A 111,845-nucleotide genomic window follows, 5' to 3' on the forward strand; every position below is an offset into this window, starting at 1 on the left:
AGCTGTCGGGGGATGTGCTCGGCGAGTTGGAGGGCGTGGCGAAAGCGGCGTGATGGACGATTAGCTGATCTCCCCCCACGAGGGGGAGATTGGCAGCTCCAGCGTCAACGCCAGCTAATTGATGCTCGCCGTATGTGCCGGCTCAGCCTGCTTGATGTCCGTCGTGTAAGGCACGCGATAACCATTGGCGGCCAGCCACTCGATCGCCGCTTTCGGCTCGTCGGTCTGGATGATGGTGGCGCCGCGGTCGACCCAGAAACCCCAGGCTTCGCGCGGCAGGCTGGCGGCGACGGCAAGCTCGTCGCCGCGACCGCCGGCGAGGAAGCCGCCCGGCTTGTTGACGACGGCGTAGGTGTCGGCCCAGAGGTGCCAGTCGCCCCGCGCCGCTTCCGCCCGCATGCGGGTGCTGAACAGCGGCCCGCCGGTCGATGTCAGCGTCTCGGCGCCGTTGCGCCAAGTGATCAATTCGATGGCGCGCGGCGCAAACGCCTTATCGAGCTCATCGGCGAAGGCCGCATCATGCACGGCGTCGTCGGCGAGGATCGGCATGAACTGGAAGCCGCCGCCGGCCTGGGCAAGTGCCGCGCTCGCGGCATCGATACGCTGCCGGTTCCAGAGATTCTCCTTGACGATCACCTGATCGGCCATGCCGAGATCGCGCGCCTCCGCGACCATGTCAGGCAGATCGGTCACCTCCAGCTTGTTGTCGAGGTTGATCAGGATCCTGTCCCTGGTCGTCAGCAGCATCTCGCGCAGGGTCGACACGGTCTCGTTGGTGACGGCGCCCGTACCCTCGACGACCAGCCGGCATTTCTTAAGCTCGGCCAGCGTGTATTTCACCACCTCGCCCTTGCACGTGGTCGTGCGGTCGAGCCAGCTGTCATGCATGATGACGAACTCGCCGTCTTTCGCGCGCCGGACGTCGACCTCGACGATCTCGGCGCCGATCGCGATCGAGCCCTCGACCGCGGCCAGCGAATTCTCGGCGTAAAGCGTCTTGCCGGCCTGCATGCTGCCGGCGCGATGCGCGGCGATCATCACATGGTCACGCCACTGGTTGGCATGCTCGAAGCGGTCGAGAATCTGGCTGGCGCGGCTTTCACCAGCTAAGCTTTGCCCCGCAACGGTGGCAAGGGCGGCGGAAAAGGCAAGGCTCAGCCAGAGTGTTCGCATCGGGGAATCGCTCCGTTCCGGGTTGGGACCCGGTTAGGCGATGCCCATGACAGCGCAGTGAACGAAGCCGGCTAGTTTTTGGATCAGATCCGCTTGGAAATGCGGCGGAACCAGGCCAGCGCCGGCATTTCGACGAAGCGCCATGTGAACCACGACGCGGCAATGACGGCGATCAACATCGCGGCCAAAGCCGCGAAGCCGATCCAGGGCGAGCCGGGGCCGAAGCCGGTCGCATGGTCACCGCGCAGCATCAGGTCGCCGACTATGCCGAGCCCGAGCTTGCGTTCGATCAGGCCGCCGACATTGATCATGCGGGCCTGGACGAAGATGTGGACCATGTAGATCGAATAGGAGAGCGAGCCGAGCAGCAGCATCGGCCGGCTGCGCAAGGCCAAGCTGACCCACCCGCCCTCATGGGCAAAGAGATAAAGCGCCAGCGAGAAGATGACCGGCGCGGCAATGCCGGCGTCATTCGTTCCCGCCACCGAAACGAACAGCGAGATCACGACGATCATCGCCAGCTCCGCCAGCGTCCAGGCGAGGCGCCCTGCCCCGCCGCTCAGCGCCTGTCGCGCCTCTGCAACGGAATCGTGCTGAAACCAGGCAAGCAGCGCGCCGAGCGAGAAGCCGTAAAGACAGCGGATGAAGCCGAAATCGAAGGACACGTCCATATGACGCGTCGAGACCGCGAGCAGGAAAAGCGGCGCCGTCGCGGCTGCGGCAACGAGCCATATCCAGGCACGCTGGCCGGCGGTGAAGACGATGGCGGCGAAAAGCAGATAGGTGAAGAACTCGGCCGAAATGCTCCAGCTCGGCGCATTCCAGCTCAGATGATCCTCAACGCCCATGCCCTGCAGAAGGAAAAGGTTGGCGACCAGGCTCTTCAGGTCGAAGCCTGCGGTGAAGGGCGCCGGGCCCGTTCCGTGAAGCGCCGGCAGCACGAGCCGCAGCGCCTCGAAGCCGGCGAAGGCGGCGAGCATCAGGAAATGCAACGGATAGATGCGGCCGAAACGCACGAGCGCGAACCGTGCAAGGTCGTCCTGCCCGGCGAGCCGCCCGCCATAGGCGCTGGCAATGACGAAGCCGGAGAGCACGAAGAAGAAATCGACGAACAGATAGGAGCCGCCGACAAAGGCGCTCTGCGACACTATCGAGGTGGTCGGGAAGTGGAACAGCGCCACCAGCAGCGCGCAGATGCCGCGCCAGGAATCCAGCACCAGGAAACGCTCGCCGGCCGTCGTGCCGACACGGGTCGCGGCGGGCGCGGATGCAAGATTGAGCAAGGCAGTCTCAGCCATAATGATACAGATCCTGTGTTGCCGCGGCACTCGCCGAGCGCCGCTTCGTTTCCGCAAGCTGTGACTGGCATGTTGCGTGCCGGTTCTGTAGTTGTGGCTGCCCCGACGAAACCGAGGATTCCTAATGGCGAACAATGAGATCGACCACGCCTTCACCGCCCGCTCCAAGACGGGCGCGTCGTTCGAGCCGACCTATGCCGGCGCGCTGTCGTTCATGCGGCGCAAATATACGAAGGACGTGAAGGGCGCGGACGCGGTCGTGTGGGGCATTCCCTTCGACGCCGCCGTCACCAACCGGCCCGGCGCCCGCTTCGGACCGCAGGCGATCCGCCGCGCCTCGGCGATCCTAGACAACGATCCGCAATATCCATTCTCGCGCGACCTCTTCGAGCATCTTTCAGTGGTGGACTATGGTGATTGCCTGCTCGACAGCGGCAATCACCAGAAAACTCCCGGCACGATCGAGCGCGAGGCGGCCAAGATCCTGAAATCAGGCGCGTTCCTTTTGACGCTGGGCGGCGATCATTTCGTCACCTGGCCACTGCTCAAGGCGCATGCCGCGATCCACGGGCCGCTGGCGCTGGTGCAGTTCGACGCGCACCAGGACACCTGGCCCGACGACGGCAAGCGCATCGATCACGGCTCCTTCGTCGCCCGCGCGGTGAAGGAGGGCATCATCGACCCCGACCGCTCGATCCAGATCGGCATCCGCACGCACGCGCCCGACACGTTCGGCATCAAAATCCTTTACGGCCATGAGGTCGAGGAGATGCGGGCGTCGGACATCGCCTATGCGATCGTCGAGCGCACCGGTGGCAAGAAGACCTATCTCACCTTCGACATCGACTGCCTCGACCCGGCCTTCGCGCCGGGCACCGGCACGCCGGTGGCAGGCGGCCCCTCCTCGGCCAAGATGCTGTCAACACTGCGCCAACTCGGCCAGATCGACATCGTCGGCGCCGACATCGTGGAGGTTGCGCCGGCCTACGATCATGCCGATATAACGGCGATCGCCGGATCGATCATCGCCATGCATTATCTCGGTCTGCTGGCAGAGCGAAAGGCGCGGCTCGACGAACTGAGCAACGGCAATCATGCCGCGGCAAATCACGCCTACGGCATATGACATTGGAATCGCGAGGAATTTGGCAAGCGATGAAACCGAAAATCTTCATTGACGGCGAGCACGGCACGACAGGCCTGCAGATCAGGGCGCTGCTGGCCGACCGTGACGACCTGGAGATCATCTCCATCCCGACGGAACGCCGCAAGGAGACTGCCGCCCGCGCCGAGATGCTCAACGCGGCCGATGTCGCGATCCTTTGCCTGCCGGATGCGGCGGCCAAGGAAAGCGTGTCGCTGATTACGAACGATACGACCAAGGTGATCGACGCCTCGACCGCGCATCGCGTGGCCGAGGGGTGGGAGTATGGCTTCGCCGAAATGGACAAGGACCAGGCGAAGAAGATCGGCAGCGCGAAACGCATCGCCAATCCGGGCTGCTGGCCGCAGGGGCCGATCGCGACGCTGCGGCCACTGGTTGCGGCGGGCCTGCTGCCTGCCGACTTCCCGGTCACCGTCAACGGCATTTCCGGCTATTCCGGCGGCGGCCGCCCGATGATCGAGGACTATGTCGGCAAGGGCGAGGACGCGCCCGAGTTCCTGCCCTATGGGCTGACGCTGCAGCACAAGCATGTGCCGGAGCTCCGCACCTATGCAAAGCTGTCGCACGACCCGATCATGCAGCCGGCAGTGGGCAATTTCGCGCAGGGCATGATCACCGTGGTGCCGCTGCAACTCGGCGGTCTCGACCGCGTGCCGACTGGCGCCGAGCTTCACGCGGCGATTGCCGACCATTATGCGTCGATCGATGGCGGCGTGGTCGAGGTCGCGCCCTACACCCTTACGGAGCGCATGCCGGAGATCGATCCGGAGATTTATAACGGCACCAACCGGATGAAGGTCTACGTCTTCGCCAATGACGAGAGGGCGCAAGCACTGCTGATGGCCGTCTACGACAATCTCGGCAAGGGCGCGTCGGGCGCCGCGGTGCAGAACCTCGACCTGATGCTCGGCATCAAGCACTGAGCGGTCGTGAACCTTGAGCTTGCTGCCGCCGAGGCGATCTGCAAGGTTCGCCTCAGCCTCTGACGCGTATATCGGTCGGCAGCGGATAGGCGCCCTTGGTGCCGCGCCAATGCGCGGCAGCGAAGCCAAGCAACACAAGCGCGACCGTCTGATGCGTCAACGCCATGTGCAGCGGCACCTGCATCACTAGCGTGCCGATGCCGATCGAGGCCTGGACGACCACCAGCGCGAACAGAAGCGTGGCCCGGCGGGCATGGGTGGTGCCAGGCTGGCGCCGCCACGTCGCGATCATATGCCAGAGCGCCACGACAAAGATCGTATAAGCGCCTACTCGGTGGACGAACTGCACCGTCTTCGGGTTTTCAAAGAAGTTCAGCCAGGCGGGCTTCAGCAGAAGCAGATCGGAGGGGATCACCTTTCCATCCATCAGCGGCCATGTGTTGTAGGAAAGGCCCGCGTGCAGCCCGGCGACCAACCCGCCGAGATAGATCTGGATCAGCGCCAAAAGCACGATGACGCCGGCGAGCCGCTGCGTCGACCGGTCGGCGGCGGGCTCGGAATGCGGCGCCAAGCCTCGCGCCACCACCATTGTCGCCGTGAAGATCAGCGCGGCAAGCGTCAGATGCGTCGCCAGCCTGTATTGGCTGACCGAGACGCGGTCAACCAGGCCCGAAGCCACCATCCACCAGCCGATGGCGCCTTGCAGTACACCAAGCAGAAGGATGCCGACCAGCTTCAACCCAAGGCCTCGTTCGATGCGGCGCGTCGCCCAGAAGAACAGCAGCGGCAAGGCAAAGACCACCCCGACGCCGCGCGCCAGGATGCGGTGCGCCCACTCCCACCAGAAGATCGATTTGAAATCCTCGACGCTCATGCCCTTGTTGATCTCGGCATATTGCGGGATCTGCTGGTAGCGCTGGAACTCTTCCTGCCATTCGGCGTCGTTGAGCGGCGGGATGACGCCGTGTATCGGCTGCCACTCAGTGATCGACAGACCCGAGCCGGTGAGACGAGTGGAACCGCCGACCAGAACCAGCGCGACCAGCACGAGCAGCACGACGTAGAGCCAGCCGCGCACCAAAGCGCGGTTGTGCAGGTCGCGGTCGCGTGTGGCATAGGGGGCTGTGGCGGTGATGGCAGCCATTTCGCATTCCCGGCGGTTGAAACGCGAGATTGGTGGACCAAGGCCGCTCAACTGGCAAGACTGGACAGCGCGGCACGCCGTCGCGCCGGGCCGCGACGGTTGCGCGCTCCGGTCATTCGGCCTAAGCGGGGCGGGTCAACGGAACCGCGACATGCCCATTCGCCTGAAAAAGCTGATCGGAACCATATTGCTGGTGGCGCTGGTCGTCATCTACGCGCTGATCGCCTCCGCCGTCGCGGTCACCAGGCTCGCCGAATACGGGCCCACGGCGCATCTTCTGTTCTTCCTGCTCAGCGGCTTTCTCTGGGTTCTGCCGGCCATGGCCATCATCAAATGGCTGATCATCGAGCCGCGCCCGAAGGGGTGAACCTTGCCGGCGTCAGGCAAGCGTGAAGCAGGCCTAGACCGTAACGACCATCTTGCCCGCATTGGCCAGCGGCGTCGTGATGCCGGACAGCATCGTGCGGATATGCGCAAGGCTCTGATAGCGGCCATTGACGGAGATGCGCGGCAGCGCGTGCAGGAAGCCGGCATGCTCGGCGCGCAGCACACCATGCCGCGTGGTCACCGCCGAGGCATAGCCTGCGTCGCGGGCAAAGCCCACCTCGCGGCAGCTGACCGCGCTGGCATAGCCATAAGGGTAAGCCAGATGACGCGGCTCCTCGCCGAGTTTTTCCGCGAGGACGCGGCGGACGTCGCCGATCTCATGGCGCGCATCGGCCTCGGACAGCCGCTTCAAGTTCCGATGATTGACGGTGTGCGCACCGATGGTCACCAACGGGTGCGCGGCCATAATGCGAAGCTCATCCCAGTTCATCAAGGTGCATGGGCGGCCCGAGCCGATTTTGAACCCAGTCGAGCGGGCGAGCTCGCGCAGCGCTGCGCCTTGCTCTTCCTCGGGGACTTCCAAGGTCAACCAGGCGTTCAGCCGCGCGACGGCCTGGATCTTTCGGCCTCGTGTCGAGCAATCGATCGCCGTCGACTTGCCCCCCATCGTCAGCGTCAGGCGCGAGCTGGTGTCGACGATGTCCTCGATCACGTCCCACCAGAGATCGACGGCGCCGTCGATCAGGCCGGGGGCGACGTAGATGGCGATCGGCGCGCCGTGTTTTTCCAGGATCGGAAGCGCCTCGGTCATGTTGTCGCGATAGGCGTCGTCGGCGGTGATCGTGGCGAACTGGCCGCCTTTCCCGCCCGTCTTGATGCGTTCGATCGCTTCATCAAGGGAAACAAAGGCATAACCCTGCCCCTTCATGTCCGAGATCAGCTTGTCGAGGAAAGTGGGAGCGATGTTCAGATGCCGATTGACGCTGTTCGGCTTCTCCGGTGTCGCGGTGACGCGGTGCAGCATCAGGATAGCGCCGATGCCGCCGACAAACGGCCGCGCCAGAGGCGCAAGGCCGGAGTAGCGGGCAAGGTTCAGCGCCAGTTTCCGGATTGCATCGCCCCCGTCGATCATTCCTTCACCTTTTGCGCCTAGGCTTATTCAAGCAAGACATTCGCCTATGCGAACCCCAGGTTGCAACCAATACGTCTTAAGGATTGAGGGATGGTTGACGCCACCGCGTCATTTGATGGCAATCGGATCGCGGCCAACGAGGCTTCCGCGCGCCCGGTGCGAGCCAGCCGGGACCGGTGGATTGCGACCGCAAGCGGCGGCACCGGCCTTGCCGACTATCTGCAATTCTGCGCCTCGGCGCTGTACGCGCCGGCGCAAAGCGCATCCTGGGTGAGCAACTGGGCGGCCGCGACCGGCGCCGACATGGTTGTCGCGACGCTGTCCTGCGATGGCCGCCCCGTGCTGTCGCTGGCCCTGGAGATCGTGCGACGCGGCCCGTTCAAGGTTGCCCGTTTCGCCGGCGGGCGCCACGCCAACGGCAATTTCGCCGCCGCCGACCCGCGTTTCCTGCCTGCTATCGACGGCCAGGCGATCCGCTCGATGTTCAAGGCAATCGCGCGAGCGCGGCCGGACATCGACCTGATCTCGCTTGAAAGGCTGCTGCCAGACCTCGACGGCGTCGCCAATCCGCTGGCCGCGCTGCCCGGCTTTCCAAGTCCGAACCTTGCGCTTGCGGTCGATCTCGGCGGCGGGTTCGACGCGCTGCTGTCGCGCGCGAGCGGCAAGCGCAAGCGCAAGAAGCACCGCTCGCAGACGCGCAAGTTCGAGGCGGTCGGCGCCTTCCGCCGCATCGAGGCACGCACACCCGAGGAGGTCGACAGGCTGCTCGATGCCTTCCTCGAGATGAAGGAGGTGCGTTTCGCCAAGATGGGCATCGCCAATGTCTTCGGCGACAGACAAATACGCGACTTCTTCCGGGCGCTGTTCGCCGATGCGCTGGCCGAGGAAAAGCCGCCATTCCTGCTGCACGGCCTGGATGTGGCGAGCAAGCTGCGCGCGGTGACCGGCTCCAGCCGGTCCGGCAAGCGGCTGATCTGCGAGTTCGGCGCCATCGCCGAGGACGATCTCTCGTCCGCCAGCCCGGGCGACTTCCTGTTCTTCGACAACATCCAGGAAGCTTGTGAGCTTGGCTTCGATGTGTATGACTTCTCGGTCGGCGACGAGCCTTACAAGCGGCTCTGGTGCGACATCGAGGTCCAGCATTTCGAGGTGCTTGCGCCGCTGACGCTGAAGGGCCACGCATTGGCGACGACGATGCGGCAAGGCGCGCGCGCGAAGGGCTTCATCAAGAACAATCCGACGGTCTGGAAGCTGACCAAGATGCTGCGCCGCAAGGCTGCCGGACAGGCGGCGCCCGCTCCCGCCGAGGACGATAACTGACCGTCGCCTTCTAACGGCCGGTTTTTTCGGCGCGGCCCGATCCTTCGCGCTATATTCAAGCCGCCGACCGCCTGCCCGGCACCGGTGTTCCCGGAGGTTCATGGCCGACCGGTGTGACCAGTGTCAGGTTGGGATAGCCGTTCTCGATCAGCTTGACCGCGGCCTGCGTCACTTGGTCGTCGGCCTCCAGCATGGACAGGAAGACTTCGGTGCCGTCACCGACCAGGCGGCCGATGCCTTGCGCGTCGGCCGGGCCGCATTCGACCACGACGAGATCGTAGGCCGTGGTCAGCGACTGCATGATAATCGGCAGCCGATCGGCGGCGCGCATGGCGCGGACCGGATCGGCGGTGCCGACCGGAATGACATGCGCATCCGAATAGAGATCGGGATGGATGACGTCACTGAACTGCGCTTCGGAAGCGAGCAGATTGGTGATGCCCGGGAACAGGCTCGAGTCCAGCATCGGCCGCGACGCCGCGCCCGATGCCGTGAGGTCAAGCAGCAGCACGCGCAGGCCGGCGTCAGATACTTCACGCGCCACGAGCACGGCGGAGGCGGCCGCCTCGTCGCCTTCCGGCGATACGAAGATCGCGCGCGCCGCGCCGGAAGAGATCAGCTTCTCGGCAGCCCTGTCGACATCTATCTCGCCGAGCCTGGACGGACCCGGCTTGGGTTCCGGCTCGGGCATTGGTTGCTCTGCCGCAACGGTGTCGGCTTCAAATGTCTCATTCTGCGCGATCGGCTGTCTCTCCGGACGTCGCTCGCTGGCCATGGACGTCTCATAGGATGCGAAAGAACTGTGGTCGTCCTCGATTTCGGCTACAACCGGCTCGGTGCGCGCAGCGGGCATCGCCACCTGCTCGATATCGGTGAAACGGGCGCCGGCGGCCGGACGCATGGCACGGCCCGAGAACAGCTCGCCAAGCAGCGTGCCGATCGCCATCAGCAGCAGCGAAGCGGCGGCGGCGGCCCCGGTGATCGGCCCGATCTTCGGAAAATAAGGTTGCGACGGCACCTGGGCCTGCGCGATCAGGCTCGCCGCCACAGGCGAGTATCTGCGATCCTTGCGCGAGACTACCGCATTGTAACTTGCCATATAGGATTCAAGTTGTTGGCGCTGAACGTTCGCGTCGCGCTGCAAGGCATCCAGCTGCACCTGCTGCTCGCCAGCGCGCGCTGACGCGGCCTTCAAGGTGTTGACGTCCGCGATCAGCTGATCCTCGCGGGCCTTCGCCGTCTGAGCCTGAGCCGACAACCCCCGGATGATCTTTTGCGCCTCGTTGCGAATCTGGCCGTCGAGGTCGGCAAGCTGCGACTTCAGCGCCCGGATGCGCGGATGATTGTCCAGCAGGGTTGTGGAAAGATCGGCGATATTGGCCCTCAGCTCCACCTGGCGCTCGCGCAGGCGCTGGATCAACTCGGAAGACAGGACCTCCGGCACGCTGTCCAGCGAACCGCCATTCCGCAGCGCCCGGCGCACGCTCTCGGCACTCGCCTCGGCGGCGGCGCGGCTGGCGCGCACACGCGACAATTCGCTCGACAGCTCAGAGAGCTGCTGAGTCGGAAGCACCGAATTGTTGCCGCCCATCAGCAGGTCGGACTGGGCGCGGAACGCGGCGACCTTGGCCTCGGCATCCCTCACGCGATTCTGCAGATCGGCGATTTCCGGCGCCAGAAAGTTGGTCGCGGCGGCGTTCGATTCGAGCTTGGCGTCACTCTTCGAGGCGATATAGGCCTCGGCAATGCCATTCGCGACGGCTGCGGCAAGCTTGGGATCCTTCGAGGCGAACTCGATCGCGATCGCGCGCGTCTTTTCAACGGCGTAAACATTGAGCTTGTCGTGCATGGCGTTCAGCACACGCTCGTCCGGCGGAATATCGAAGGGATCGCTTTTCAAGCCGACGAGCACAAGCACACGCCCGAGCGACGACATTTTCAGCGTTTCGTCGAACTCCGGCAACTTGTCCAGGTTGAGCTTGGTCGCCACCTGCTTGAGGATGTCGGGCGAGGAAATGATCTGGACCTGGGTGGCCACGCCCTGCTCGTCGAGAATCGGCTTGTCGTCGTCGTTGGTGCCCGGCGGCCGCGTGTATTCCGATTCGCGCGAGCCGATCTCCAGCTTGGCTGTCGCCTTATAATAGGGCGTCGCGAGCCAGGCGAAGGCGAAGGCCAGCCCGGTGACCAAAAGCGTGACAAAAACAATGCGCAGCCAGTTCCTCGCCAGGCTGGCGAAGAGCTGTCTCAGATCGACATCGACGTCTGCGGCCGCTGACTGAACGGACATGCATCCTGCTCCGAACTTTGAGTCGAAGCTGGACCGTAAAGAACTATGGTAACTCACCCGTTAAGATCAGAATGAATGCTTATTAGAGGGCACTCAAAGAAGATTGCTCGAAAGCAATAGAACAATTGGGCTTTTTACCGATCTCCGCTCTCCCGGACCGAGCTCCTTTACCGCCCATTAACCCTAACAGGATGATAACGGTCGCACTTTCCTGGGGTTGTGCCGCGGCTTGCGGCAAGAGCGATGAAGGTTCCTGGCCGGTCATGAAAAGCACTGCTTCCCTCTTTCGCGCTTTGCTTGCCCTGTCGCTGCTCACCGGCTGCTCGAGCTATCGCCCGACACCCGCCGCCTTTCATGAAGTGCTCGATCAGCCCTACCGACTCGGCGCCGGCGACCGCGTCCGTGTCACGGTGTTCGAGCAGGACGGGTTGACCAACACCTACAGCGTTGACCAGTCCGGCTATCTCTCCTTTCCGCTGGTCGGCGCGGTGCCGGCGCGCGGCCACACCGCGCAGCAGTTGGAAAAGGCGATCGCCGACAAGCTGCGCCAAGGCTATCTGCGCGATCCCGACGTTTCGGTCGAAATCGACCGCTACCGGCCGATCTTCGTCATGGGCGAAGTGGGCGCTGCCGGGCAGTATTCCTACGTGCCGGGACTCACCGTGCAAAAGGCGGTCGCCATTGCCGGCGGCTTCACGCCGCGCGCCAATCAGGAGAGCGTCGACATCACCCGCGATATCAACGGCAAGGTGATGACCGGGCGGGTGCTGACATCCGATCCACTCCTGCCCGGCGACACCGTCTACGTCCGCGAACGGCTGTTCTGAAAAACCCGTCGTGGCGGTGAACCTCAGGATCGTGCACTGCTTTCGCTCACCTGTCGGAGGAATCTTCCGGCACGTGCGCGACCTGACCGAGGCGCAGATCGCCGCCGGCCATGCGGTGGGAATCGTCTGCGACTCGACCACCGGCGGCGACTATGAGGAGCGCTTGTTCGAGGCGATGAAGGACAGCCTCGCGCTCGGCATCCATCGCACGCCGATGCAGCGTCATGTCGGGCCGGGCGACCTCGCCTCGGCCTGGCGCACCTATCGAATCATCCAGGAATTGCGGCCGGACGTGCTGCACGGGCACGGCGCCAAGGGTGGCGCCTATGCCCGGCTGTTCGGCTCACTGTTGCGGGTATCAAGGTTTCGCGTTGCCCGCCTCTATTCGCCGCATGGCGGCTCCCTCCACTATGACGAAACGACGGCGATGGGGAAGCTGTTCTTCGGCCTGGAGCGCTTCATGGCGCGCTTCACCGATTGCCTGCTGTTCGTTTCCGACTACGAGCGCAACACCTATCGCCGCAAGGTCGGCGAGCCGCCCATACCCAACATGCTTGTCTATAACGGCCTGCGCGCCACCGAATTCGAACCGGTGACGGCGGCAGCGAATGCCGCCGATTTTCTGTACATCGGCATGATGCGCGACCTGAAGGGCCCGGATATCTTCATCGATGCGCTGGCTATGGCCGGCGACGAGCTCGGACGCCCCTTAAGCGCCGTGATGGTCGGCGACGGCGACGACCTGCCGCGCTACCACGCGCAAGTGGAGCGACTCGGCCTGAAAAGCCACGTCCGATTCCGGCCGCCCATGCCGGCGAGACAGGCTTTCGCTCTGGCCGAGTTGATTGTGGTGCCATCCCGCGCGGAGGCGATGCCCTATATCGTGCTCGAAGCCTTAGCCGCTGGCATGCCGATGATCGCGACCGCTGTCGGAGGCATTCCGGAAATTTTCGGCGAAGGCTCCCCTGCCCTGATCCGCCCCGACGCATCCCAGCTCGCCGCCAAAATGGGAGCGGCGCTCAGCGACTTTGACGGCTATCGAAAACTGATGCCGCAAGCCGATGAGCTGAAGGCCCGATTCGGTGCTGACGTCATGGCCGCCGATATCGAGAAGGCCTATTTCGCGGCACTGAACAAATAGGCCGCGGGCCGCAACAACTCCAAAACCACCGGTTGTTTCAAGGCTTTCTTAGCTCTCTTTTGCTATGCAGTTGCGCGAAGCTCGCGGACAGTTCCCATGAATGAGATCGACCCCGCGCACCGCTTTTCCATGGATGCGGTGCGCAACTACGATGCTCCCGCCGATGGCGAAAAGCCTGGCGGCATCAACGATGTGGCGCGCCAGGTCGCTTCGCAATACCGGCGTGATACCATGTCGCCGATCATGGTCAGCGGCGTGCTGCGCATGGTCGAGTTCGCGATGCTGTTCCTGTCTGGGCTCGGCGTCTATTTCTACTATGTCGGCTTCTTCAGCTATCTGGCCTGGCAATATCCGTTGGCGATCGCGGCTACGTCGTTCCTGGCCGTGGTGCTGCTCGACGTGACCGATTGCTACCAGATCGCGGCGCTGATGCGCCCCCTCGCGAATTTCGGCCGCGTGCTGCTGGTCTGGGCCGGCAGCTTCGCGCTGATGGCGCTCACCGCCTTCGCCATCAAGGCGTCGGAAGACTATTCGCGTCTGTTGTTCGGCACCTGGTTCGTGGCCGGCTTCGCGCTGATCTTCGGCCTGAGACTCGTGATGTCCAGCCTCATCCGGCGCTGGGCGCGCGACGGCCGCATGGAGCGCCGCGCGCTCATCGTCGGCGGCGGCAAGGCGGCCGAGCAGCTGATCCGCTCGGTCGAGAAGCAGCCCTACAACGACATCCGCATCTGCGGCATCTTCGACGACCGCAACGACAAGCGCTCGCCGCCGATCGTCGCCGGCTATCCGAAGCTCGGCACCATCTCCGAGCTCATCGAATTCGCCCGCATCGCGCGCATCGACATGCTGATCGTCTCGTTGCCACTGACCGCCGAATCGCGCGTCCTGCAGCTTCTGAAGAAACTCTGGGTGCTGCCGGTCGATATCCGGCTTTCGGCACATTCCAACGCGCTGCAGTTCCGGCCGCGCGCCTATTCCTATATCGGCTCGGTGCCGATGCTCGACATCTTCGACAAGCCGATCAACGACTGGGACTCGGTCGCCAAGCGCGCCTTCGACATCGTCTTTTCACTCATCGGGATCATCGTCTTCTCGCCGGTGATGCTCGTCACCGCGATCGCGATCAAGCTCGACAGCAAGGGTCCGGTGCTGTTCAAGCAGAAACGGCACGGCTTCAATAACGAGATCATCGAAGTCTACAAGTTCCGCTCGATGTTCACCGACCGGTCCGATCCGACCGCCAAGCAGACGGTGACCAAGAACGATCCGCGCGTCACCCGCGTCGGCCGCTTCATCCGCAAGACCTCGATCGACGAGCTGCCGCAGTTCTTCAACTCGCTGTTCGGCTCGCTGTCGCTGGTCGGGCCGCGCCCGCATGCCATCGCCGCGCAGTCGCACAACCTGCTCTACAACGAGGTGGTGGACGGCTACTTCGCCCGCCACAAGGTCAAGCCCGGCGTCACCGGCTGGGCGCAGATCAACGGATGGCGCGGCGAGATGGACACCAACGAAAAGATCCGCATGCGCACCGAATACGACCTCTATTACATCGAGAACTGGTCGATGCTGTTCGACCTGCGCATCCTGTTCCTGACGCCGATCCGCCTGCTCAACACGGAAAACGCCTATTGAGCGCCATCGCCAGTGAATTGCCGCCGCAGGCGGTTAACGCCAAGCTGATCTCGCTGATCGCATCGGCTGCGATCGGCGTCGGCATCCTGCTTTCCGGCTTCGTCATCAGCGAGCCGGCGCCCTATGAAATCTACATGGCCGGGCTGATCGCGGTCTGGGCGCTGTTCGGCCTTCGAATTTCGCGCGCGATCGTGCCCCTGCTGGTGCTTCTGGTGGCGATGAATATCGGCGGCATGATCGCCATGACGCAGATGGCCGACCTGGCCAACACGCCGCTCTATCTCGCCGTTTCGCTGTTTTTGGCCTTCAGCGCGGTGTTCTTCGCCTCGGTGACCTCGGTCCAGCCGAGCCTCTACCGGCTGATCTTCATCGCCTACGTCGTGTCGGCGGTGGCGACGTCGCTGCTCGGCATCGCCGGTTACTTTCATGCCTTTCCGGGCGCGGAAATGTTCACCAAATACGACCGCGCCGCCGGTGCCTTCCAGGATCCGAACGTGTTCGGGCCGTTCCTGGTGCTGCCGGGCACCTATCTGCTCTATCTGCTCTTGACCGGCCCGGTGTCGCGGATGCCGTTTCTGGCGGTGCCGCTGCTCATCATCACCGCCGGCATCTTCTTCTCGTTCTCGCGCGGCGCCTGGGGCATGTTCGCCGTGTCGGCGGTGCTGCTCACCGCCTGCCTATTCCTGCAGAGCGCCAGTGGCAAGTTCAGGCTTCGCGTGGTGGTGATGACGATCGCGGCCGCGGCGCTGCTGGTCATCGCCCTCATCGTCATCCTGCAGTTGCCTGGCGTGTCGGACATGTTCACGCAGCGCGCGCAGCTTGAGCAGAGCTACGATTCGGCGCGGCTCGGCCGCTTCGCCCGCTATTCGATCGGCTTCCAGCTGGCGATGGAGCACCCGTTCGGCATCGGCCCGCTGGTCTTCGGCACGATCTATGGCGAGGACACGCACGACATCTGGCTGAAGGCGCTGATGGATTATGGCTGGCTCGGCTTCGTCTCATTCCTGACGCTGACGCTATGGACGATCGGCGCCGGCTTCCGCATCCTTCTGCGCGACCGGCCGTGGCAGCCCTATCTGCTTTGCGCCTATGTCGCCTATCTCGGCAATATCGGGCTGGGCACCTTCATCGACATCGACCACTGGCGCCATCTCTATTTGCTGCTCGGCCTGGTCTGGGGCGCGATCGCGCTGGAGTACCGGCACCAGCGGGAATTGCGGCTGGCGAGGTCTGCATCCCTGCCTGCAATTTCACCTTTGCGATAGGCACCGAATTCGGTTGACCCGCACCGCCTTATCACGATACATCGCCACCCGGTCCGGAGTGTAGCGCAGCCCGGTAGCGCACTTGACTGGGGGTCAAGGGGTCGTCGGTTCGAATCCGGCCACTCCGACCATTTGAAAGAGAACTTCCCCCCAAGTTCTTAGGTTGAGCCGAAGGCTTCCGCTCCTTGGGCAACCGTTTGGTCCAAAAACAGCTTCTCGTTGATTTTAGAGTAGTTCCGCGACTTATCGGCAGAAGCTTGGGGGCTGTCACGCGAGCGGAAGATCTATCTGGCCAGGAGGCCGAAGAACAAGAAGATCGTTGTCCGTCCGCCAGTGGGGCATGCGGTGCGCTTCTTCATCGGCGATCAGAATCGTCGACGCAGTGACGTGCATGGCGCCGAGCAGCGCCTCCGTTCTCCCCATGGCGCCGGGCGCTGACACCGGCGTGGAGCGTTAACGGATTTGTTAATGCGGCTCGGCGTATAGGATTCCAAGCAGTATCGACAGTTCTGAGCACCGCTTCGCGCTTACAGCAACGGCACTCTGTATGAAACCGAAGCCTTCTTCAGCGGGATCGAGCCTCACACAGCTGACCAGCTTGCGATTTTTCGCCGCTCTCTATGTGCTTGCCTTCCATTCGGCAGACATCGACGGAGCGCCGCCCCCGATCGCCAATTTTGTGCTGAACGGCTATCTGGGCGTCTCGTTCTTCTTCCTGCTGTCCGGCTTCATCCTCACCCATTCCTACTTCGACAAGATGTCTGACTGGTACGAGATCCGACAGTTCGCCTTAGCGAGATTTTCCAGAATTTATCCAATCTATCTCCTTGCCCTCATTGTGGCTCTGCCGCTGACAAGCATGCCCTTAGATCAACCGCTTGCATCACTGGCGACACTTGGCCTTGTTCAGGCATGGGGCGCGCCAACGACAATGCTCGGATTCTTCTGGAATCCTCCGGGTTGGACACTCTCGATCGAGTTCTTTTTCTATCTTGTGTTCCCGTTATTGCTTCCCGTCCTTTCAAGGCTTACGGCCGGAGTCCTGTGGATCAGCCTGGCAGCTTTGGTGCTGATTTTCGTAGTTATGTGTCTGCCGGGTCTCGGACCGACCGGCTACCTTGCGTTCGACGGGATGGAGTTGGTGCCTCTCCCGCTGCTGAGGCTGCCCGAATTCATGACCGGCATCATTTGCGCTCTGCTGTTTAGGGCCGGCGCGTTCGATCGCTTCCGCAGCGACCTGGCCGCCATTCTGGCCATGGCGTTCACGGTTGCCACGCTTGTCGCGACACGCATGGTGACGACAGGGGGTTTCGCGGCGATCGGCTTTGTCGCGCTGATTGCGACATGCGCCGTGAATGACGGCAAGACCCAACGCGTGCTGTCGTACAAGCCGCTCGTGCTGCTGGGCAATGCAAGCTATGCCCTCTACATCCTGCAAATCCCGGTGCGAAAGTGGATTCCGGTGCTGTTCACCGGAGAATGGGATTGGGTCGGAAGTCTTTTGTACCAGCCTTTGCTGATCGTCATTTCGGTCGCCGTCTTCGTTCTGGTGGAGGAACCTGCCCGCAAGCACCTGCGCTCCTCAATTCCGCAGCGAGCGAGCCCTTCCGTCGCATGATTCAAGCGCCATGCGCCGCGAGCATGCGGCGTGCGCTTTCCTCGTCGGTGATCAGGATGGTCGGCGCGATCAGGTTCATGGCGCCGAGCAGCGCCTCGGTCTTTTCCGCGCCGCCGGAGGTGAGGATGCGGATCGGCGCCTTGCGCAGGCGGTCGACATCCACGGACATCACATGGCTGTTGACGGGATGGTCGACCAGATCGCCATTGCGGTCATAGAAATGGAACAGGAGATCGCCGACGGCGCCGCGCGCAAGCAGCGCCTCGCGGTCCGCTTCCTTCAGGAAGCCGCCGCGCGAGAAGGTGGTGGCCGAAGCGATCCCGCCGACGCTGAGCAGCACGGCGTCGAGCGCATCGGCCATCTCAAAAATCTCCTGCAGGCCGCAGCGCTCGACCAGCGCGATTTTTGTCTCGACGCTGTCGACGACCGCAGGCGTCGGCATCAGATAGCCATCACCCTGGAAGATCTGGGCGAAGCGCCAGGCGAACTCGGCCGGGTTGACCCGGCGCGCGACGCCGACGCCGCCAAGCAGCGAAATCACGCTGAAATCGGTTAGCGATTTGGCGCTGATGAAGGGCAAGGTGTTGAACAGCGTGACTCCCCAGCCGACGCCGACCCGCATGCCGGATTTCATCGCGTCAGACAGGAACATGCCGGTCTTGGCGGCGATTGCCGGGATCGGGTCGGCATTGGGATCGGTGAGCGGCGCCACCAGCGCCTGCTGTAGTCCGAAGGTCTGTTCGAGCGCGCGCTCCAGCCGCACGATCTCCAAAAGCTCGCTCTCGATGGTGATCTTCACCTCGTTGCGTGCCCTCGCCTCGGCCAGCATGCGCACGATGGTGACGCGGCCGACGCCGAGCACGTCGGCGATCTCGTTTTGCGTCATCTGCTCGACGAAATACATCCAGGCGGCGCGGATCCTGAGGCGGTCGGTTCGGCTTTCGCTGACGACCTGCTCGGATGCCTCGGCCGCCGCCCTGCCGTTTTCGGATTCACCCTGCCGTCGCCTGCCCAAATTCCCCTCCAACCCCGGCGGTGACACTGCCGTCGCCGATTCTGCATGCTGGTTAAATATCGCCTATTGATCTACCAATCGAGACGAACAATCTAGAGAGGGCGGCTGGCGCCCAAAGCCGTGACAGGCTTCAGCATTTCGAGGCAATTGGCGATGCTGCGACAAATTTCCGAAGACGTCCGCGCCAACCTGAAGGACCGGCTTCGGGAACTGCGCGACGCCATCCGCCAGAACCGCCACGACAGCGCCGGCGATGCCTCGCAAGATATCGCCGGCAATTTGCCTCCCTTCCCGGGCCGCAGCCTGCTCGGCCACGCCGCGAGCGCCGTCGACGGGGCGCTGACGATTGCCGAATCCTTCGTACCGCATTCCCGGCCGCTCAAGGTCGACGGCACGACCGTCAAAAGCCTGCGGATCTATTTCCCGCATGGCGATGAAGACCGGCAGATCGGCGGCGAGCGTCAGTTCAGGCGCGACATGTATTATCTGACCCGCGCGGTCCTCGCCGGCTACGGCATCGACAATCCGCGCGTCCACGAGGCGAGTTTTTCCGCCGTGCATGTCGCGATGCGCAAGCGCCACGCGGATCTCCTGGCCGGCGCGACGGCGGACGCGGCATCGACGGACCAGGTCGCGGCGGCCTGCGCGGCTCTCCTCATCGAATGCCTCAACCACCGTCCGGTTCAGCCTAGCGAGATCGGCACAGGCCCGGCGATAGGCGGCGACCGGTCTCTCGACATCAGGAGCCTTGCGCCTGTGGCGCTTGCCTGCGGACTGGCGACCAAGGCGGACGGAACGCCCGAGCCCGACATTCTCGAGATCGCGGTGCTGGCTGCCGAAGTGCGGGAGGACCGCATCCGGCAGGCCTGCGCCCAGGCCAATGCCGTCCAGGAACTGACACCGGTTCTCGCCACCCTGCTCGCGCATTTAGCGTAACCGCCGCGAATTATCCGCTACCGTTCGGCCGCCATGGCCGCGATCGTCTTCTTGGCGCGCTGGATCGAGGCCGGGCTCATGCTGAGCTCGGTCAGGCCCATCCCGATGAAGGTGGGGATCAGGTCCGGACGGCCGGCGGCCTCGCCGCACATGCCCACCATGATGCCGGCGGCGACACCCGCCTTCGCCGTCAGCTCGATCGCCGACATCACGGCCGGATTGGTGACGTCGTTGAGCTTGGCGACCGTCGGATTGAGTCGGTCGGCGGCCATGATGTACTGGGTCAGGTCGTTGGTGCCGATCGAAAAGAACGCCACCTCCTTCGCCAACGCGGGCGCGATCAGCACGGCGGCTGGCGTCTCAATCATCACGCCGAGGTCGAAGCTCGCATGCGGCACGCCTTCGGCCTTCAATTCAGCCGCGCATTCCTCCACCAGCGCGCGCGTGCGCGTCACCTCGGCAATCTCCGAAACCATCGGCAGCATGACCTTGATGTTGCCGTGGACGGCGGCGCGCAACAGCGCCCGCAGCTGCTTCTTGAAGATGTCGGGGCGGTCCAGGCACATGCGGATGCCGCGCCAGCCGAGGAACGGGTTTTCCTCGTCGGGAAACTCGATGCCGGCGATCGGCTTGTCGCCGCCGATGTCGAGCGTGCGCACGATGACCGAATGCGGCGCAAACGCCTTGGCCAGCGCGCTGTAGGTCTCGGCCTGCATGTCCTCCGACGGCAGATGCATGTGGCGCATGAAGAGCAGCTCGGTGCGGAACAGGCCGACGCCCATGGCGCCTGCCTCCTGCGCTGCCTCGATCTCCTCCAGCGAGCCGATATTGGCCGCGACCTCGATCACCGTGCCGTCGGCGCGGGTAGGCGTCACGCCTTTGAACACTGTTAGCCCGGCGCGCTCCTGCGCCGCTGCCTCGACACGCCGGGTAAAGTCTGCGCGCACGGTCTCGTCAGGGTCGACGATCACATGCCCGGCACTGCCGTCGATCGCCACCTCCCTGGCGGTGCGCAGCTCGTTGACCTTGTCGCCGAGACCCAGCACGGCCGGAATGCCGTGCGAGCGGGCGATGATGGCAATATGCGAGGTGGCGCCGCCATGGCCGCAGACCACGCCGCCGATGCGCTTCAGCGGCGCGCGCGCCAGATCCCAGGCGCCGATGTCGTCGGCAATCAGGATCGCGCCCTGCGGGATGGTTTCCAGGCTGACTTCGTCCTGGCCGAGCAGCGCCAGGCAGATCTGCCTGCCGACGGCATGGACGTCGTCGGCCCGGGCGTTGAGATAGTGGTCGTCGACCGCGCTGAAATCGGCGGCAATGGTGGCCGCCGCGCCAATGACGGCGGACACCGCGTCATCGCCTTCCTTGATCAGCTTCTCCGCCTCGCCGGTCAGGCTGTCGTCGGCGGCGATGTCGCGCAAAGCGGCGACGATGCCGCGGTCGCCAGCGGAGAGATTGTTCTCGGCAAGCGTGCGGTCCATGCGCGCCTGGACGCTGGCGACGGCGCCGCGGAAGCGCTCGAGCTCGCCGTCGATCTCATCGGCCGGCAGGCGTCTGCCCGGTCCCTCGATCTCCGGCGGGAAATGGGCAAAGGCCGGCCCGATCGCCACGCCCTCGCTTGCGGCGACGCCTTGAAGTTTCGGGGTTCCATCCACCGCTGCGGCAGAAGGCTGCGCGGCCTCACGAGCGGGCGCCGGGGCTGCGGCTTGCGAGCCCTCATCACCCGCCTCGCCCTCGTCGTCGAGGCCGGCGCGCGGGTTCTCAAGATAGCCGATCAGCGCCTCAATCGCCTCGATCGCGTCGGCGCCGTTGGCACGCACGGTGACTTCCTGGTTTTCCTTGACCGCCAGGAGCATCAGCTTGACTGAGCTCTTGGCGCTCACCGCCTTGCCGTTCTTGACCAGCTCTACGTCGGATTCGAAACCCTTGGCGAGCTTCACGAACCGCGTGGCGGGACGGGCGTGCAAACCTTCGTGCACTCTGACGATGGTCGAGCGTTCCATGGCAATTACTCTAGGCTTGGGCGCCGTCGACAGACAGCGCGGATATTATCAGGCGGCGATGGTGATGACAGCGCCCGGTGTCAGGGCGGCCACGAGCGCTCCGGTGTCGACCTCGGATGCGCAAACCTCGCCCGGCCTTTCGGCCTCGGATGCTCCGTTGAAGGAGATCACGACATGACCCATTTCCCGGACCTTGCTCCAGGCCGTGGAGCCGACCGCCGTTATCGTCGCCGAAACCGGTCCGAGCGTGATCGACGCGCCCTTTTGCGGCGCGTCGTCACTAGGCCCCTGCTCTGCCAAGTGCAGCACCGAGACTTCGGCGAGTTCAGGAGGCGAGCCATCCGCGAAAAGGATGACCACGCCGCCCTCGGCGAGGTCCGCCACTTCGGGTCCTATTGCTGTGACCCGTGTCTTGAGAAGAACCGACATATGGCGAACCTCGTTGTTACGCTTTTTAGAACACGATCAGGGAGACGATCCATGCGATCAGCACGGAAACCGGGCCCATGATCTGGCGGCTGATGAGCACCGCCGGCACGCCGATTTCGATCGTCTTCGGCTTGGCCTCACCGAGCGCCAGACCGACGGGAACGAAGTCGCAGCCCACCTGCGTATTGTAGGCAAACAGCGCCGGCAGGGCCATTGCTGGCGAGATGGTGCCGTTGGCGATCTGCGGGCCGATGATGGCGACGCCGATGACCTGGGCGATAACGGCGCCCGGTCCCAGGATAGGCGACAGGAACGGCAGGCCGCAGATGGCCGAGATGACCAGCAGGCCGACGATGTTGTTGGCTAAAGGTCCCATCGGCTGCGCCAGCACGTCGCCGATGCCGGTATAGAGGATCAGGCCGATCAGCATGGTCACGAAGGCCATGAAGGGCAGCACGTTGCGGACGACCTGATCGATGGTGCGGCGGCCGGAATTGAAGAAGATGCCGACCACACGGCCCATGACGCGGCCGATGGAACTGATCAGGCCGATAAGCCCGCCCTCGTTCGGCAGCGGCTCGGCCGCCCTGGCAGTGGTGTTGTTGCTTGTACTCATCGATGCTGCTCCCCCCGCAGTGGTGACCGCTTCGGATCCGTCCGCCATTGTGACGTTGGCCGGCTTCACGCCCGAAACGTAGATGTCTTCCGTGATGAACTGGGCGAGCGGACCCGCCTGGCCGACCGGTGTCAGATTGACGGTCGGGATACGCTTGCGCGGATAGACGCCGCAGCGGGCCGTGCCGCCGCAGTCGACGACGACGACCGCCATCTCGCTTTCGATCGGCGGCGCCTTGAAGCCGTCGACCGCCTCGGCGCCGGTCATGTCGGCGATCAGCTGCGCCACCGGATGAATGCCGCCGCCGGTTACCGACACGACCTTGTTGCGCTGTTCGGTCGGCTCGATGACCAGAGGCCCGCCCCAGCCGGTGGAGCCCTTCGAGATCTTTACTGCCTTGTATGTCTTGGCCATGGTGTCCTCCCGCCCTTAGAGCTCGACGCCCTGGCGGCGTGCCATGATGGCCGTGATGCGTTCGGTCAGGATGCCCTTGAGCAGGATGACGACGAGGCCGACGATGGCGTACCAGATGGCCACCTTGACGTGATAGCCGTTGGCGATGACGCCCCGCTTCTCGAGATCGAGCAGCGCGACCAGCATGCCGCCCCAGACGAAATATTCGCCGGGGTTGATATGCGGGAACAGGCCGAGTGGCGGATGCACGTAGGACACCGCCGCGTCGTAGAAGGCAGGCTTGTGCTTTTCTTCGAGGAAGGAGCCGAAAGTGTAGGCCATCGGGTTGGTGAGGAAGAACACCGACAGGACCGGCAGCACGGTGTAGCGAGTCAGCGCGATACGGCCGGCGCCGCGCGCCAGGCCGTGGACGCGCTCCTCGCCGACCAGTTCGGTGACGGCGTAGAAGGCGGTCATCAGCACGACCAGCGTCGGGATGATGCCGGTGACGAAGCCGGCGAACACTTCGCCGCCCTTCTGGAAGATGCCGATGAAATACTTGCCGATCGCAGTCAGCCAGCCGAGCTGCTCTTCCTGCTGCACATTCTTCAGCTGTTCCTTGAGCTGATCGGCGGTGACCGGCGCATTGTCGGTCGTCGCCTGCGCCAGGACCACGAGATGATCGGTGGCATGCTCGACGCCGAGCTTGCCGTGCCAGGCAGCATCCGAGACCATGGTGCCTGCGACATGCAGGTTGTGCACCGCCAGGTCGGCATGCTGCGCCAATAACGAAATTACAGACATTTCTCCTCCTTATGACCCCCGCCGGTCATTCCCAGCCGGCTGCCGGCGTCGCTTAAGCCCTTGCTACGTTCAAACCGGACAGGCCCGGCTTCTTCCCCGGCTCCGACCGCGCGCGGTCGATCTGCTCGATCGCCCGTTTCACGGCCTCGGCCACACCGGGTTCCCCCTCCCCCATGATCGCAGGGTTGGACCGGAGTCGATCGAGGGGGATACCCTCGAATTCTTCATGTCGCTTGAACTTGGTGAGCACCGAACGGCCGCTCATGACCATCATGCGGCGCACGATGAGATCGGGCGTCACGACAACGAGCGCGATGGTGCCCTTGGCGAGCCGGCCGCGGAAATTGCCGGCTCCGACAAAGCCGTCCTTGAACTCTCCGGTGACGCCTTTGAAGACGTCCGCATAATGCCGCATCTGCAGCCAGACGCCGAGTGATTGCAGCGCCCAGACAACAAACAGCAGAAGCAGCGCCCACTGCCAGATCGCCATTTCGGTTTCCTCCCGATTCTCTTCCTCCGGCACATATTGGACGGAGGCGAGATGACCCGAAAGTGAGAACATTTGTTTCCTAGAATGTCAACATGTATTATATTAGCCGCCGTAACGCTCCACAGGCGGCTGACCGATTTCGGCAACGGCAGCGCCTGTGGTAGCCTGTCGCCAAACGGGATATGAGACATGGATCTGCCTTTCAGGCACGAGCTGGCGCTTATGCCGGACCTTCGTCACCGGCTGCGGCAGCTGCGCTGGTTTCGCGCCACCTTCCGCAGCAGCGCGAAGGTGGTGTCGGAAACCTTCGGCGTTCGTTTCGAGATCGACGAGGCCAAGCTGACGCGCGCCTTTCTCGACTGGATCGACGTCATGGAGGCGCAGAAGCGATTCGCAGCTGTCGACCGCGCGGACTTCATCGTGTTCGCCGCCGGGCTGGTGCTGCGCGAGCTGATCCGCCAGGCGCCGGCACGGGAGGTCTCCGGTCTTACCGAAATGATCGAGACGGAAGCCAATGCCGGCACGGCGGAAATCGTGCGCTTCTGGCCGGAAGGTTTTCTCTATACCAACTACTGCGTGTCGGCGATTCTGGCTGTGCACGAGCAGGAGTTCGGCACGGCGCCCAGCATCGACAAATGCGCCGACGACCTGCGGACCTGGTGGTCCTACCGCGAGAACGCGACGGAAATGCCCGCCTATGCCGTGGCCTTCCTCGACCGCTTCCTCGGCGCCGAGCCCAACTGGATCACACCCGACCGCGCGCAGTCGCGCCAGGCCATGCAGCGCGCGCTTGGATCCACGCCGGTCAGCGAGGCGCTGCGCCAGCTTTGATGGGCAGGAGATGCATCCGCCTCACTATTGAACATCTGACTTTTTATCGATAGCGATGTGCGTATTGGCACAGAGGCCGGGAGAAGCGCGTGGCGCAACCTAGACTGATTTTTGATTGCGACGGCGTTCTCGTCGACAGCGAACCGCTGGCCGCCAAGGCCTATGAGCGCGTTTACGAGAAACACGGCATGCCCGGCGTCCATGGCGGCATCATCGCGCAATGCATCGGCATGAAGCAGGCCGATATCATCGTGAAGATCAAGGAACTGACCGGCCATCAGTTCCCGCCCACCGCCGACGGCGACATCTGGGCCGAGACCAAGCTGCTCTTTTCGGAGGAGTTGAAGCCGACACCGGGGATCCTGCCGTTCCTGAGCGCGCTTGCCGGCGACCGCTGCGTCGCCTCGTCATCTTCGGTCGAACGCATCAACCACAGCCTGTCGGTGACCGGACTGTCGCGCTTCTTTGGCGAGGCGATCTTTTCCTCCTCGATGGTCAAGAACGGCAAGCCAGCGCCCGACATCTTCCTCTACGCCGCCGAGAAAATGGGCGCGAAACCCGCCGACTGCATCGTGGTCGAAGATTCGCCTTTTGGCGTCCAGGGCGCGGTTGCGGCCGGCATGATCGCGATCGGCTATACCGGCGGCGGGCATACCTATCCCGAGCACGGCGCCCGGCTGAAGGCCGCAGGCGCGGATTTCGTCTGCGCCGACTGGCACGACGTCAGCCGGCAGTTGGCCGGGCTTGGTGTCCCGGCCTGAACTAGCGGAGACTTGGGAAGCGACGCCGCGTCCACTCCCCAGGCGGGACCAATCCCCCCACGCGGAAGTTGAAGGACAGGACCCTCGTTGCATCGGCGTCGACCTCGCAGCGGAAGCTCAGATCATACCACTGGGTTGTCGTGCTGAAGGCAGCCTGCGGAGGGTTAAGAACATTGCCCTGCTTCAGGGGAATGGTCGGCAGCCATTTGGGCGAGTAATCGGCACTCTGCAATTCCTGGTTCAGAACATTGGCGCAAAGATTGGCAACGCGCTGATCGCGCGGCACGTTCTCCATCGAGCTTGTGGCAAACGCGTTGCCGGTCGCACCTGGCGAGTAAAGCTTTCTGACGCCCGGAAGGCCGGAATAGATCGGCGATCCCGCGACCTCGCTGTCGGCGGGGCTTGAGCTTCCCGGGTTTCCCCTTGGCGCTCTCAAAGCTCTTGCGGATTTGAACTTCATGGCTTTGGAAGGCTTAGGCTTTGCCTTTTCGGCTGGCGCAGGCTTGTCGCCGGCCTCGGCCGTCAACGGCTTTGGCGTTTCGGCAGCTTGCTTTTCGGCGGTTTGCGGCTGCTGTTTGTCAGTGTCCTCGGTTGCCTGCTTCTCCTCGCTTTGCGCGGGTTTTTCGTCCGGCGCGGTGGTTACCGGCTTCTCTTGAGCCTCGTTGGTGTCCGCCTGCTGCTCGGGCGTTGCAGGCGGAGCCGGCTGGTTGGGCGCGGGTTGCGATGAGACGGGCGGCTTCGCGGGTTCATCCTTGGGCGGCGACGGGGCGTTGGCCGGCGCGCTGCCGCCGTCGGGAGATTTCTCCGGGCCGGTATCCTTCTCGCCATACTGAAAAACGCGCTTCAAAACCGGGATGTCCTGCGGTTTCGGCGGCTGCAGAGGCGGTGGCTTTTGCACAACCTGCTCGGGCGGCTTTTCAGCCTTCTTTTCAGGCTTCGGCTCCGGCGGCTTTGGAGCGGGCTTCGGCTTGGGCTGCTCGGGCGGCGGCACGATCGCGACATTGACCGGCTGTTCCTGGTGATCCGGCTGTTGATCGGGTCTCGGCAGACCAAAGAACAAGAATGCTGCGATCAAGGCATGCAGGAATAGCGATGCGGCCAAGGCCCACCGCCAATTCCGAAACCATTCCCGCATCTTGCCGTTCATTGCGCCCGATGTGGAACGAAATGACGGCGGCTTCAAGCGCCGGCAGGGATTTGCGGTAGCTGCCGGCCTGACAAGTCGGTGATCGGAGGGGCTGTGGCGTAAGCAAGCCGGATCAAGGCCCTGCAGGGATTGGCTTACACCAGCATGCCCATCGGGTTTTCGATCAAGCGCTTGAAGGCGCCGAGCAGCTCCGCGCCAAGCGCGCCGTCGACGGCGCGATGATCGGTCGACAAGGTCACCGACATCACGGTGGCTATCTTGATCTCGCCCTTCTTGACCACCGCCCGTTCCTCGCCGGCGCCGACCGCCAGGATCGTCGCATGCGGCGGGTTGATGACGGCGGCAAAGTCCTTGACGCCGAACATGCCGAGATTGGATACCGCCGTCGTGCCGCCCTGATATTCTTCCGGCTTCAGCTTGCGGCTCCTGGCGCGGCTTGCCAGGTCCTTCATCTCGTTGGAGATGACCGACAGCGTCTTCTCATCCGCATGCCGAATGATCGGCGTGATCAGGCCGCCGGGGATCGACACGGCGACGCCGACATCGGCGTGCTTGTGCTTGACCATGGCGTTCTCCGTCCAGGAGGCGTTGGCATCCGGCACCGCCATCAGCGCCATGGCCATGGCCTTGATGACCATGTCGTTGACCGAGAGCTTGTAGGCCGGAACCTCGCCCTTGTCGGTCTTCTTCATCGGGGCTGCGGCATTGAGCTGCGTGCGCAGCGCCAGCAGCGCGTCGAGCTCGCAGTCCAGCGTCAAATAGAAATGCGGGATGGTCGACTTCGCCTCGACCAGGCGGCGCGCGATGGTCTTGCGCATGTTGTCATGCGGCACGAGCTCGTAGGAGCCTTCGGCGAACAGCTTCAGCACCTGGTCGTCCGACATCGGTTTGGCTGCGGTCGCCGGAGCGGACGGGACTTCGACCGGAATCTCGGCAGCTGGCGGAGCAGGGGTGGCCGTGCCTTTCGCTGCGGCTGCGGCCTCAACGTCGGCACGCACGACGCGGCCGCGCGGGCCGCTGCCTTGTATCTCGGCTATCTTAAGACCGGCTTCGCGAGCCAAGCGGCGCGCCAGCGGCGTTGCGCGCTCGCCCTGCGATTGGCCGATCTCCCCCCTCGTGGGGGAGATGCCCGGCAGGGCAGAGGGGGGCGCGAAGGAACGAGACGTTGGCGGGACAGCGCCCCCCTCTGCCCGCTTCGCCGACATCTCCCCCACTAGGGCGGAGATTGGCGCCCTGTTCTGCGGCGTCGTTCCTGATTCATAGACCTCGTCATCGGCGTAAATCCAGGCGACGGGCTCGCCGACCGGAATGTCGACGCGCTCCTTGCCGGTGACGTCGCGCAGCGTGCCGCTGGCCGGCGCATCGATCTCCATCGCTGCCTTGTCGGTCTCGATTTCGAAAAGCACGTCGCCTTTCTTGACGTGCGAGCCCTCCTCGGCGAACCAGCGCGAGATCTGTCCGGTCGCCATATCCATGTCGACCTTGGGAAGAATGACTTCGGTCGGCATCGCTCAGCGGACCCCTTTCACGAGGTCGCGCGCGGCGGCGATGATGTCGGGAACTTGCGGCACCGTCGCCTTTTCCAGATCCGGATTGTAGGGGATCGGCGTCTCGGCGCCGCCAAGGCGCACGATCGGCGCATCGAGATAGTCGAACGCCTCGCTTTCGGCGACGAGCGCGCTCACTTCCGCGCCGATGCCGAGCGTTTTCACCGCCTCGTAGACGCAGAGCAACCGCGAGGTCTTCTTCACGCTGTCGATCACGGTCTGCCTGTCGATAGGGCGGATCGTGCGCAGATCGACCACTTCGATGTCGATGCCCTCGCCTTCAAGCACAGCCGCGGCGTCGAGCGCCTTCTGCACCATGATCGATGTAGCGACGATGGTGAGGTCGCGGCCTTCGCGGCGGATCTCGGCCTTGCCGATCGGCACGGTGTAGTGGCCTTCCGGCACATGGCCCTTCATCTTGTAGAGCAGCTTGTGCTCGAAGATCATGACCGGGTCCGGATCGGCGATTGCCGCCAACAGCATGCCCTTGGCATCGTGCGGCGTCGCCGGCTGGATGACCTTGAGGCCGGGTACATGGCCGAGCCAGGCCTCTAAGCTCTGGCTGTGCTGCGCGGCGGCGCCCGTACCCGAGCCCGCCGGGAAACGCATCACCACCGGCACCGAGACCTCGCCGCCAAGCATGAAGCGCATCTTGGCCGCCTGGTTGACGATCTGCTCCATGGCGAGCGTGGCGAAATCCGAGAACTGGAATTCGAAGATCGGCCGCATGCCGGTGACGGCCGCGCCCACCGCGATGCCGGCGCCGCCCAGTTCGGAGATCGGCGTGTCTATAACCCGCTCGGTGCCGTAGCGCTCGACGAGGTCGCCGGTCACCTGGAAGGCGCCGCCATAGACGCCGATATCCTCGCCCATCAGGAAGACACGTTCGTCCATGTCCATGGCGATCGCCATGGCTTCCTGGATCGCCTGGGCGTAGCTCAGTTCACGCAGCGCAGCGTCCATCACGCTTGCTCCGTGTAAACATAATTCTGCAAGGTGGCGATCTCCGGCGCCGGGCTCGCCTTGGCGAACTCGATGCCGTCGGCAATCTCCTTGGCGACCGCGTCGCGGATCGCCTGGATTCCCTGGTCGTCGATGAAGCCGAAATCGCGGAGTTCCGTCTCGAAGAGCGTGATCGGATCGCGGTTCGCCATCCAATCCTCGATCTCTTCCTTAGTGCGGTAACGGTTGCGGTCGCTCTTGGAATGGCCGCGATGACGGTAGGTCTTGGATTCGATCAGCGTCGGCCCCTCGCCGGCCCGCGCCCGCTCCACGGCCTTGAAGGACGCCTCGGCGACCTCGGAGAAGATATTGCCGTTGACGATGACGCCCGGCATCGAATAGGCGGCCGCGCGCTCGGCGATGTTCTTGACCGCGGTCGAGCGCGCCGTCGAGGTCGACATGCCGTAGCCGTTGTTCTCGCACACGAAGATCACCGGCAGCTTCCAGACCGCCGCCATGTTCAGCGCCTCGTGGAAGGCGCCCTCATTGTTGGCGCCGTCGCCGAAGAAGGAAACCACGACCTTGCCGGTCTTCATCATCTTGGACGAGAGCGCGGCGCCCACCGCGATCGGGATGCCGCCGGCAACGATGCCGTTGGCACCGAGATTGCCCTTGGCGACATCCGCGATATGCATGGAGCCGCCGCGGCCCTTGCAGTAGCCGGTGGTCTTGCCGAAGAACTCCGCGAACATGCGGCTGACTTCGGCGCCCTTGGCGATGCAATGGCCATGGCCGCGATGCGTCGAGGTGATCTGATCGTCCGCAGCGAGCGGCATGCAGATGCCCATGGCGCTGGCTTCCTGGCCGATCGACAGGTGCATGGTGCCGTGGATGAGGCCTCGCGTGTAGCACTCTTCCGCGCCCTCTTCGAAGCGGCGGATGAGGTACATCTTGTGAAGCACCTCCCTCAGCTGCTCCGGACTGTACTGGCGATAGACGAAAGGCAGGTTGGCCCGGCTATCCACGACGGCGGCTTTGCTGGCTCCAGCCATGATCACGCCTCCACGGCGCCGTAAACGAGCTTGTCCTGGCGGGCACGCAGCTCGGCGATCTTCGAGCCCGGCGCGGGCGCCGCGTTGGCATAGGTGATGAGCTCGCCCATCTTGATGGGTGCAGTCACGGAGCCGCCCTGCAGCAGGCCGCAGGGAACGGCGCGCGCCGCATGGGCTTCCGGAGCCGTCATGATCCAGGCGCGGTAGCAATATTCGCCGATGGCATCGAGCTTGTCGCCGGGCTTCAGATCCTTCTTGGCAACGGCGCAGACTTCGGCCACGGGCTTGGCCAGCGGAACCATGTCGGCCTTGCCATAAAGCACGACACGGGCGCAGGTAAGCGGCACTTCCAGCGAGGTGAGGTGATAGGGACGATGGAAGGTGAAATACGGACCCTTGCCCATCTTCAGGTCTTCCATGCGCTCCGAGATGCGCGGATGCGACATGTCGGCGACGACGAAGACGCCGGGCGCCACACCCTTGCCGATCGAATAGTCGACGACGCCGACCTTCGACAGCACGCCGCCGTCCTTCTCGGGCACCAGCACCTTCGACAATTCGCCGAGCGTCGCCGCCGGACCGTGCATGCCGGGCTTGTCGGGAACCAGCCCGGTCGCATTGGCGATCGCCGCCATCTCGACCATGGTCTTCGAACCGTCGACGAATTCGACCAGCATGCGCACGTTCATGTGCCGGCGCTTGGCCTCCTCCTCATAGTCCGGGGGCGTGGCGTCGATGTTGAGCGGATTGTTCTTGCCCTTGCCGGCGGCAACGATCGGGTGGCCCATGGCGGAGACGAACTCGATCAGTTCCATGCATGAAGACGGCTCGTCGCCGGCGCCCAGCGAGTAGGTGACGCCGAGGCGGTCGGCTTCGCTCTTGAGATAGGCGCCTATGGTGACGTCGGCCTCGACATTCATCATCACCAGATGCTTGCCATGCTCCATGGCGCGCAGGCCGATCTCGGCGCCGACGGCCGGAACGCCGGTCGCATCGATGACGACGTCGATCAGGTCGTTGCCGATGACGAGGCTGGAATCGTTGGTGACGGCGATCTTGCCGGCCTCCATGGCCGACGTCATGGCCGATGCGCTCGAAACCTCGCGCGCATGGCCGGTCTCCTGGAAGGCGATATCGACGGCCTTGCCGGCGGCCGGCAGGTTGAGTTCGGAAATGGCGCCGATCTCGATGCCGGACATGTGGGCGACGCGGGTGACGATGTCGGTGCCCATTTCGCCCGAGCCGATCAGGCCGATGCGAATGGGCTTGCCGGACTTGGCGCGCTCCTCGAGGTCACGGGCAAGGCCCGTCAACGAAATATTGGAAGCCATGCCGCTTATTCCTCCCACATCGCATGCTGTTTGATCGCTTGGGTATTGAACATCTGTATTTCTGTCAAGACTAATGTCCAAATCTTTGACCGTCCTCGACGCTTTTCGAGTCGGTTGACGCGCGACGGCGAAGGCGCGGATGCGAATGTCGGTCAAAGCCGCGCTACGGCCCGCGACGAACCATGACGGGATATCTAGGCGGCAATTGCTACTGGCAAACGTCGACCCATACGGCGCCGACCAGATCGGCCATGCGCTGCGGTGTGATGCGCACCGCGGCATTGGTGGCGCCGGCTGCGGGAACGACTTCGTCGAAGGCCTTGAGCGACAGATCGCAATAGACGGGTAGCGGCGACGGCAGGCCGAACGGGCAGACGCCGCCAGGCGGATGGCTGGTGATTGCCAGCACCTCCTCGCCGCCCAGCATGCGCGGCTTGCCGCCCATGCTGTCCTTGAATTTGCGGTTGTCGAGCCTGGCGATGCCGCTGGTCACGACCAGCATGGCCTCGTCGCCCACGCGCAGGCAGATCGTCTTGGCGATCTGCGCCGGCATGACGCCATGGGCTTCGGCGGCAAGCGCGACGGTGGCCGAACTTGCCTCGGTGACGATGACTTCGATATCGGGCGCATGCTCGGCAAAAAAGGCGCGAACCGATTCCAAACTCATGGCGACCCCTCGTCAGACCTGTCGAACACCGGCTGGCGAATCGCATGGCGGCGCGGTCATTGACAAGAGCCACGGCCGTGCGTTGCGCATCCTTGTCTTGACGCATGCCGTTTCCCCAAAACCGCAGCGCATAGTTGGGCGACATGCATCAAAAAGCCCGCCAGGCATGCCTTGGCGGGCTTTCACATGGACGCTTGCTTGCATCCTATTGCTGCGTGGGCCGGTTCTCGGCGGCCGGCACTCTGATCAATTCCTCTTCCGGCACCTGCAGGGCGGAAGCGATGCGCCGAAGCTTGGCGGGGTCGGCGTCCTTGCCGTCCTCGATGTCGACGATCTCGCCCACGGCCAGGCCGCAGGTCAAAGAGAGCTCCTCGATCGTGTATCCCCTGGTTTCGCGCGCGGCTTTGAACGGGTTGAGGCCGGACGCGGCAATAATGTCGTTGGAAACAGCGTTTCGTACGGTGTTGGGCATGGCAACTCCTTGAGATGAAACAGGGTCGGATGAAATGTGGTGTTGCCTGAGACGGGCGGGAGAATGCTCGTTAACAAATGATTTGCCAAGAGCACCCATGCGGCGTCACGCGTTCGTGAAGCTGCGTTTCGGCTGATGCCTCGGGCTGCGTACATGTAAGGTCGCGCAGCGCTCAATCAAGTTCTTTTGAAGGCCCGTGGCCGGATCCGCCGGCATTTTCGACGTCTCGATTCGTTAGCTTGCCGTCACCGGCGGCAGACAGATCGACGCCGGGCGTTTCTCGGAAGGATCGGATGCCATGAATTTGAAATCGTTCGCAATTGTGCTCGGCACAGTCTCAAGCGTCATCGGCGCGACGCAAGCGTGGGCCGCGGATGCCATACGTGTTCGAGGCACTGTCGTCGGCGTTGCCGGGTCGACGCTGACGGTGAAGGATCGCGATGGCAAAACCAATGCGATCACGCTCGCCAACGGATGGAAGATTTCGGGCGTTGCCAAGGCGTCGGCAGCCGATATCAAGCAGGGCGACTTTCTTGGCATCGCCTCGATTTCCAAGGCCGACGGCGGCAGCGGCGCGCTGGAAGTCGTGATCTTTCCGGCTGCTCTGAAGGGTACCGGAGAAGGCGATCGCGACTGGGATCTGCGGCCCAACAGCCGCATGACCAACGGCACTGTCGCCGATGTCAGCGAGATCGACGGCCGCACCGTCACGCTCACCTATGACAACGGCCAGAAGAAGCAGATCGCTATCCCGCAGACGACACCGATCGTGACATTCGCCACCGCCACGCCGGCAGATCTCACGCCGGGCATCGCAGTGTTCGTCAATGCCGAGCGTGGCGGCGACGGCAAGCTGGTCGCGAACCGGGTCGTTGTCGGGAATCACGGCATCGCGCCGCCGATGTGAGGAGGCAGCGAGCAGCTCGAACAGCTTTGGCCGCTTGAACACTCGGCCTATCTGAGGCGGCGGCATCGCGGAGTGAGCCACCTCCATGTCGGGTGCCGCGCGCCGGATGCGTGGCGCGCGCCGAGGAGAGCCGCGCCCGGCTTTCCCAATCCGCCGATATCGCCGGCCAAATGAAAAAAATCGCGCATCATATGAACCTTTCCATTGGCCGCAGCACCAAGCGGTCATGGGCACCGCGAGGTGCTCCTCACCCCAACGGGACGCCAGGACGGCGATCCCAAAACCAATGGAAGGAAATGCCCAATGATCAACTTCAAGCGTATCACCCTGGCCGCGGCTCTTGTCGTCTCGGCTTTCGGCTCGGTCTCGGCTCCGGCTTTTGCGGGCACGCATCCGACCGGCGACGGCGGCGCGGTCTGTAAGGGCCATGGTTCTTGCCTGGTGCTGCAGCTGGATTGCAAAGGCACCTATACCGATGCCACCGACAAGAACGGCACCGTCTACGGCAAGTGCAGCCAGGTGATGAAGGTCGACCCGAAGACGCGGCTCAAGCTTGCGAACTGATCACCTGTAGCGACACGGAAATGGTGGCCGTCGAGAACGGCCGCCATTTCTGTTTATATCCCCTCGATCGATCAGCGCCGGCCGATCAAAAGGCCGGCAAGCAGTCCGACCACGACCAGCCCGACGGCAGCGGCCGTCGCCGGATGATCGCGCGCCGTGCGCTCGATCGCCTTGCCCCTGCGCCTTATTGCCGGCAGCGCCTCGTGGAGGCGATCGGCAAGTTGCGAATAATAGTCGGACGCCGCCTCGCGGCCATCCTCGTAATAGGCGTCACCGCGCCTGGCCAGAACCTTCTTCAGGTCGTGCAGTTGTCGCGAAAGTGCCGCGACCTGCTTGTCGATATCAACGTCGGAGAGGGTCGAAAACGATGCCATGCTTGTTGTCCTTCTCTTCGAGAAGGCCTAACGCACGGGCGAAGAGCCCGTTCCGGCCGACCGACCGAGTACCGTCAAGTCGAAGATGATCGTTCAACGAACCTGGTCTAGCAGGCGCTTGCATTCCAGCAAGTCGAACAGCGCCTCCTGCAGCAAGGCGCGATTGTCACGCGACAATCTCGACGAGTCGGGTTGAACCGGACCTTCGTCGTCGCTCTTGCCCAAGCCGAAGAAACGGCGGCTGGGCTTCACTTTCGGCTGGCCGACCAGCGCGTCCTCGTCGCCGCGCGGCTGCGCGGCCGCCGTCAGCGGCACCTGCTCGGCCTGGCGGCGCTGGGCGATGGCCTCCACCGCGGCCATGTCGCCATTGCCGATGGCGACCAGGAAATGGTTGCCGTTCTCGCGCAACAGCTTCTGCACGCCTTTGATCGTATAGCCCTGATCGTAGAGCATATGCCGGATGCCCTTGATGAGCTCGACGTCTTGCGGCCGGTAGTAGCGCCGGCCGCCGCCACGCTTCATCGGCTTGATCTGGGTGAAGCGGGTCTCCCAGAAACGCAGCACGTGCTGCGGCAGGTCAAGATCTTCCGCGACTTCGCTGATGGTGCGGAAAGCATCGGGGCTCTTGTCCATGGGCCAATCCTCCACACTGGACCACGATCCTGGCATGGTGCCGAATCGCGCCTTATTTCAGCGATTTATGAAACGATATTCAAGCCCAGCTTGAAAACCACCGGCGGTTTTCAACCGCATTCGCCAGCAAACTACTTGCCGCCCTTGCCCTTGCTGTTCTGATGCGAACGCAGGATCCGGTTCTTGAGCACGTTCGAGGACTTGAACGTCATCACCCGGCGCGGCAAGATCGGCACTTCCTCGCCCGTCTTGGGATTGCGGCCGATGCGCTCGTTCTTGGAGCGGACATGGAAGGTGGCGAAGGACGACAGCTTGACCGTCTCACCGCGAACGATGGCTTCGCAGATTTCGTCCAGCACAGCCTCGACGAGTTCCGCCGATTCCGTTCGAGACAAACCAACCTTCCGGTAAACGGCTTCAGCAAGGTCGGCACGCGTAAGTGTCTTTCCCCCCATGCGACCGTCCCATCTGCTCGCAAAAACGTAAATCGATACAGGCAAAGGCTGAGCCTAAGTAATTGATCCGGCAAGGTCAAGGACCGAACCGGCGAGTTCGGCACTTACCAGCGGAGCAACACCGCGCCCCAGGTGAAGCCTCCACCCATCGCCTCGAGAAGAACCAGGTCGCCCTTCTTGATGCGACCGTCGGCGACGGCCACCGACAAAGCGAGCGGCACCGAAGCAGCCGAGGTGTTACCGTGTAAATCGACAGTGACCACCACTTTCTGCTCGGCAATCCCGAGCTTCTTGGCGGAAGCGTCAATAATCCGTTTATTGGCCTGATGCGGCACGAACCAGTCGAGGTCCTCGGCCGTTATGCCGGCCTCGCTGAAGGTCGCTTCGATGACGTCGGTGATCATGCCGACGGCATGCTTGAACACTTCACGGCCTTCCATCCTCAGATGGCCGACGGTTCCCGTGGTCGAAGGACCTCCGTCGACGAAGAGCTTGTCCTTGTGCACGCCGTCGGAGCGCAGGCTCGCGGCCAGCACGCCGCGATCGGTGATCGCGCCGGCTCCGTCTTCCGCTTCGAGAACCAGCGCGCCGGCGCCGTCGCCGAAGAGCACACAGGTCGAGCGGTCGCTCCAGTCGAGGATGCGCGAGAATGTCTCCGAGCCGATCACCAGGACGCGTTTGGCCAGGCCGCCGCGGATATAAAGATCGGCAGTGGCAACGGCGTAAACGAAGCCAGAGCACACGGCTTGCATGTCGAAGGCAAAGCCGTGATGCATGCCGAGCCGGTTCTGGATTTCGACAGCCGTCGCCGGAAACGTGTTGTTGGGCGTCGAGGTCGCCAGGATGATGAGATCGATATCGGCCGGCGTCATGCCGGCGCTGTCGAGCGCGGCCCGCGCCGCATCCTCTCCAAGCGAGGCAGTCGTCTCGTCGTCGGCGGCGACGTGGCGCTGGCGAATGCCGGTGCGCTGGACGATCCACTCGTCGGAGGTCTCGACCATGCCTTCGAAGTCGGCATTCTTCATGATGCGGCGGGGCAGCGCGGCACCGTTGCCGCGCACGACTGATCTGATCAAGGCTCTTTCCTATTCCTCGGCGTCGGCGACGCCGGACTTCCTTTTTGCCTGCGCGGTCGGGTTGCGCGCATGGAACAGATCGAGGTCGGCCTCGATCCGGTCAAGCAGATTGTTGCGTACCATATCGTAGCCGAGCTCGATGGCGGCCGCGAATCCGTCCGAATCGGCGCCGCCATGGCTCTTCACGACGATGCCGTTCAACCCCAGGAAGACGCCACCATTGGAGCGACCGACATCCATTTTCTCGCGCAGCCTGTCGAAGGCGCCCTTGGCGAAGACGTAGCCGATCTTGGCCATGAGCGTGCGGCTCATGGCGGCGCGCAGATAGCCGGCGATCTGCCTTGCAGTGCCCTCGGCGGTCTTGAGCGCGATGTTGCCGGCGAAGCCCTCGGTGACCACCACGTCGACCGTGCCCTTGCCGATATCGTCGCCCTCGACGAAGCCGCGATAATTCATCGAGGCCATGTTGGCCTCGCGCAACATGCGGCCGGCTTCCTTGACCTCTTCCTGGCCCTTGATCTCCTCGACGCCGACATTGAGCAGGCCGACGCTCGGCCGCTCGACGCCAAACACCGAGCGCGCCATGCCGGTACCCAGAATGGCGAAATCGATAAGCTGGTGCGCATCCGCGCCGATGGTGGCGCCGACATCGAGCACCACGCTTTCGCCGCGTGTCGTCGGCCAGAGCGCCGCGATCGCCGGGCGGTCGATGGTGGCCATCGTGCGCAGGCAGAATTTCGACATCGCCATCAGCGCGCCGGTGTTGCCGGCCGAGACGCAGGCCTGCGCGCCGCCGTTCTTGACCGCTTCGACGGCCTTCCACATCGACGACTTCCAGCGGCCGTGGCGAAGCGCCTGGCTCGGCTTGTCATCCATGCGCACGGCGATCTCGCAATGGACGAACTCGCATATCTCGGCGAGTTTCGGGAACTTGGCGAGCTCTGGGCGCACCACGTCCTCGCGGCCATAGACGACGAAGCGGATGTCAGGGCGGCGGATGGCGACGGTCATCAGCGCCGGGATGACCACGCTCGGTCCGTGATCGCCGCCCATGGCATCGATGGAAATCCTGATCACGTAGTGCTTTTCTCACGGTTTGCCTGGCTTGCGGCGGACGCCTGCCGAGGTAAGGGGCCTCGCGAAGGTTCGGCGAAAATAACGGTTTTGTGCCTGCGCACAACCAACTTTTCCAAAATCCGGACCACCCTCAGGATTTCCCAAGCAGCGAACGCAGCTTTTTCTGGAATTCGCTTTCCTCGGTCTGATCGTCGCCGGCAACGTCGAGCGAGGCTCCCGACTTGCGCGGATAAGGGTCGATAGCCAGACCGAAAAACTGTTCCGCCAGCCCGCCGACATCGATGGTGTCGCCGGAAAATGTCTCCGGACTGTCCGGTCCGTCGGCGTCGAGGACGATCTCGCCGCCGCCTTCGAAACCTTCGCGCCCAAGCTTCGACTGCTCGGGCAGAAACAGCGCCTCGACGGGCTCGTCGATATGCGCCGCGACCGGATCCAGGGTGACGATGCAGGCTTGCGTGATGTCGGCCGCGACGCGACCGGTGACCTTGACGCCATTGCGCTTCCAGGGAACCACAAGCAGTTCGGCGCGATAGCTCTCGACCGAAAGCAAATCATAGTCGGCGGCAAGCGCCTCGCGCTGGCGCTCATCGGCCTCGACAAGGACAGGCAAGCCCTTTTGCGGCAGGCGCGCGACATTGGCGACGAAGGATACCGGGCTGCGCAGTTCGGCGTCTTTCATGCCGGCCTCCTTCACGCTGCCCCCGCCGCCGGGAACGCGGCGGTGCCGGCAGCGATCGATTCGGTCGGCTGGGCGGCAAGCTTGTGCGAGGCCTCGCAGACATAGTCCGCCAGCAGCGGCGCCTGCGGCCAGGGGCCGGAGTCCGGCCTGACGTTGCGGGCGAGCGCCGCCGCAAGCGCCACCCGATCGTCTTCCTTGAGCGCCTCGTCATAGGCAGCCGTACGGCCGTAAAACATCTTTGCCAGCCTCTTCATGCGTTTGGGCACGCCGACATCGCCAATGCCAAGTTCGCGCAGCGAATGCTCGACATCGAGGAAGAACTCGTCGATCAGCACTTGCGCGACCTCGGCGGCAACGCCTTGTTCGCCATGCAGCCGGTGCTGGACGAGATACATGTGCAGCGACAGCATCTCGAAGCGGCCGAGCGGCGTATCCGGCACATTCCAGTCGGAATAAAACACCGTTTGCCGCGCCGCCGCCACGATTTGTGCGTAGAGCGCGTCGGTGATAGCGCGGTTGGCATTGCGTTCGCGGCCAAAAAGGCGCTGGAACATTGAGGGCGGTCTCCCGGGGACCTGTTGTTTGATTTGGCCTTGTTGCATCGGCATGCAAGCTGGTTTACCGGTTTTGCGGCCCAGCGCAAGTTGCGGGGATGTGATGGAGATTTGTTGTTGGGTGCGCTGAAATTCAAGTCGTTCTTTGCGCCCGCCCCGGTGGGCGCGGCTTCGCTGCTGGTAATGGTGTCAGCGCTTTCCGCCTGCAATTCGTCCAAGATGTTCGGAGATCTCCATCCGAGCGAGACGCTGACGAAAGGCTACGTCATCGACCAGCAGGCAATCGATTCGGTGCCGGTCGGATCGAGCCGCGAGCAGGTGCTTCTGGCGCTGGGCACGCCGTCGACGACGGCGACCTTCGACAACGAGGCCTTCTACTACATCTCGCAAACGCGCAAGCGCTACGTCGCCTTCGACAACCCGCGCATCATCGACCAGCACGTGCTGGCAGTCTATTTCGGCGCTGACGGCCGCGTCACCCAGATCGCCAATTACGGTCTCAAGGACGGCAAGGTCTTCGACTTCATCTCGCGGACGACGCCGACCGGCGGCAAGGACCAGAACTTCCTGAGCCAGGTCATCAGCGGCGCCAGCAAGCTGGCGCCTGGCATTCCCGGCGGCGGTAGCGGCGGTACGCCCTGAGTTCGCTCGCACGGCAACCTGACTGAACGAAAGACTTCGATCGACGGCCTTTCGTCGCCTGCCGGCGACCGTCCGACTGCGCTTGCCTATACCCGTATAGCCACGTATGACGCTTTGGCGATTTCCGGGGGGCTGGATATGAGCAACAACGATCGTACCGTACCGCAGGGCTGGATGGCGACCGGCACGCCTGACCAACAGACGGTGACGCCGGACTGGCTTGCCGTCGATGCGCCGCCGATCGAGGGCGTCACATTCAAGGAAATCAGACCCGTCGCGACTTCCAACGGCTACCTGACCGAGATCTTTCGCGAGGAATGGGCTCTCGATCAATCGCCGGTCGGGCAAGTGTTCCAGCGCACCATGTATCCGGGCGCAGTGACGGGCTGGCACGCACATGCGGCGACCCTCGACCGCCTGTTCTGCTGCGCCGGCAGCGTGCGGATATCGCTTTTCGACGGGCGCAAGGCCTCGCCCAGCTTCGGCACGGTCTGGCACAAGATCGCCGGCGCCCTGCGACCGGCAATCGTTACCATTCCGCCTGGCGTCTGGCACGGTGTCGTGACCCTCGGACCGGAGACAGCGTTGCTGCTCAACCTCGTCGACAAGGCTTACGCCTATGACGCGCCCGACCATTGGCGCCTGCCGCCCGATACGGAACAAATCCCCTACAAGCTGGTGTAGTGTGGAACAGGCCGGTCAAGGCGCGCCAATCGGACCGATCGAACCGCTGGTCTCGATCGTGATAGCGACGCACAATCGTCCGGCGGTGCTGCATCAAGCCCTGAAGAGCCTCATTGGTCAGACCCTGCAGGACTGGGAGGCCATGGTCATCGGCGACGCGTGCCGCCCTGACACCGCGGCCACGGTCGCTGCATTCGAAGACGCCCGCATCTGCTATATCGATCTTCCCGTGAACTTCGGCGAGCAGTCGGGTCCGAACAATATCGGCTTTGCCCGGGCCCGCGGCCGCTTCATCGCCATCTTGAACCATGACGATCTGTGGTTTCCCGACCATCTGGCGTCCATGTGCGGCTGGATCGACGCCACCGGTGCCGATGTGGTGATCGCCCGAGGTGCAGTCATCGAGTCGTCCGCGAGCAAAGGCTCCAGGCATATGATCCTCGGGATGGGCCGGGACGGCTTCTATGACCCAGTTACCACTGTCGGATTCGGTTCCGCGCAAATGATCCGGCGCGCGTCGCTGCCAAGGCTTGGGCCATGGCGCCCGGCCAGCCAGTGCGTTTGCGAGAGTTCCCAGGAATGGCTGTTCCGTGCCTGGCGCAAGGGTGCGGTGATTGCGACAATGCCCCATCTAACCGTGCTCATGCTGCATTCGGGCAAGCGCGAAGGCAGCTACGCGCGAGATACGGCGCGGGAACAGGAAGAACTGATGGACGCGATGGATGCTCCAGACGCGTTGCGGGTCAGGATTCTCGGCAACGCCGAGGAGCCTGCCCCCCTCAAGCGCTCCCGCTATCTCAAACGCAGGCTTCTGGCCATGTTTGGCATACATCCGCGGGCGCGGTCCTTCCGTCGCCAATATCGCCGCGGCGCGTTCATTGCCATGTTGCGCCGGACACGCGGCTTGCCGCCGATGCCCGAACGAGAACCAGACGCCAACGCGTTGCTGGCCCGCTATCGCCGTGACGGCGAAAGGCCGGAAGCCGGTTGAGTGCCCCGGAATGTATGATGTCATGCCGAAACACAAAGCCCGCGGGATCGCTCCCGCGGGCTTTGTCCTGGAATAGCCGCAATCAGCCGTGCGCAAGCACGGCAAGCAGAAGCAGCGCGACGATGTTGGTGATCTTGATCGCCGGGTTGACGGCCGGGCCGGCGGTGTCCTTGTAGGGATCGCCGACGGTGTCGCCGGTGACCGAGGCCTTGTGCGCTTCCGAACCCTTCAGGTGCTTGACGCCGTCCTTGTCGGTGAATCCGTCCTCGAACGACTTCTTGGCGTTGTCCCAGGCGCCGCCGCCGGAGGTCATCGAGATGGCAACGAAGAGACCGTTGACGATGACGCCGAGCAGCGAGGCGCCGAGCGCCGCAAAGGCCGAGGCCTTCGAGCCCGAGATCAGGAGCACGCCGAAATAGACGACGAGCGGCGCGAGCACCGGCAGCAGCGACGGGATGATCATTTCCCGGATCGCCGCCCTGGTCAGGATGTCGACGGCACGCGCGTAGTTCGGCTTGGAGGTGCCGGCCATGATGCCCTTGTCCTCGCGGAACTGCTTGCGCACTTCCTCGACGATCGAGCCGGCGGCGCGACCGACCGCGGTCATCGCGATACCGCCGAACAGATAGGGAATCAGGCCGCCGAAGATGAGACCGGCGACGACATACGGGTTGGAGAGATCGAAGGAGATCTCGCCCATGCCCTGGAAGTAGGGGTACTTATCGCCATTGGCGGCAAAGAACCTGAGATCATTCGAGTAGGCGGCGAACAGCACCAGCGCGCCGAGGCCGGCCGAGCCGATGGCGTAGCCCTTGGTCACCGCCTTGGTGGTGTTGCCGACCGCGTCGAGCGCGTCGGTCGAGTGGCGCACTTCCTTGGGCAGGCCGGCCATTTCGGCAATGCCGCCGGCATTGTCGGTGACCGGGCCGAAAGCGTCGAGCGCCACAATCATGCCGGCCAGCCCGAGCATGGTGGTGACCGCGATCGCTGTGCCGAAAAGGCCGCCGAGCTGATAGGTGGCGATGATGCCGCCGACGATGACGATGGCCGGCAGCGCCGTCGATTCCAGCGAGACCGCGAGGCCCTGGATGACGTTGGTGCCGTGGCCGGTCACCGACGCCTGAGCGATCGAGTTCACCGGACGCTTGTTGGTGCCGGTGTAGTATTCCGTGATCACGACAATCAAGCCGGTCACAGCCAAGCCGATCAGGCCGCAGATGAACAGGTTCTTGCCGGTGATGACGATGCCGGCGACCGTGCCGACCTCGCCCCAGCCGAGCGTGGCCGATGTAGCGGCGGCGAGGCCGACGATCGACAGCAGGCCGGTGACGATCAGGCCCTTATAGAGCGCGCCCATGATCGAGCCGTTGGAACCCAGCTTGACGAAGAAGGTGCCGACGATCGAGGTCAGGATGCAGGCGCCGCAGATGGCCAGCGGATAGAGCATCGCGGCCCCCAGCATCGCGGTACCGCCGAAGAAGATGGCGGCGAGCACCATGGTGGCGACGACGGTCACCGCATAGGTCTCGAACAGATCGGCGGCCATGCCGGCGCAGTCGCCGACATTGTCGCCGACATTGTCGGCGATGGTGGCCGGGTTGCGCGGATCGTCTTCGGGGATACCGGCCTCGACCTTGCCGACGAGATCGCCGCCGACGTCGGCGCCCTTGGTGAAGATGCCGCCGCCGAGACGGGCGAAGATCGAGATCAGCGAGGCGCCGAAGCCGAGGGCGACGAGTGAGTCGATGACGACGCGGTCGTTCGGCTGCAGGCCCATCGGGCCGGTCAGGATGAAGTAGTAGATCGAGACGCCAAGCAGCGCCAGGCCCGCGACCAGCATGCCGGTGATGGCGCCCGACTTGAAGGCGATGTCGAGGCCGGCGGCAAGGCTGTTCGAAGCGGCTTGCGCGGTTCGCACATTGGCGCGCACCGAGACATGCATGCCGATGAAACCAGCGGCGCCCGAGAGCACCGCGCCGATCAGGAAGCCGATGGCGGCGGTGATCGAAAGCAGCCACCAGGCAAGCAGGAGAACGACGATGCCGACGATCGCGATGGTCGTGTACTGGCGCGCCAGGTAAGCCTGGGCGCCTTCGCGGATGGCGGCGGAGATTTCCTGCATGCGCTGATTGCCCTGATCGGACGCAAGGACCGAACGTGTCGCCCAGATGGCGTACAGAACTGACAGCAGGCCGCAGGCGATGACGGCGGTAATGATGGTCATTGCCGGATTTTCCTCGATTGATGGCCCAAAAGAACCCCTCCCTGGGCCGTTGGAACGGAGATGGATGCCGCATGCGGAATCCACCCCTTGGCTGGGGTGTATGCGAAACAGGGCTTGGAACGTCAAGATATTGTTCGGTTTTTGCCCGGCTTTCGCCCAAAAGACGATGGTGCCAATAGCTGTGTCGGCGCAGGCTTCGAATTAGATCGATTGAAATGACGCCGGGTATTGCCGACCAACCAGCTACTCCGCCCCCTGCCCCATACGCCGCGCGGCGTAGCGTTCGATCGCCGACAGGCCGTCATAGATCAGCACGGCAAGCGCCGCGACGATCAGGCCGCCCTGCAGCACGAAGGCAAGGTTGTTCGAGATCAGGCCGGCGATTATCACCTCGCCGAGCGTCTTGGCGGCAACCGTTGAGCCGATGGTCGCGGTGGCGAGGCTGATGACCACCGAGAGCCGGATGCCGCCGAGGATCACCGGGGCGCTCAGCGGCAGCTCGACCTTCATCAGCCTTTGCCAGCCGGTCATGCCTGCGCCGCGCGCCGCTTCCATCACGTTGCCGGGCAGCGTGGTGAGCGCCGTCAGCGCATTCTCGAAGATCGGCAGCAGGCCGTAGAGGAAGAGCGCGATCAGCGTCGGCTTCTCGCCGAAGCCGACGGCCGGCACGGCAAGCGCCAGCACCGCAACCGGCGGGAAGGTCTGGCCGATATTGACCAGGCTGCGCGACAAGGGCAGGAACTCGGCGCCGGCCGGCCTGGTGACCAGGATGGCTAAAGCCACGGCCACGATCGTCGCCGCCACTGTCGCCATCAGCACGATCCGCAGATGCTGCAATGTCAGCGTCAGCAGGCTGCCCTGGTTGTAGATCGCCGGCGCACCATTCTCGGTCAGCGGTTTCAGCAGCGGCTCGAACCAGTTCGGGCTGGTGATGAAGACCGCCAGCAGCAAGAGAACAGCCAGCCTCAGCATCGCAGGCAGGCGGGCTTTCATTGCGGCCTCGCCGCGCGTTTCACCAGGCCTTCGATGGTGACCCGACCGAGCAGCTTGCCGTCGGCGCCTTTCACCGGCAGCGCCGGGCGTCCTGACCACAACAGCTCGGCCAGGGCGTCGCGCTGCGTGGCTTCGCCGCGGATCGCCTCGCCTTCGGCACTGCCGGGCTCCACGGCGTCGCGCACTGGCCCCAGCGACAGCAGCCGGAACGGCCTTTCGCTGGCGCCGACCAGTGTCTCGACGAAGCCGTTCGCAGGCCTGGCCAGAATCTCCGCCGGCTTTGCGTATTGCACCAGCTTGCCCGCATCCATGACGGCTATTTTGTCGCCCAGATGCACCGCTTCTTCCATGTCGTGGGTGACGAGGATGATGGTGGTGCCGAAGCGCTTCTGGATCGCCAGCAGATCCTCCTGCGCCTTGGTGCGGATGATCGGGTCGAGCGCGCCGAAGGGCTCGTCCATCAAAAGCACGTTTGGCTCGGCGGCCAAAGCGCGGGCAACGCCGACGCGCTGCTGCTGCCCGCCGGAAAGCTCGTGCGGGTAGCGCGGCCCGTAAGCCTGCGGGTCGAGCTGGTAGAGCGTCATCAACTCGTCGACGCGCGCCTTGATGCGGTCTCGGTCCCAACCGAGCAGCAACGGCACGGTGGCGATGTTCTGCGCTACCGTGCGGTGTGGAAACAGGCCATGCCCCTGGATGGCGTAGCCGATGCTGCGGCGCAGCTGATAGCCGGGCACCGAGCGGTTGTCGGCACCGTCGAGCTTGATGACGCCGGAGGTCGGCTCGACCAGCCGATTGATCATCCGGAGCAGCGTCGTCTTGCCGGACCCCGACGTGCCGACGATGGTTGCGACGGTTCGAGGCTCGATGACCATCGAAACATTGTCGACCACCGTCGTCTCGTCATAGCGCTTGGTAATGCCTTCGATTTCGATCATGCCGTTTCAACCCTGCGCTTGGTGGCGGTCATCTCGATGACCGCGTCGAGGATGATCGCCGCAGCAAAGGCCAGCGCCACGGTCGGCAGCGCGCCGAGCAGCACCAGATCCATCGCCGTCTGGCCGACACCCTGGAAAACAAACACGCCGAAGCCGCCGCCGCCGATCAGCGCGGCGATAGTGGCAAGCCCGATGTTCTGAACAAGCACGATGCGGATGCCGGTCAGGATCACCGGAAAGGCGAGCGGGAACTCGACATCGAAGAGGCGCTGGCGATCGGTCATGCCCATGCCGCGCGCGGCGTCGTTGGCGGCGCGTGGCACGCCGGCGAGTCCCACCACGGTGTTGGCCACCACCGGCAGCAGCGAATAGAGGAACAGCGCGACAAAGGCCGGCGCGGTGCCGATGCCCCTGATGCCGACCGCGGCGGCACCCGGCACGTGCAGGGCGACCCAGCCGAGCGGCGCGATCAGCAGGCCAAAGAGCGCGATCGACGGAATGGTCTGGATGATGTTGAGCACGTTGAGCACCCCTGCCCGCAGCTTCTCGACGCGATGGCACAAGATGCCGAGCGGTATCCCGACCACGACCGCGCCGGCCAGCGAACCAAGCGCCAGCGTGACGTGCTTGGAAGCTTCAGCCCAGAAACTGTCGGCGCGGCCTGCATATTCCTTGAGGATGGAAAGACTGTCCCAACGTCCCGAAACGAGCAGTGCGGCAATGGCCAAAGCGGCCAGCACCAGCACGCCGACGCGCGCCCTGGGCGACAGGTTCAGCCTGGTCAGCACATCGGCGAGGAGCAAGGTGAAGGCAAAGATCAGCAGCCAGAAACCCGAAGCCGGCGAGACGCGAGCGAAGGTGTTGCCGGCGGGCGTCAGAAAACGGCCGGCAACACCGATCAGGACCGATAGCGCGACCAGCGCCACGACGCCGGCGATCAGCCTGAGCAAAAGCGGCGTCCTGAGCAGGGCGACGATCGCGGCCCCTGTCACTATCGCCAGCAATAGCATGCCAAGCATGGACGGCAGCGCTTCCAGGATCGAGCGTGCCTGCCCCGGCACGATACGGTTGGCGCGGAACGTGGCGAACGGGGCGAGGAACGCGGCGTAGGCCACGATCGCGGCAATGACGACGCCGAGCTTGTCGAGGCGCAGGGTCATGACGCGCGTTTGCGCGAGGCGCCCCCCTCTGGCCTACCGGCCATCTCCCCCTCTATGGGGGAGATCAGATGTCGCGAGGGCCTTCGCCAATCACCAAGGCCGGAGAAGAGAGCGAGGCGCAGCAACAGCCAATCTCCCCCCTTGAGGGGGAGATGTCCGGCAGGACAGAGGGGGGCGCCTCGCAACGACTTCTCGCTTTTCAAGGCGGGCTTATCTTACTTCAAAAACCCGTTCTTCTTCAAAAAATCCTCCGCGACCCCCTTCGCCGGCTCGCCGCCCAGCTGAACGCGGCCGTTGAGCCCCTGCAACGTGACGAGATCGAGCTTGGCGAAGACCGGCTTCAGCAGCGTCTCGATCTCGGGATGCTGCTTCAGGACCTCTTCCCGGATGATCGGTGCGGGCTGATAGACGGGCTGCACAGCCTTGTCGTCCTCGAGCACGACGAGGCCGGAAGGCTGGATGCCGCCATCGGTACCATAGACCATGGCGGCGTTGGCGCCGTTGGTCTGGTTGGCGGCGGCTGCGATGGTCGCCGCGGTATCGCCACCGGAGAGCGTGATCAGCTGATCCGGCTTCAGCGTGAAGCCGTATGTCGTCTGGAAGGCCGGGAGCGCCGCCGCCGAATTGACGAACTCGGCGGAGGCCGCCAGCACAACCTTGCCGCCGCCCGCGACGTATTTGCCGAAGTCGGTCAAGGTGACGAGCTTGTTCTCGTCGGCCACTTCCTTGCGCAGCGCGATCGCCCAGGTGTTGTTGGCCGGCGACGGCGATAGCCAGACGATCTTGTTGGCATCATAGTCGAGCTTCTTGGCGGTTTCGTAGCCCTTGGCGGCGTCCTTCCAGACCGGATCGTCTGCCTTCTGGAAGAAGAAGGCGGCATTGCCGGTATATTCGGGATAGATGTCGATCTCGCCAGCGGTGATCGCCTTGCGCACCACGGGCGTCGCGCCGAGCTGGATCCGGTCCGTCGTCTTGATGTTGTTGGCGTTAAGCACGAGCTGGATGATATTGCCCAGCACCCCGCCTTCGGTATCGATCTTCGAGGAGACGACCACCTGGGCGCTGGCCGAGGCAGTGGCAAGGCCGAGCGCGAGGGCCGCTACGGCGAGCTTTCCGATTGAAAACATTGTGAGAATCCCTTGCTGTGGACCGATTAATCGGTGACCGCATGTGAGCACGGCTATGACGGGCAGTCGGGGTACACGGTTTCATAACTTGGGGGACAGGCGCAATAATTTTGTTCGATCCGACAAAAGCACTGTTCCACCCGACATAGCGCGATGCCGACCTAAGGCCGGCTGGCGGCTTACCCTGTTTTGCGAAATATTGGGAAAGGCGGGTCGGCGGCCAAAACAGGAGTGTGTCATGGCCAAGCACAAAGTCGGCTACCTCATCGGCAGCCTCGCCAAGGGCTCCATCAACCGCAAGCTTGCGAAGGCTCTCGTCAAACTGGCGCCGCCGGAACTTGAGATGACGGAAATCCCCTTCAAGGACTTGCCGCTCTACAGCTACGACTATGACGCCGCCTTCCCGCCTGTCGCCCTGGAGTTCAAGAAAGCCATCGCATCCGTCCAGGCGGTGCTTTTCGTCACGCCGGAGTACAACCGATCGATCCCCGGCGGCCTGAAGAATGCAATCGACTGGGCCAGCCGGCCCTACGGCAAGAACTCCTTTGCCCGCAAACCGACTGCCGTCATCGGAACATCGCCGGGCGCGATCGCAACCGCGGTCGCCCAACAGAGCCTGCGCAGCGTGCTCAGCTTCTGCAACGCGCCCCAGATGAACTCGCCCGAAGCCTACATTCAGTTCACCCCGGGGCTGATCACCGACGATGGCGAGGTGACGGTGGCGTCAACAGAGACATTCCTGCGCAACTATATGCAGGAGTTCCACATGTTCATCGCGCGGGTCCTGCAGGTGCTCCCCCCGGATGCCTGACGCCGGTCGTTCAGGCAGGTTGTTCAAGAGGCCGGAAGAGCTGGTCGGGCGCCTTCTTCAAGATTTGGGAGCGCCCACCAACTTCAACGTGCCGAGCGCGGCAAAGCAGAGCGCGACGACCGGGAAGACGATCCAGTTCAGCATGGTCCAGCCCCAGGCGTTGTAGATCGCGCCCGACATCAGCGAAGCGAATGCGACGGAGCCGAACAGGGCAAAGTCGTGGAAACCCTGGACCTTGCTCTTCTCGGAGGGCCGGTAGCTGGCCGCGACCATTGCGGTGGCACCGATGAAACCGAAATTCCAGCCGAGCCCGAGCAGGATCAGCGCCGTCCAGAACTGCCAGAGCGCCAAGCCGGAAAGCGCCACGGCAGCACAGCCGATCAGCAGGACAAGGCCAGTGGCGACGATGCGCTCGGCGCCGAAGCGATGGATCAGCGTACCGGTGAAGAAGCTTGGCCCGAACATGGCCATGACGTGCCACGAAATGCCAAGCGTGGCATTGTCTTCCGACAGGCCGCAGCCGACCATGGCGAGCGGCGCGCCGGTCATGACGAAGCTCATCAGCGCGTAGCTGCCGACGGTGCAGAACAACGCGGCGACGAAACGCGGCTGGGCGACAATTTCAATCAACCGGCGGGCATCGCTTACAGCGGGTTCAGTGACGGCGCCGGTCCGGGAGGAAACCCGCAGGAACGACAGGATGAGCGCGCCAACCGCCGCCAGGGGCAGGATCGAGGCGAAGGACCCGGCAAACATTACCGGAGCCAGCAATTCGCGCGTGTAGATGACGATCTGCGGCCCGAGGACGGCGGTGATGATGCCGCCCGCCAGCACGAAGGAGATGGCGCGCGCCTTGAATTCCGGCGGCGCATTGTCGGCAGCCGCGAAGCGGAATTGCTGGACGAAAGCGCCACCGACGCCAATGACGCAGAGGCCGAAGGCGAACAGCCAGAAGCTTGCCTGGAAGAGCGCGAGCGTCGCGACCAGGCCACCGAGCGCGGTGACGATAGTGCCTGTCATGAAGCCGCCGCGATGGCCGAGCCGGCGGATGATGGCAGCGGCCGGCAAGGCTCCCAGCGCCACGCCGATATTGAAACCGGTGACCGGCGCCGTCGCGAGCGACTTGTCTGGACCGAGCAGATATTGCCCGGCGAGCGCGCCCAGCGAAATGGCGATCGGCGCGGCCGAACCGACGATCGCCTGCGCTGCGGCAAGCAGCACCGCCGTGCGACGCCCTTCCCTGCCGGTCTCGGCGAACGCGGCCGTTGCGGTCGTCACGAAGCGTCCTTGCCGCGTCCCTCGCCGCGAACCCGGCGCGAAACGCGATCCAGCACGGCGTTGACCAGCTTCGGCTCGTCTTCCTCGTAAAATGCCTTGGCGATGTCGACATATTCGGAGACGATGACGGCCACCGGCACGTCCTCGCGCTTCATCAGTTCGTAGACGCCGGCGCGAAGGATGGCGCGTAGCGTCGAATCCAGCCGCGACAGCGGCCAGTCCTCGGTGAGCGCCTGGCGGATGACGGGATCGATGGTCTTCTGGTTCTCGACGACGCCGGTCAGGATGGCGCGGAACCATTGCGCGTCGGCCTCGCGATAGAGCGCGCCGTCGACCTCCTTGCCGAGGCGGAAGGCTTCGTATTCGGCCGTGATCTCGAAGACGCCGCTGCCGGCCACATCCATCTGATAGAGCGCCTGGACGGCGGCAAGACGAGCGGCACCACGCTTGTTGGCGTGGCGCACCGCACCGGTCGAGGCGGGATCGGTCACGATTGGGCTCCGAATTTCTCTTTGAGCGCGATCATGGTCAGCGCCGCGCGCGCCGCGAAGCCGCCCTTGTCGCCTTCCGTCTTGCGCGCGCGCGCCCATGCCTGCGCGTCGTTCTCGGTCGTCAGGATGCCGTTGCCGATCGCGATCGCCTCCTGCACCGAAAGATCCATCAGCGCGCGGCTCGATTCATTGGCGACGATGTCGAAATGATAGGTGTCGCCGCGGACGACGGTGCCGAGCGCAACAAAACCGTCGTAATGCGTGCCGCCTTCGGCCGCTCCATCGAGCGCGAAGGTTATAACGGCCGGTATTTCGAGCGAGCCGGGAACCGTCACCACGTCATAAGTGGCGCCGGCCTCATCGAGCGCGCCGGTTGCGCCATCGAGCAGGGCGTCGGCGAGATCGTCGTGAAAGCGCGCTTCGACAATGAGCAGATGCGCCTTCGCCTTCGGGCGAATGAACGCTTTGCCGTGTTGGGATGTGCCAGCCATAAAAGTCTCCGGGGGGTTGCCGGTGACTTAGGCCGAAGCCGTGTTGACCGCAAGCGGAAGATGCTGCGGCGCGACGTTCTGTGACCTATTCAGGCTGACGCGTTGCGAGATCCGCGCGATCCACCAGGCTTTTGACCCAAGCCTCGACTTCCTGGTGTTTTATCACTCTGCCGGCATCGACATCCGCCAACGCGTCGAGAGTCATCTGCCGGCGCTCGACGGTCTCTTCAGCTCCTTTGGGATCCATCACAGCCCCTCTTTCGCGGCCTCGGCCAGGCGCGCGGCATAGCGGGCCATGGTGTCGATCTCGATGTTGACGCGGTCGCCGGCCTGGCGCTCGCCCCAGGTGGTGACGCTCAGCGAGTGATGGATGAGGAGCACGTCGAAGCGGGTCGCTTCGACCTTGTTGACGGTAAGCGAAGTGCCGTCGAGCGCGACCGACCCTTTGGGCGCGATGAACTTCGCCAGATGGCGCGGCGCCTCCAGCGTGAAGCGCACGGCATCGCCCTCTTCCTTGCGCTCGACGATTTCGGCGGTGCCATCGACATGACCGGAGACGATGTGGCCGCCGAGTTCGTCGCCGATCTTCAGCGCGCGTTCGAGATTTATCCTGGTGCCGGGCTTCCAACTTGACGCGGTGGTCAGTCTGAGCGCTTCCTCCCAGGCCTCGACCTCGAACCAGCGCGCATTCGAGCCGTGCTCGGGCAGCGCCGTGACGGTCAAGCAGACGCCGCCGCAAGAGATCGAGGCGCCAATCGCGATGGTCTCGGGATCATAGGCGGTGTCGATGCGCAGGCCGATGCCTTCGGCGAGCGGCTTCACGCTCGCAACCGTACCAACATCAGTCACAATTCCCGTAAACATCAGAAAGCGTCTTTCGTATTGACCGTGATCTGATCCAAAAACCGGTTCCCACTTTTTGGGCTCATGGTCTTACCCACTCGGCGTAACTGTCCTCGCCGAAGCGCATGTCACGCAGCTTGCGAAATCCAGCCGGGATGTGGTCGGCGTCGATGGGCGATGCAATACCGTCCTCGCCGATCGCCTCCGGCCCCTGGAACAGGACGATGCGGTCGACCAGGTCTTCCTCCAGGAAGGCCTTGGCCACCCTGGCGCCGCCTTCGACCAAAACGCTCGCCATGCCGAGTGCCGCCAGATCCTCCAGCAACTCCGGCAAGGCTATCTCGCTTTCATAGGTTTCCGTGCCGATGAAGTGCACGCCTGCGCGTTCGAGCGACGCCCGCCGGTGCGCATCGGCCTCTGGGCAAGCAGCGACATAGAGCGGCACGCGGTCGACGCCCGAGACCAGCTTCGACGTCTCCGGCAACCGGATCTGGCGATCGAGGACGATGCGCGCCGGCGAGCGGTTCTCCAGTCCGGGCAGGCGCACGGTCAGCGCCGGGTCGTCCTCGAGCGCGGTGCCGATGCCGATCAGGATGGCGTCGGCCTCGGCGCGCATCAGATAGACGTCGCGCCGGGCGATCTCGCCGGTGATGGCGACCTGTCCGGCGCCTTTGCGGCCGATCTTGCCATCGCTAGAAAGCGCAAGCTTCAGAGTCACTTCCGGGCGTTTTTTCAGAGAACGAGTCAGATAGCCGGCCATCTGCTCGGCGGCCTCGGTGGCCAGCACCTTCTCCGCCACCTCGACGCCGGCGGCGCGCAGGATGGCGTAGCCCTTGCCGGAGACGCGCGGATCGGGATCGCTCGCCGCACCGACGACGCGCGCTATGCCGGCATTGACCAGCGCGTTGGCGCAAGGCGGCGTGCGGCCGTGATGGGCGCAAGGCTCCAGAGTAACGTAAGCCGTGGCGCCACGCGCGAGTTCGCCGGCTTCGGCCAGCGCCTCGGTCTCGGCATGCGGCCGGCCACCCACGGCCGTCACCCCGGTGCCGACGATCATCGGACCGGCGCCGTCGTCGCGCACGATAATGGTGCCGACGGAAGGGTTGGTTGAGGTGCGGCCGGCATTGCGGCGCGACAGCCTGATGGCCGCGGCCATGAACCGGCGATCAAGGGCCGCCTGCGCGGCCTCGTCCAGTCGCGGTCCCGCCATGATCAGCCGGCGTCCTCTTCGGTCTTCTCCTCGTCGCCCTTCAATTCGCCCAGCAGCTCGTGAAAATCCTTGGCCTCGCGGAAGTTCCGGTAGACCGAGGCGAAGCGGACATAGGCAACGTCATCGAGCGATTTCAGCGCCTCCATGACCAGCCGGCCGACCTCGCCCGAGGCAATCTCGGTTTCGCCGGAGCTTTCGAGCTGGCGCACGATGCCGGTGACGGCGCGGTCGATGCGCTCGGGGTCGACATTGCGCTTGCGCACAGCGATCTCGACGGAGCGCAGCAACTTGTCACGGTCGAAAGGTACCTTGCGGCCGGACTTCTTGATGACGACAAGATCGCGCAGTTGGACACGCTCGAAGGTGGTAAAACGACCACCGCAATCAGGACAGACGCGGCGCCTGCGGATGGCCGCGCCATCCTCGGCGGGACGCGAATCCTTCACCTGCGTATCTTCGGACTGGCAATAGGGACAGCGCATGGGAAGCTTTCGGTTTGGCGATTCTCAGGATCCGGGAAGGCTTAGTTTGTTTTGCCGCCACGGCAAAGCGCGGAGCCTTCCTATCAGAGATAGCGAGGCGCAAGCACAATTGCCAGCGCCCTGCCCCAAGGCCGGCAACGTCAGGGCGCGACGTCCTTGGTCGAAAACCCGCAGGACGTGCCGAGATTGCGATAAGCCTTGGTGAAGCCATCCATCGGAATGCTGGCGACAGCCTGTTTGCCGAAAGTCACATCGAGCGAGGTGACCTTGCGCATGGCGCGCAGCAAGGCCACGCTGGTCTTGGCCTGGTTGTCGACCAACCAGCTCGGGCGGCCGCCGGCGGCGGCGTTGGAGGTGACCGTCGCGGCGACCTTCACGCCGGGGTCGCCGAACGTCGCGGCGATCTTATCGCCGGTCGGCAAGGTCTTGTTGTCGATGATGAACATGATGGCCGGATAGGCATCCGGCGGCAGCGCGTCGCCGGTCGAGATCGACAGCGTCAGGGATCCGGCATTGCCGTTGCCGTCGAGGAAAGCCGTCGAGGCGGCGCAGGTCTTGTGCGAGTCCTGCCCGGTATCGAGCGTATCGATGATGGTGGTCCACCTGCCGAAAGTATTGGTGGCGGGCAGATCAGCATTCGGCTTGGTTTCGTCCTGAGCCATCGCGGCGGAGGCGGCGAAGGCGGCAAGCGGGCCAAGCAAAGCCGCGGCGAGACGGGAAGTACGCATCATCGGATCTCCAGTAAGCCGCGCCGCCCACAGGAGCGGCGCAAGCGCAGGATAAAAGATGACGCGCGGCGCCCGGTCAACCGAGATAGGGATAGAGCGGAAAGCGATCGGTCAGCGCCGTGACCTTGGCCTTCACAGCAGCCTCGACCGCCGCGTTGCCCTCATCGGAATTCGCCGCCTTCAGCCCGTCCAGCACCTCGGCGATCAGCTTGCCGATCTCGCGGAACTCGGCCTGGCCGAAGCCGCGCGTGGTGCCGGCCGGCGTGCCGAGGCGCACGCCAGAGGTGACGAACGGCTTTTCCGGATCGAATGGGATGCCGTTCTTGTTGCAGGTGATGTTGGCGCGGCCAAGGGCTGCCTCCGCGCGCTTGCCGGTGGCGTTCTTCGGACGAAGGTCGACCAGCATCAGGTGATTGTCGGTGCCGCCCGAGACGATGTCGAGGCCAGTCTCCTGCAGGCTGGAGGCCAGCGCCTTGGCATTGGCGACGATGCTTTCGGCATAGGCCTTGAAGCTCGGCTTCAGCGCTTCGCCGAGCGCCACCGCCTTGGCGGCGATGACATGCATCAGCGGCCCGCCCTGCAGGCCCGGGAACACCGCCGAGTTCATCTTCTTGGCGATTTCCTCGTCATTGCACAGGATCATGCCGCCGCGCGGGCCGCGCAGCGACTTGTGGGTCGTCGTGGTCACGACATGGGCGTGGGGCAGCGGCGACGGATGCATGCCGCCGGCGACGAGACCGGCGATATGCGCCATGTCGACCATGAGATAGGCGCCGATCGAATCGGCGATCTCGCGGAAACGCTTCCAGTCCCAGATGCGCGAATAGGCGGTGCCGCCGGCCAGGATCAGCTTCGGCTTCGTCTCATGCGCGGTCTTCTCGATCGCGTCCATATCGAGCAGGTGATCGTCCTTGCGCACGCCGTAGGAGACGACCTTGAACCACTTGCCGCTCATATTGACCGGCGAGCCGTGGGTGAGATGGCCGCCCGAATTCAGGTCGAGACCCATGAAAGTGTCGCCGGGCTGGAGCAGCGCCAGAAACACCGCCTGGTTCATCTGGCTGCCCGAGTTCGGCTGGACGTTGGCGAAGTTGCAGCCGAACAGTTTTTTGGCGCGCTCGATGGCCAGTTCCTCGGCCACGTCGACGAACTGGCAGCCGCCATAGTAGCGCTTGCCCGGGTAGCCCTCGGCATATTTGTTGGTCATGATCGAGCCTTGCGCCTCGAGCACGGCGCGCGACACGATGTTTTCGGAAGCGATCAGCTCGATCTCATGGCGCTGGCGGCCGAGCTCATTGCGGATGGAGCCGAAGATTTCCGGATCGGCATCGGCAAGCGTGGTCTCGAAGAAGGATTCGAATTTGCTGGAGGCTGCCGCGGCATTAGACATGGCTTGCTTTCCCTTGGGGCCGGAGGTCTGCGAGGTCGCCGCGCATTAACACAGTTGTTTTCGGCCCGCCACGTTTGCGGCGCGAAATTTGCTGGCCGGTTTGCGTCAAGCCAAGCCTGGCGGATGCTAATCGCGCGGTTCGCGGCTTCAGCATCGCCTCTGAGAAGGTGATTTCGGTGAACAGCTTGCGCGCCGTGTGGTCGTTGATGTCGCCACGGCGAAGCATCGTCCCGCAGTTCGGCGCGCTCGGCCTCGATGCCGGCAAGCCTGAAGCCGGTTCGATCGCTGATTTAGTCCGATCATGCGCAATTGAAGGCGCGCCGTCCAGCACCGAGGCTGTCGTTCTGCTTGCTGGCAGTTGCGGCTGACCTGAACGAAAAGGCCGCTACGAGAGCGGCCTTTTTCTTCTTAGATCGGATGCTTAAAGCGCGGAGCTGATCTGCAGCTCGCTGGCGCCGTCGAGGCCGTAGATGTCGTCGCGGAATTGCACGACGCCCGGGGCCGTCGACCACGCCGACAGATAGAGGAAGTGAACCGGAACCGGGTTGACGACCTGGATCGGCGTGTTCTCGCCGGTCTTGATCGCTGCCTCGAAATGCTGACGGTCCCAGCCGGGCGTGTCGCGCAGGATCCAGGTGACGAGGTCGCGCACGTTCTGGACGCGCACGCAGCCGGAGGAATCGAAGCGCATCAGCTTGCCGAACAGGCTCTGCTGCGGCGTGTCGTGCATGTAGACGCCGTCCGGGCTCGGGAAGTTGATCTTGACCGAGGCCATCGCGTTGTTGTTGCCCGGGTCCTGGCGGAAACGGTATTTCGCGGCGTCGTCCGTCGACCAGTCGATGGTCATCGGATCGACCTCGCTGCCGTCCGGCGCGAACAGGCGGATGTGGCTGTCCTTGAGGTAGTTCGGGTCCTTCCGCATCAGCGGAATGATGTCCTTGCGCACGATCGAGACCGGCGCGTTCCAGTATGGATTGACGATGATCTCGTTGATCTTCGAGTTCACGATCGGCGTCTGGCGGTCGATCTTGCCGACGATCGCGGTATGGCGAAGCACGACGCGGTCGTTCTCGACGGCTTCGATCTGGGCGCCCGGAATGTCGACCAGCACGTAGCGGTCGCCCAGCGTGCCGGCCTTTTCCTTCAGGCGCTGCAGGTTGGTCTGCAACTGGCCGAGCCGGATCTGCGCCGAGACGTTCATTGCCGTATAAGTGTATTTGCCCATGGCGCCGTCAGCCGGCAGGCCGTGACGGAGCTGGAAGCGCTTTACCGCCGAGTCGACGTAGGAATCAAAGGCCGTCGAAATGCCGGCGCTCTGCGGCAGGTCGCCCGAGACCATCAGGCGCTTGCGCAACGGCACGACATCCGGATCGTCGTCGCCAAGCTGCAATTTCTTGGTCGCCGGAACCTGCTCCCAGCCGCCCTGGGAGACGATGTTCTGGTACTGCGCCACCGCCTGCTCGGTGAAGGCCACCGTCTGCAGGCTGAAGATCGGCAGCGTCGAAGCGACCTTGTTGGTGTCGGTGCCGCGGGCGTCGAACTGGTCGTCCCAGTTGCCGCGGGTCGAGGATTTCAGGATGTCCCCGATCACGTCCTGGGCGCTCGCCTGGCCGGCGACCACTGCGGCGGCGAGCGCGGAGGCTCCGGTAAGGAAGAAACGGCGGCTGGTTCTCATGGCAGACATTCTTTGCTTAATCGCTCTCGCTCAATCGCTTGCCGGGCGGCTTGTCCGCACTCTAGGGGTGGCAAACTTAACAATTCGCCAACCATGACCCGCATCGGTCGGCCGCCAGAAACGCGCTGCCGCAACGCAGGTTCCAAGGAGCGCAAGGCACAGGCCCGCAGCGTCACTCTCAAACCGCATTGACCGCGATTATGGCGGCAACGTGGCCTTGGCCCGCGATTTGCATGCGGCGGCAAGGTGAAAGGAAGGGCGGCGATGCTTTTTTGCATCGCGCGATGCTGGCGCGTCCTTGCGAAGTAAGCACCCTGCCCTTCAGGCGCGGAGCTTCAATGCGCGGAGCGACGGTCCCGCAGATGCCCGCCTTCGCAAAAAGAATAGGACCGGTGCGCTTCAAGCACCGATCCCGTACTCTTCTCCCGGTCGCGCTTCTTCGGCGCGGCTTTCCCGCCCCAATTCCGAAGCGCTCACATCCGGTAAGCGATCGTATCGTTCCAGAAGCGGTCTAGCCGCTGGAGCGCGCGGTTCATCTGCTTGAACTCGTCGGTGTTGATGCCGCCGACCGCCTCGATCGAGCCGACATGGCGCTCATAGAGGCCGGCGACGACGTCTGCCACCTCGTTGCCTTTCGGCGTCAGCGAGACGCGGACCGAACGGCGGTCGATGCGCGAGCGCTGGTGGTTGATGAAGCCGAGGTCGACCAGCTTCTTCAGATTGTAGGAGACGTTGGAGCCGAGATAATATCCACGCGAGCGCAGCTCGCCGGCGGTCAGCTCCGAATTGCCGATGTTGAAGAGCAGCAGCGCCTGGATGGCGTTGATGTCGGAGCGGCCGTTGCGGTCGAACTCGTCCTTGATCACGTCAAGCAGGCGGCGGTGCAGACGCTCCACCAGCTGCAGCGATTCCATGTAAAGCGAGCGGATAGCCTCGCGGCGATCGTCGGATACGTTTGCGGTCTTCGCCGCCGGACGCGAATTGATCATTGTCTTTGCCTCTCGTTTGTCGCCTTGGTGATTTTTTGTTTTTCACCTTGATCGCGACACTATCGAATACTCATAAAATTCGACTTAAACGCCAGGGCTAACAAGAGCTTACCGGTAAGAGGTTTCGGAAGACGCTTAACGATCGGTCACCCGAGCAAGAACAATTAACCTAAAGATTTAGCCAATTGATTTTCCAGTGAAACGGGGCCGCGAAATCGGCCCCGAAGGCCGGCCCTCGGCCGGCTTTATGGGTGGAGCATGATGTCGTCCGAAAACCGCTTCACACTTTTCGGCATCATGCTCATTGGCGGAGCCGGCGCTTCTGCAGCCAGATGGTGACGCGAAAGACGATGTAGAGCAAGGCCACGCAGGCGTGCGATACGACGATCAGTAGCCGGTGGCCGAAGAGATCGGGGAAACCGGCATACATCACCGTCTCGGTCGCGGCGCAGATGAACCAGATCACCGGCCCCCACGATGCCAGCATCCAGAGGCCGGCGGCGGCGAAGGGAAAGAACACCGCGAGCATGGCCGCCGCCACCTGCCAATGCACCGGCATCAGGTCGAAGCGCCACATCTCGCCCGGATAAATGCCGATGAGGCGGATCCAATAGAGGATGCCGAACAACAGGCAGTAGCCGGCGATGACGCGCTGGAACCAGGCGAAGATGACCTCGGTGGTCGAGGGCTGCAGCACCACGCGCCTGGAGGTGACCTCGCTCACAGGACAAGCTCCTTGTCCCCGAGCGGCGCGAAATAGGCGTCGATGTCGGCCGTCCGGACCTCATCCAGGCGTGCGGGCCGCCACTCGGGCTTCGAGCCTTTTTCGATGATGGCGGCGCGGATGCCTTCGTAGAAATCATGGCCGGCAAGCATGCGGTTGAGGATGCGGAACTCCATCTTCATGCATTCGTCCATCGACAGTGTCGAGCCGGCGCTGATCTCGCGCCAGGCGACGTTTAGGCTGGTCGGCGAACGGGTCTTGATCGTGGCAAGCGTCCTGGCGGCGAAAGCATCGCCGGCGGCGGCCTCCTCGAGGCTGGCGATGATATCGGCAAGCGAGCTTTGCGAAAAATGGCGTGCGATCGAATCCAGGTCCTGCTGCTCCGTCTCGCGTTTTGCCGGGACGGAGAAATTGCGCAGCTCGGCATCCGGATCGTTGCTGGTCGCCAGCTCGTCGAGCAAGCCCACCTGGTCCTGCGCCTTGATGGTGTGTGTGGCCAACCCCGACCACAGCGCATCGCCGTGGCGGATGCGATTTCCCGTCAATCCGAGATACATGCCGAAGGAGCCGCCGAGATCCGGCAGCAAATGGCTGGCGCCGACATCGGGGAAAAAGCCGATGCCGACCTCCGGCATGGCGAACTGCGCGTTCTCGGTCAGCACCCGATGCGAGCCATGGAAGGAAATGCCGACGCCGCCGCCCATGACGATGCCGTCGATCAAAGCGATATAAGGTTTCTTGAAGCGGGCGATGCGGGCGTTTAGCCGGTACTCGTCGGCGAAGAAATCGACCGGCGGTTCGCCGGCGCGGCCGGCCTCGTAGATGTGCAGGATATCGCCGCCGGCGGAAAATGCCCTGCCCTCGGCCTTGACGACGACGACACCGACGCCCGTGTCCTGCTCCCAGGCGTCGAGCGCCCTGCCGAGCGCCTTGACCATGTTGTGCGTGACGGCGTTGAGCGCCTTGGGTCGGGTCAAAGTGACCACACCCGCTCTGCCCAGCCGCTCGAAGCGGATCTCGTCGCCTCCGCCAAAATCCATCACCAGAGAATCCCTCTCTCCGCCCGCCGGGGGAGAGAAGTGCTAAAGGCGGCATGGAGACGCGTCAATGGCGGCGGTTACTGGGGAGCGCTCCTTGCGCTGGCGGGCGGCAGCGCCAGATGTTAGGTAACCGGCAAAGCACTGTGCCCGCGCCCGACAGGTTTCGAGCAGATCGACATGCCTGGAATTTCCCGCTTCGCGGTTGGATTGGTCGGTCTCCTATGTCTGGGACTGCCGGTCCGCGCCGCGACAATCGCCGAGCTCTACCAGGCGCAGGCGATCGTCACCGGCACCAGCGAGGCAAATCGCGAGATCGGCTTCAAGGATTGCCTCGACAAGGTGCTGGTCAAGGTTTCGGGCGACCAGCGCCTCACGCAGAAGACGGAGATGCTGGCTCTGCGCGACAAGGCGGCCGACTTTGTGCAGTCCTTCCGCTATCACGACCGCCTCGAAGGCATCCCGATCCATGACGAGCAAGGCACGCATGACAGGCCGCATGATCTCACCTGCCTCTACAAGCCAGCTGTCATCGACAAGCTGCTGGCGCAACTCGGCAGCAGGCCCTGGCTCGGCGAGCGGCCGCCTGTCGCCGTCTTCATGACCGCCGAGCAGGGCTCGCGGCATTTCGTGCTGACGGCGGATGAGGACCTGGGCAAGACCATGAGGGAATCCTTCGCCAACGCCACAAGTCCACTGCTGATGCGCATTGTCTTTCCAAAGGCCAGCCAGCTCGGCGGCCTTGACGAAAAGGCGTTCGCGGCCGCCGATATGGCAAAGCTCGACAAGCTCGCGAAGAAAGCGGGAGCGGCCCGGGCGCTCGCCGGCAGCATCGTGTGGAGCGACAAGGAGCTTGGCTGGATCGCCGACTGGCGGCTGGACGATCGCGGCAGGACCTACCGCTGGCAGGCGCGCGGCGTCAGCTTCGACGAGGCGTTCCGTGTGGCGATCAGGGGCGCGGCGCAGATCCTGTCGGGGCACGGGCAGCCGTGAGGGTTCCTCGCCCCACGCAGTGGGGAGAGGTGGCTCGGCGAAGCCGAGACGGAGAGGGGAGCGCCCTACGAAGGCCCCCTCTCCGTCCGCTTCGCGGCCACCTCTCCCCCGCCTTTGGCAGGGGCGAGGAACTCGCGCTTCGACGCTGGCACAATCGTGTCGCATTGGTCAGCAGCGGAGACGCGTGGTAAAAGCCGGCGCAAAAGAGAGTTTCGGCGATGAACAAATTCACTCCCGCAAAGCCCGCCGGCGCGCGCAGCGTCGATGAGATCACCGGCAGCCGGCGGCTGCGGCGCATGCGCAAGGCCGACTGGTCGCGACGGCTGGTACAGGAGAACCAGCTTTCGGTGAACGACCTGATCTGGCCGATCTTCGTCATCGACGGCAAGAACACGCGCGAGCCGATCGCCGCGATGCCGGACGTCTATCGCCTGTCCATCGACCTCGCGGTGAAGGAAGCCGAGCGCGCGGCCAAGCTGGGCATCCCGGCCATCGCCACCTTCCCCAATGTCGAGCTTGCGCTGCGCGATCAGACCGGATCGCACATCCTCGACCCCGACAATGTCATCAACCGCGCCACGCGCGCCATCAAGGACGCGGTGCCGGAGATCGGCATCATCACCGATGCCGCGCTCGACCCGTTCACCAGCCACGGCCATGACGGCATCCTGCGCGACGGCATCATCGTCAATGACGAGACGGTGGAGCAGGTCGCCGCGGCTGCCGTCATTCAGGCCGCCTCGGGCGCCGACATCATCGCTCCGTCCGACATGATGGACGGCCGCATCGGCGCCATCCGCGACGCGCTCGACGCCAACGGTTTCCAGGACGTGGCGATCATGTCCTACGCGACGAAGTTCGCCTCGGCCTTCTACGGGCCCTATCGCGAGGCGGTCGGCACCGCCGGCCTGCTCAAGGGCGACAAGAAGACCTACTATATCGACCATGCCAATTCCGACGAGGCCGTGCGCGAGGCCGAGCAGGACCTCGCCGAGGGCGCCGACATGCTGATGGTCAAGCCCGGCCTGCCCTATCTCGACATCATCCGCCGGCTGAAGGACGAGCTGCGGATGCCGACCTTCGCCTATCAGGTGTCGGGCGAATATTCGATGATCAAGGCAGCGGCCGCCAATGGCTGGATCGACGGCGAAAAGGCGATGCTGGAATCGCTGCTTGCGCTGAAGCGGGCGGGCTGTGACGGCGTGCTCACCTATTTCGCGCCGGTGGTGGCGGAGATGCTGAGGGGCTAGCCTCGAACGCCCGCTCCGTTTTCGTGCGGGTAAGCCGCATGATTGGCCGTTCCCTCGTTGGAGACGGCACGCGGACGAAACCCACGCGCTCGAAGGTCGAGACATAGCCGGTGCTTGACGCACTGGGCGACAGCTCCGCGTCTATCGGATAGGCCTCCACGGCTGGCGCGCCGCTCTTGAAGGCAAGCGCCACCGCACCCTCGATCAATGCGGTGGCGATCCCCCGCCTGCGATAGCCGATGCGAATATAGAGACAAGACAGCGACCATACCGGCACATCGTCGCCAGCCCTCAGCCGCCAGACCCTGCCCAGATGCGGCAAGGCACTGCGCGGCGTTATCTGACACCAGCCGACGGCCTTTTCCCTTTCGAACGCAAGCAAACCTGGCGGCGGTCCTCTTTGCACCACCGTCTTGAACGCCGACCGGTTGCGATCAGCCGGTTGCTTGCGGTAGCCGGCGCCGATGCGCCAGTACATGCACCAGCATCCCGCCGTCGCGCCCTTTTCGCCGAACAGGTCCTCGAGCGCGGGCCACAACTGCGGTGTGAGCACCCGTATGGCAAGCTTCTGATCCTGGGGTCGAGCGGTCATCGCGCAGGCATAACGTTACCCTGACCGGAGAAACGCTGTCACAGATCGCCTCGAGGAACAACCGGGCCGGTAGGATGGCCGATCTGAAAGTCGTCAGCCCGCTGGAATAAACTGCTTGCAATACGCAATCAGTTAAGCTATCCCAAAGACTGATTTCGAATTACAACTGGTTTAGGAGGCAGCCATGTCCAAGTTGCGTGTCAACGCTTTCACCTTGTCGCTCGACGGTTACGGCGCCGGTCCCGACCAAAGCCTCGACACGCCGCTGGGCGTCGGTGGCGAAAATCTGCACAAATGGATGATCAAGACCCGCTCTTTCCACCAGATGATCGGCAAAGATAGCGGGACCACGGATACCGACAACGATTTTGCGGTCCGCAGCTTCGAGAATATCGGCGCGTGGATCCTCGGCCGCAACATGTTCGCGCCGAGCCGCGGCGAATGGCCGGACGACAAATGGAAAGGCTGGTGGGGCGACAACCCGCCCTATCATGTACCGACTTTCGTGCTGACGCACTACAAACGCGCACCGATCGAGATGGAAGGCGGCACGACCTTTTACTTCGTTACTGACGGCATTCATTCGGCGCTCGAACAGGCGAAGGCAGCGGCCGGCGGCAAGGATGTGCGGGTCGGCGGCGGCGTCTCGACCGTTCGGCAGTATCTGCAGGAGAGCTTGATCGACGAGATGCATCTGGCCATCTCGCCTGTCCTGCTCGGCTCAGGGGAGCATCTGTTCGCCGGGCTCGACATGCTGAAGCTGGGGTATCAGTGCACGGAACAGGTTGCCACGGCGGATGCCACGCATGTGATGATCGGGCGGGCGTAGGCCAGGCTTCTCCTTCTCCCCTTGTGGGAGAAGGTGGCCTCGCGAAGCGAGGTCGGATGAGGGGTGCTCCAGCTTGGCGACGAGCTGGAAATCGTCACCGCCTCATTTCTTCCAACACCCCTCATCCGTCTCGGCGCTGCGCGCCGATCCACCTTCTCCCACAAGGGGAGAAGGAGGGCGCCTCAATACTTCTCCGGCACGTAGAGTTCGCGCGGCAGGACCTGGCGCTCATATTCTGGATTGAAGACGCGCTCCGGCAGCGTGATTTCCTCGTGTGGAACCTCCTCATAGGGCATCTGCTGCAACAGATGGTCGATGCAGTTCAGCCGTGCCCGCTTCTTGTCGTTGCCCTCGACGATGAACCAGGGCGCTTCCGGAATGTTGGTGCGGGCGAAGGTCTCTTCCTTGGCCTTGGTGTATTGCTCCCAGCGCACACGCGACTGCAGGTCCATGGGCGAGAGCTTCCACTGCTTCATCGGATCGTGGATGCGCATCAGGAAGCGCATCTGCTGCTCCTCGTCGGTGATCGAGAACCAGTATTTCACCAGGGTGATTCCGGAACGGACCAGCATGCGCTCGAATTCGGGCACGTCGCGGAAGAACTCCTCGACTTGGTCCCCATTGGCAAAGCCCATCACCCGCTCGACGCCGGAGCGGTTGTACCAGGAGCGGTCGAACAGCACGATCTCGCCGCCCGCGGGCAGATGCGGCACGTAGCGCTGGAAATACCATTGCGACTTCTCGCGCTCGGTCGGCGCCGGCAATGCCACGACACGGGCGATGCGCGGATTGAGCCGCTGCGTGATGCGCTTGATGACGCCACCCTTGCCGGCGGAATCGCGGCCTTCGAAGACCACCACCAGCTTCTTCTTGTGGTAGGCGACCCAGGACTGCAGCTTGATCAGCTCCGACTGCAGCCTGAGCAGCTCGCGAAAATAGGTCATGCGCTCGATGGAGGGCGGATGCGACTTCTTGTAGATCTTGGCGATCTCGAGCGAGAGCGCCGGCTCGGACAGCTCCAGCTCATAGTCCTCGTCGAGCGTATCCTCGAGCTCGGCCTCCAGCCAGTCCTTGGCTCCGGAATTCGGTTTCAGTTCATTCATCGCGCTGCTCCGTCTGCCTGTCAGCCATCACCGCTTCGGAAGCCCCGGCCGGACACTCCGTAAGCCGACTGAGATACAGAGGCGCAATGACGGTTTTATTGCAATCGCCCGGCAGCTGCATCGACATGGAAGATATGTGATCGACCCCGTATCGATAGCGGGGCGACAAGCGGCGGGAATTGTCCTACAAATCCCTCGCTCTTTCCGGCGCTCGCCACGGCGCTTCTTCAAAACAAATTGCGAGGACCGACATGGAATACCGCACGCTCGGCCGATCCGGCTTGAAAGTCTCGACATTGACGCTTGGCACCATGACCTTCGGCGGCACCGGTCCGTTCGCCGCCGTCGGCAATTCGGATCTTTCGGAAGCCCAACGCATCATCGACACCTGCATCGATGCCGGCATCAACCTCATCGACACCGCAAACGTCTATTCCAATGGGCTGTCGGAAGAGATCATCGGCGAGGCGCTTGGCGGCAAGCGCAAGAACGATGTGCTGATCGCCTCGAAGGCGCGCATGCGTATCGGCACCGGCCCCAATGACGAAGGCCTGTCGCGCCATCACCTGATCCGCGAGTGCGAAAAGAGCCTGAAGCGGCTCAGGACCGACGTCATCGACGTCTATTTCGTCCACCAATGGGATGGGCTCACCCCGGTCGAGGAAACGATCGCGGCGCTCGACACCTTGGTCAATCAGGGCAAGATCCGCTATATCGGCTGCTCCAACTGGTCGGGCTGGCAGGTAATGAAGGCTCTTGCCGTCAGCGACAGCCGCCATCAGGCCCGTTTCATCACTCAGCAGATCCACTACACGCTGGAAGCGCGGGAGGCCGAATACGAATTGCTGCCGATCTCGGTCGACCAGGGCCTCGGCGTGCTCGTCTGGAGCCCGCTGGCCGGCGGACTGCTCTCCGGCAAATACCATCGCGACAGCCCGACCGCGCGCCAGATCGGCGGCTGGACGGAACCGCCGATCCGCGATGAGGATCGCCTGTGGCGCATTGTCGACGTGCTCAACTTCATCGGCAAGGCACGCGGCGTTTCGGGCGCGCAGGTGGCGCTTGCCTGGCTGCTCGGCCGACCGGCCGTAAGCTCGCTGGTGATCGGCGCGCGCAACGAGGCGCAGCTCAAGGACAACCTCGCCGCGGCAAGCCTGTCGCTCACCGAGGACGAACGGCAGCGTCTCGACATCGTCAGCCGGCCGCCGGTGCTTTATCCCTATTGGCACCAGCAGTTCACGGCCAGGGATCGTTTCGGGCCGGCCGACGAGGTGCTCGACCGCTCTCACGCTTAAAACGCTCAGCCGGCGATAAAGCGCGAGACTTCCGCGTCGGGCTTAATCTGCCCGCTCAGCACGAAATATTTGTAGAGGACGAGCAGCGAGATCGCCTGCTCGTCCTGCTCATTGCCGAATCTGCGGCAATAGGCATTGGCGGCGGCGGTTATCCGTCCCGCCTCGTCGGGATGTTTTTCGAAATAGGCCACCTTGTCGAGCAGGTCGGAGAAATCCGGCTGCAGGGGCACATAGTGGACGTTGGGCTCGACCTGGGCTTCGGCGAACCAGGTTTCGTAGGTCGGTTCCGGCATGAGGCAGAGTGAATTGGAGCTCATGATCCATTTCAGGTTCGTCGCGACATCATTGCCTTCGAGCGAGACGATGTAGCGATACTGTCGCTGCTGCTCGATGTTCAGGAACGGCTTGCGGTATCCGTCCGGCGCATCGGCCCTGTGGGAACCCGCATCGCAAATCGGCAGGTCGGCGGCTTTTTCGACGAAGCGGGTGCGAATCGGATTGTTGAGATGACCGCGCCAGACCACCATCGGACGCTTGGCGGCGAAAGACAGGTTGTCGGGCGGCATGTAGAAGTGACGGAACTTGTTCAGCTTCATCAGCACGCCGTTCGCATTGTCGTCGCCGATGGGCCGGTCCTTGACGATCCTCGGGAACTCCGGAACCCCGACAACGTCGCCGAATTCGAAATCGATCAGCAGGCCGGGATCGAAATAGCGCGCGAATTCCTTGAGGTCGTAATAATACATGCTGGAAGAGGACGGCAGCTTGCCGACGGCTACGGCGTCCGGACTGGGCACGAACGGGTGTTCCAGCTTGTTGTAGTAGTTCAGCCGCTCGCGAACCGTCTTGCCCGAAAGCATGGCCTGTTCAAGCCGGCTGGCGAGGCGGTCGCGAAACAGGGACTGCGGTGCGCGGTCGCGCGCGAAATTGCGCGCGTAATAGAACAGCTTTGCGGCGGTTCGAGAGAGTGTGGCCATACGTCCGCGAGTTCAGCAAGTTCCCCTCGTCTCCTACAGCATTCTCCCGGCCATGTTGCAAGCCCGCTAATGCAACCGGCGTTGTGTCGACGCTTTCCCTCAAGCCGCGACCACGGCAAACCCGCGTGCGCGCAAACCGCGCCGGTCGTCATGCAATGAGGTGACCAGCCGATCTCGGCTGCCGGCGATGTGAGCGGAAAGCAGTCGCGCCGCTTCATCGGCATCGGCGCTCCTGACGGCGGCGAGGATGGCATGATGTTCGGCCCAGGCACGGCCGAGCGCCTTCTCATCGCGCACCTCCAGCCAGCGCGCACGCGACAGCCTGGTCATCGCGTCGCGCACCGCCCTGAGCAGAAACTCGTTGCCGGAAAGCCTTGCCAGTTCGATGTGGAAATCCAGGCCGACGCGATGCCACTCCTCGCGCGGCGTCTCAGCATCGCAGGAATCGAGCATCGCCGCGATCACGTCGATGCCGCCACGGTCTTCGAGCGCCGCCGTGAGGCGAACCGCCGCGACTTCGACCGCCTCGCGGTAGACGGCGATCTGCCCGAGTTCGGCAAGGTTGATTGGCGCCACCGTCCAGCCGCGGCCGTCGCGGCCGATCAGCCCTTCCGTCTCCAGGCGCAGCAATGCGGCCCGCACCGGCGTGCGCGACGCGCCGAAGCGGCTCTCGATCCAGCGCTCGGTCAGCCGCTCGCCCGGGCCGATCTCCAAACCGAGGATCATCTCGCGAAGCTGTCTTTCGACATTTTGCATCTGCGACATTTGTCGTCCCGTTTTCCAAGCCGCGTTGACGGCGCTCGCATTTTGACGGATACCAGCTTGGTATCCCAAATTGGTATCCGCAACAACCCCAGCATTGGCACGCATGACATGACGCCCAAGGAACCCGAACAGAGCGGCTTCAACATCCATTGGCGACGCAATCTCGCCGTCTGCTTCGCCGGCTCGTTCAGCACGCTTGTCGCCATGACGCTGCTTCTTCCGTTCCTGCCGCTGTACGTCGAGCAGCTCGGCGCCGAGGGCCACGCGGCGATCGTGCAGTGGTCGGGCATCGCCTATGGCGCGACCTTCTTCGCGGCCGCGCTGGTCGCGCCTTTGTGGGGACGGCTGGGCGACCGCTACGGCCGCAAGCTGATGCTGGTACGCGCTTCGTTCGGCATGGCGATCTGCATGTCGTTGACCGGCATGGTTGAGAGCGTCTGGCAGCTGGTGCTGCTTCGATTGCTGATCGGTTTTGCCGGCGGTTATTCATCGGGTTCAACGATCCTGGTGGCGATGCAGACGCCCAAGGAGCGCTCCGGCTGGGCGCTGGGCGTGCTGGCGGCGGGCATCACGGCGGGCTCGCTGGTCGGACCGCTGCTGGGCGGCCTGCTGCCGCCGCTGATCGGCATCCGCGCGACCTTCCTGCTGTCCGGCGCCGTCATTTTCCTGGCCTTCCTGGCGACGACTTTCCTGATCAAGGAGAACCCGCCGGCGCCCAAGCCCGCCTCGACGACGAAGCCGAAAAGCGGCTGGTCGCAGATCCCCGACAAGCGGCCGATCGTCGCCATGCTGGCCACCGGCATGCTGCTCGCCTTCGCCACCATGTCGATCGAGCCGATCATCACCGTCTATGTGCAGCAGCTCGTCGAGGACCAGAGCAAGGTGACCATGGTCGCAGGCGTCGTCATGTCCGCGGCGGCGCTGGGTACCATCCTGTCCTCGTCCTGGTTGGGAAAACTCGCCGACCGCGTCGGCCACTGGAACGTCGTGGTCGGTGCGCTGGCGGTCTCGGCATTGCTGCTCATTCCGCAAGCCTACGTCACCAATGGCTGGCAATTGATCGGCCTGCGCTTCCTGATGGGCCTGGCGCTGGGCGGACTGTTGCCCTGCATCACCAGCGTCATCCGCCACAATATCCCTGATGGGGTCGGCGGCAATGTGCTTGGCCTGGCGATCTCGGCGCAATATGTCGGCCAGGTCGCGGGACCGCTGTCCGGCGGCTTCGTCGGCGGGCATTTCGGTATGCGCTCGGTGTTTCTGGGCACAGCGGTGCTGATGGCGCTCGGTGCTGCCTATAACTGGATTGTCCAGTCGCGCCGGGCGCGGCATATGCTGCTCGAAGCTGGCGAATCCTAAACCGGCGCCTCCACCTCAACCGCAGCATGGAGATCCAGGATGAGCATTGCCGGGCAGGCATCAGATGGCGGGAGCCGCATCCTCGTGCTGGCAGCCGGCCTCGTCGGCGCGGCCGGCGTAGTGCTGTCGGCGACGGCGGCGCATCGCGGTGGCGCCTTCACCGGCACGGCGGCCAATTTCCTGCTGATGCATGCGTCGGCATTCCTTGCCATCGGCCTTGCCGGCGGCAATCGCTGCCTCAGAATCGCCAGCCTCGTCCTGCTCGCGGGCCTGCTTCTGTTCTGCGGCGATCTGCTCGCCCGCGACTTTCTCGGCTCGCGGCTGTTCCCGATGTCGGCGCCGATCGGCGGTACACTTTTGATCGCCGGCTGGGTAGCGATCGCCGTCTCGGCGCTGTGGCGTCCTCGGCCGTAGGTATTTCCGGCGAGCGTTTTTAATCGGCGCGCCGCTTGTGCTTGCGCGCAGGCAGGTCGTTGGCGCGGCGCCGCTCGGGCTGCTCGGTTCCGCGCGTGATGCCCCAATAGTTGCGGTAGATGTCCTGAAAAAGATGACCAATCGGATGCATGACTGCTTCTCCTCAAGTTGAATCGATCCAATGCGTGGACACGAAAAATGGCCACGGTTCAGCCGCGCTTGCGCTCCACGAGGAAGCGCAGTTCGCGGCGCCAGGGACCCACTCTGCCGCGCCGCTTCTGGCTAATGGCCGCCGAGGCGATGCCCCAGTCGTTGCCGTAGATGTCCTCGAACAAGTAACTCACCGGATGCATGGCACCCTCCTGTTGAAACCGCTCCGTCAAAAAGCGAGCGGACTTGGATCGATTCAAATCATAGGCATCAATCACGCGAAGTCAAGCAGGATTTGAATCGATCCAACAAAAATGTTAGATGACCAGCAGCAATTCAGCGGTCATGTTCTTCCCGTGACCGGATTCGGAGGAACGACATGGCATCACTCCTCGAAGGCCAGGCAAGACCGATCAGGCTGGCCGACATCGCCAAGGCCGCCGGCGTCTCGCATGGCACGGCCTCAAATGTTTTCAGCCGTCCCGAGATCGTGCGCGCCGAAGTGCGCGAGCGGGTCAAGGCGGTGGCGGAGCAGATGGGTTATGCCGGTCCAGACCCGAAAGGCCGCCTGCTGCGCGCCGGCAAGGTCAACGCCATCGGCGTCGCCACCACCGAGCCGCTCTCCTACTTCTTCGACGATCCGTTCGCCCGCGTGATGATGGCCGGCATTTCCGAAGCCTGCGATGCCACCGGCGCGGGCATCGCGCTGGTCTCGGCCGCCAATCAGGAAAAGCTGGCCTGGAACATTCAGAGCGCGCTTGTCGATGGTTTTGTACTGTTCTGCATCGAAGGCGGCTCGCGTCTTGTCGACCTGACGCGCGAGCGCAGGTTGCCCTTCGTTGCGCTGGAGCTCGGCTTCCAGGACGAGACCGTATCGGCCATCGGCGTCGACAATGTCGCCGGCGCCAGGCTCGCCGCGCGCCATCTCGCCGAGCTTGGCCATCGCCGTTTCGCCGTCCTGTCGCTGGGCTTTGCCGACAACCGAACCGGCTTCGTAACGCCGGAAGCGGTGCGCAGCGCGGTCTACACCGGAACGCGCGATCGCCTTGCGGGCTATTTCGAGGAGCTTTCCCGCTTCGGCATCGATACGGCGAAAATCCCGGTCTATGAGACCGAGAACGAGGAAAAAAGCACCAGGGCCGGCCTCGAGGCGATCTTCGCCAGCGGCGAACCGCCGACCGCCATCCTGGCGATGTCGGACCGCATGGCGCTGATCGCCATCGACTGGCTGAGAGCAAGGGGGCTCGACGTTCCCGGCGATGTCTCCATTGTCGGCTTTGACGGCGTGCCGGACGGCGCGCTGTCCACGCCGCCACTGACCACCATCGCCCAGCCGATCACCGAGATCGGCCGCCGCGCCGCGCGCATGATTCTCGACCATGATGGCGCGGTGCGGCGCGAGACGATGGGCGTCGAGTTCGTCGTCAGAGGTTCGACCGGGCCGGCACCGAAAGCCTGAGCGGGCTCAGGCAATTCGGATAGATCGCAGGCATTTCCTCGCCCTGCGGCTAGTAGCCGCCCGCCCGCGCCGGCAGCGGCTGCACGCCGAATGTCGCACGCGCAGGCTCCTCGCGCACCGGCTTGGCGCGGGATGGGCCGAGGCTGGCAAGCCATTCGAGGTAGAGCGCGAGCGCGAGCTGCATGGCGATGCCTGCCGCGATCAGCAGCGTGTCGTAGGCCGGGCCGCCCGGGTTGATCAGCTTCAGCACCTGCGCCGCCATGGCAAGCAGCGTGCCGGCGATGAAAACCGGCAGCGAGCGCTTGCCCAGGATCGCGAGCGGATTGTCGGGCCGGACGCGGAAGAGGTTGGAGACCGTCGGCAGCGCGACGATCAGATAGCTGACCGCAAGAATGTGCAAGAGCCGCGGCAGCGACAGGAAGGTCTTGTCGAAGCCGCCGATCACCACCGGCAGGTTGAACCATGTGATCTGACCCCAGAGCGGAGTGTGCACCCAGATCGCCGCGCCGACCACATAGATGCCGGCGACACCCAGCAGCCACGGATTGACCAGGATGCGCCCGCCGCGCTTCACATGCAGCATGGCGGCAAGGCCGATGTTGAAAAGGAATTGCCAGGACAGCGGATTGAGGAACCAGAGGCCGGGCTCCGGATAGTTCGGCGGCGCGATCTGCCAGATGCCGGCGACGAGCCACAGCAAGCCGGACGCGATCAGCGCCGGCACGGGCCGATAGCTGACGAACAGCACGAAAGCAGGCGCCGCCAGAAGCAGCGCCGCATAGACCGGCAAGATGTTGTTGTAGCCGAGCTGGTGGCCGAGCGTGACGATGCCGAGCAGCGCCTGCGGCGTGTTGCGCATCAAGGGTTCTATGTTGATCATCGCCAGCATTTCCGGCCGGTGCGCGAACAGCGCGGCGGCGCTAAACAGCGCGATCACCACCATCGTGATGACGATGTGGGAGATGTAGAGCACCCCGGCGCGCCGCCACATCTTCAAGGTCGCGAGCAACCGGCCGCCCGGCTTGAACTTCGTGCCGTAAGCCAGCGCCACCGAGATGCCGGAAATCAGCACGAAGGCTTCCGCCGCGTCGGAAAAGCCGAAATTCTTATAGGTCCAGTTCTCGAAGACGGTGCCAGGCACATGGTCGACGAAAATGGTGAGCAGCGCGAGCGCGCGCAGCACGTCGATACGCGTGTCACGATCGTTGATACGTGTGTCACGATCATTGATGCGCGTATCGCGCTCTCCGACACGCTTATCGCGGTCGTTGGGAACAGGGGTGGTCATCGACAAAAGGCCTCAAAGCTGGTTGTTCATAGCCAGCAAATGCGACCCCCGGGGCGCACCGCTTCGATTCCTCCCACGGGGGAGTGTATCGGCGGAAAAACGGCCCGAATTGCGCCTGGTTCAATCAACTTTCGCGGAGCGCGAAAATATTCCGTTTTGAAGCCGGCAAATCAACGAATCTCTCATGGAATCAAATGGATATGAGCGCTTCCGAATATAGCGATAAAAACAGTATCCTGCGCCGGGACCTCGCCTTTCCTTACCGTCTGCTGAGGCCGGCGAACGCAAGCGGCGAGTGCCTGTTCGTGCTGCACGGGTCAGGTGTCGACGAGACGACGATGCTGCCGCTGGCAAGGCAGATCGCGCCGCGTTCGGTGATCGTCGCGGCGCGCGGCCGCATTCCACAGGAGGACGGATTTCGCTGGTTCGAGCGAATCACGCCGACCAGTTTCGAGCAGGTCTCCATCCATGCCGAGACGGCCGCCTATGCCCAGTTCGTGACGGAGGTCGCGGAGGTGCAGCGGCTCGACCTGCAACGCGCGACCTTCCTTGGCTATTCGAACGGCGCCAATGTCGTCTCCAGCCTGATGCTGCTCCATCCCGGCATTGTCAGACAGGCAGCGCTGTTGAGGGCGATGCCGGTGCTCGACATCTCGCCGATGGCCAACCTCGGCGGCAGCCGCGTGTTGATCATTGCCGGGGCGGCCGACCAGACCTATGGCCCTTTCGCCTCTGCCCTGGTGACACTGTTCAGCGAACGCCAAGCCGAGGTCGACGCGCGCATCGTCGCCTCGGGCCACGAGTTTGGCGATGCGGACGCCGCGATCCTGCGGCAGTGGCTGGCAGCGCCTGTCGCGGTCGCCTGACTGGGCCAGGCGGGGCCCGGTGCGGCCATCAACGATCGAGACCATCGCGGCATGTTATAGGAACATCGTCCAGACACGCGTTGAGGGGCTGCTCGACCGGCCTCGCCCGATCCCCTCACCCATGTCCCATCCGGTTCCAGGCGTCCAGGCCGGCGATCTTGTAGGCCTCGGCCAGCGTCGGGTAGTTGAAGGTGTTGTTGACGAAGAAGTCGACCGTGCCACCGAGATTGATCACGGCTTGGCCGATATGGATGAGCTCGGTGGCGCCCTCGCCGACGATGTGGGCGCCGAGCAGGCGGCGCGTCTCGACCGAGAACAACAGCTTCAGGAACCCGCTGCTGACGCCCATGATGTGGCCGCGCGAGGTTTCGCGGAAGCGCGCCAGGCCGACCTCATAGGCTGCGCCGCTGTCGCGCACCTGCTCTTCCGACAGGCCGACCGTCGAAATCTCGGGCACGGCGTAGATGCCATAAGGAAAGCTCTCCGGCGGCGGCGGCAGGTGAACCCCGAAGGCGTGGCAAGCCGCCACTCGCCCCTGCTCCATCGACGTCGAAGCCAGGCTCGGGAAGCCGATAACGTCGCCCGACGCGTAGATGTTCGGCACGCTGGTCTGGAAAGTCTGCGGATCGACCTTGATGCGGCCGCGGGCGTCGGCCTCGATGCCGACCGTGTCGAGGCCGAGGCTGGCGACATTGCCGGTGCGACCGGCGGCGTAAAGCACCATCTCGGAGCGGATGGTGCGGCCGTCCGCCAATGTCACCTCGGCATGGTCGGGTTTCGAGGCGATCTCCTTCACCGTGCTGCCGAGGCGGATGGTCATGCCGCGGTCGCGCATCTGGTGGATGAAGTCGTCGACGATTTCGCGATCGATGAAGTCGAGGATGGTGTTGCGCGGTTCGACCAGTGTCACCGGCACGTCGAGGGCGGAAAAGATGGTGGCGTATTCGACGCCGATGACGCCGGCGCCGATCACGGTCAGCGTGCGCGGCAGATGATGGAGCTCCAGCATCTCGTCGCTGTCGAAGACGCGCTTCTTGTCGAAGGGCACGTCGGCCGGGCGGTGCGGCCTGGTGCCGACGGCGATCAGCGCGTTGGCGAATCCGACTTCGCTATGGTCGCCATTATCGGCGGTCAGGCTGACTTTGTTCGGCGTGAGGAACTTCACCGCGGCGCGCGCGCTCTTCACCGTGTTGCGCATGAACTGGTGCTGCAGCACCTCGACCTCATGGTCGAGCGTCTTGTGCAGCCGGTCGACCAGATCCGAGATCGAAATGTCCTGCTTGACCCGGTAGCCGCGTCCGTAGAAGCCGCGTTCGCGCCAGCCCGAGAGGTTGAGCACCGTCTCGCGCAGCGTCTTCGACGGGATGGTTCCGGTATGCACCGAGACGCCGCCAAGGCGCCGGCCCCTGTCGACCACCAGCACCGACTTGCCAAGCTTGGCTGATTGCACCGCGGCGCGGCGCCCCGAAGGGCCGCTGCCGATGACCAGCATGTCGTAGTCCATGTCCCGTCCCTTTGTGCGCCGCAGCAAGCTAGACCGGGAAGAATGTCATGTTCAACAGGCAACACCATTTCCTCGGTAGGCGAATCCGCCGATGCAACCAAAAGCACGAGAAACCTTAACCGGACGGCAAGGCTTGCGTGCAATGGTCCATGTCGAGGGGACCACCGGGGTAACAGAGTTGGCGATTTCCAAAAGCGATGCGCTGCCTGGCGCAGAGACCGGTTTCTGGTCCGGCCTTCAGAGCAGCGTGGTTCTCACCGACCTGCGCGAGGGCCTGTTCCGTTTCATCGCGCTGGTGGTCGCCGCGGTCTTCGTCTATCGCGGTGCGCGTCACCTCGTCATCGATCCGGGCCGGCTGAACATCCTGCTGCTCATGATCTCCGACGTTCTGACCTTTACCTGGCTGCTGCTGGCGCGCCGGCCGATTGTCCGCGACTGGAGCCCTTTCACGGTATTCATCTCGGTGACGGCCGCTTTCGGTTCGGGTTTCGTATCGCTCCAGGATGGAATTGCCGTCATCCCGCTCTATATCGCGGCGCCGCTGCAATTCCTGGCGCTGTGGCTGGTGATCTGGGGTAAGATGTCGCTTGGCCGCTCCTTCGCCATCCTGCCGGCCAACCGCGGCGTCGTCACCGGCGGCGCCTATCGGTTCGTGCGGCACCCAATCTATGCCGGCTATCTGGCAGGGCACATCCTGTTCCTGCTGTCGAGCTTCTCGCTCTACAATTTCGCCGTCTACGCGATCATTACCCTGTTCCAGGTCCATCGCATCCTGCGCGAGGAGCGCATCCTGGCGCTGACAGAGGAGTATCGCGACTATCTCGGGCGGGTTCGCTACAGGCTCTGTCCCGGCATCTTCTGACGTCGCGCCCGGCGGTGGCGGGCACGTTCCTTGAATTCCAGGCCGCCCTCACCATTTGAAAAGGCGGCAGGCATTCCCACGGGGGTGCTGCGATCGAGGAACGGATATGAACGCACGCGTATTGGACGGCGAGATCATCACGACGAGGTTTGAGGACACCCGCGCATATCGTGGGGTGCGGACAAGGCGCATTTTCGCCTTCCTGCTCGACTATTTCTTCGTCGCGCTGCTGACCATTCCCTTCGCCATCCTGGTCGCCATTCTCGGGCTGTTGACCTTCGGCCTCGGCTGGGCGCTGTTTTCGGTGCTGGTGCCGATGGTTGCCATTCTCTACATCTGGAACACGCTGGGCAGCCACGACCAGGCGACGACCGGCATGAAGATCATGGGCATTCGCCTGGAGAAGCTCGACGGCAGCCGCATCGACGGCATGACGGCTGTGGTTCACTCGGTGCTGTTCTGGGCCGGCAACGTCATCCTGACGCCGCTGGTGCTCCTGGTCACGCTGTTCTCCGACCGCAAGCGCACGCTGCACGACCTGCTGCTCGGCACCGTCGTAACCCGCACCGATATCTGACGGATTCACGGCCGCACGCATCAAGCCGCCGCGTCGCCCGTGCTTAAATATGAACAGGCCAAGGCCATCGCGGCAGCATAATCCTGTTGAATTTTTCGGCGACCGGGCCAAAGGTAGGGCGATTCGCAGGAGCGTTTCCAAGATTAGATGACGCAGCATCCGACCCAGTCGCCGCAGTTCTTCCTGACCGCGCCGTCGCCGTGCCCCTACCTGGAGGGACAGTTCGAGCGCAAGGTGTTCACGCACCTTGTCGGCGACAAGGCGCCGGAGATGAATGACCTCTTGACGCAAGGCGGCTTCCGGCGCTCGCAGAACATCGCCTACCGTCCGGCCTGCGAGTCGTGCCGCGCCTGTGTGTCGGTCCGCATCCTGGCACAGGAATTCAGTCCCAGCCGCAACATGCGCCGCGTCATCCAGCACAATGCCGACCTCGTCGGCGCCATGCATGACGCGCAGCCTTCGACGGAGCAATACTCCCTCTTCCGCAGCTACCTCGACGCCCGGCATCGCCGCGGCGGCATGTCGGACATGACCGTGCTCGACTATGCGATGATGGTGGAAGACACGCATGTCGACACCAAGATCATCGAATACCGGCGTCGCGGCCCCGACACGTTCATAACCGGCAAGGGCCATGGCGAGCTGATAGCCGTCGCGCTCACCGACAAGATGGCCGATGGCCTGTCGATGGTCTATTCCTACTTCAATCCCGAGTTCGAGGACCGCTCGCTCGGCACCTTCATGATCCTCGATCACATCGCCCGCGCCAAGGCGATGGGACTGCCCCACGTCTATCTCGGCTACTGGGTCAACGGCTCGCGCAAGATGAATTATAAGATGCGCTTCATGCCGCAGGAGCATCTCGGCCCGAAAGGCTGGGAACGCTACGACCACGAAGCGGTCAGTCGCTGAACCTCCCCACGCTTCATCCTTAACTGTTTCAAGGAGGAGGACACCGGTCTTTCGGCCCTCAGGCTGGAACGAGCGCGGCGTGGCCGCTGTGCGCCTGCTCAAGATAGTTTGCGAGAATGCCCAAGTGTCCACCCACACCGACCACCAGAAAGGTCTCCTGATCACCGCCATAGGCGGCCTCACACTGACCATCGACATACCGCTGATCCGGCTCGCCGACGGCACACCCTGGACGATCATGATGTTGCGCACCGCCACCACCTTGCTGGCCGGGCTGGTGGTGTGGGCCGTCTGGCGGTCGTTCGACCGGAACGCACCCCGGCTCATCCCAGGCTGGTCGGGACTTGCCGTGGCCTTTTGCTACGGCATGACTGGGATATGCTTCGTCACGGCGGTTTATCACACCTCGACGGCCGACCTTGTCTTCATCCTGGCCTTCAACACCGTGTTCGCGGCGCTGCTGTCATGGCTCTTCCTCAAGGAAAGACCGCGGCCTGCAACCGTCATCGCCATGCTGGCGATGATTTTCGGCGTGCTGATCATCGTCGGCGGCTCCGTCGGCACCGGGCATCTGTTCGGCGATTTCATGGCGCTGTGCTCGACCTTCTTCGTCGCCCTCGCCATCACCATTTCGCGCGCCAGCGGCGAGGACATGGGCTTCACCGCGCTGGTCGGCGTCATCCTGCCGCTGGCGCTCGCCGTCTTCATGGTTTCAGGCGAAGGCGTTCACGTGAACGCACCGTGGTGGATCGTCTTCAACGGCGCCGTGATCATGCCGATCTCGTTCTTCTGCCTTGCCAACGGACCGAAATACATTTCAGGCCCGGAAGTGGCGATGTTCTATCTGCTGGAGACGGTGCTGGCGCCAGTCTGGGTCTGGCTGATCTTCGCCGAGGAGCCCACACGCAACAGCCTGATCGGCGGCTCGATCCTGATCGTGACGCTGGTCGCGCATTCGCTGTGGCAATTGCATGAGGGCCGCAAGCGCCGTGCCGCGCTTGCCGTGGTTCACCCGGCCTGAACTTTCCTCGGCTCGGCCGCAGCTTCGATCTGTGGCGGCGCGCCGGCCTCGTCGGCGACAGGCGGAAGCTCGTCCATGATCTCGACCTCGCGCAGCCATTCGCGCCAGATGGCGACGAGCAGCGCCATCAACACCGGGCCGATGAACAAGCCGAGGAAACCCATCGTCTTGACGCCGCCGATCAAGCCGAAAAAGGTCGGCAGGAAGGGGAGCTTGATCGGGCCGCCGACCAGCTTGGGCCGCAGCGTCTTGTCAACGATGAAGAGCTCGACCGCGCCCCAGATGAACAGGGCCGCGCCGGCGAAAAGCTTGCCGCTGGCGGCGAGGTAGATCGATACCAGGGTGAAGGAGAGCGGCGCACCGCCGGGGATCAGCGCCATGATGCCGGTAAGCGCGCCGAGCGTCACCGGGGATGGCACGCCGGCCAGCCAATAGGCGATGCCGAGCACAAGGCCCTCGCCGATGGCGATGATGGTCATGCCCGTCACGGTCGAGGAAATGGTTGCCGGCACGACGCGCGAGATACGTTCCCAGCGCGTCGGCAGGATGCGTTCGCCGAGGCGATCGACCTGGGCCGCGAAAGACTCGCCGTCGCGATAGGCGAAGAACAGCGCGATCATCATGAACAGAAGCGTCAGAATCAGGCTGAAGGCGCTGCCACCGGCGGCCAAGGCGCCGCGATAGATGCTGCCGATGTTGGAGCCGCTGATCAGCTGGATCAACTCGCCGATGCCGCCGGGATGGCCGAGATAGGCCGTCCACTGCTCGTTCAGCCACTGGCCGACGACCGGTATGGCGGCGATCCAACCCGGTGTCGCCGCGCCGTGGCGATTGGTCTCGATCGCCCAAGTGACCCACTCGCGCAGCTCGTTGATGGCATAGGTGCCGGCAAGCGCGATCGGCACCACCAGGAAGGTGAGGATGAAAAGGATCGCCAAGGTCGCGCCGACCGTTCGGTTGCCGCCGACACCAACGAGCAGCCGGCGGTACAGCGGCCAACTGGCAAAGGCGATGACGAGCGCCGCCAGCACCGGGAACAGAAAGCCGTGGAAGAAATACACGCCGGCAGCGACGATCAGCACCAGGAGCCAGCGCGCCGCCGACAGCGGCGGGATGACGGCCGCCCTCAGCGGCGTCGACAGGCCGAACAGGCGCTGCCCCGGCTTCTGGATCTCGGCGCGCTTCAACCCGGCGTTGCTCCCTGCCTGATGGTTCGATGGATGCTTATGCACCATCATAGTGCAGCAATCGTGACGATAGTCCAAATAGTGCCTTTCCTTCTCCCCTTGTAGGAGAAGGTGGATCGGCGCGCAGCGCCGAGACGGATGAGGGGTGTTCAAGCGGGGTGAGGCGTTGGCGACCCCATATCGCGGCATCCAACGCAGCTCAAGTCCGTGTCAAGCTAGAACACCCCTCATCCGTCGCCTTCGGCGACACCTTCTCCCGCAAGGCGAGAAGGAAAGGCTGCTTCACCCAAATTTCCCCGTCCTGGGGAAACCCTTCGGCACCATGCGGCCGGCGGCGGCGCGGGCTCCGATCCATTCGGTCAGCTCCTCGCGCGACTTGGTGAAAGTGCGATCGGCCGAATCCTGCCAGGAGAGCCCCGTCGCCAGGGTGAAGGTCTTCAGGTCCAGCACGCCGCCGTCCTTGTATTTCTGCAGCCGTACACCCTTGCCGCGCGCCATTTCCGGAATTTCGGCCAGGGGGAAGACCAGCATCTTGCGGTTCTCGCCGACGATGGCGAGATGGTCGCCCGAAACCGGGATGCAGCGCTTGGCCTCGTCCGGCGCCTTGACGTTCATCACCTGCTTGCCCTTGCGGGTGTTGGCGACGACCTCTTCCTCCGAAACGACGAAACCGTTGGCGTCGTATGAGACGAGCAGCAGCTTGCGTTTGGGATCATGGACGAAGGCAGTGACGATGTCCTGGTCGTTCTCCATGTCGACGATGATGCGGATCGGCTCGCCATGGCCGCGTCCGCCCGGCAGCCGGTCGGCGCCGATGGTGTAGAACTTACCGCCGGTGGTGAAAACCAGGATCTTGTCCGTGGTCTGGGCATGGAACGCGAGCTTCAGGCTGTCGCCTTCCTTGAAGGTGAGCTGCGAATGGTCGGTCAGGTGGCCCTTCATGGCGCGCAGCCAACCCTTTTCCGACACAACGACGGTGACCGGCTCGCGCTCGATCATGGCGTGCGCGATGTCGGTCAGGTCGTGCTCGGGGGCATCGGCAAACTGGGTGCGACGCTTGCCAAGTTCGGTCTGCGGACCGAACGTGTCGCGGACCTTGGCGACTTCCCACTTGATCGTCGACCATTGCTTGGCGTCGGAAGCCAGCAGGGCCTCGATCTGCTTCTTCTCGGCGGTAAGGCCGTCGAATTCCTTGCGGATCTCGATCTCTTCGAGCTTGCGCAAAGCGCGCAGGCGCATGTTGAGGATCGCTTCGGCCTGGTTGTCGGTGAGCGACCAGCGGGCCATCATCACCTGCTTGGGCTCATCCTCCTCGCGGATGATCCTGATGACCTCGTCGATGTTGAGATAGGCGATCAGGTAGCCGGCGAGGATTTCCAGCCGCTTCTCGATCTCGCCGAGCCGGTACTTCGAACGGCGGATCAAAACCTCGCGGCGGTGGTCGAGCCACTCCTTCAGCACGCCCTTCAGCGAGAGCACGTTCGGCACCTTGCCGCGCGACAGCACATTCATGTTGAGCGGGAAACGGCTTTCCAGCTCAGTGAGCTTGAACAGCGATTCCATGAGGATGCCGGGATCGACGGTGCGGCTCTTCGGCACCAGGACGATGCGGATGTCCTCCGCACTCTCGTCGCGGATGTCTTCGAGCAGCGGCAGCTTGCGTGCCATCAACAGCTCGGCGATCTTCTCGATCAGCCTGGCCTTCTGCACGCCGTAGGGGATCTCGGTGACGACGATGCTCCAGGTGCCCCTGCCCTGGTCCTCCTGGCCCCATTTGGAGCGCACGCGGAAACCGCCGCGCCCCGTCTCATAGGCTTCGAGGATCGAGGCGCGGCTGTCGACGATGATGCCGCCGGTCGGGAAATCCGGTCCTTGGACGAAATCCATCAGCTTCGCCACCGGCGCTTCCGGATGCTCGATCAGGTGGAGTGCCGCGTCGCAAAGCTCGGCCGCGTTGTGCGGCGGGATCGAGGTCGCCATGCCGACGGCAATGCCCGACGAGCCGTTGGCGAGCAGGTTCGGGAAGGCGCCCGGCAGGACGGACGGCTCCTCGTCCTCTTCATTATAGGTCGGGCGGAAGTCGACCGCGTCCTCGGTGATGCCGGAAAGCAGCTCGCTCGCCACCTCGGTCATGCGCGCTTCGGTGTAGCGCATGGCGGCAGCGTTATCGCCGTCGATGTTGCCGAAATTGCCCTGGCCGTCGACCAGCGGGTAGCGCATCGAGAAATCCTGCGCCAGCCGCACCAGGGCGTCATAGATCGACTGATCGCCATGCGGATGGAACTTGCCCATCACGTCGCCGACGATGCGGGCGCATTTGGCGAAGCCCTGATCGGGGTTGAGTCTCAGCAGCCGCATGGCATGCATGATGCGGCGATGGACGGGCTTCAGTCCGTCGCGCACATCTGGTAGCGCCCGGTGCATGATGGTCGACAGCGCGTAAGCGAGATAGCGCCGCTCGAGCGCTTCCTTCAGATCGACCGGTTCGATTTTATCGCCGCCGCCATTGTCATCAGGCGGCAAAAGCCTTTTTCCCATGGATTTGGACTAGCCGAGCGGGTGATTCGCGGCAAGCGCCGCGTGAACGTCGGCGCATTCGCCGCGGCTACAGACACGCAGCCGGCGGTGTGAAGGATTTCACGGAAGCGGCACCACGGCAGCTGCAATTTGCCGCCGATCTGCAACAGGCTTGGTCGGCAACATGACGCCGACCAACATCAATCCGTTACATGCGGCCGCTATCTGGCAATGCAACGCGCTGGCGGAGGAAAGCCGCGGTCTTCATGACAAATTCACCGCATCGGGCAATAGCTGCCGACCGGCGTTTGCTTTTCATCGCCGTTTTCGACAAATGGGCCCGGAAATGCCTTTTTCCCGTCCCGTTCGTCACGGAATGGTGATGGAGCAGATGTCAAAAATAATTTCACAATAGCCAATCAGGACAGGGAACTCGCCATGACAATCCAACGCTCAACACTCAAGAAACTGGCCTTTTCGACCTTTCTGCTGACGCTGCCGCTCAATTCGGCCTTCGCCGCCGATCCGGCGGTGGCCGAGCGCATCAAGGCGGCCCTTGCCGCCCAGGGCGTCGAGATTTCCTGGACAGGTGTCTCCGGCGACGATTCGAACGCCGTCCTGCAAGGTGTTTCCATCAAGCCGGCGGCCGAGAAGGAAGCGCTGCCGATCGGCGACGTGAAGCTGGAGGGGGTCAGCGAGGCCAATGGCAGCTATGAGATCGCAACCCTCTCGACCTCGCCTTTCGAGCACAGCAAGGACGGCGTGACGCTCAATCTCAGCCCGGTGGTCGTCCATGACATGAAGGTCCCGGCCGAAGGCGGGACCGATCCGCTCGGCTCGCTGATGATGTACAAGTCGGCGGAACTCTCCAACATGACGGTCAAGGTCGGCGACAAGACGGCGTTCGCGATGGACGGGCTTGCCGTCCAGATCACCCCGCCGGCCGACGGCAAGGCGATGGACTTTACCGCCAACACCGAAAAATTCACCGCCGACCTGTCGCTGGTCGACGATCCGAAGTCAAAGGAAGCGATCGACGCGCTCGGCTACCAGAACATCTCGGGCAACATCGCGATGGCCGGCACCTGGCAGCCGAGCGACGGCAAGATGGAGCTGTCGAAATATGACATCTCGGTCGAGAATGCCGGCACGCTCGGCATGACCTTCAATCTCGGCGGCTACACGCTCGACTTCATCAAGTCGATGCAGGAGATGCAGAAGAAGCTCGCCGCCCAGCCGGAAGGCGCCGACAATTCCGCGCAAGGCATGGCCATGCTCGGCCTGATGCAGCAGCTTTCTTTCAACGGCGCATCGGTGCGCTTCGAGGACGATTCGCTCACCGGCAAGGTGCTCGACTATGTCGGCAAGCAACAGGGCATGTCGGCCAAGGACGTCGCCAACCAGGCCAAGGCGATCGTGCCGTTCGGCATGGCGCAGCTCAACAATCCCGAGCTGACGGCGGAAGTCTCGGCGGCAGTCAATACCTTCCTCGACAATCCAAAGAGCCTGGAAATCTCGGCCGAGCCGCCGTCGTCGGTGCCGTTCGCGCTGATCATGGCCGGCGCCATGTCCAACCCGCTCGACCTGCCGAAGACGCTTGGCGTCAAGGTCAAGGCGAACCAAGACTGATCGGACAGTCAGCTGCAAAGAAAAGCCCGGCAGCGATGCCGGGCTTTTTTGTCGAACCGATTTCTCGAAAAGAAGGAGAGGCTTGGCTCGGGTCCTAGCCTTCCTTCTTCGTAACCGCGACGCGCAGTGACAGCTCGCGCAGCTGTTGCGGGGTCGCTTCCGACGGCGCGTTCATCAAAAGGTCGTAGGCCTGCTGATTCATCGGGAACATGGTGATCTCGCGCAGGTTCTTGGCCCCCACGAGCAGCATGACGATGCGGTCAACGCCGGCCGCCATGCCGCCATGCGGCGGCGCGCCATACTGGAAGGCGCGATAAAGGCCGCCGAAGCGCTCCTCCACGGTTGCGCGGTCGAGACCGACCATCTCGAAAGCCTTGACCATGGTTTCCGGCAGATGGTTGCGGATGCCGCCCGACGCTATTTCGAAGCCGTTGCAGACCATGTCGTACTGGAACGCCTTGATGCTGAGGGGCTCCTGGCCGTTCAGCGCATCGATGCCGCCCTGCGGCATCGAGAACGGGTTGTGGGCGAAGTCGATCTTCTTCTCGTCCTCGTTCCATTCGAAGAACGGGAAATCGACGATCCAGCAGAGCTCGAAACGCTCGCGATCGACGAGGTTCAGCTCCTCGCCGGCTCGGGTGCGCGCGGCGCCTGCGAAGGTGACGAACTTCTTCGGGTCGCCGGCGACGAAGAAGGCGGCGTCGCCATCGGCAAGGCCGAGCTGCTGGCGGATCGCCTCGGTGCGCTCCTCGCCGATGTTCTTGGCGATCGGACCCGCGCCTTCGAGTTTTTCACCTTCCTTGCGCCAGAAGATGTAGCCCAGCCCGGGCTGCCCCTCACCTTGCGCCCAGGAGTTCATGCGGTCGCAGAAGGCGCGGCTGCCGCCGGTCTTGGCCGGAATGGCCCAGACCTCGGCTTTCGCATCGTTGGCGAGGATGTTGGCGAACACCTTGAAGCCGGAGTCGCGGAAATGATCCGAGACCGCCTGCATCTCGATCGGGTTGCGCAGGTCCGGCTTGTCGGTGCCGTAGGTGCGCATCGCCTCGTCATAGGGAATGCGGCGGAATTCCTGGGTCACCGGCTTGCCGGCGGCGAAAGTCTCGAAGACGCCGCGAAGCACCGGCTCCATGGTAGAGAGCACGTCGTCCTGCTCGACGAAGCTCATCTCGAGGTCGAGCTGGTAGAATTCGCCAGGCAGGCGGTCGGCGCGCGGGTCCTCGTCGCGGAAGCAGGGCGCGATCTGGAAATAGCGGTCGAAGCCGGAGACCATGATCAGCTGCTTGTACTGCTGCGGCGCCTGCGGCAACGCGTAGAAGGTGCCGGGATGGATGCGCGACGGCACCAGGAAATCGCGCGCCCCTTCGGGCGACGACGCGGTGAGGATCGGCGTCGAAAACTCGGTGAAGCCGACCTCCCCCATGCGCTTGCGCATCTCGGCGATGATTTTTGTCCGCGCGACGATGTTCTTGTGCAGTGTCTCGCGGCGCAGATCGAGGAAGCGGTATTTCAGGCGGATGTCTTCCGGGTAGTCCGGCTCGCCGAACACCGGCAGCGGCAGCTCCTTGGCGGCCGACAGGACTTCGATCTCGCGCGCGAAAATCTCGATCTCACCGGTCGGCAGGTTCGGATTGACGGTTTCCGGCAGCCGCGCCTTGACCTCGCCGTCGACGCGGATCACCCATTCGCCGCGCAAGGTCTCAGCGACCTTGAAGGCCGGCGAATCCGGATCGGCGACGATCTGGGTCAGGCCGTAGTGGTCGCGAAGATCGATGAAGAGCAGTCCGCCATGGTCGCGCACGCGATGCACCCAGCCCGACAGGCGGACGGAATTGCCGACGTCGTTCTTTCTCAACTGGGCACAGGTGTGGCTGCGGTAACGATGCATAGTCATGGGGTAAAGTCCGGAAATTGCGGGCGTCGGCCCGGCTCGAAAATTGGCGCGAAAAGCGCATGAGAGGCCGGCTTTGTCAAGGCAAGCGGTCACACAGGCGCGCCGCTGCGACTGTTCAGGCAAAGTGGACTTGCACACCCCGGCTTTGGAAATCGGCGAGCGTGGCAGCAGGCGCGGTCCTTTCCACCACGAGATGGCGGATCGCATCCGCTTCCGCCACGCGATAGGGTGCGGCGGTGGCGAGCTTGTCGTTGGTGACTGCAATGACGATGCCAGCGCTGTTTTTCGCCATGGCGCGTTTCACCTCGGCTTCGGCCGAATCGAAAGCGGTGACGCCGCGCGCGACATCCAGCCCGCAGGAGCCCAGAAAGAACAGATCGGCGCCGAGCTGCGCCACAGCGGCGAGCGTATCGGTCCCGACGCAGGTTCCGAGATCGGGCACATAGCGGCCGCCGAGCACGATCAGCTCGACCAGGGGAAGGTCCGTCAGAGCCGAGGCGACGCCCAGCGAATTGGTGGCGACGGTCAGCTCCAGATCGCGCGGGATCGCCCGGGCGATCGCCTCGTTGGTCGTGCCGCCGTCGATGAACAGCGACTGCCCCGTGCCGAGCAGCGCAACAGCCGCCTTGGCGAGCCGGGTTTTTTCCTCGACCGCATGACGGCTGCGCTGGCTGAGCGCTGCGGCGGCAAAAGGCGCGGAGGCGACCGCGCCGCCATAGACGCGACGCAGCTGCCCGGCCTTCGCCAGTTCCCTCAGGTCGCGGCGCACAGTGTCCTCCGACACGCCGAAACGGCTGGCGAGCTCGCCGGCCAGCACTTTTCCGTCGGCCGCAAGCTGGTCGCGAATGAGTTGGTGGCGTTCTTCGGTGAGCATGCGCGATCCTGTTTATTTGTGCACGTTGTTGCATGTTTTGCCGGTTCATGCAAGAAACAGAGTCGCCGCAGCCTGAGAGCCGCCGCCAAAATCTCCTTATCGGATTTGCCTGATGACCCTTGGCCTGAAACTCGCCCCCCAGCACCGCGTCTATGCCGGCTTCGCGATCTATTCCTTTGCCATGGGCAATATCTTTCCGCGGCTGCCCGACATCAAGCGGGCCATGCAGATCGAGGACGGCACGCTCGGTTTCGCCCTGATCGGGACGCCGATCGGCACTCTGATCGCGCTGACGCTGGCGACGCCGACCCTGGAGCGCGTCGGCTTCCGCCGCGCGCTGCTGTGGCTGGTGCCGCTGCTTGGCTTCGCCTATGCCGTCGCGGTGCATGCGTCAGGCCCCGCGGCCCTGTTCCTGATGCTGCTCCCGGTCGGATTGATGATCGGCAGCATCGAGATCATCTTGAATGTCGAGGCGGACAGGACCGAGTTCCTGCTCAAGCGCCGGATCATGAACCGGGCGCATTCGTTCTGGAGCATCGGCTTCTTCGGCGCAGGCCTGTTCGGCGGCGCGCTGGCGCATCTCGGCCTGTCGCCGCAACTGCATCTGGCGCTGGTGGTGCCGACGGTGGCGGTTGCGATGGCGCTGTTCCTGGGCGGCTTCGAACCCGCGCCTGCCCGTTTCGCCGCGACCGGCGACAAGCCGCCGATATTCGCCCGTCCGACGCTGCCGATCCTGATCCTCGTCGCGGTGACACTGTCGGCAATGCTGATGGAAGGGGCCAGCATGGACTGGTCCGCCATCTATATGCGCACAGTGTTCGACTCGGGCCCCTTCGTTGCCGCCTTCACCGTGGCGCTGTTCGCCTTCTCGCAGGCAACGACACGCTTCTTCGCCGACAGCTTTGTCGACCGCCATTCGCCGAGCGGCGTAGCGCGCGTGCTGCTGGCGACAATGGCGGTCGGCGTGTTCATCGTCTTCTTCTCGCCCCTGCCCTTCATCTCGATGCTGGGCTTTGCGCTTCTAGGCATCGGCAGCAGCGCCATCTTTCCGCTGGCGATCTCGGCTGCGGCGCAGCGTACCGACCGTCCGGCAGCGATCAATGTCGCGGCCCTGTCGCAGATCTCCTTCGTCGCCTTTCTGCTTGGCCCGCCGCTGCTCGGCTTCGTGTCGGACCACTGGGGCATCCGCTCGGCCTATGGCATCGGTATCCCCTTCATCCTGCTCAGCCTGGCCACAGCCGGCGTGCTTGGCCGACGGCCATCGGCCGAAGCCGCGGATACCGCAAGGCAAAGCGTGGAGGCGCAGGCCGGCGAGGCCTGAACCGCGCCGCCGGGCCATCGCATATCGCCATCGCGCGAAACTAGCGGTGCGTGACGACGTCGCGGCGCTTGACGAATGCCCGCGCGGCTGAAATTGAAAGAGGCCTAATATTGTGCCAAAAGCGATTTGATGCAGGTCATCACCACACAAGAAGAACTCGAGAGCGTTGTCGCAGCGTTCGAAAAGTCGGAATTCGTTACCGTCGATACCGAATTCATTCGCGAGACAACCTTCTGGCCGATCCTTTGCCTTATCCAGATCGCCGCGCCTGGGATTGAGGCGCTTATCGATCCGTTATCGCCCGGCATCGACCTGAAACCGTTTTTCCGGCTCATGGCCAACGAAGCGGTGCTGAAGGTTTTTCACGCGGCGCGCCAGGACATCGAAATCATCGTCCATCTCGGCGATCTGGTGCCGCATCCGGTGTTCGACACCCAGGTGGCGGCGATGGTCTGCGGCTTCGGCGACAGCGTTTCCTACGACCAGCTCGTGCAGAAGGTCACCGGAGCCCGGCTGGACAAGTCCTCGCGCTTCACCGACTGGCGGCACCGGCCGCTCTCCGACAAGCAGCTCGAATACGCGCTTGCCGACGTCACCCACCTGATCGAGGTCTACCAGCATCTCAGCGCCGAGCTGAAGCGCGAGAATCGCGGCCACTGGCTGAACGAGGAGATGGATGTCCTCACCTCGCGCGACACTTACGATCCGCATCCCGAGGATGCCTGGAAACGGCTGAAGATGCGGCTGCGCAAACCGCAGGAGCTGGCGATCGTGCAGGCGGTGGCGGCCTGGCGCGAACGCGAGGCGCGCGAGCGCGACGTGCCGCGCGGCCGCGTGCTCAAGGACGACGCGATCTATGAGATCGCCCAGCAGGCGCCGCGCGATGCGGCCGCGCTCGGCAAGCTGCGCACCACGCCGAAAGGCTGGGAACGCTCCGCCACGGCAACCGCGCTGCTCGGCGCGGTCAACGCGGCGCTGGCGCTGCCCAAGGACGCGATGCCGAAACTGCCGAAAAGCGTGCAGCCGCCGGAGGGGTCGAGTGCGGCGGCGGAACTGCTCAAGGTGCTGCTCAGGATCGTCGCAGAGAAGGAAGGCGTGGCCACCAAGGTGCTTGCCTCCAGCGACGATATCGACCGCATCGCCGCCGAGGGCGACGAAGCCGACGTGGCGGCATTGCAGGGCTGGCGGCGCGCCGTTTTCGGCGAGCAGGCGCTGAGGCTGGTACGCGGCGAGATCGGCATCAAATTCGACAAGCGCCGGATCGCGTTGTTCGAGCTGTAGCGGCTTTCCCTTCTCCCCTTGTGGGAGAAGGTGGATCGGCGCGCAGCGCCGAGACGGATGAGGGGTGTTCCGGCGGAGTGAAACGCTGGCGATCTCCTATCGCGGCATCCAACGCTGGCTTAAGTCCCTGTCAAACTGGAACACCCTTCATCCGGCCGCTGCGCGGCCACCTTCGTCCACAAGGGGAGAAGGGAAAGGCGAGCCTCACACTACCTCGAGCAGGTGGAGCGCGAACCAGATCCAGGCGATGAGAAGTATGCCGGCGCCAAGGAAGAAGGCGCGGCTGCGGTGCAGCACATGGTTTCTGTCGAGATGCACCCAGGCGTGGACATAGCGCGTGACTATGAACAGCCACATCAACGCCAGCGTCAGATAGTTCACGCCGCTGGTGACGAACAGCGCCAGGCAGAGCACGTGGAAGAGAACCGGCAGTTCGAACTGGTTGATCAGGTTGTTGGCGACGGTGACGCTCGAGGCCGGCTCGGTTGAGCGGACCCTGTACTGGCCGATCCTGGCCTCGCCGGACTTAACAGCGAGATAGCGCCGCTTGAACATCACCAGATAGACGACATAGACCAGAAGCACATGCGCCAGCATCGGCCAGAAGATGGCTGTCTGGCGCATCTGCTTGTCCTCAGCGTCGCCGCCCGGCCAGCGCGAAGACCGCGATGACGAAGACCGGGATCGCCAGCAGCGCGAATTTGCTGACGGTCAGCAAAGAGGCGAAGGCCAGCGAATCGGGATTGGCCAGCTGGAAATCGGAGAGCAGCCGCGCCATGGCAAAATTCTGGGTGTAGTCGGCGACCGCATATGGAGCCACCAGCACCAGCGAGAACAAGGCCTGCAGCTGCGCCGGCATGGCGCGGAAGGTGCTGAGTCGCCGCCCGAAGGCGAGGATAAGGCTGACCAGCGTCAGCGACAGCAGCGCCGGGAACAAAAGGTCGAAGGTCAGATAGTGCCAGACGATGATGATCTCGCCGCCGCGCCGGCCGAGCGCGGTGAGCCACGCCATGCCTTCGTCGGGCGTGAAGCCGGCGACGCGCATGTCGAGCGAGGCCAGGCCGCCGCTCAAGCGCTGGAAATAGAGAAACTCCAGCGCCGTCATGAGGAGGAAGAGCGCAATCGAGGCGATGGAGAGCGCTGCCGCGTGACGCGACAGCCGAAGCACCGCCACGCTCAAGTCACGCCACAGTCCCCGCCGGCGGTCAGGCCGATCGGTCTGCCGATCAAATTCCGCCCGGGTAATTGGGGCTTTCGCGGGTGATCGTGACGTCATGGGCATGGCTTTCACGAAGTCCGGCGTTGGATATGCGCACAAAAGTGGCGCGCTCGCGGAAATCTGCAAGATCACGTCCACCCACATAACCCATAGCGGCTTTCAGGCCGCCTGCAAGCTGGTGCAGCACGCCAGCCACAGGTCCTTTATAGGGAACCTGCCCTTCAATGCCCTCCGGAACCAGCTTCAGCGTGTCGCGAACTTCAGCCTGGAAGTAGCGGTCGGCCGAGCCGCGCGCCATGGCGCCGACCGAACCCATGCCCCGATACGCTTTGAAGGAGCGGCCCTGGTGGAGATAGACCTCGCCGGGGCTCTCGTCGGTGCCGGCAAGCAGCGAACCGATCATGGCCGCGCTTGCGCCGGCGGCGAGCGCCTTGGCGAGATCGCCTGAATATTTGATGCCGCCATCGGCGATGACGCTGACGCCGGCCCTGCTGGCCGTCTCGACCGCCGACATGATTGCCGACAGCTGCGGGACACCGACACCGGCGACCATTCTGGTGGTGCAGATCGAACCCGGGCCGATGCCGACCTTGACGGCGTCGGCGCCAGCGTCGATCAGCGCCTGCGTGCCCTCGGCGGTGGCGACATTGCCGGCCAGGATGCGCACGGAGTTCGACAGTTTCTTCGCCCGCGTCACCGCATCCAGCACGCGCTGCGAATGGCCATGCGCGGTGTCGATGACCAAAAGATCGACGCCGGCATCAATCAGGCGCTCGGCGCGCTCGAACCCGTCGTCGCCGACGCTGGTGGCGGCCGCCGCGCGCAGGCGCCCCTGCGCGTCCTTGGTGGCGTGCGGGTTGAGCTGCGACTTCTCGATGTCCTTGACGGTGATCAGGCCGACGCAATTGCCGTTCCTGTCGACCACTACCAGCTTCTCGATGCGATGCTTGTGAAGGAGACGCTTGGCTTCGTCCTGGTCGACATTCTCCTTGACCGTGATCAGGTTCTCACGCGTCATCAGCTCGTAGACCTTCTGCGACGGATCGGAGGCGAAGCGCACGTCGCGGTTGGTGAGGATGCCGACGAGGCGGCCGACCGTGTGGCCGCCGGTGCCGCCATTTTCGACCACCGGAATGCCGGAAATCGAATAGGTGCGCATCAGCGCCAGCGCATCGGCCAGCGTGGCGTCGGGGCCGATGGTGACTGGGTTCACCACCATGCCGGATTCGAATTTCTTCACCTGCCTGACCTGCTCGGCCTGTTCGGACGGCGAGAAATTGCGGTGGATGACGCCGATGCCGCCGGCCTGCGCCATAGCGATCGCCAGCCGCGCTTCGGTGACGGTGTCCATGGCTGCCGACAGGATCGGCACGTTGAGATCGATGTCGCCTGCAATTCGGGTGCGGATGTCGGTCTCGCCAGGCATGACTTCGGAATGGCCGGGCTGCAAGAGCACGTCGTCGAAAGTCAGCGCCAGCGCGCCGGTGGACGTTTCGATGATTTTTGCCATGGCCAGTCCTTTTGAATGCGGAAAAGGCGCCGGGCCGATTGGCCAGCGCCGACTCTCTTCTTCCCTTTCAGGATTGGCGCTGGCTGGTAACACGTCCTGTCGCGGTTGAAAAGCCGATCGTTGCGAGACGGCCTATTCGATGCCGAGAAGAGCATCGAGCAAAGCGTGGCGCGGCAACTCAAAAGGATTGACGACAGTTACGCCGCCCCACGTAAAACCGTCTTGAAGATCTTCTGACAAAAGGAGCCGGCAACCCGCTTGCGAAGCGGCGGAAAGAATGACGGCATCCCAGACGCCGAAACGATGGTCCGCAGCAAGATCGACAGCCGTCATCATCACTTCCGGCGTTGTTTCAATAACCGGGAAGGCGTCGCGCCAGCTAAGCAGTGTATCGCGAGCCTCCTGGGGCGACCTTCTAGCTTTGCGAAGCAGAACATTGAACAGTTCACCCAGCACTTGGACCGGAACAACCACAGCGCCTTGCGGAACGTTCCGTAGCAATTCGAGGGCGAGGTCGCGCTTCTCAGGATCATTGACGCCCTCCGCGTAGGCAAGGACGTTGGTATCCAGCGCGATCTTCACGGGTTATCCTCATAAAGATCCTCGCGAGTCCAGCGTCCTGCATTGACGATCGGCTGCCTTTCGAGTCGCGACAGCAGAGCTGCGCGCGACCGGGAGGCCACGCCCTCGTGCTTGTCCGCAGGCACGATCCGCGCCACTGGCCGCCCATGGCTGGTCACGACGTAGCTTTGCCCCTCGCGTACTTCACGCAGGATATGAGAGAATCTGCGATTGGCGTCGGCTGCAGAAACAGTTTCGTCCATGGTTGCACCTATAATGTAGTTATTATTACTACATAGCGGCCGGCCTTGCATTTGACAAGTCCGCGTACCGTGACGCCAACCAGGACTGCGCTCCCGCAAAAGTGACAGCAATTTAATGCGACATCCGGGGCGAGGCGTGATAACCGCCCGGTCGCACCGGTTCGCCCCCAAGCCGGGCCTAGATTCGCGAAGACAGATCAGGGCGTTTCCCTTGAACCGCATCATCCCGCTCATACTGGCGGTCGCATTGTTCATGGAGAACATGGATTCGACCGTGATCGCGACGTCGCTGCCGGCGATCGCTGTCGACATCCACACGAGCCCGATCGCGCTGAAGCTGGCGCTGACGGCTTATCTGGTGTCGTTGGCGATCTTCATTCCGATCAGCGGCTGGATGGCCGACCGGTTCGGCGCCAAGAACGTCTTTCGCGCTGCGATCGGTGTCTTCATCGCCGGCTCGGTTGCCTGCGCGTTTTCCAATTCACTGCCGGCTTTCGTTGTGTCGCGCTTCCTGCAAGGCATGGGCGGGGCGATGATGACGCCGGTCGGCCGCCTGGTGCTGGTGCGCGCCACGCCCAAGAGCGAGCTGGTCGCGGCGATGTCCTGGCTGACCGTGCCGGCGCTGGTCGGCCCGCTCGTCGGCCCGCCGATCGGCGGCTTCATCACCACATACTTCACCTGGCACTGGATTTTTCTGATCAACGTGCCAATCGGCTTTATCGGCATGTGGCTCGCCACCCGCTATCTGCCCAGGACGGAGCCCGCCGAGACGCCGCCGCTCGATTTCCCGGGCTTCGTGCTCTCCGGCCTTGCCGCTTCCGGCATCGTCTTCGGCCTTTCCGTCGTCAGCCTGCCGGCGCTGCCGCCGATGGCCGGCTTCATCACCATTGTAGTCGGCGTGGTCTCGGGCGCGCTCTATCTCCTTCATGCGCGGCACGCCAGGAATCCGCTGCTGGCGCTGGAGCTGTTCCGCAACCAGGTTTTCCGGTCCTCGGTGCTCGGCGGCTCGCTGTTTCGCATCGGCATCGGCGCGGTGCCGTTCCTTTTGCCGCTGATGTTCCAGATCGGCTTCGGGTTGACGCCCTTCCAGTCCGGCATGATCACCTTCGTCTCGGCGATCGGCGCCATCGGCATGAAGTTCGTGACCGCGCTGATCTTCAGGCTCGCCGGCTTCCGCCGCGTGCTGATCTGGGGCTCGCTTGTCGCGGCCGCATCGATCGCCATCTACGGCCTGTTCACGCCGCAGACGCCTTACGCCCTGATGCTGGCGATCCTTTTGGTCGGCGGCTTCATCCGCTCGATGTTCTACACCGGCGTCAATGCGCTTTCCTATGCCGAGATCACGCCCGCCGACACCAGCAAGGCGACACCGATCACGGCGGTTTTCCAGCAATTGTCGATCGCGCTCGGCGTGGCGCTGGCCGGCGGCGTCCTCGAAGTGTCGACCTCGATCCATGGCGGACCGCTGACCCTGCGGGATTTCCACATCGCCTTCTTCATCGTGGCAGCCGTCTCGGCGGCGGCATCGATCACCTTCATGCGGCTTGCGCCGGAGGCCGGCAACGCGGTCTCGGGCCACGGCCGGCTGACCAAGCCGAAGACGCTGGAAACGGTGGGGACCGCGGGGAAGTGAGCGCCGCTTCTCCTTCTCCCCTTGTGGGAGAAGGAGAAGGCGCTAGCCTTTGAACTCCTTCGCCAGCAAATACAGCTCCACCGATTCATCGCGCGAGGCCGGCGGTTTCACATGATGGACGGATCGGAAATTCTGCTTCAGCAATGACAAAAGCTCGTTCTCGGCGCCGCCCTGAAAAGTCTTGGCGAGGAAATGTCCGCCGGGCTCCAGGACGTGCAACGCGAAATCGGCCGCGACTTCGCACAGATGCATGGTGCGCAGATGGTCGGTGCGGCGATGCCCGGTCGTGGGTGCCGCCATATCGGACAGCACCACGTCCGGCCGGCCGCCGAGCGCCTCGGCAAGTTTTTGCGGCGCGTCGGGATCGAGGAAATCCATCTGCAGGATGACGGCGCCCGGAACCGCGGCCATTTCGAGATAGTCGATGCCGACGACATGTGGGTTTTCCGCCGTCGACTTCGTCCGCGCGGCCGCTACCTGGCACCAGCCGCCGGGCGCAGCGCCGAGGTCGATGACCTTCATGCCGGGCTTCAGCAGATGATGCTTGTCGTCGATCTCGATCAGCTTGTAGGCGGCGCGCGAGCGGTAGCCGTCGGCCTTGGAGCGCTGCACATAGGGATCGTTCATGTGACGCTCGAGCCAGCGGCGCGAGGATTCCTTCAAGCCGCTCTTCTTCTTGATCCTGGTCTTGAGGACGCGAATGCCGGCGGAACCCGGCTTATCCGGTTTTCTAGCCATCAACGGCCTCGCCCGCCATCGCGCCAGACACCGTCGTCGGCCATCAGCTCGCTCAGGATCCCCTCGCGCAGACCGCGGTCGGCGACGCGCAAGCGCTCGGACGGCCAGACACCGCGGATCGCTTCCAGAATGGCGCAGCCGGCGAGCACGAGGTCGGCGCGGTCGGCGCCGATGCAGGGGTTGGCGCAGCGCTGCTGGAAATCCCAGCCGATCAGGCGCTCGATCATGCGATCGACGCTGTCGCGGTCCATCCAGAGGCCATCGACGCGGCGGCGGTCGTAGCGATCGAGATCGAGATGCACGCCGGCCAGCGTCGTCACCGTGCCGGAGGTGCCGAGCAGGTGGAAGTTGGGACTTGCCAGCACATGTGCCAGCCGGTCGCGGCCGTCGAAGACCTTCAACCGCGCGGCCACGTCGTCGACCATGGCGGCAAAGGTCTCGCGCGTGACCGTGCGGCCGCCGAAGCGCTCGGCGAGCGACACCACGCCGACGGGCAGCGAGGTCCAGGAGACAATATGGTTGGCGAGCCGCGGAGAGCGCCGTCCGGTCAGGTCGATCAGCGCGATTTCCGACGAGCCGCCGCCGATGTCGAACAGCACCACGCCTTGCGTGTCGCGCTCGACCAGCGAGCCGCAACCGGAAACGGCAAGGCGGGCCTCGGTCTGGCGGTCGATGATCTCGAGCTTGAGTCCGGCCTCGCGCTCGACCCGATCCAAGAACTCGACACCGTTTGCGGCCGAACGGCAGGCTTCGGTGGCGATCAGCCTGGCTTTCCTGATCTTGCGGTTGCGCAGCTTCTCGCCACAGACCTTCAGCGCCTCGACCGCGCGATCCATCGCGGCTTGGCTGAGCCGGCCGCTGGCGGTCAGCCCCTCGCCCAGCCTGACGATGCGCGAGAAAGCGTCAATGACGCGGAACTGGCCGTGACGGCCAGGCACCGCGACCAGCAGCCGGCAATTGTTGGTGCCGAGGTCGAGCGCGGCGAAGACAGGCAATTCCTGTTGCGGCGGACGCTGCGGGGCCGCCAGCCTTGGCTCAACCGGCGAAAGCCCGCTCGGAGGCTGTTTTGTCGCCGTGGCGGCAGGCGCGGCATGCGGCACGGCGACGTTCTCGTCACGCGCGAACACCTTGCGGCCGCGCTTGCGCTTGCGTCGCTTGCGCGTCTTGCCTTTCGGTTGATCGCCATGCTGGTCGGCCTGGCTTAGGCCAATCTGTCGCTGGCCGGCATGTCTTTGGTGCGCACCCGCGTGGCGGCTGAATCGCGCCGTGTGCGGGCCCGCCGATTGCGTCGGCGATGCCCCGGACATGCCCACTGCCGACGCGCCCGCGCCGGTATCGTGGTCTTCCACTTCAGTTCCTTCCGGCGCCGCGCGAACCGGTAGCGGACGCAGCAGGCACCTCGATTTGTTCAAGTTGCCAACAGAGTAGCAGCGCAGTTCACAATCACCAAGAGCGCGAGGCCGAATTTCGCAAACGTCGCATTTTGCCAGATCACGTTGGGGCAATGTCTTGCCGGTTGAATAGCCGGCTTCAATCAGGCATGTCTGAAATGAAGGTTCGAAGGTTGGGCAACATCAAAATCAATGAGTTGCAACGCATGATGACGACGCCATGAATTGGAGGCGCTATTTCTGGCCGGTCATAGGCATCGCGGCCGTGGCGTTCTCGCTTTGGCTGCTCATCCACGAACTGCGCGGCGTTTCGCTCGACGACGTCTGGGCCGGCATTGCCGCCATCCCGCCGCGCGGCTGGGTGCTCGCGGCACTGAGCGCGGTCGTCGCCTATGCCTCGCTCGCCGGCTACGACCACATCGCGCTGCTGCATATCGGCAAGAAAGTATCGTGGCTGTTCGTCACGCTGTGCTCCTTCACCACTTACGCGGTGTCGCACAATATCGGCGGCTCGGTGTTTTCCGGCGCGGTCATCCGTTACCGCGCCTACGGCACGCGAGGACTGACCGGCCAGGAGGTCGGCGTGCTGGTGGCGATCTGCTGGTTCACCTTCATCCTGTCCAGCGTTTTTCTCGGCGGCCTCGTGCTGTTGCTGGAACCGCAGATCATCGATCGTTTCACGGGCGCGCCGCATCACGGCGCCGCATTCGCCGCAGGGCTCGCCATGCTCATCCTTGCCTGCGCCTACGCCTTCGGCAGTTGGCTGCGGCTGAGACCGCTGAAGATAGGCAGCTTCCAGCTGCACTATCCGGCGCTGCCGATCGTGGCGCGGCAATTGCTGATTGGGCCGGTCGAACTGCTCGGGGCCGCCGCGATCATCTATTTTGCCCTGCCCGAGATCGGCAATCCCGGCTATTTCGTGGTGCTCGGCGTGTTCATGGTGTCGTTCTCGATCGGGCTCCTGTCGCACGCGCCTGGCGCGCTCGGCGTGTTCGAATTCGTCTTCCTCACCGGGCTTTCGGACATGGATCCGGTCGGCGTGCTCGCCGCGCTTCTGGTGTTCCGCCTGTTCTATCTCATTGTTCCGCTGCTGATCGGCCTTGGCGTGGTGCTCTATTTCGAGCATTCCCAATACAGCAAAGGCGAGAGCTGAGCCTTCGGCGCCTGGCGGCAGAGCCAATGCATGTCGCCCAAAGTGCGGAACGGCTTTGGGAGAACGACATGCATCGGACAAAGGCTCAAAAAGCCTGCGTTGATCTCAGCTGCGGGCTTGACTATTTTCCGATGGCGGCTACAAGGCAGCGCTCGCGGCACATGAGCCGCCCGCATCGCGCGATACCAGACGCGCCTGCTGGGGAATAGGTTAACGGTAGACCCACGGACTCTGACTCCGTTAGTCCTGGTTCGAATCCAGGTTCCCCAGCCAAACTGGACTCCCTGTCGATACGACGCTCCGCTGTGTGCCTATCGCTGCTCCAGATGCGACCGTTTCCGAAAGTAGATCAAACGGTTGCCTGAAGACGGCGTGAATCTTGCCTCGGTCCCATTGGCAGTTCGACAGCACCAGATTCAAGAGCCGCTTTTTCTCGTGCGCAGGCTGTTTCGCAAACAGTCGGCTAGCGTTGCGCGCCAGTTCCAGCAGCCGGATGCCGTCCTCCATGTGTGATTCTTCGGCGCTGCCATGGCGCTCTATCTCGCGAAGCAGCCGTGTCTGTTCGGTTCGCCACTGTGCCGACATCCGATCGTAGAAGGCGTTGTCGATGCGGCCATCGAGCTTGTCGACATACATGGCGTGCAGCCGATCCTCGAGCCGCTTGTACTCGACTTGGCACCGATGGATCGCCTGTTCATGCTCGCGGCGCTCGTCGGCATGGCTGGCCATGAGGGCTGCCTTTACCCATTCCAATATCTCTTCGTCGAAGTGCAACCGGTCAAGCAGGTTGGCGAATGCCTGATCGAGCACTTCCTCGCGGACATATTTGCGGCGGCAATCACCGTATCCGCCCCGACCTTTGTTGGTATGCCCTGTGCAGTGATAGTAGACGTATCTGCCCTTCTTGATCTCAGCGACGACGGCGCAGCCGCATTCGATGCAGGTCATCAGGCCGGTGAAGGCGAACTCGGTTCCTATCGGGTGAGTCGGCACCGCATTGCGGCCCGTCAGGACGCCTTGGACCCGCTCCCATAGTTCGATCGATACGAGAGGTTCGTGCTTACCCCGGTGCAGTTTGCCGTTCCACTGGAACAGCCCCGTATAGAGGCGGTTGCGCAACATCATATGTACGGTGCTGACCGGAACCGGATTACCGCTCTTGGGATAGATCAGCCCGTCGCCATGGGCTGCCTTTGCCAAAGCCTTGAGCGAATACTGGCCGGTTGCGTAGCGCTCGAACAGCCGTGTGACGACTGGAGCCAGTTCTGGATGCGGCTCGATAGCCTTTTTGCCGTCCTTCCCGGTAGTGTTGACATAGCCGAGCGGAGCCTTTGTCGGCCAGATGCCCTGCTCCGCCTTCTCCATCTGCCCCTTGCGAGCTTCTTCTGACAAGTTGTCGATATAGTTCTTGGCCATCAAGACCTTGATGCCGTGCATGAATTTTTCAGATGAGCGCGAGTCTCGCGAAAGCGTCACACCTTCTTTCGCAAGGTGGATTTCTACATCCAGCTCATCGAGTGTCACCCAGTCCTTCAGGTTGCGATAGAGTCGGTCGGTCTTCTCGACCAGGACGCTTCGAATGCCTGGATGCTTTCGCAGATATTTGACCATCTCGGTAAAGTTGGTCCGGCCGGTGGTCTTGGCCGTCTCGACGTCAATAAACTCCTGCGCGATGTCGAACCGATGTTGCAGGGCGTAGTCGCGCAGCAGTTTGCATTGCGCCGGGATGGAGAAGCCTTCCTTCTCCTGCTCCTTGGAGGAGACGCGCGCATAAAGCAGCGCCTTTATAAGGCCTGCGGGCTTGGCGATCCGGACAATTCGCTGGTTCACCTGGGGTGCCTCCTTTCATCGCACGGTCGCAAATCCGAAGACCATCACGTGAGCATGAAGCGCCAGCTATTTGCCCCGGTCAATCCGTTCCCATTCGGCTAGGATACGGAAGAAGCCGCCGATGTTGTCGACGATTTGCCGTGCATCCTCTGTTGATAGCGACCGCCCCATGCGAGCCTCAAACAAGCGAGCCGTTCGTTCCAGGAACGCCTCGTCAACGACGCGCCGACGCGAAAACAGATCGGCCTGTACATTGCGTCCACCGTCGCGTTTTGTAGCGCGCCGCGTCGCCTTCACCACTTCTGTCCCGAGCATATCTGCATCGAGACAAGGATCGCCGAAATCGCTTCAGCGCCGAATGGCCGTTATGTGCGCCTGCGTATCCATTTCTACTCTGTATCAGCGCCATTGACCGGTTGCTGACCGAAGGGGATGTCGGCGGCCTGCTGACTGTGCCCGACTAGATCGGCGGCCATTGCTTGATACCGCCGACAATCCGCTTGAACGACGGATCGGTCAGGCCGTTCAAGCGGCGCACTCCCGGCGATTTCCTTCAAGTCTCGCAGGATCGATTCGATATGTGGCCAGGGAAAATCTGTCGGGTCGTCGATGTCGCGATCTGCGCCGACGATTATCTCGAGCTTGGCGACAACGCCGAGAAGTGAGTGCGCAGGCGTACGCGCAAGTCTATCCTGAATCTTCAAAGCCGCTGTTGCGGCCTCGACTTCCGCTTGATAGGCGATCGAGTAACCAACCTTCGTATCCATGGCCGCCGGATAGGCGGCGCCGAGAATGCGCGTTTCCAGGCGTTGTTGAAGCCGGCAGAGAATCCGCGAGACATGCTGCGCACGCAACCAGTCTCGTAGGAGTGCAAGAGCTGGGTCTGCCTCGTCGGAACGGGCAGATCCCTTTATAGCCCCCTCGCCTCTTCCCCCTAGCGTGACGGAAGACAAAGTCGTGCTATTGTCGGAATCAGCCATGATCCGAGCTCCACAACAGCTTGCACGTGGCTAGGCCGGATCGGTGTTGCATCACCTATCCGGCCGCCTGGTTGAAATCGAGACTACACAAAGTGCAGCATATGATCAATCGAAATCACTATATTATGGTGATTTTATGAACCCGGTGCAGTGCCGCATGGCACGCGCTGCATTGGGCTGGGGCGTCTTGGAGCTTGCTAAAGAGGCCGGCGTCTCAACTCAAACGGTTGTACGGTTCGAGCGAGGGGAGGCGCTGAAACAGTCCACAGTAGGTGAGCTTAGAGCAACGTTCGAAGCTGCAGGAATTGAGTTCATCGCAGAAAACGGTGGCGGCCCTGGAGTGCGTTTGTCCCGTCATTCTAGAGGCGCATAGTCCCGAGACTGTATGGTAAAGAATGTAAAGAAGGCAGCTTCCCACCGGCGTAAGACGCTCCTGTTCGGGTGAAGGAATGAACAACGATCAGAGGCTTGGCGCGTTGGCGAATGCCGTTTGATACGACACCGCAAAAGATGTTTGTCATTTGCGCAATCCCACAGCAGTCTGGTGACAGGGCCGCTGCGGATCGGTAAGGCTGGCTCCATGCTGGAGAATTTTGCGCCAGAGCAACAACCCGATGAACTCATACCTCAAGATGTCGGAAGCTGTCCTTAGCAAGTCGCGTCAGCCGCTGACGGCTCGCGAGATACTTGATGCGGCCTACCGCCTTCAACTGGTGCCTGATCATCTGTTTGGAAAGACGCAGCACAAGACACTTCACGCCCGCCTATGCGAGGACATCCTCCATAATCGCAGAGCGTCTCTTTTCGCCAGAACCGCACCGGGCCGCTTTTCCCTGGCGTCGCGCCTCGAAGCGGGCGGAAACAAGAGCGAGTATGTCGCGCCGCAGCGATCCTATCAGCTTAAGCAGTTCGATGTGCTCTGCGCGGACCGGGAGGGACTGGATTCGGCGCTTCAGGGCGTGACGGGACTTGTCGAATTCACATCGATCGCCCAGCAGTTTCGACGTCAAGTGCCCCTAAGGATCGCCGAGAAGGACTTGAGGCTGGTGCATTTGCGGTTGCTCGTCATGATCTGCTCGAACAGCGGGTTGTTGACTCTGGCTGCGATGGATGGGGCGGAGTTCGGCAGCGGTCGCGCGATCGGACTGCTGGGCTTCCTCAGAGGGTCTGACACAGACCTCTTTTCCGATGAACCATACGGTATCGATTCGGCCGCAAGACGGACGATCGCGGAGCAGTCGAGCGTATCGGTTCGCCGGATCCACGAGCTCACCAGCAGGCATCCGGCACGGACTCTGCGCTGCATCCGAGTCGCCGACGCATACAGCCGCAACAACTCCGTCGTTCTGTTGGCGCAGTATCGATGCGAGAAGCCGGATGAGTTCATCCGCTTCTTCCCGGCCAGCCGCGCTCCACGTTGGATGCGAGTGCCCGCCGAGATCAATGATATTTCCACCTTGGAGCGTGTATCGTCGCGCTTCATCGAACTGGCCGGGAATGGTGGAGTGGCTATTGCTTAGCGACTGCGATCACACGGTCAAGAGGCAGGCGTTTCAGTAGCTCTGCGAGCGTCTTCATGCCCGTGATGCGCCACTTGTCATCGGCTTTTGACGGGTCCGCCATGTCGGAAACGACACGGAGCACCGAAACAGGAACCTTGAAGGCATCCGCCGCGGCACAGACCCCACCTGCCTCCATCTCAATTCCCAACAGCTTATCCGCGGATTCGACCATCTTCCTGCGATGCACATCGCTGGCGACGACTTCGTCCGCGCTGGCGATCCTGCCTTCCCACAGCGAAGGTATTCTGCCTTTTTGCCAGTCGAACTCATGGGCGGAATACGAAGCCCATTCTTTTTGATCGAACTCCTTTGAAGTGGCGATCTCGTAGACGGCGCGGGTGCAGTTGAAGTCCCGCCGGCGGAACTTCGAATTGGCCTCTCCGTTATCGTCGTCCGTCACTTTGCGGGTCGCCAGATCCACGACCGTTTCCGCGCAGATCACGGCTCCTTGTTCGATCCTGGCCTCTTCAAACCCACCGGCCAGACCGACGCAGAAAAGAACATCCGGCGCGACATTGTTCGAAAGGTAGCGCATGACCTCGACCGCGGCCGCTACCCGGCCCATTGCTCTGGGACAGAGGACATCGACCCCAACGTCGCCGATCTTCCCAGAGGCCGCGGGGCTTCCCGCGGAACGCTCCAGACCGAATTGTTTGACGAGAACTTTGAGTTCTTCCTCAAGCGCCACAAATATAGCGATCGTCAATTGGTATCCTTTCAAAGAAGCTTTCGATTTTTGTGTCTCATCAGATCCACGCTTCGGCAGTCCATGCTCTTTCGTAAGAACGGTGGCGAGTTCGCCGCATGCGCTTGCGATCTCAACGATTTCGAAGTCCGACGGGTCGGATATCGCCGCGTCGAATCTTTCGGGGAGCCTTTGCCACTCAAAGGGCGTCTTCTTGATGGCGCGCGACAGATGGAACTGGAGATCGGTGTCCTTCGGGTACTTTCTCGCAAGGCCACAATAGGCGTCCATCAATTCGATAAATCCTGCATCGCGGCGGAACCGCATGATGGTGTCGGCGGAAGCTTCGAGCAGAAGCCTGTCGGCGCTCATCGCATCCAAAAACACACGGAACCTGCGCATGCTGTATACGACGCGCTCCGCCGGGAGGTAGAATTCCACAGGCATGTGAGGGATGTCGGCGAGTACGATGGCTTTGAATTCTCGGCAATATTCTTGGAAGTAGGTGTATTGCAGCGCGTCGCGCATCTGCTGCCGGAAAGGTGAGGCTGGTTCTACAAGATTTGGCTCGATCATCGACCAGGTCAGCGCCTTCCCATCGTCAGCCAGCCTCGCGGGAATGGCACGCATGTTCTCGATCACATTCGACGGCGCATTCTGGCGGATGCCGGCCCATGCCTGCAGGCGCGGCATGTCGACGCCGGTCATAAATCCCTTTACGATCGTCGGGCCTATTTGAACCTTTCGTTGGACGAGCGCGGCACCGTGTGAGCTGAGCAGTTCCATTCGCGCGTCATCGTACAGGCCTGAATAGCGGTTCCGAGCAAAAGAGTATTCGAGCCTCTTCTTTTCGGCGAAGTCGCTGAGATTTGTCTCCCGCATAGGCAGACGAACCAATCCTTTTTCAAGATAGGCTGACTGAACCTCGAACAGCTCGAACGCGTACTTATCCTCGACCACGAAGCCCGGAGGGGCGATGCAGAATTCTTCGCACAGCATGGCGCAGGCGTTCATCGGTCCGCGAAGCGTGCGCGCATGCTTTTCGTCGCCGAAGATATCGTAGAGCCTAAAGATTTCGCGCGTGTCGCGGTTCAGAAACTGGAGAAACAGGTTCCTTCTCATGCGCCCCTGGAGAAAATCGATCGGAGGGCGGCTTCAATCTCGTCCTTCGTGCCGTCGTTATGGATCGTGAAATCTGCTTCGGACGTATCGAGTTCCGTCTCGGACCTGTGTCTGCCGTCGACGTTGAGATTGAATACCTGGCCTCTGGCTGCCAGTCGGCATATCCTGGTCTCGTCTGACGCGACCACCCGGATGATCTCGAATCCTTGCTCGCGCGCGAAGCGGAAGTCCGCGGAAAAGCGCAACGCATCCACGCAGATTGACTCCTCGGGAGCAGCGCTCCGCAATGCCGCCCGAAAGAAGATCGAAGGATCGAGCTGCGTCAGCGCGTCGTCTATCCGTTGCGTGGATGCCTTTTCCTCGTTGCCAAACAGAAGCATCGAAATCTGACGACAGATGGCGCCAGTCGATATTCGCCGGATCCCGTAGTCCCGCCAAATCTGCTCCGCCACGGTAGACTTTCCTGCCCCAGATTTGCCGATCAGTGCAAACCGCCTCGCACGCGCTGATGTCATAGTTGGTCGGCGCCTTTCAGCTTCGCGAACACCGCTTCGCAAAACGCCAAGAGTTCGGCGGGCCTGGATCGTGCCACGTCATCTAGAAGATCATGAAGCACGAGCTTGAAGTGCTCCTGAAGCGGCGGGAACCGATGAACCCCAATCCTTGAATATCGAATGGTGAAGGCTGCGTGATCCGGCGTGATCCGGCCTTCCTTCCTAAGGCGTACAAAGACGAGCGCCTGCAGCTTGTCGAGGGCCTTTACGAACTGAGCTTCTGCGCTCGACACTTCGATAAGTTCCTCGAACATAGTTCGATAGGATTCGCGTAGCGAACGGCGCATGCTGGAGGAGAGAGCGTCAAGGGCACGGCGTTCTTCGCGATCCTTGTCGAGGCGCCGGCTGGGGTTGAATGCATGGGTGTCGGAGCCTTGTCCATCCTTGCCTACAGGGTCCTTGTCGCCCGTCACGATCTCAGGCTCGTCATGGACGAGGGCCAACTCGATCGCACGTCCGCGGTCGATCCATGGAAAATGCGGCGCCAGCAGAGGCACGCAGCGCGCGACGTTGAAGGAATGGGCAGCGACGTTCTCGAGCTCAAGTCTCCTGGGGACTGATTCGAGCTCGAGCGTTTCCTCTTCCCAGTACCGTTGGCCGAGGAACCGCACAATCTTCTGCAGGTCGTACAGGCGGTAAATCATGTTGACGTCCGCGCGGACATCCAGCGGATCTGGCAAGGAGACAGGGGCTATGTATGCTTCGAACGCCAGTTGATCGATGAGCATCTCAGTCGGAGACTTGTGAGGGGCGATCATCCTGGCTCTGATCTTATTCAAGTGATCACCGATCTGACGCCCAAGCGTGACCGTGCAGGCGCCCCAAACTCTGTGAACATTCGTGCTGATATAGTAGATTCGGCGCCGCAAGTCGCAATCAAAAATTGTAGGAGAGTGAACTCTATTGCCGAGGTAAACTTGCGCGCAACGGCAGCCTTTCGATAAGCTTGTTCGAATCCATACAGTCCTGCCGGCCCCTCACACGACTTATGGGAGCATCAAAGCAGGCCTCTGTCGATTCTTCTAAGAGTCCGGCTGTGGTTCACGCGCCGCGGCGGACATTCTTTCGTGTGCGCTTGGCCCCAGCCTCCTGGGGACCAAACACGTTAGCGGAACTCTTTTCCTTTGTAGTAGCGGCGCGGAGGCCACCGTCTATCGGCAATTTCATCTGCGGGGCGCGTCGAGCCTCTTCAGGCGTGGGGTTGCGGGGTTTCCTGGCCTTTCCGGACATTCTTCGCGCGCCGACAGCTTCGCGTGACAGATTCAATTCCAGGAGCTTCGCAATGGCCTCCTCATCGGAAATGTCGGCGGGCCAGCTATAGGCGTTAGCGACGGCGGCATCCAGTTTCGCGTGTGCGTCAATCAGCCATTGCGGGCGCCAATTGTATAGATTGGTTAGAGTGCGTTCGCGAAGGACTGCCTGAGCGGCTGTATCCTTCGCGAGGACCCGATCCGGGAAGTCAGAAACCACCTCGGGCCTGACCTCGACAAGATCGGTCGGATTGAGCCACGCGTTGCGCAAATCAACGAGCTTACGGGCAGCTATCGATATCGCGAGGGCGCGCGAATCCTTTTCGTAGCGAATTGCGGGAAGATCCGGAGACAGACCAGCTGGAAATGGGAAGGTCTCGAATACGCTGGCACTGTTGTATGTCGGGTCATTTCCGACACCGTGCCACGAGCATGTACCCAAGCTCCAAGCCTCGTGAAACCGCGAGTGCAGAATCCCGAAGAAGACATCATCCGACCGGGAAAATGCGAATATCCGGGAGTCGGGTAAAACCGATTGGTCGAGCCAGACGAACGTTCGATGCTTAGCAACGCGGGGTGTTGCCACATACCGTGAGTGGCCACGCAGAGCCGAGTGCAGGGCTGGCCGTGGCTCTACATGTCGCCACCAACGTTCCCGGTAAGCGTCCCGCCTGTTCTTCGTACGCTCGGGAAAGACGTGCTCCTTGATGTGCTGAAAAGGCGCCTCGTAGAGGGCGGCCTGGTGCTCGGACATTTCCCAGCCAAAATCTATAATCCACATGTCACGGGGATGCCGAGTCACATCCATGCCATTGCGCCAAGGCCGTAGGACGTCTGAATTCGGCCTGCCGTTCGGATTCACCGGCATTCTGAGCCAGGACCGCGCGAGCTCGCCGGGCACGTCGAAGGCGCCACCCTTCGTGTCGCCCATGAATGCAATGTTTTGATTTTCAACAAGCCGGCGGGCCTTCGTCAGGTCGGTGGTTCCAGCCGTCAGATCGGAGTTTATCTGGGCGACCATCTTGCCATCGAGCCGCAGTTCGTCTTCGCCGTCGCCAAAGCAGAAGAGCGACACGCGTACGGATGCGCCGTCGACGACCCACGGCTCGTCACTCCATGCCTCGAACAGGCGGCTCTCTGAGGCGATCTGATCCAGCACCTTTCGGTTCGCGCCGCCGCGTATAGAGTTCGTCGTGACAAGCCCGACCCGGCTTGTCTTCCCCGCTGCCACAGCCGCGCGAGACTTCTCCACCCAGTAGCAGACAAGATCGGCTTCGCGGGCTACGCGCCCGTCGTAGACCTTGAATAACCGCTCCACCCTGGGATCACCCAAGGACTGGCGCATCAAACGCACGCCGAGAAACGGCGGGTTTCCGACGATGAATTCCGCCGGCGGCCATTCTGCTTCACCGTCGCTCGACGTCGTCCTAAGCGTCGCTAGCAGGTCTCCCTGCTCGTCTCGAGTCATGTCTTCGTCTTCACCATCCCTGATCAGCGCATCGCGTCTCTCGATCGCGTCGAGCTTGCGAAGGATTGGAATCGATTTCGAACGGATGCCGTTCTTGATCTGCCATTGTATGTCGCCGATCCAGATAGTCGTGCGTGCCAGCTCGGCAGCCATAGTGTTGATCTCGATCCCGCGAAGGATCTCCGGCCCCACCAGCGGAAGCTGGGCCGGCAGCCCCAGCATCTCGCAATCGAGGTTGACGCGATGCTCGATATCCTTAACGCCTTGAAGGGCGAGATAGAGGAAATTCCCGGAGCCGCAGGCGGGATCCAGGATTCGAAGTGTTCGCAGGCGCTCCGTAAAGCGAGAGCGGACCTCCGCCGCGGCTTCCTGACCGGTCATCCGCCGGGCTTGCTTGCTGCGCATCGGCGGCTTGCGACGACCTTCCAGAAGTTCAACGATCTCCAGCCGCGCCAGGCCCCATTCTTGACGAAGCGGCCTCAGGATCACCGGTTCGACCAGTCTCATGATCTTTTCCGGATCGGTATAGTGCGCGCCGATCTGTGAACGCTTCTCCGGATCTAGGAAGCGCTCGAACAGGGTTCCGAAGATCGTCGGGTCGATGAGGCCCCAATCGAGACTGTCGGCCGCGACAAGGAGGCCGATGTCGTCATCGTCGAGTCGCAGCGCCCGTCGGCCATCAAACAGGCCGCCATTGAACCATGCGATGTCGGTGAGGTCGAACTCACCTCCGCGCTCCATCGCCTCGAATAGTTTGCTGAGGTAACCCATCGCGCGGTCGGGTGCGCGAGCGGCTTTCCTCAGGAGCTTTGTGAACAATCCGTCCGGCAGAAGACTCACGCTCTGAGCGAAGAAACAAAACACGAGTTGGTTTACGAAATGGGCGATCTCCTCCGGGGTGCCGCGCCCCTGAAGGCGCAGGGCGATTGTTGAGAACTTATCCGCCGCTTCCTTAGTGACGGCGGCTCGTGTCCTGCTGGGCCGGAGCTTCTCCGGGTTGAAGAAGACGTTGCGCAGCATCTCGCGCGCGGTAGGCTCGGCAAGGTCATCGAGTGCTATCTCGTAGGTGTACGGAACCGTGTTGGTCCAAGCGGTGTGGATGCGGAGGCGCGCGATGTCACAGACGATGTGGAGAGGTGGACTTGAAAGCGCCGGCGCGTATCGCATCAACTGGAGCAGAGCCTCGTCGAGGTTTCCATTCTTGCGCTTGTATTCCCAGGCGAAATATCCCTTCTTCCAAACGTCTGCGAAGCCTCTACCACCGCCAAGCTTGTTAGCCCCCTTCTCGAATGCGAAGAATTCGCCGTTCGGATCCTCTTGAATTGGAGATGGGTGGCCAACCAGAGCGCAGATATCGAGGAAGTGCTCCTGTGCGGATTGGCGTTCACCGAGTTCTGCTCTCCGCCATTTCTTGATGAAGGCGGTCGGCGTCATGGGCGGCAGCCCATCGGCACCAGGTGTCATTGCGCGTCCCCTCCGAAATAAGCTCAGTCCGGTTGGGAATTTTGCCATGCAACTACTGATATTTCTTTACCAGACTAAATTATTGCTTGAGCGGAGAGGAATGCTCAGAACACACGAAACGAAGGACGTATCCACGCAGCGACGATCTTCTGGATATTTTATCGACGAGCAGCTGGATTGCTTTGCTTTGATGCCGATCGACACGTACAGGGTCAGGCTTGAGGCGCCTGAACTCGTTGGGGTCGAAAGGAATGCTCATCGGCGGCAGCAACGTGTGATTCGACCGCCATTAAGCTCGGGTCGTCCCTCCCGCCCTGATGTGCCAGGAGACGGGGTCAGCGACCCACCGATTGATATCAGATTCCCTCCACCCAGCGCCGTTTACACTGATCTTGATCTGAGCCGGAAACGTGCCTTCGGAGATTTTGCGGTACATTGTTGATCGGGACAGGCCGGTACGCGCGAGGACGGTCCTGAGGCGAATGATACGATCCGGCTCAGTCATGGTTGCGTTGCCTTTCGCTGAAAGCATTTGGCACATGTTGGAACCAGACAGGACAACCCGAAGCTTACGCACAATCAGATTTGTCACGTCATCGATCTGGGGCGTGGGAACGGCGGCAAATCGGAGGGTTTAGATTCCTATGCCGCGTCCGCTGCCAATGCCGTGGTTGAACGCGAGTTCCACACCCAGGCGCCGGCCGGATTCGGTCTGAATGCCAAGGGCCCTCTTATGATTGGCGAGCAGCGATTCCAGTTGCGGATCGCGTTCGAGGCTCTTGGCCATGTCCGACATAGCCGAGCGCGTCGACTTGTAGCCGGACATATCGCCGGCCTGGTATTGGTCCTGGCTTGTCCGGTGGAGCTTCTGCCAGCGTTCCACGAAACGGTCTGCGCGGCGGACCGGATCGATATCCAGTCCGGTTCGGATTTCGGTTTCAAGCTGGAGAGCAAGGACAATGCGGGTGACCCGGCCGGCCGCCGCTTCACGGACCAGCTCAGGGTTCTTGATGTAGGCCGCTTCGGCATCGCGCCAGCCATGCGGCCGAACCTTCTCGAACGCGCTGCGGGCATCCCTCAATTCGCGTACCTGCTCGGGACTGCCCTGTCCGTCCGCGTTCCCGCTGCCGATAACAGCGTCGAGAGCGCGCGCGTGGCGCACGAGGGCCTTCGTGCGAGCGCTGCGCAACGACGCTTCCGAGTCCATCGGCGCATCCGTTTCCGGCTGCGCCGCTCTGGCGGAAGTTTCCCTTACGGACGCGGCGGCGGCATCGCCGTGTTGCCTTCCATCGTCTCCTCTTTCCGGGCTGCGCCCACGGTCCTGGCCGGGCTCGGCGTCTACGGGCGAGCGCAGACCGTCGAGCAGTCCGCCGATCCTTTCGCGCAACTTCTCCGGCACGATCCGGCGCACGATTTCGACCACGCGCTGTCGGAACGTGATCCCGCGCCGCTCGGCATAGGTCTGCGCTGGGTGGACCTGATCGTAGTCCGACGCCATGTCCTTGGCGCGAACACGTGACAGCGTGCGGACGAGGCGTTCGCGAGTGGCAAAGTCATCGCTGCCATAGTGCATGTCCATCCCATCGCGATGCCGCGACAGGCCGACGTAGCTGCCATGCGCATCCATGCCTGGCGTTGCCAGCACATGGACGTGGTCAACTGTCATGCCCTGAGCCTTATGAATGGTCGCGGCATAGCCATGGTCAATATGTGAGTAGTTTTTCAGGTCGAAGCGCACCGACCTGCCGTCGTCGGTTTGAACCGTCATGCCATGGACGCTGACCTCTTCGATCACGCCTAGCGTGCCGTTCTTGACGGCGAGCCCGCGCTCGTTGCGCAGGAACATGACTCGGTCGCCGCCTGCGAACTTCCTTGCACCGCGTTCCACTTCCACCTGAACATCGTCCTCGAGATCTCCGGCAGCGCGCATGCGCTCGCGTGCTGCCTGGTTGAGTGCGCGCACTTCGTCGTTTGTGTGAGTGAGGATGATGCGGCTTGCCTCTGGGTCTGCCTGCCTGTCGCGATCCCAGCGTTCGACCAGATCACTGAGCGCCTCGTCGCGCGACGCAGCCTGGTGCACCATGCCTTTTTCGTCGTAGGCGCTGATCGCATCGCTGACCTTGCCGGTTGCCAGATCGCGCGTGGCGTCGCGCTGCCAGTCCTCGCGCTGGCGCCGCACCTGGCCGATCTCGACGCCACGGTGCCGCTCGTGAAGCGAACGGAACGCAGCGCCGGCTTCGATCGCCTGCAACTGCTGCGGATCGCCAACCAGCACGACCTTTGCACCAACGTCTGCCGCATGGGAGAGCACGCGCTCCAACTGGCGCGTGCCGACCATGCCGGCTTCGTCGATCACCAGGACATGGCTGGCAGTGAGTAGGTCGCGGCCCTGGCCCCAGTTATGTTCCATGCTGGCGATGGTGCGCGAAGCAATTCCTGATCCGCTTTCGAGATTCTCGGCCGCAATGCCGGAGAGTGCCGCGCCTCGAACCTCGAAGCCTGCTGCTGCCCAGACCTGGCGCGCGACTCCCAACATGGCGCTCTTTCCCGTTCCAGCAAAACCGACAACGACACCAAGACCGCGGGCATCCGTGATGTGATCTAGTGCACCGGTCTGCTCGTCTGACAGAGCAAGGCCGCGATGCTTGGCATGCGCCAGAGCTGCCTCGCGATGTGTCTGACTCCCCGCATGCCGTCCCTCTGCAGCCAGGCGGTCCGCCGCACGATGCAGGCGCTGTTCCGTCTCGATCATCTGCCTTGTGGTGAAGCGATCTTCGCCGCGTCCGTCCTTGCCTAGTTCAACCAGGTCGGGCGCTCCGCTGATGGCTCCCCTCACCGCGTTAAACTGCTCTATCCCGTCGCTGTGGCGATGCGCGAACTTCGCAATGTCCTTTCGGGTAAAGGTCGATTGCTGGTGCGTGATGGCGTCGAGCGCCACGGTTGGATCGGCGATGATGCGCGCGCCATTGTTGCGCGCGATCTCGCGGTGCAGTTCGGCGCGATCTGCTTCAATGCCGGCAGCGTCAAGGCTGCTACCCTCAATGCGTTGGGCTGGTGCTCCGATCTGGGTTTGCGGCTCCAGGGCAATGCCCTGCGCTTCCAGGCTGCGATGATCGATGCGGGCGTCGATGTCGAGTTCGGCCAGGCGCTCGTTGGCAAGCTCAGCCCATCGCTCGCGCCAGCGCTCGACCAACTCGGTTTGATTCCAGTCGCGCACCTTTGGCCCAAAACCGTTCTCGTCGACCGACCGCATGGTGAGCATGACATGGGCATGAGGTTTGGGACTGCCATCCTCTGCCCTGTCCCAATGCACGTTGAGATCGGCGATCATGCCCTTGCTGACAAACTCAGCCTGAACGAAGTCGCGCGCCAATTCGATGCCTTGCGCCTGGCTCAATTCACGCGGCAGGGCGAACTCCACTTCGCGCGCAAGCTGCGCGTCCTTGCGGACCTCGAACGCCTCGACATCGTTCCACAGCCGTTCGCGGTCGCGCCAAGCCTCCGGTGCATCCTCCGGCAACATCACCTCGGAATGAACAACACCCCGTTTGGCCGAAAAATCATGGCTGCGCTCGATCCGCTCGTCACGCAGACGCGAAGCCGAGCGGTAGGCGGCCGACGCGACAGCGCTGCTCCC

The 111,845-nt window shown here is 63.2% G+C and carries 110 protein-coding genes and 2 tRNA genes (1 of these 112 running past the window's edge); 41 read left to right on the top strand and 71 right to left on the bottom strand.

Translation table 11 applies throughout. The features are described from left to right. Positions 1-114: 114 nt before the first annotated feature. Both LB526_RS06730 and LB526_RS06735 read right to left on the bottom strand, forming a co-directional pair. Entirely contained in the window at positions 115-1,173 is a 1,059-nt protein-coding gene (locus LB526_RS06730) for a glycerophosphodiester phosphodiesterase family protein (RefSeq protein WP_224626955.1), read from the bottom strand. An 83-nt stretch (positions 1,174-1,256) separates the two neighbouring features. Next, complete coding sequence (locus LB526_RS06735) at positions 1,257-2,471, bottom strand: acyltransferase family protein (protein ID WP_224626958.1); 1,215 nt, start codon at positions 2,469-2,471, stop codon at positions 1,257-1,259. A 124-nt stretch (positions 2,472-2,595) separates the two neighbouring features. Between LB526_RS06735 and speB the strand changes: the two genes are divergently transcribed. Both speB and argC read left to right on the top strand, forming a co-directional pair. Next, entirely contained in the window at positions 2,596-3,597 is a 1,002-nt protein-coding gene (speB, locus tag LB526_RS06740; protein ID WP_224626962.1) for an agmatinase, read from the top strand. A gap of 29 nt (positions 3,598-3,626) precedes the next feature. Next, positions 3,627-4,559, top strand: coding sequence for an N-acetyl-gamma-glutamyl-phosphate reductase (gene argC / locus LB526_RS06745; RefSeq protein WP_224626964.1), 933 nt, complete (start codon positions 3,627-3,629; stop codon positions 4,557-4,559). A 52-nt stretch (positions 4,560-4,611) separates the two neighbouring features. On the opposite strand, the gene LB526_RS06750 is transcribed toward argC, so the two are convergent. Then, positions 4,612-5,703: a COX15/CtaA family protein gene (locus LB526_RS06750; protein WP_224626967.1), complete on the bottom strand. Its 1,092-nt coding sequence runs from the start codon at positions 5,701-5,703 to the stop codon at positions 4,612-4,614. A 151-nt stretch (positions 5,704-5,854) separates the two neighbouring features. Here LB526_RS06750 and LB526_RS06755 point away from each other — a divergent pair, with 151 nt between their 5' ends. Beyond that, positions 5,855-6,070, top strand: coding sequence for a DUF2842 domain-containing protein (locus tag LB526_RS06755; RefSeq protein ID WP_040999884.1), 216 nt, complete (start codon positions 5,855-5,857; stop codon positions 6,068-6,070). Positions 6,071-6,103: 33 nt separating this feature from the next. Here LB526_RS06755 and LB526_RS06760 read toward each other — a convergent pair whose 3' ends face one another. Beyond that, complete coding sequence (locus LB526_RS06760) at positions 6,104-7,162, bottom strand: polysaccharide deacetylase family protein (RefSeq protein WP_224626971.1); 1,059 nt, start codon at positions 7,160-7,162, stop codon at positions 6,104-6,106. 90 nt (positions 7,163-7,252) lie between these two features. On the opposite strand from LB526_RS06760, the gene LB526_RS06765 reads away from it, so the two are divergent. After that, positions 7,253-8,482 (top strand): GNAT family N-acetyltransferase, encoded by a 1,230-nt coding sequence (locus LB526_RS06765; protein ID WP_224626974.1) that lies wholly within the window; start codon positions 7,253-7,255, stop codon positions 8,480-8,482. A 55-nt stretch (positions 8,483-8,537) separates the two neighbouring features. Here the strand turns inward: LB526_RS06765 and LB526_RS06770 are convergent, their stop codons facing one another. Continuing rightward, positions 8,538-10,769, bottom strand: a complete 2,232-nt coding sequence (locus LB526_RS06770; RefSeq protein ID WP_224626975.1) for a GumC family protein — start codon at positions 10,767-10,769, stop codon at positions 8,538-8,540. A 263-nt stretch (positions 10,770-11,032) separates the two neighbouring features. On the opposite strand from LB526_RS06770, the gene LB526_RS06775 reads away from it, so the two are divergent. The 6 genes from LB526_RS06775 to LB526_RS06800 all read left to right on the top strand — a co-directional run bounded on the left by LB526_RS06775 (position 11,033) and on the right by LB526_RS06800 (position 17,252). After that, entirely contained in the window at positions 11,033-11,596 is a 564-nt protein-coding gene (locus tag LB526_RS06775) for a polysaccharide biosynthesis/export family protein (RefSeq protein WP_095767646.1), read from the top strand. A gap of 10 nt (positions 11,597-11,606) precedes the next feature. Beyond that, a complete protein-coding gene (locus tag LB526_RS06780; protein ID WP_224626977.1) occupies positions 11,607-12,737 on the top strand; it encodes a glycosyltransferase family 4 protein in 1,131 nt (376 codons plus the stop codon). A gap of 96 nt (positions 12,738-12,833) precedes the next feature. Beyond that, positions 12,834-14,369 carry an undecaprenyl-phosphate glucose phosphotransferase gene (locus tag LB526_RS06785; protein WP_140842742.1) on the top strand — a complete coding sequence of 512 codons (1,536 nt, stop codon included), beginning with the start codon at positions 12,834-12,836 and terminating at the stop codon, positions 14,367-14,369. Then, entirely contained in the window at positions 14,366-15,634 is a 1,269-nt protein-coding gene (locus LB526_RS06790; RefSeq protein WP_224626979.1) for an O-antigen ligase family protein, read from the top strand. Before LB526_RS06785 ends, LB526_RS06790 begins: the two co-directional genes overlap by 4 nt. A gap of 54 nt (positions 15,635-15,688) precedes the next feature. Beyond that, positions 15,689-15,765 (top strand) — tRNA-Pro (locus tag LB526_RS06795). A gap of 416 nt (positions 15,766-16,181) precedes the next feature. Next, positions 16,182-17,252 (top strand): acyltransferase family protein, encoded by a 1,071-nt coding sequence (locus tag LB526_RS06800; RefSeq protein WP_224626981.1) that lies wholly within the window; start codon positions 16,182-16,184, stop codon positions 17,250-17,252. A 1-nt stretch (position 17,253) separates the two neighbouring features. Here the strand turns inward: LB526_RS06800 and LB526_RS06805 are convergent, their stop codons facing one another. Beyond that, entirely contained in the window at positions 17,254-18,267 is a 1,014-nt protein-coding gene (locus LB526_RS06805) for a sugar-binding transcriptional regulator (RefSeq protein WP_095767893.1), read from the bottom strand. Between the two features lie 153 nt (positions 18,268-18,420). On the opposite strand from LB526_RS06805, the gene LB526_RS06810 reads away from it, so the two are divergent. Then, positions 18,421-19,203: a hypothetical protein gene (locus LB526_RS06810; protein ID WP_224626983.1), complete on the top strand. Its 783-nt coding sequence runs from the start codon at positions 18,421-18,423 to the stop codon at positions 19,201-19,203. A gap of 17 nt (positions 19,204-19,220) precedes the next feature. On the opposite strand, the gene ptsP is transcribed toward LB526_RS06810, so the two are convergent. Genes ptsP through LB526_RS06835 form a run of 5 tightly spaced genes read right to left on the bottom strand, consistent with a single transcriptional unit; the run spans position 19,221 to position 23,938 of the window. Further along, complete coding sequence (gene ptsP, locus LB526_RS06815; RefSeq protein ID WP_224626985.1) at positions 19,221-21,206, bottom strand: phosphoenolpyruvate--protein phosphotransferase; 1,986 nt, start codon at positions 21,204-21,206, stop codon at positions 19,221-19,223. A gap of 48 nt (positions 21,207-21,254) precedes the next feature. After that, positions 21,255-21,635 carry a PTS glucitol/sorbitol transporter subunit IIA gene (locus LB526_RS06820; RefSeq protein ID WP_095767656.1) on the bottom strand — a complete coding sequence of 127 codons (381 nt, stop codon included), beginning with the start codon at positions 21,633-21,635 and terminating at the stop codon, positions 21,255-21,257. A 25-nt stretch (positions 21,636-21,660) separates the two neighbouring features. Continuing rightward, entirely contained in the window at positions 21,661-22,665 is a 1,005-nt protein-coding gene (locus tag LB526_RS06825) for a PTS glucitol/sorbitol transporter subunit IIB (RefSeq protein WP_224626987.1), read from the bottom strand. 15 nt (positions 22,666-22,680) lie between these two features. Then, positions 22,681-23,448, bottom strand: coding sequence for a PTS glucitol/sorbitol transporter subunit IIC (locus tag LB526_RS06830; protein WP_042643976.1), 768 nt, complete (start codon positions 23,446-23,448; stop codon positions 22,681-22,683). 52 nt (positions 23,449-23,500) lie between these two features. After that, a complete protein-coding gene (locus LB526_RS06835; protein ID WP_095767894.1) occupies positions 23,501-23,938 on the bottom strand; it encodes a transcriptional regulator GutM in 438 nt (145 codons plus the stop codon). 189 nt (positions 23,939-24,127) lie between these two features. Between LB526_RS06835 and LB526_RS06840 the strand changes: the two genes are divergently transcribed. Further along, positions 24,128-24,769, top strand: coding sequence for a hypothetical protein (locus LB526_RS06840; RefSeq protein ID WP_140541309.1), 642 nt, complete (start codon positions 24,128-24,130; stop codon positions 24,767-24,769). A gap of 89 nt (positions 24,770-24,858) precedes the next feature. Then, on the top strand, positions 24,859-25,530 hold the full coding sequence (locus LB526_RS06845; protein ID WP_095767659.1) for an HAD family hydrolase: 672 nt from the start codon (positions 24,859-24,861) through the stop codon (positions 25,528-25,530). Position 25,531: 1 nt separating this feature from the next. Here the strand turns inward: LB526_RS06845 and LB526_RS06850 are convergent, their stop codons facing one another. From LB526_RS06850 to LB526_RS06880, 7 genes are all read right to left on the bottom strand, one after another. Beyond that, positions 25,532-26,677, bottom strand: a complete 1,146-nt coding sequence (locus LB526_RS06850) for a DUF930 domain-containing protein (protein WP_224626989.1) — start codon at positions 26,675-26,677, stop codon at positions 25,532-25,534. 134 nt (positions 26,678-26,811) lie between these two features. Then, positions 26,812-28,185 carry a pyruvate dehydrogenase complex dihydrolipoamide acetyltransferase gene (locus tag LB526_RS06855; RefSeq protein WP_224626991.1) on the bottom strand — a complete coding sequence of 458 codons (1,374 nt, stop codon included), beginning with the start codon at positions 28,183-28,185 and terminating at the stop codon, positions 26,812-26,814. 3 nt (positions 28,186-28,188) lie between these two features. Further along, positions 28,189-29,187 carry an alpha-ketoacid dehydrogenase subunit beta gene (locus LB526_RS06860; protein ID WP_224626993.1) on the bottom strand — a complete coding sequence of 333 codons (999 nt, stop codon included), beginning with the start codon at positions 29,185-29,187 and terminating at the stop codon, positions 28,189-28,191. Continuing rightward, the gene (locus LB526_RS06865) at positions 29,187-30,218 is read right to left on the bottom strand and encodes a thiamine pyrophosphate-dependent dehydrogenase E1 component subunit alpha (RefSeq protein ID WP_224626995.1); all 1,032 of its coding nucleotides are present in this window, start codon (positions 30,216-30,218) and stop codon (positions 29,187-29,189) included. Before LB526_RS06865 ends, LB526_RS06860 begins: the two co-directional genes overlap by 1 nt. Positions 30,219-30,220: 2 nt before the next feature. Further along, positions 30,221-31,549 carry an NAD(P)H-dependent oxidoreductase gene (locus LB526_RS06870; RefSeq protein ID WP_224626997.1) on the bottom strand — a complete coding sequence of 443 codons (1,329 nt, stop codon included), beginning with the start codon at positions 31,547-31,549 and terminating at the stop codon, positions 30,221-30,223. Positions 31,550-31,757: 208 nt separating this feature from the next. Next, positions 31,758-32,216 carry a YbaK/EbsC family protein gene (locus LB526_RS06875; RefSeq protein ID WP_140842720.1) on the bottom strand — a complete coding sequence of 153 codons (459 nt, stop codon included), beginning with the start codon at positions 32,214-32,216 and terminating at the stop codon, positions 31,758-31,760. Between the two features lie 205 nt (positions 32,217-32,421). After that, the gene (locus tag LB526_RS06880; protein ID WP_095767666.1) at positions 32,422-32,688 is read right to left on the bottom strand and encodes a helix-turn-helix domain-containing protein; all 267 of its coding nucleotides are present in this window, start codon (positions 32,686-32,688) and stop codon (positions 32,422-32,424) included. 298 nt (positions 32,689-32,986) lie between these two features. On the opposite strand from LB526_RS06880, the gene LB526_RS06885 reads away from it, so the two are divergent. Next, the gene (locus tag LB526_RS06885; protein WP_224626998.1) at positions 32,987-33,595 is read left to right on the top strand and encodes a hypothetical protein; all 609 of its coding nucleotides are present in this window, start codon (positions 32,987-32,989) and stop codon (positions 33,593-33,595) included. A gap of 303 nt (positions 33,596-33,898) precedes the next feature. After that, the gene (locus tag LB526_RS06890; protein WP_224548309.1) at positions 33,899-34,159 is read left to right on the top strand and encodes a hypothetical protein; all 261 of its coding nucleotides are present in this window, start codon (positions 33,899-33,901) and stop codon (positions 34,157-34,159) included. A 71-nt stretch (positions 34,160-34,230) separates the two neighbouring features. On the opposite strand, the gene LB526_RS06895 is transcribed toward LB526_RS06890, so the two are convergent. The 7 genes from LB526_RS06895 to LB526_RS06925 all read right to left on the bottom strand — a co-directional run bounded on the left by LB526_RS06895 (position 34,231) and on the right by LB526_RS06925 (position 39,007). Next, entirely contained in the window at positions 34,231-34,533 is a 303-nt protein-coding gene (locus LB526_RS06895) for a YqjD family protein (protein WP_224626999.1), read from the bottom strand. Between the two features lie 93 nt (positions 34,534-34,626). Then, positions 34,627-35,166: a MerR family transcriptional regulator gene (locus LB526_RS06900; RefSeq protein WP_140842716.1), complete on the bottom strand. Its 540-nt coding sequence runs from the start codon at positions 35,164-35,166 to the stop codon at positions 34,627-34,629. Positions 35,167-35,297: 131 nt separating this feature from the next. Then, entirely contained in the window at positions 35,298-35,621 is a 324-nt protein-coding gene (locus LB526_RS06905) for an integration host factor subunit alpha (RefSeq protein ID WP_040983242.1), read from the bottom strand. Between the two features lie 104 nt (positions 35,622-35,725). Beyond that, positions 35,726-36,697 carry a beta-ketoacyl-ACP synthase III gene (locus LB526_RS06910; RefSeq protein WP_095767671.1) on the bottom strand — a complete coding sequence of 324 codons (972 nt, stop codon included), beginning with the start codon at positions 36,695-36,697 and terminating at the stop codon, positions 35,726-35,728. A 9-nt stretch (positions 36,698-36,706) separates the two neighbouring features. Continuing rightward, positions 36,707-37,774 carry a phosphate acyltransferase PlsX gene (plsX, locus tag LB526_RS06915; protein WP_224627000.1) on the bottom strand — a complete coding sequence of 356 codons (1,068 nt, stop codon included), beginning with the start codon at positions 37,772-37,774 and terminating at the stop codon, positions 36,707-36,709. Between the two features lie 130 nt (positions 37,775-37,904). Continuing rightward, on the bottom strand, positions 37,905-38,453 hold the full coding sequence (locus LB526_RS06920) for a YceD family protein (RefSeq protein ID WP_224608409.1): 549 nt from the start codon (positions 38,451-38,453) through the stop codon (positions 37,905-37,907). A gap of 11 nt (positions 38,454-38,464) precedes the next feature. Further along, entirely contained in the window at positions 38,465-39,007 is a 543-nt protein-coding gene (locus LB526_RS06925) for a ubiquinol-cytochrome C chaperone family protein (protein WP_224530660.1), read from the bottom strand. A gap of 117 nt (positions 39,008-39,124) precedes the next feature. Here LB526_RS06925 and LB526_RS06930 point away from each other — a divergent pair, with 117 nt between their 5' ends. The 3 genes from LB526_RS06930 (at position 39,125) to LB526_RS06940 (ending at position 41,324) form a co-directional block, all read left to right on the top strand. Next, on the top strand, positions 39,125-39,649 hold the full coding sequence (locus LB526_RS06930; protein WP_095767674.1) for an outer membrane protein assembly factor BamE: 525 nt from the start codon (positions 39,125-39,127) through the stop codon (positions 39,647-39,649). 138 nt (positions 39,650-39,787) lie between these two features. Then, complete coding sequence (locus tag LB526_RS06935) at positions 39,788-40,333, top strand: dTDP-4-dehydrorhamnose 3,5-epimerase family protein (protein ID WP_224530664.1); 546 nt, start codon at positions 39,788-39,790, stop codon at positions 40,331-40,333. Position 40,334: 1 nt separating this feature from the next. Continuing rightward, on the top strand, positions 40,335-41,324 hold the full coding sequence (locus tag LB526_RS06940; RefSeq protein ID WP_224530668.1) for a glycosyltransferase family 2 protein: 990 nt from the start codon (positions 40,335-40,337) through the stop codon (positions 41,322-41,324). Positions 41,325-41,406: 82 nt separating this feature from the next. Here the strand turns inward: LB526_RS06940 and LB526_RS06945 are convergent, their stop codons facing one another. From LB526_RS06945 to LB526_RS06965, 5 genes are all read right to left on the bottom strand, one after another. Then, complete coding sequence (locus LB526_RS06945) at positions 41,407-43,548, bottom strand: sodium-translocating pyrophosphatase (RefSeq protein WP_224530671.1); 2,142 nt, start codon at positions 43,546-43,548, stop codon at positions 41,407-41,409. A gap of 243 nt (positions 43,549-43,791) precedes the next feature. Further along, positions 43,792-44,541: an ABC transporter permease gene (locus LB526_RS06950; protein WP_224530674.1), complete on the bottom strand. Its 750-nt coding sequence runs from the start codon at positions 44,539-44,541 to the stop codon at positions 43,792-43,794. Beyond that, entirely contained in the window at positions 44,538-45,476 is a 939-nt protein-coding gene (locus tag LB526_RS06955) for an ABC transporter ATP-binding protein (protein WP_224627001.1), read from the bottom strand. Before LB526_RS06955 ends, LB526_RS06950 begins: the two co-directional genes overlap by 4 nt. Beyond that, positions 45,473-46,636, bottom strand: coding sequence for an ABC transporter permease (locus LB526_RS06960; RefSeq protein WP_224627002.1), 1,164 nt, complete (start codon positions 46,634-46,636; stop codon positions 45,473-45,475). The genes LB526_RS06955 and LB526_RS06960 overlap by 4 nt, the downstream gene beginning before the upstream one ends. A gap of 215 nt (positions 46,637-46,851) precedes the next feature. Beyond that, positions 46,852-47,763: an ABC transporter substrate-binding protein gene (locus tag LB526_RS06965; RefSeq protein WP_224627003.1), complete on the bottom strand. Its 912-nt coding sequence runs from the start codon at positions 47,761-47,763 to the stop codon at positions 46,852-46,854. Between the two features lie 238 nt (positions 47,764-48,001). Between LB526_RS06965 and LB526_RS06970 the strand changes: the two genes are divergently transcribed. After that, the gene (locus LB526_RS06970) at positions 48,002-48,574 is read left to right on the top strand and encodes an NADPH-dependent FMN reductase (protein WP_095767682.1); all 573 of its coding nucleotides are present in this window, start codon (positions 48,002-48,004) and stop codon (positions 48,572-48,574) included. A gap of 57 nt (positions 48,575-48,631) precedes the next feature. Here the strand turns inward: LB526_RS06970 and LB526_RS06975 are convergent, their stop codons facing one another. The 9 genes from LB526_RS06975 to glyA form a co-directional block, all read right to left on the bottom strand. After that, complete coding sequence (locus LB526_RS06975) at positions 48,632-49,852, bottom strand: MFS transporter (RefSeq protein ID WP_224627004.1); 1,221 nt, start codon at positions 49,850-49,852, stop codon at positions 48,632-48,634. Continuing rightward, positions 49,849-50,343: a transcription antitermination factor NusB gene (nusB, locus tag LB526_RS06980; RefSeq protein ID WP_095767684.1), complete on the bottom strand. Its 495-nt coding sequence runs from the start codon at positions 50,341-50,343 to the stop codon at positions 49,849-49,851. Before nusB ends, LB526_RS06975 begins: the two co-directional genes overlap by 4 nt. Next, positions 50,340-50,834, bottom strand: a complete 495-nt coding sequence (gene ribH / locus LB526_RS06985; protein WP_095767685.1) for a 6,7-dimethyl-8-ribityllumazine synthase — start codon at positions 50,832-50,834, stop codon at positions 50,340-50,342. The genes nusB and ribH overlap by 4 nt, the downstream gene beginning before the upstream one ends. 85 nt (positions 50,835-50,919) lie before the next feature. Further along, the gene (locus tag LB526_RS06990) at positions 50,920-51,081 is read right to left on the bottom strand and encodes a hypothetical protein (RefSeq protein ID WP_224608442.1); all 162 of its coding nucleotides are present in this window, start codon (positions 51,079-51,081) and stop codon (positions 50,920-50,922) included. Next, positions 51,081-51,698, bottom strand: coding sequence for a riboflavin synthase (locus tag LB526_RS06995; protein ID WP_224627005.1), 618 nt, complete (start codon positions 51,696-51,698; stop codon positions 51,081-51,083). Before LB526_RS06995 ends, LB526_RS06990 begins: the two co-directional genes overlap by 1 nt. Positions 51,699-51,759: 61 nt before the next feature. After that, entirely contained in the window at positions 51,760-52,887 is a 1,128-nt protein-coding gene (gene ribD, locus LB526_RS07000) for a bifunctional diaminohydroxyphosphoribosylaminopyrimidine deaminase/5-amino-6-(5-phosphoribosylamino)uracil reductase RibD (protein ID WP_224627006.1), read from the bottom strand. Between the two features lie 2 nt (positions 52,888-52,889). Continuing rightward, positions 52,890-53,369 (bottom strand): transcriptional regulator NrdR, encoded by a 480-nt coding sequence (gene nrdR, locus LB526_RS07005; RefSeq protein ID WP_127300410.1) that lies wholly within the window; start codon positions 53,367-53,369, stop codon positions 52,890-52,892. A gap of 140 nt (positions 53,370-53,509) precedes the next feature. Further along, positions 53,510-54,097 carry a hypothetical protein gene (locus tag LB526_RS07010; RefSeq protein ID WP_411967294.1) on the bottom strand — a complete coding sequence of 196 codons (588 nt, stop codon included), beginning with the start codon at positions 54,095-54,097 and terminating at the stop codon, positions 53,510-53,512. A gap of 76 nt (positions 54,098-54,173) precedes the next feature. Continuing rightward, positions 54,174-55,487 (bottom strand): serine hydroxymethyltransferase, encoded by a 1,314-nt coding sequence (gene glyA, locus LB526_RS07015; RefSeq protein ID WP_224627010.1) that lies wholly within the window; start codon positions 55,485-55,487, stop codon positions 54,174-54,176. A gap of 176 nt (positions 55,488-55,663) precedes the next feature. On the opposite strand from glyA, the gene LB526_RS07020 reads away from it, so the two are divergent. Beyond that, on the top strand, positions 55,664-55,855 hold the full coding sequence (locus LB526_RS07020) for a hypothetical protein (protein WP_224627012.1): 192 nt from the start codon (positions 55,664-55,666) through the stop codon (positions 55,853-55,855). Between the two features lie 53 nt (positions 55,856-55,908). On the opposite strand, the gene LB526_RS07025 is transcribed toward LB526_RS07020, so the two are convergent. From LB526_RS07025 to LB526_RS07040, 4 genes are all read right to left on the bottom strand, one after another. Continuing rightward, on the bottom strand, positions 55,909-57,162 hold the full coding sequence (locus tag LB526_RS07025) for a murein L,D-transpeptidase (RefSeq protein ID WP_224627014.1): 1,254 nt from the start codon (positions 57,160-57,162) through the stop codon (positions 55,909-55,911). A 473-nt stretch (positions 57,163-57,635) separates the two neighbouring features. Continuing rightward, the gene (ldtR, locus tag LB526_RS07030; protein ID WP_040983294.1) at positions 57,636-58,151 is read right to left on the bottom strand and encodes a transcriptional regulator LdtR; all 516 of its coding nucleotides are present in this window, start codon (positions 58,149-58,151) and stop codon (positions 57,636-57,638) included. 301 nt (positions 58,152-58,452) lie between these two features. Then, on the bottom strand, positions 58,453-58,875 hold the full coding sequence (locus LB526_RS07035; RefSeq protein ID WP_095767691.1) for a DUF6163 family protein: 423 nt from the start codon (positions 58,873-58,875) through the stop codon (positions 58,453-58,455). After that, complete coding sequence (locus tag LB526_RS07040) at positions 58,872-59,915, bottom strand: enoyl-CoA hydratase/isomerase family protein (RefSeq protein ID WP_224548368.1); 1,044 nt, start codon at positions 59,913-59,915, stop codon at positions 58,872-58,874. The genes LB526_RS07035 and LB526_RS07040 overlap by 4 nt, the downstream gene beginning before the upstream one ends. A gap of 177 nt (positions 59,916-60,092) precedes the next feature. Between LB526_RS07040 and LB526_RS07045 the strand changes: the two genes are divergently transcribed. Both LB526_RS07045 and hemB read left to right on the top strand, forming a co-directional pair. Beyond that, positions 60,093-60,905 (top strand): DUF2066 domain-containing protein, encoded by an 813-nt coding sequence (locus tag LB526_RS07045; protein WP_224548370.1) that lies wholly within the window; start codon positions 60,093-60,095, stop codon positions 60,903-60,905. Positions 60,906-61,123: 218 nt separating this feature from the next. Continuing rightward, positions 61,124-62,155, top strand: a complete 1,032-nt coding sequence (hemB, locus tag LB526_RS07050) for a porphobilinogen synthase (protein ID WP_140842672.1) — start codon at positions 61,124-61,126, stop codon at positions 62,153-62,155. Here hemB and LB526_RS07055 read toward each other — a convergent pair. After that, positions 62,112-62,747 carry a GNAT family N-acetyltransferase gene (locus tag LB526_RS07055; RefSeq protein WP_224627017.1) on the bottom strand — a complete coding sequence of 212 codons (636 nt, stop codon included), beginning with the start codon at positions 62,745-62,747 and terminating at the stop codon, positions 62,112-62,114. The genes hemB and LB526_RS07055 overlap by 44 nt on opposite strands. Positions 62,748-62,931: 184 nt before the next feature. Here LB526_RS07055 and LB526_RS07060 point away from each other — a divergent pair, with 184 nt between their 5' ends. Next, positions 62,932-63,576 (top strand): dihydrofolate reductase family protein, encoded by a 645-nt coding sequence (locus LB526_RS07060; RefSeq protein WP_224546780.1) that lies wholly within the window; start codon positions 62,932-62,934, stop codon positions 63,574-63,576. Between the two features lie 182 nt (positions 63,577-63,758). On the opposite strand, the gene ppk2 is transcribed toward LB526_RS07060, so the two are convergent. Beyond that, the gene (ppk2, locus tag LB526_RS07065; protein WP_095767696.1) at positions 63,759-64,679 is read right to left on the bottom strand and encodes a polyphosphate kinase 2; all 921 of its coding nucleotides are present in this window, start codon (positions 64,677-64,679) and stop codon (positions 63,759-63,761) included. A 251-nt stretch (positions 64,680-64,930) separates the two neighbouring features. Between ppk2 and LB526_RS07070 the strand changes: the two genes are divergently transcribed. Continuing rightward, entirely contained in the window at positions 64,931-65,974 is a 1,044-nt protein-coding gene (locus LB526_RS07070; protein ID WP_224530732.1) for an aldo/keto reductase, read from the top strand. Positions 65,975-65,979: 5 nt separating this feature from the next. On the opposite strand, the gene LB526_RS07075 is transcribed toward LB526_RS07070, so the two are convergent. After that, complete coding sequence (locus tag LB526_RS07075) at positions 65,980-66,951, bottom strand: glycosyl transferase family 90 (RefSeq protein WP_224627019.1); 972 nt, start codon at positions 66,949-66,951, stop codon at positions 65,980-65,982. Between the two features lie 99 nt (positions 66,952-67,050). Next, a complete protein-coding gene (locus LB526_RS07080) occupies positions 67,051-67,716 on the bottom strand; it encodes a GntR family transcriptional regulator (RefSeq protein WP_140842662.1) in 666 nt (221 codons plus the stop codon). 108 nt (positions 67,717-67,824) lie between these two features. Between LB526_RS07080 and LB526_RS07085 the strand changes: the two genes are divergently transcribed. Next, entirely contained in the window at positions 67,825-69,072 is a 1,248-nt protein-coding gene (locus LB526_RS07085) for an MFS transporter (RefSeq protein WP_224530798.1), read from the top strand. A gap of 39 nt (positions 69,073-69,111) precedes the next feature. Continuing rightward, a complete protein-coding gene (locus tag LB526_RS07090; RefSeq protein ID WP_224530734.1) occupies positions 69,112-69,486 on the top strand; it encodes a DUF423 domain-containing protein in 375 nt (124 codons plus the stop codon). A 19-nt stretch (positions 69,487-69,505) separates the two neighbouring features. Here LB526_RS07090 and LB526_RS29550 read toward each other — a convergent pair whose 3' ends face one another. Both LB526_RS29550 and LB526_RS07095 read right to left on the bottom strand, forming a co-directional pair. After that, positions 69,506-69,637, bottom strand: a complete 132-nt coding sequence (locus LB526_RS29550; RefSeq protein WP_263483149.1) for a hypothetical protein — start codon at positions 69,635-69,637, stop codon at positions 69,506-69,508. A 58-nt stretch (positions 69,638-69,695) separates the two neighbouring features. Beyond that, a complete protein-coding gene (locus tag LB526_RS07095) occupies positions 69,696-69,839 on the bottom strand; it encodes a hypothetical protein (RefSeq protein WP_224546778.1) in 144 nt (47 codons plus the stop codon). A 176-nt stretch (positions 69,840-70,015) separates the two neighbouring features. Between LB526_RS07095 and LB526_RS07100 the strand changes: the two genes are divergently transcribed. Continuing rightward, positions 70,016-71,095, top strand: a complete 1,080-nt coding sequence (locus LB526_RS07100; RefSeq protein ID WP_224546776.1) for a LacI family DNA-binding transcriptional regulator — start codon at positions 70,016-70,018, stop codon at positions 71,093-71,095. A 49-nt stretch (positions 71,096-71,144) separates the two neighbouring features. On the opposite strand, the gene LB526_RS07105 is transcribed toward LB526_RS07100, so the two are convergent. After that, complete coding sequence (locus LB526_RS07105) at positions 71,145-72,383, bottom strand: OpgC family protein (RefSeq protein ID WP_224546775.1); 1,239 nt, start codon at positions 72,381-72,383, stop codon at positions 71,145-71,147. A 200-nt stretch (positions 72,384-72,583) separates the two neighbouring features. Between LB526_RS07105 and LB526_RS07110 the strand changes: the two genes are divergently transcribed. Next, positions 72,584-73,249 carry an alpha/beta hydrolase gene (locus tag LB526_RS07110; RefSeq protein WP_224546765.1) on the top strand — a complete coding sequence of 222 codons (666 nt, stop codon included), beginning with the start codon at positions 72,584-72,586 and terminating at the stop codon, positions 73,247-73,249. 115 nt (positions 73,250-73,364) lie between these two features. Here the strand turns inward: LB526_RS07110 and sthA are convergent, their stop codons facing one another. Next, positions 73,365-74,753 (bottom strand): Si-specific NAD(P)(+) transhydrogenase, encoded by a 1,389-nt coding sequence (sthA, locus tag LB526_RS07115; protein WP_224627021.1) that lies wholly within the window; start codon positions 74,751-74,753, stop codon positions 73,365-73,367. A 178-nt stretch (positions 74,754-74,931) separates the two neighbouring features. On the opposite strand from sthA, the gene LB526_RS07120 reads away from it, so the two are divergent. The 4 genes from LB526_RS07120 to LB526_RS07135 all read left to right on the top strand — a co-directional run bounded on the left by LB526_RS07120 (position 74,932) and on the right by LB526_RS07135 (position 78,125). Then, a complete protein-coding gene (locus LB526_RS07120) occupies positions 74,932-75,615 on the top strand; it encodes a methyltransferase family protein (protein ID WP_224627023.1) in 684 nt (227 codons plus the stop codon). A gap of 106 nt (positions 75,616-75,721) precedes the next feature. After that, positions 75,722-76,192: an RDD family protein gene (locus LB526_RS07125; protein WP_224627025.1), complete on the top strand. Its 471-nt coding sequence runs from the start codon at positions 75,722-75,724 to the stop codon at positions 76,190-76,192. A 147-nt stretch (positions 76,193-76,339) separates the two neighbouring features. After that, positions 76,340-77,104: an arginyltransferase gene (locus LB526_RS07130; protein ID WP_224627027.1), complete on the top strand. Its 765-nt coding sequence runs from the start codon at positions 76,340-76,342 to the stop codon at positions 77,102-77,104. 124 nt (positions 77,105-77,228) lie between these two features. Beyond that, entirely contained in the window at positions 77,229-78,125 is an 897-nt protein-coding gene (locus tag LB526_RS07135) for a DMT family transporter (RefSeq protein WP_224627284.1), read from the top strand. Here LB526_RS07135 and LB526_RS07140 read toward each other — a convergent pair. Next, positions 78,113-79,363, bottom strand: coding sequence for an AI-2E family transporter (locus tag LB526_RS07140; protein WP_224627029.1), 1,251 nt, complete (start codon positions 79,361-79,363; stop codon positions 78,113-78,115). The genes LB526_RS07135 and LB526_RS07140 overlap by 13 nt on opposite strands. A gap of 231 nt (positions 79,364-79,594) precedes the next feature. Further along, positions 79,595-81,850 (bottom strand): DNA topoisomerase IV subunit A, encoded by a 2,256-nt coding sequence (gene parC / locus LB526_RS07145; RefSeq protein WP_224627030.1) that lies wholly within the window; start codon positions 81,848-81,850, stop codon positions 79,595-79,597. A 163-nt stretch (positions 81,851-82,013) separates the two neighbouring features. On the opposite strand from parC, the gene LB526_RS07150 reads away from it, so the two are divergent. Then, positions 82,014-82,244, top strand: a complete 231-nt coding sequence (locus tag LB526_RS07150; RefSeq protein ID WP_224530754.1) for a hypothetical protein — start codon at positions 82,014-82,016, stop codon at positions 82,242-82,244. A gap of 23 nt (positions 82,245-82,267) precedes the next feature. After that, positions 82,268-83,458 carry a hypothetical protein gene (locus LB526_RS07155; RefSeq protein WP_095767710.1) on the top strand — a complete coding sequence of 397 codons (1,191 nt, stop codon included), beginning with the start codon at positions 82,268-82,270 and terminating at the stop codon, positions 83,456-83,458. 94 nt (positions 83,459-83,552) lie between these two features. Here the strand turns inward: LB526_RS07155 and aspS are convergent, their stop codons facing one another. Next, entirely contained in the window at positions 83,553-85,343 is a 1,791-nt protein-coding gene (gene aspS / locus LB526_RS07160; protein WP_224627285.1) for an aspartate--tRNA ligase, read from the bottom strand. 121 nt (positions 85,344-85,464) lie between these two features. After that, positions 85,465-86,223 carry a DeoR/GlpR family DNA-binding transcription regulator gene (locus LB526_RS07165; RefSeq protein WP_224627032.1) on the bottom strand — a complete coding sequence of 253 codons (759 nt, stop codon included), beginning with the start codon at positions 86,221-86,223 and terminating at the stop codon, positions 85,465-85,467. Between the two features lie 112 nt (positions 86,224-86,335). Between LB526_RS07165 and LB526_RS07170 the strand changes: the two genes are divergently transcribed. Both LB526_RS07170 and rnd read left to right on the top strand, forming a co-directional pair. Next, positions 86,336-87,544 (top strand): MFS transporter, encoded by a 1,209-nt coding sequence (locus LB526_RS07170; protein ID WP_224627033.1) that lies wholly within the window; start codon positions 86,336-86,338, stop codon positions 87,542-87,544. 129 nt (positions 87,545-87,673) lie between these two features. Next, the gene (gene rnd, locus LB526_RS07175) at positions 87,674-88,825 is read left to right on the top strand and encodes a ribonuclease D (RefSeq protein WP_224608522.1); all 1,152 of its coding nucleotides are present in this window, start codon (positions 87,674-87,676) and stop codon (positions 88,823-88,825) included. Positions 88,826-89,029: 204 nt separating this feature from the next. Here rnd and LB526_RS07180 read toward each other — a convergent pair whose 3' ends face one another. The 5 genes from LB526_RS07180 to LB526_RS07200 form a co-directional block, all read right to left on the bottom strand. Further along, a complete protein-coding gene (locus LB526_RS07180) occupies positions 89,030-89,449 on the bottom strand; it encodes an MAPEG family protein (RefSeq protein ID WP_224627034.1) in 420 nt (139 codons plus the stop codon). A gap of 10 nt (positions 89,450-89,459) precedes the next feature. After that, the gene (locus tag LB526_RS07185; RefSeq protein WP_224627035.1) at positions 89,460-90,005 is read right to left on the bottom strand and encodes a hypothetical protein; all 546 of its coding nucleotides are present in this window, start codon (positions 90,003-90,005) and stop codon (positions 89,460-89,462) included. Between the two features lie 46 nt (positions 90,006-90,051). Beyond that, a complete protein-coding gene (gene guaB / locus LB526_RS07190) occupies positions 90,052-91,554 on the bottom strand; it encodes an IMP dehydrogenase (protein ID WP_224627036.1) in 1,503 nt (500 codons plus the stop codon). Positions 91,555-91,686: 132 nt separating this feature from the next. Then, positions 91,687-92,136: a PIN domain-containing protein gene (locus tag LB526_RS07195; RefSeq protein ID WP_224530769.1), complete on the bottom strand. Its 450-nt coding sequence runs from the start codon at positions 92,134-92,136 to the stop codon at positions 91,687-91,689. Further along, positions 92,133-92,378, bottom strand: coding sequence for a type II toxin-antitoxin system Phd/YefM family antitoxin (locus LB526_RS07200; RefSeq protein WP_095767718.1), 246 nt, complete (start codon positions 92,376-92,378; stop codon positions 92,133-92,135). The genes LB526_RS07195 and LB526_RS07200 overlap by 4 nt, the downstream gene beginning before the upstream one ends. 211 nt (positions 92,379-92,589) lie before the next feature. Here LB526_RS07200 and LB526_RS07205 point away from each other — a divergent pair, with 211 nt between their 5' ends. Then, a complete protein-coding gene (locus LB526_RS07205; RefSeq protein WP_224627037.1) occupies positions 92,590-94,011 on the top strand; it encodes an MFS transporter in 1,422 nt (473 codons plus the stop codon). A 42-nt stretch (positions 94,012-94,053) separates the two neighbouring features. Here the strand turns inward: LB526_RS07205 and LB526_RS07210 are convergent, their stop codons facing one another. Beyond that, a complete protein-coding gene (locus LB526_RS07210; protein WP_095767720.1) occupies positions 94,054-94,749 on the bottom strand; it encodes an RlmE family RNA methyltransferase in 696 nt (231 codons plus the stop codon). After that, positions 94,749-96,098, bottom strand: a complete 1,350-nt coding sequence (locus LB526_RS07215; RefSeq protein WP_224530774.1) for a Ppx/GppA phosphatase family protein — start codon at positions 96,096-96,098, stop codon at positions 94,749-94,751. Before LB526_RS07215 ends, LB526_RS07210 begins: the two co-directional genes overlap by 1 nt. A 262-nt stretch (positions 96,099-96,360) precedes the next feature. Between LB526_RS07215 and LB526_RS07220 the strand changes: the two genes are divergently transcribed. Continuing rightward, the gene (locus LB526_RS07220) at positions 96,361-97,293 is read left to right on the top strand and encodes a YbhN family protein (protein WP_095767722.1); all 933 of its coding nucleotides are present in this window, start codon (positions 96,361-96,363) and stop codon (positions 97,291-97,293) included. Positions 97,294-97,492: 199 nt separating this feature from the next. After that, positions 97,493-97,566: transfer RNA gene (locus LB526_RS07225), tRNA-Gln, on the top strand. Here LB526_RS07225 and LB526_RS07230 read toward each other — a convergent pair. The 3 genes from LB526_RS07230 to LB526_RS07240 all read right to left on the bottom strand — a co-directional run bounded on the left by LB526_RS07230 (position 97,534) and on the right by LB526_RS07240 (position 100,103). Next, a complete protein-coding gene (locus LB526_RS07230) occupies positions 97,534-99,123 on the bottom strand; it encodes a recombinase family protein (protein ID WP_224627038.1) in 1,590 nt (529 codons plus the stop codon). The genes LB526_RS07225 and LB526_RS07230 overlap by 33 nt on opposite strands. A gap of 66 nt (positions 99,124-99,189) precedes the next feature. After that, positions 99,190-99,438, bottom strand: coding sequence for a hypothetical protein (locus LB526_RS07235; protein ID WP_224627039.1), 249 nt, complete (start codon positions 99,436-99,438; stop codon positions 99,190-99,192). Between the two features lie 74 nt (positions 99,439-99,512). Beyond that, entirely contained in the window at positions 99,513-100,103 is a 591-nt protein-coding gene (locus LB526_RS07240) for a hypothetical protein (protein ID WP_224627040.1), read from the bottom strand. 136 nt (positions 100,104-100,239) lie between these two features. On the opposite strand from LB526_RS07240, the gene LB526_RS07245 reads away from it, so the two are divergent. Next, entirely contained in the window at positions 100,240-100,476 is a 237-nt protein-coding gene (locus tag LB526_RS07245) for a helix-turn-helix domain-containing protein (protein ID WP_224627286.1), read from the top strand. 241 nt (positions 100,477-100,717) lie between these two features. Next, positions 100,718-101,623, top strand: coding sequence for an HTH domain-containing protein (locus LB526_RS07250; RefSeq protein ID WP_224627042.1), 906 nt, complete (start codon positions 100,718-100,720; stop codon positions 101,621-101,623). Here the strand turns inward: LB526_RS07250 and LB526_RS07255 are convergent. From LB526_RS07255 to traA, 6 genes are all read right to left on the bottom strand, one after another. Next, positions 101,613-103,472 carry a hypothetical protein gene (locus LB526_RS07255; protein WP_224627043.1) on the bottom strand — a complete coding sequence of 620 codons (1,860 nt, stop codon included), beginning with the start codon at positions 103,470-103,472 and terminating at the stop codon, positions 101,613-101,615. The two genes, LB526_RS07250 and LB526_RS07255, sit on opposite strands and share 11 nt — an antisense overlap. Further along, the gene (locus LB526_RS07260) at positions 103,469-103,987 is read right to left on the bottom strand and encodes an AAA family ATPase (protein ID WP_411967223.1); all 519 of its coding nucleotides are present in this window, start codon (positions 103,985-103,987) and stop codon (positions 103,469-103,471) included. Before LB526_RS07260 ends, LB526_RS07255 begins: the two co-directional genes overlap by 4 nt. Then, complete coding sequence (locus LB526_RS07265) at positions 103,984-104,805, bottom strand: HD domain-containing protein (protein ID WP_224627045.1); 822 nt, start codon at positions 104,803-104,805, stop codon at positions 103,984-103,986. Before LB526_RS07265 ends, LB526_RS07260 begins: the two co-directional genes overlap by 4 nt. A gap of 262 nt (positions 104,806-105,067) precedes the next feature. Next, the gene (locus LB526_RS07270) at positions 105,068-108,208 is read right to left on the bottom strand and encodes a class I SAM-dependent DNA methyltransferase (protein ID WP_224627046.1); all 3,141 of its coding nucleotides are present in this window, start codon (positions 108,206-108,208) and stop codon (positions 105,068-105,070) included. Positions 108,209-108,497: 289 nt separating this feature from the next. Then, a complete protein-coding gene (locus LB526_RS07275; RefSeq protein WP_224627047.1) occupies positions 108,498-108,713 on the bottom strand; it encodes a helix-turn-helix transcriptional regulator in 216 nt (71 codons plus the stop codon). A 129-nt stretch (positions 108,714-108,842) separates the two neighbouring features. Continuing rightward, on the bottom strand, positions 108,843-111,845 hold the 3' portion of the coding sequence (gene traA / locus LB526_RS07280; protein ID WP_224627048.1) for a Ti-type conjugative transfer relaxase TraA. 45 nt of this gene lie beyond the right edge of the window; only the last 3,003 of its 3,048 coding nucleotides appear in the window; its start codon lies off the right edge, out of view; its stop codon occupies positions 108,843-108,845.

It is taken from the genome of Mesorhizobium sp. CA6 (assembly GCF_020165035.1).
GTDB lineage: Bacteria > Pseudomonadota > Alphaproteobacteria > Rhizobiales > Rhizobiaceae > Mesorhizobium.

What these genes read in the sequence shown, in the direction of transcription:
- LB526_RS06730 (WP_224626955.1), bottom strand. Translation starts at nt 1,173, where the DNA reads ATGCGAACACTCTGGCTGAGCCTTGCCTTTTCCGCCGCCCTTGCCACC.
- LB526_RS06735 (WP_224626958.1), bottom strand. Translation starts at nt 2,471, where the DNA reads ATGGCTGAGACTGCCTTGCTCAATCTTGCATCCGCGCCCGCCGCGACC.
- speB (WP_224626962.1), top strand. Translation starts at nt 2,596, where the DNA reads ATGGCGAACAATGAGATCGACCACGCCTTCACCGCCCGCTCCAAGACG.
- argC (WP_224626964.1), top strand. Translation starts at nt 3,627, where the DNA reads ATGAAACCGAAAATCTTCATTGACGGCGAGCACGGCACGACAGGCCTG.
- LB526_RS06750 (WP_224626967.1), bottom strand. Translation starts at nt 5,703, where the DNA reads ATGGCTGCCATCACCGCCACAGCCCCCTATGCCACACGCGACCGCGAC.
- LB526_RS06755 (WP_040999884.1), top strand. Translation starts at nt 5,855, where the DNA reads ATGCCCATTCGCCTGAAAAAGCTGATCGGAACCATATTGCTGGTGGCG.
- LB526_RS06760 (WP_224626971.1), bottom strand. Translation starts at nt 7,162, where the DNA reads ATGATCGACGGGGGCGATGCAATCCGGAAACTGGCGCTGAACCTTGCC.
- LB526_RS06765 (WP_224626974.1), top strand. Translation starts at nt 7,253, where the DNA reads ATGGTTGACGCCACCGCGTCATTTGATGGCAATCGGATCGCGGCCAAC.
- LB526_RS06770 (WP_224626975.1), bottom strand. Translation starts at nt 10,769, where the DNA reads ATGTCCGTTCAGTCAGCGGCCGCAGACGTCGATGTCGATCTGAGACAG.
- LB526_RS06775 (WP_095767646.1), top strand. Translation starts at nt 11,033, where the DNA reads ATGAAAAGCACTGCTTCCCTCTTTCGCGCTTTGCTTGCCCTGTCGCTG.
- LB526_RS06785 (WP_140842742.1), top strand. Translation starts at nt 12,834, where the DNA reads ATGAATGAGATCGACCCCGCGCACCGCTTTTCCATGGATGCGGTGCGC.
- LB526_RS06800 (WP_224626981.1), top strand. Translation starts at nt 16,182, where the DNA reads ATGAAACCGAAGCCTTCTTCAGCGGGATCGAGCCTCACACAGCTGACC.
- LB526_RS06810 (WP_224626983.1), top strand. Translation starts at nt 18,421, where the DNA reads ATGCTGCGACAAATTTCCGAAGACGTCCGCGCCAACCTGAAGGACCGG.
- ptsP (WP_224626985.1), bottom strand. Translation starts at nt 21,206, where the DNA reads ATGGAACGCTCGACCATCGTCAGAGTGCACGAAGGTTTGCACGCCCGT.
- LB526_RS06820 (WP_095767656.1), bottom strand. Translation starts at nt 21,635, where the DNA reads ATGTCGGTTCTTCTCAAGACACGGGTCACAGCAATAGGACCCGAAGTG.
- LB526_RS06825 (WP_224626987.1), bottom strand. Translation starts at nt 22,665, where the DNA reads ATGGCCAAGACATACAAGGCAGTAAAGATCTCGAAGGGCTCCACCGGC.
- LB526_RS06830 (WP_042643976.1), bottom strand. Translation starts at nt 23,448, where the DNA reads ATGTCTGTAATTTCGTTATTGGCGCAGCATGCCGACCTGGCGGTGCAC.
- LB526_RS06835 (WP_095767894.1), bottom strand. Translation starts at nt 23,938, where the DNA reads ATGGCGATCTGGCAGTGGGCGCTGCTTCTGCTGTTTGTTGTCTGGGCG.
- LB526_RS06840 (WP_140541309.1), top strand. Translation starts at nt 24,128, where the DNA reads ATGGATCTGCCTTTCAGGCACGAGCTGGCGCTTATGCCGGACCTTCGT.
- LB526_RS06850 (WP_224626989.1), bottom strand. Translation starts at nt 26,677, where the DNA reads ATGAACGGCAAGATGCGGGAATGGTTTCGGAATTGGCGGTGGGCCTTG.
- LB526_RS06855 (WP_224626991.1), bottom strand. Translation starts at nt 28,185, where the DNA reads ATGCCGACCGAAGTCATTCTTCCCAAGGTCGACATGGATATGGCGACC.
- LB526_RS06860 (WP_224626993.1), bottom strand. Translation starts at nt 29,187, where the DNA reads ATGGACGCTGCGCTGCGTGAACTGAGCTACGCCCAGGCGATCCAGGAA.
- LB526_RS06865 (WP_224626995.1), bottom strand. Translation starts at nt 30,218, where the DNA reads ATGGCTGGAGCCAGCAAAGCCGCCGTCGTGGATAGCCGGGCCAACCTG.
- LB526_RS06870 (WP_224626997.1), bottom strand. Translation starts at nt 31,549, where the DNA reads ATGGCTTCCAATATTTCGTTGACGGGCCTTGCCCGTGACCTCGAGGAG.
- LB526_RS06875 (WP_140842720.1), bottom strand. Translation starts at nt 32,216, where the DNA reads ATGAGTTTGGAATCGGTTCGCGCCTTTTTTGCCGAGCATGCGCCCGAT.
- LB526_RS06880 (WP_095767666.1), bottom strand. Translation starts at nt 32,688, where the DNA reads ATGCCCAACACCGTACGAAACGCTGTTTCCAACGACATTATTGCCGCG.
- LB526_RS06885 (WP_224626998.1), top strand. Translation starts at nt 32,987, where the DNA reads ATGAATTTGAAATCGTTCGCAATTGTGCTCGGCACAGTCTCAAGCGTC.
- LB526_RS06890 (WP_224548309.1), top strand. Translation starts at nt 33,899, where the DNA reads ATGATCAACTTCAAGCGTATCACCCTGGCCGCGGCTCTTGTCGTCTCG.
- LB526_RS06895 (WP_224626999.1), bottom strand. Translation starts at nt 34,533, where the DNA reads ATGGCATCGTTTTCGACCCTCTCCGACGTTGATATCGACAAGCAGGTC.
- LB526_RS06900 (WP_140842716.1), bottom strand. Translation starts at nt 35,166, where the DNA reads ATGGACAAGAGCCCCGATGCTTTCCGCACCATCAGCGAAGTCGCGGAA.
- LB526_RS06905 (WP_040983242.1), bottom strand. Translation starts at nt 35,621, where the DNA reads ATGGGGGGAAAGACACTTACGCGTGCCGACCTTGCTGAAGCCGTTTAC.
- LB526_RS06920 (WP_224608409.1), bottom strand. Translation starts at nt 38,453, where the DNA reads ATGAAAGACGCCGAACTGCGCAGCCCGGTATCCTTCGTCGCCAATGTC.
- LB526_RS06925 (WP_224530660.1), bottom strand. Translation starts at nt 39,007, where the DNA reads ATGTTCCAGCGCCTTTTTGGCCGCGAACGCAATGCCAACCGCGCTATC.
- LB526_RS06935 (WP_224530664.1), top strand. Translation starts at nt 39,788, where the DNA reads ATGAGCAACAACGATCGTACCGTACCGCAGGGCTGGATGGCGACCGGC.
- LB526_RS06945 (WP_224530671.1), bottom strand. Translation starts at nt 43,548, where the DNA reads ATGACCATCATTACCGCCGTCATCGCCTGCGGCCTGCTGTCAGTTCTG.
- LB526_RS06950 (WP_224530674.1), bottom strand. Translation starts at nt 44,541, where the DNA reads ATGAAAGCCCGCCTGCCTGCGATGCTGAGGCTGGCTGTTCTCTTGCTG.
- LB526_RS06955 (WP_224627001.1), bottom strand. Translation starts at nt 45,476, where the DNA reads ATGATCGAAATCGAAGGCATTACCAAGCGCTATGACGAGACGACGGTG.
- LB526_RS06960 (WP_224627002.1), bottom strand. Translation starts at nt 46,636, where the DNA reads ATGACCCTGCGCCTCGACAAGCTCGGCGTCGTCATTGCCGCGATCGTG.
- LB526_RS06965 (WP_224627003.1), bottom strand. Translation starts at nt 47,763, where the DNA reads ATGTTTTCAATCGGAAAGCTCGCCGTAGCGGCCCTCGCGCTCGGCCTT.
- LB526_RS06970 (WP_095767682.1), top strand. Translation starts at nt 48,002, where the DNA reads ATGGCCAAGCACAAAGTCGGCTACCTCATCGGCAGCCTCGCCAAGGGC.
- ribH (WP_095767685.1), bottom strand. Translation starts at nt 50,834, where the DNA reads ATGGCTGGCACATCCCAACACGGCAAAGCGTTCATTCGCCCGAAGGCG.
- LB526_RS06990 (WP_224608442.1), bottom strand. Translation starts at nt 51,081, where the DNA reads ATGGATCCCAAAGGAGCTGAAGAGACCGTCGAGCGCCGGCAGATGACT.
- LB526_RS06995 (WP_224627005.1), bottom strand. Translation starts at nt 51,698, where the DNA reads ATGTTTACGGGAATTGTGACTGATGTTGGTACGGTTGCGAGCGTGAAG.
- ribD (WP_224627006.1), bottom strand. Translation starts at nt 52,887, where the DNA reads ATGGCGGGACCGCGACTGGACGAGGCCGCGCAGGCGGCCCTTGATCGC.
- nrdR (WP_127300410.1), bottom strand. Translation starts at nt 53,369, where the DNA reads ATGCGCTGTCCCTATTGCCAGTCCGAAGATACGCAGGTGAAGGATTCG.
- LB526_RS07010 (WP_411967294.1), bottom strand. Translation starts at nt 54,097, where the DNA reads ATGCGTACTTCCCGTCTCGCCGCGGCTTTGCTTGGCCCGCTTGCCGCC.
- glyA (WP_224627010.1), bottom strand. Translation starts at nt 55,487, where the DNA reads ATGTCTAATGCCGCGGCAGCCTCCAGCAAATTCGAATCCTTCTTCGAG.
- LB526_RS07025 (WP_224627014.1), bottom strand. Translation starts at nt 57,162, where the DNA reads ATGAGAACCAGCCGCCGTTTCTTCCTTACCGGAGCCTCCGCGCTCGCC.
- ldtR (WP_040983294.1), bottom strand. Translation starts at nt 58,151, where the DNA reads ATGATCAATTCGCGTCCGGCGGCGAAGACCGCAAACGTATCCGACGAT.
- LB526_RS07040 (WP_224548368.1), bottom strand. Translation starts at nt 59,915, where the DNA reads ATGGATTTTGGCGGAGGCGACGAGATCCGCTTCGAGCGGCTGGGCAGA.
- LB526_RS07045 (WP_224548370.1), top strand. Translation starts at nt 60,093, where the DNA reads ATGCCTGGAATTTCCCGCTTCGCGGTTGGATTGGTCGGTCTCCTATGT.
- hemB (WP_140842672.1), top strand. Translation starts at nt 61,124, where the DNA reads ATGAACAAATTCACTCCCGCAAAGCCCGCCGGCGCGCGCAGCGTCGAT.
- LB526_RS07055 (WP_224627017.1), bottom strand. Translation starts at nt 62,747, where the DNA reads ATGACCGCTCGACCCCAGGATCAGAAGCTTGCCATACGGGTGCTCACA.
- LB526_RS07060 (WP_224546780.1), top strand. Translation starts at nt 62,932, where the DNA reads ATGTCCAAGTTGCGTGTCAACGCTTTCACCTTGTCGCTCGACGGTTAC.
- ppk2 (WP_095767696.1), bottom strand. Translation starts at nt 64,679, where the DNA reads ATGAATGAACTGAAACCGAATTCCGGAGCCAAGGACTGGCTGGAGGCC.
- LB526_RS07070 (WP_224530732.1), top strand. Translation starts at nt 64,931, where the DNA reads ATGGAATACCGCACGCTCGGCCGATCCGGCTTGAAAGTCTCGACATTG.
- LB526_RS07075 (WP_224627019.1), bottom strand. Translation starts at nt 66,951, where the DNA reads ATGGCCACACTCTCTCGAACCGCCGCAAAGCTGTTCTATTACGCGCGC.
- LB526_RS07080 (WP_140842662.1), bottom strand. Translation starts at nt 67,716, where the DNA reads ATGTCGCAGATGCAAAATGTCGAAAGACAGCTTCGCGAGATGATCCTC.
- LB526_RS07085 (WP_224530798.1), top strand. Translation starts at nt 67,825, where the DNA reads ATGACGCCCAAGGAACCCGAACAGAGCGGCTTCAACATCCATTGGCGA.
- LB526_RS07090 (WP_224530734.1), top strand. Translation starts at nt 69,112, where the DNA reads ATGAGCATTGCCGGGCAGGCATCAGATGGCGGGAGCCGCATCCTCGTG.
- LB526_RS29550 (WP_263483149.1), bottom strand. Translation starts at nt 69,637, where the DNA reads ATGCATCCGATTGGTCATCTTTTTCAGGACATCTACCGCAACTATTGG.
- LB526_RS07095 (WP_224546778.1), bottom strand. Translation starts at nt 69,839, where the DNA reads ATGCATCCGGTGAGTTACTTGTTCGAGGACATCTACGGCAACGACTGG.
- LB526_RS07100 (WP_224546776.1), top strand. Translation starts at nt 70,016, where the DNA reads ATGGCATCACTCCTCGAAGGCCAGGCAAGACCGATCAGGCTGGCCGAC.
- LB526_RS07105 (WP_224546775.1), bottom strand. Translation starts at nt 72,383, where the DNA reads ATGACCACCCCTGTTCCCAACGACCGCGATAAGCGTGTCGGAGAGCGC.
- LB526_RS07110 (WP_224546765.1), top strand. Translation starts at nt 72,584, where the DNA reads ATGAGCGCTTCCGAATATAGCGATAAAAACAGTATCCTGCGCCGGGAC.
- sthA (WP_224627021.1), bottom strand. Translation starts at nt 74,753, where the DNA reads ATGGACTACGACATGCTGGTCATCGGCAGCGGCCCTTCGGGGCGCCGC.
- LB526_RS07125 (WP_224627025.1), top strand. Translation starts at nt 75,722, where the DNA reads ATGAACGCACGCGTATTGGACGGCGAGATCATCACGACGAGGTTTGAG.
- LB526_RS07130 (WP_224627027.1), top strand. Translation starts at nt 76,340, where the DNA reads ATGACGCAGCATCCGACCCAGTCGCCGCAGTTCTTCCTGACCGCGCCG.
- LB526_RS07140 (WP_224627029.1), bottom strand. Translation starts at nt 79,363, where the DNA reads ATGATGGTGCATAAGCATCCATCGAACCATCAGGCAGGGAGCAACGCC.
- parC (WP_224627030.1), bottom strand. Translation starts at nt 81,850, where the DNA reads ATGGGAAAAAGGCTTTTGCCGCCTGATGACAATGGCGGCGGCGATAAA.
- LB526_RS07150 (WP_224530754.1), top strand. Translation starts at nt 82,014, where the DNA reads ATGACGCCGACCAACATCAATCCGTTACATGCGGCCGCTATCTGGCAA.
- LB526_RS07155 (WP_095767710.1), top strand. Translation starts at nt 82,268, where the DNA reads ATGACAATCCAACGCTCAACACTCAAGAAACTGGCCTTTTCGACCTTT.
- aspS (WP_224627285.1), bottom strand. Translation starts at nt 85,343, where the DNA reads ATGCATCGTTACCGCAGCCACACCTGTGCCCAGTTGAGAAAGAACGAC.
- LB526_RS07165 (WP_224627032.1), bottom strand. Translation starts at nt 86,223, where the DNA reads ATGCTCACCGAAGAACGCCACCAACTCATTCGCGACCAGCTTGCGGCC.
- LB526_RS07170 (WP_224627033.1), top strand. Translation starts at nt 86,336, where the DNA reads ATGACCCTTGGCCTGAAACTCGCCCCCCAGCACCGCGTCTATGCCGGC.
- rnd (WP_224608522.1), top strand. Translation starts at nt 87,674, where the DNA reads ATGCAGGTCATCACCACACAAGAAGAACTCGAGAGCGTTGTCGCAGCG.
- LB526_RS07180 (WP_224627034.1), bottom strand. Translation starts at nt 89,449, where the DNA reads ATGCGCCAGACAGCCATCTTCTGGCCGATGCTGGCGCATGTGCTTCTG.
- guaB (WP_224627036.1), bottom strand. Translation starts at nt 91,554, where the DNA reads ATGGCAAAAATCATCGAAACGTCCACCGGCGCGCTGGCGCTGACTTTC.
- LB526_RS07200 (WP_095767718.1), bottom strand. Translation starts at nt 92,378, where the DNA reads ATGGACGAAACTGTTTCTGCAGCCGACGCCAATCGCAGATTCTCTCAT.
- LB526_RS07210 (WP_095767720.1), bottom strand. Translation starts at nt 94,749, where the DNA reads ATGGCTAGAAAACCGGATAAGCCGGGTTCCGCCGGCATTCGCGTCCTC.
- LB526_RS07220 (WP_095767722.1), top strand. Translation starts at nt 96,361, where the DNA reads ATGAATTGGAGGCGCTATTTCTGGCCGGTCATAGGCATCGCGGCCGTG.
- LB526_RS07235 (WP_224627039.1), bottom strand. Translation starts at nt 99,438, where the DNA reads ATGCTCGGGACAGAAGTGGTGAAGGCGACGCGGCGCGCTACAAAACGC.
- LB526_RS07240 (WP_224627040.1), bottom strand. Translation starts at nt 100,103, where the DNA reads ATGGCTGATTCCGACAATAGCACGACTTTGTCTTCCGTCACGCTAGGG.
- LB526_RS07245 (WP_224627286.1), top strand. Translation starts at nt 100,240, where the DNA reads ATGAACCCGGTGCAGTGCCGCATGGCACGCGCTGCATTGGGCTGGGGC.
- LB526_RS07250 (WP_224627042.1), top strand. Translation starts at nt 100,718, where the DNA reads ATGAACTCATACCTCAAGATGTCGGAAGCTGTCCTTAGCAAGTCGCGT.
- LB526_RS07255 (WP_224627043.1), bottom strand. Translation starts at nt 103,472, where the DNA reads ATGAGAAGGAACCTGTTTCTCCAGTTTCTGAACCGCGACACGCGCGAA.
- LB526_RS07260 (WP_411967223.1), bottom strand. Translation starts at nt 103,987, where the DNA reads ATGACATCAGCGCGTGCGAGGCGGTTTGCACTGATCGGCAAATCTGGG.
- LB526_RS07270 (WP_224627046.1), bottom strand. Translation starts at nt 108,208, where the DNA reads ATGACACCTGGTGCCGATGGGCTGCCGCCCATGACGCCGACCGCCTTC.
- LB526_RS07275 (WP_224627047.1), bottom strand. Translation starts at nt 108,713, where the DNA reads ATGACTGAGCCGGATCGTATCATTCGCCTCAGGACCGTCCTCGCGCGT.